The organism is Pseudomonas sp. PDM20, from assembly GCF_014852575.3.
Lineage (GTDB): Bacteria > Pseudomonadota > Gammaproteobacteria > Pseudomonadales > Pseudomonadaceae > Pseudomonas.
This window is the reverse complement of record NZ_CM181224.1, coordinates 1,582,914-1,695,675: the sequence shown is the minus strand read 5'-3', so window position 1 is coordinate 1,695,675 and position 112,762 is coordinate 1,582,914. Positions and strand designations below refer to the sequence as shown.

The 112,762-nt window shown below is 63.5% G+C and carries 103 protein-coding genes and 1 pseudogene; 58 read left to right on the top strand and 46 right to left on the bottom strand.

Translation table 11 applies throughout. The features are described 5' to 3' along the window. Window positions 1–20: 20 nt before the first annotated feature. A complete protein-coding gene (locus tag IB261_RS08075) occupies window positions 21–1,685 on the bottom strand; it encodes a Na+/H+ antiporter (protein ID WP_192381926.1) in 1,665 nt (554 codons plus the stop codon). 213 nt (window positions 1,686–1,898) lie between these two features. Between IB261_RS08075 and IB261_RS08070 the strand changes: the two genes are divergently transcribed. The 5 genes from IB261_RS08070 to IB261_RS08050 all read left to right on the top strand — a co-directional run bounded on the left by IB261_RS08070 (window position 1,899) and on the right by IB261_RS08050 (window position 5,630). After that, window positions 1,899–2,207, top strand: coding sequence for an arsenate reductase (locus tag IB261_RS08070; protein ID WP_230986123.1), 309 nt, complete (start codon window positions 1,899–1,901; stop codon window positions 2,205–2,207). An 11-nt stretch (window positions 2,208–2,218) separates the two neighbouring features. Beyond that, window positions 2,219–2,845, top strand: coding sequence for a LysE family translocator (locus tag IB261_RS08065; RefSeq protein ID WP_081517881.1), 627 nt, complete (start codon window positions 2,219–2,221; stop codon window positions 2,843–2,845). Between the two features lie 43 nt (window positions 2,846–2,888). Then, a complete protein-coding gene (gene dapD / locus IB261_RS08060) occupies window positions 2,889–3,923 on the top strand; it encodes a 2,3,4,5-tetrahydropyridine-2,6-dicarboxylate N-succinyltransferase (RefSeq protein WP_081517880.1) in 1,035 nt (344 codons plus the stop codon). Window positions 3,924–4,017: 94 nt separating this feature from the next. Beyond that, window positions 4,018–5,223: an aminotransferase class V-fold PLP-dependent enzyme gene (locus tag IB261_RS08055; RefSeq protein WP_192381924.1), complete on the top strand. Its 1,206-nt coding sequence runs from the start codon at window positions 4,018–4,020 to the stop codon at window positions 5,221–5,223. Then, window positions 5,220–5,630, top strand: a complete 411-nt coding sequence (locus IB261_RS08050) for a SufE family protein (protein WP_192381921.1) — start codon at window positions 5,220–5,222, stop codon at window positions 5,628–5,630. The genes IB261_RS08055 and IB261_RS08050 overlap by 4 nt, the downstream gene beginning before the upstream one ends. 51 nt (window positions 5,631–5,681) lie before the next feature. Here the strand turns inward: IB261_RS08050 and tcdA are convergent, their stop codons facing one another. Then, the gene (gene tcdA / locus IB261_RS08045; RefSeq protein ID WP_081517877.1) at window positions 5,682–6,488 is read right to left on the bottom strand and encodes a tRNA cyclic N6-threonylcarbamoyladenosine(37) synthase TcdA; all 807 of its coding nucleotides are present in this window, start codon (window positions 6,486–6,488) and stop codon (window positions 5,682–5,684) included. Between the two features lie 301 nt (window positions 6,489–6,789). Here tcdA and IB261_RS08040 point away from each other — a divergent pair, with 301 nt between their 5' ends. The 5 genes from IB261_RS08040 (at window position 6,790) to IB261_RS08020 (ending at window position 12,098) form a co-directional block, all read left to right on the top strand. Then, window positions 6,790–9,387, top strand: coding sequence for a glycosyltransferase (locus IB261_RS08040; protein ID WP_192381920.1), 2,598 nt, complete (start codon window positions 6,790–6,792; stop codon window positions 9,385–9,387). A gap of 177 nt (window positions 9,388–9,564) precedes the next feature. After that, entirely contained in the window at window positions 9,565–10,722 is a 1,158-nt protein-coding gene (gene dapE / locus IB261_RS08035) for a succinyl-diaminopimelate desuccinylase (RefSeq protein ID WP_192381918.1), read from the top strand. Then, entirely contained in the window at window positions 10,719–10,913 is a 195-nt protein-coding gene (locus IB261_RS08030; RefSeq protein ID WP_081517874.1) for a hypothetical protein, read from the top strand. The genes dapE and IB261_RS08030 overlap by 4 nt, the downstream gene beginning before the upstream one ends. Further along, window positions 10,907–11,716, top strand: coding sequence for a putative RNA methyltransferase (locus IB261_RS08025; RefSeq protein WP_192381916.1), 810 nt, complete (start codon window positions 10,907–10,909; stop codon window positions 11,714–11,716). Before IB261_RS08030 ends, IB261_RS08025 begins: the two co-directional genes overlap by 7 nt. Before the next feature lie 10 nt (window positions 11,717–11,726). After that, window positions 11,727–12,098 carry a hypothetical protein gene (locus tag IB261_RS08020; protein WP_081517872.1) on the top strand — a complete coding sequence of 124 codons (372 nt, stop codon included), beginning with the start codon at window positions 11,727–11,729 and terminating at the stop codon, window positions 12,096–12,098. 65 nt (window positions 12,099–12,163) lie between these two features. Here IB261_RS08020 and IB261_RS08015 read toward each other — a convergent pair whose 3' ends face one another. Both IB261_RS08015 and IB261_RS08010 read right to left on the bottom strand, forming a co-directional pair. Next, entirely contained in the window at window positions 12,164–12,373 is a 210-nt protein-coding gene (locus tag IB261_RS08015) for a cold-shock protein (protein WP_045209986.1), read from the bottom strand. Window positions 12,374–12,929: 556 nt separating this feature from the next. Next, window positions 12,930–13,400: a YMGG-like glycine zipper-containing protein gene (locus IB261_RS08010; RefSeq protein WP_081517871.1), complete on the bottom strand. Its 471-nt coding sequence runs from the start codon at window positions 13,398–13,400 to the stop codon at window positions 12,930–12,932. Window positions 13,401–13,569: 169 nt separating this feature from the next. On the opposite strand from IB261_RS08010, the gene plsB reads away from it, so the two are divergent. The 22 genes from plsB (at window position 13,570) to IB261_RS07900 (ending at window position 39,427) form a co-directional block, all read left to right on the top strand. Next, window positions 13,570–16,080 (top strand): glycerol-3-phosphate 1-O-acyltransferase PlsB, encoded by a 2,511-nt coding sequence (plsB, locus tag IB261_RS08005; RefSeq protein ID WP_151186265.1) that lies wholly within the window; start codon window positions 13,570–13,572, stop codon window positions 16,078–16,080. Window positions 16,081–16,169: 89 nt separating this feature from the next. Continuing rightward, window positions 16,170–16,616 carry a low molecular weight protein-tyrosine-phosphatase gene (locus IB261_RS08000; RefSeq protein ID WP_192381914.1) on the top strand — a complete coding sequence of 149 codons (447 nt, stop codon included), beginning with the start codon at window positions 16,170–16,172 and terminating at the stop codon, window positions 16,614–16,616. A 149-nt stretch (window positions 16,617–16,765) separates the two neighbouring features. Further along, the gene (locus IB261_RS07995) at window positions 16,766–17,818 is read left to right on the top strand and encodes a glycosyltransferase family 4 protein (RefSeq protein ID WP_192381912.1); all 1,053 of its coding nucleotides are present in this window, start codon (window positions 16,766–16,768) and stop codon (window positions 17,816–17,818) included. A gap of 223 nt (window positions 17,819–18,041) precedes the next feature. Further along, a complete protein-coding gene (locus tag IB261_RS07990; RefSeq protein WP_151189634.1) occupies window positions 18,042–18,488 on the top strand; it encodes a low molecular weight protein-tyrosine-phosphatase in 447 nt (148 codons plus the stop codon). 22 nt (window positions 18,489–18,510) lie between these two features. After that, complete coding sequence (locus tag IB261_RS07985; RefSeq protein ID WP_192381910.1) at window positions 18,511–20,754, top strand: polysaccharide biosynthesis tyrosine autokinase; 2,244 nt, start codon at window positions 18,511–18,513, stop codon at window positions 20,752–20,754. Window positions 20,755–20,791: 37 nt separating this feature from the next. Further along, entirely contained in the window at window positions 20,792–21,289 is a 498-nt protein-coding gene (gene rfaH / locus IB261_RS07980; protein WP_192381908.1) for a transcription/translation regulatory transformer protein RfaH, read from the top strand. A gap of 224 nt (window positions 21,290–21,513) precedes the next feature. Then, window positions 21,514–22,746 (top strand): hypothetical protein, encoded by a 1,233-nt coding sequence (locus IB261_RS07975; protein ID WP_192381906.1) that lies wholly within the window; start codon window positions 21,514–21,516, stop codon window positions 22,744–22,746. Then, entirely contained in the window at window positions 22,743–23,948 is a 1,206-nt protein-coding gene (locus IB261_RS07970) for an oligosaccharide flippase family protein (protein WP_192381904.1), read from the top strand. Before IB261_RS07975 ends, IB261_RS07970 begins: the two co-directional genes overlap by 4 nt. After that, on the top strand, window positions 23,941–25,062 hold the full coding sequence (locus IB261_RS07965) for a polysaccharide pyruvyl transferase family protein (RefSeq protein WP_192381902.1): 1,122 nt from the start codon (window positions 23,941–23,943) through the stop codon (window positions 25,060–25,062). Before IB261_RS07970 ends, IB261_RS07965 begins: the two co-directional genes overlap by 8 nt. Further along, entirely contained in the window at window positions 25,043–26,176 is a 1,134-nt protein-coding gene (locus IB261_RS07960; protein ID WP_192381900.1) for a glycosyltransferase, read from the top strand. The genes IB261_RS07965 and IB261_RS07960 overlap by 20 nt, the downstream gene beginning before the upstream one ends. Before the next feature lie 917 nt (window positions 26,177–27,093). Then, window positions 27,094–28,074, top strand: coding sequence for an IS5 family transposase (locus IB261_RS07955; protein WP_192381897.1), 981 nt, complete (start codon window positions 27,094–27,096; stop codon window positions 28,072–28,074). A gap of 378 nt (window positions 28,075–28,452) precedes the next feature. After that, on the top strand, window positions 28,453–29,868 hold the full coding sequence (locus IB261_RS07950) for an undecaprenyl-phosphate glucose phosphotransferase (RefSeq protein ID WP_192381895.1): 1,416 nt from the start codon (window positions 28,453–28,455) through the stop codon (window positions 29,866–29,868). Between the two features lie 166 nt (window positions 29,869–30,034). Beyond that, window positions 30,035–31,144 carry a polysaccharide biosynthesis/export family protein gene (locus tag IB261_RS07945; protein WP_081517857.1) on the top strand — a complete coding sequence of 370 codons (1,110 nt, stop codon included), beginning with the start codon at window positions 30,035–30,037 and terminating at the stop codon, window positions 31,142–31,144. Window positions 31,145–31,153: 9 nt separating this feature from the next. Continuing rightward, entirely contained in the window at window positions 31,154–31,810 is a 657-nt protein-coding gene (locus IB261_RS07940; RefSeq protein WP_192381893.1) for a YjbF family lipoprotein, read from the top strand. Further along, complete coding sequence (locus IB261_RS07935; RefSeq protein ID WP_192381891.1) at window positions 31,807–32,580, top strand: capsule biosynthesis GfcC family protein; 774 nt, start codon at window positions 31,807–31,809, stop codon at window positions 32,578–32,580. Before IB261_RS07940 ends, IB261_RS07935 begins: the two co-directional genes overlap by 4 nt. Then, complete coding sequence (locus tag IB261_RS07930; protein WP_192381889.1) at window positions 32,577–34,664, top strand: YjbH domain-containing protein; 2,088 nt, start codon at window positions 32,577–32,579, stop codon at window positions 34,662–34,664. The genes IB261_RS07935 and IB261_RS07930 overlap by 4 nt, the downstream gene beginning before the upstream one ends. A gap of 84 nt (window positions 34,665–34,748) precedes the next feature. Beyond that, on the top strand, window positions 34,749–35,807 hold the full coding sequence (gene rfbB / locus IB261_RS07925; RefSeq protein ID WP_192381887.1) for a dTDP-glucose 4,6-dehydratase: 1,059 nt from the start codon (window positions 34,749–34,751) through the stop codon (window positions 35,805–35,807). Beyond that, entirely contained in the window at window positions 35,804–36,709 is a 906-nt protein-coding gene (rfbD, locus tag IB261_RS07920; RefSeq protein WP_192381885.1) for a dTDP-4-dehydrorhamnose reductase, read from the top strand. Before rfbB ends, rfbD begins: the two co-directional genes overlap by 4 nt. Then, window positions 36,706–37,587, top strand: coding sequence for a glucose-1-phosphate thymidylyltransferase RfbA (gene rfbA, locus IB261_RS07915; RefSeq protein ID WP_192381884.1), 882 nt, complete (start codon window positions 36,706–36,708; stop codon window positions 37,585–37,587). The genes rfbD and rfbA overlap by 4 nt, the downstream gene beginning before the upstream one ends. After that, window positions 37,587–38,135, top strand: a complete 549-nt coding sequence (rfbC, locus tag IB261_RS07910; protein WP_192381882.1) for a dTDP-4-dehydrorhamnose 3,5-epimerase — start codon at window positions 37,587–37,589, stop codon at window positions 38,133–38,135. Before rfbA ends, rfbC begins: the two co-directional genes overlap by 1 nt. Window positions 38,136–38,239: 104 nt before the next feature. After that, the gene (locus IB261_RS07905) at window positions 38,240–38,641 is read left to right on the top strand and encodes a YbaY family lipoprotein (RefSeq protein ID WP_192381880.1); all 402 of its coding nucleotides are present in this window, start codon (window positions 38,240–38,242) and stop codon (window positions 38,639–38,641) included. A 108-nt stretch (window positions 38,642–38,749) separates the two neighbouring features. Next, complete coding sequence (locus tag IB261_RS07900; protein ID WP_192381878.1) at window positions 38,750–39,427, top strand: DUF4197 domain-containing protein; 678 nt, start codon at window positions 38,750–38,752, stop codon at window positions 39,425–39,427. Between the two features lie 197 nt (window positions 39,428–39,624). Here IB261_RS07900 and IB261_RS07895 read toward each other — a convergent pair whose 3' ends face one another. From IB261_RS07895 to IB261_RS07885, 3 genes are all read right to left on the bottom strand, one after another. Further along, window positions 39,625–40,089: a BRO-N domain-containing protein gene (locus IB261_RS07895; protein ID WP_225605990.1), complete on the bottom strand. Its 465-nt coding sequence runs from the start codon at window positions 40,087–40,089 to the stop codon at window positions 39,625–39,627. A gap of 554 nt (window positions 40,090–40,643) precedes the next feature. Continuing rightward, on the bottom strand, window positions 40,644–43,712 hold the full coding sequence (locus tag IB261_RS07890; RefSeq protein WP_192381876.1) for an efflux RND transporter permease subunit: 3,069 nt from the start codon (window positions 43,710–43,712) through the stop codon (window positions 40,644–40,646). A gap of 6 nt (window positions 43,713–43,718) precedes the next feature. Continuing rightward, window positions 43,719–44,822, bottom strand: a complete 1,104-nt coding sequence (locus tag IB261_RS07885) for an efflux RND transporter periplasmic adaptor subunit (protein ID WP_081517850.1) — start codon at window positions 44,820–44,822, stop codon at window positions 43,719–43,721. Between the two features lie 97 nt (window positions 44,823–44,919). Here IB261_RS07885 and IB261_RS07880 point away from each other — a divergent pair, with 97 nt between their 5' ends. Next, on the top strand, window positions 44,920–45,552 hold the full coding sequence (locus IB261_RS07880; RefSeq protein WP_081517849.1) for a TetR/AcrR family transcriptional regulator: 633 nt from the start codon (window positions 44,920–44,922) through the stop codon (window positions 45,550–45,552). Window positions 45,553–45,848: 296 nt separating this feature from the next. On the opposite strand, the gene IB261_RS07875 is transcribed toward IB261_RS07880, so the two are convergent. From IB261_RS07875 to ppc, 8 genes are all read right to left on the bottom strand, one after another. Next, the gene (locus IB261_RS07875) at window positions 45,849–46,631 is read right to left on the bottom strand and encodes a class I SAM-dependent methyltransferase (RefSeq protein ID WP_192381874.1); all 783 of its coding nucleotides are present in this window, start codon (window positions 46,629–46,631) and stop codon (window positions 45,849–45,851) included. 55 nt (window positions 46,632–46,686) lie between these two features. After that, a complete protein-coding gene (locus tag IB261_RS07870; protein ID WP_192381872.1) occupies window positions 46,687–47,337 on the bottom strand; it encodes an extensin-like domain-containing protein in 651 nt (216 codons plus the stop codon). A gap of 45 nt (window positions 47,338–47,382) precedes the next feature. Beyond that, entirely contained in the window at window positions 47,383–48,210 is an 828-nt protein-coding gene (locus IB261_RS07865; RefSeq protein ID WP_192381870.1) for an isocitrate lyase/PEP mutase family protein, read from the bottom strand. A 73-nt stretch (window positions 48,211–48,283) separates the two neighbouring features. Then, complete coding sequence (locus IB261_RS07860) at window positions 48,284–49,144, bottom strand: DUF72 domain-containing protein (protein WP_192382228.1); 861 nt, start codon at window positions 49,142–49,144, stop codon at window positions 48,284–48,286. Further along, complete coding sequence (locus IB261_RS07855; RefSeq protein WP_192381868.1) at window positions 49,141–49,488, bottom strand: hypothetical protein; 348 nt, start codon at window positions 49,486–49,488, stop codon at window positions 49,141–49,143. Before IB261_RS07855 ends, IB261_RS07860 begins: the two co-directional genes overlap by 4 nt. Before the next feature lie 67 nt (window positions 49,489–49,555). Further along, window positions 49,556–50,230 (bottom strand): tRNA (adenosine(37)-N6)-threonylcarbamoyltransferase complex dimerization subunit type 1 TsaB, encoded by a 675-nt coding sequence (gene tsaB, locus IB261_RS07850; protein WP_081517843.1) that lies wholly within the window; start codon window positions 50,228–50,230, stop codon window positions 49,556–49,558. Between the two features lie 102 nt (window positions 50,231–50,332). Beyond that, on the bottom strand, window positions 50,333–50,980 hold the full coding sequence (adk, locus tag IB261_RS07845) for an adenylate kinase (protein ID WP_081517842.1): 648 nt from the start codon (window positions 50,978–50,980) through the stop codon (window positions 50,333–50,335). A gap of 248 nt (window positions 50,981–51,228) precedes the next feature. Further along, on the bottom strand, window positions 51,229–53,865 hold the full coding sequence (gene ppc / locus IB261_RS07840; protein ID WP_192381866.1) for a phosphoenolpyruvate carboxylase: 2,637 nt from the start codon (window positions 53,863–53,865) through the stop codon (window positions 51,229–51,231). A gap of 196 nt (window positions 53,866–54,061) precedes the next feature. Between ppc and IB261_RS07835 the strand changes: the two genes are divergently transcribed. Beyond that, window positions 54,062–54,397, top strand: a complete 336-nt coding sequence (locus IB261_RS07835) for a pilin assembly protein (protein WP_081517840.1) — start codon at window positions 54,062–54,064, stop codon at window positions 54,395–54,397. Window positions 54,398–54,731: 334 nt separating this feature from the next. Here the strand turns inward: IB261_RS07835 and cadR are convergent, their stop codons facing one another. Further along, window positions 54,732–55,199, bottom strand: coding sequence for a Cd(II)/Pb(II)-responsive transcriptional regulator (cadR, locus tag IB261_RS07830; RefSeq protein ID WP_088417911.1), 468 nt, complete (start codon window positions 55,197–55,199; stop codon window positions 54,732–54,734). An 87-nt stretch (window positions 55,200–55,286) separates the two neighbouring features. Between cadR and IB261_RS07825 the strand changes: the two genes are divergently transcribed. The 4 genes from IB261_RS07825 to IB261_RS07810 all read left to right on the top strand — a co-directional run bounded on the left by IB261_RS07825 (window position 55,287) and on the right by IB261_RS07810 (window position 59,694). Further along, window positions 55,287–57,641, top strand: coding sequence for a heavy metal translocating P-type ATPase (locus IB261_RS07825; RefSeq protein WP_225605989.1), 2,355 nt, complete (start codon window positions 55,287–55,289; stop codon window positions 57,639–57,641). A gap of 188 nt (window positions 57,642–57,829) precedes the next feature. After that, complete coding sequence (locus IB261_RS07820; protein WP_081517837.1) at window positions 57,830–58,249, top strand: DUF4398 domain-containing protein; 420 nt, start codon at window positions 57,830–57,832, stop codon at window positions 58,247–58,249. Between the two features lie 37 nt (window positions 58,250–58,286). Next, window positions 58,287–59,078, top strand: coding sequence for a lipotoxin F family OmpA-related lipoprotein LptF (gene lptF, locus IB261_RS07815; protein ID WP_081517836.1), 792 nt, complete (start codon window positions 58,287–58,289; stop codon window positions 59,076–59,078). A 166-nt stretch (window positions 59,079–59,244) separates the two neighbouring features. Next, window positions 59,245–59,694 carry a DUF7832 domain-containing protein gene (locus IB261_RS07810; protein WP_192381864.1) on the top strand — a complete coding sequence of 150 codons (450 nt, stop codon included), beginning with the start codon at window positions 59,245–59,247 and terminating at the stop codon, window positions 59,692–59,694. An 18-nt stretch (window positions 59,695–59,712) separates the two neighbouring features. Here the strand turns inward: IB261_RS07810 and IB261_RS07805 are convergent, their stop codons facing one another. The 15 genes from IB261_RS07805 to IB261_RS07735 form a co-directional block, all read right to left on the bottom strand. Beyond that, window positions 59,713–60,222, bottom strand: a complete 510-nt coding sequence (locus IB261_RS07805; protein ID WP_192381862.1) for an O-acetyl-ADP-ribose deacetylase — start codon at window positions 60,220–60,222, stop codon at window positions 59,713–59,715. Between the two features lie 38 nt (window positions 60,223–60,260). Next, window positions 60,261–60,587, bottom strand: coding sequence for a PA3694 family proteiin (locus IB261_RS07800; RefSeq protein ID WP_081517833.1), 327 nt, complete (start codon window positions 60,585–60,587; stop codon window positions 60,261–60,263). Continuing rightward, on the bottom strand, window positions 60,584–61,522 hold the full coding sequence (locus IB261_RS07795) for an alpha/beta hydrolase (RefSeq protein WP_081517832.1): 939 nt from the start codon (window positions 61,520–61,522) through the stop codon (window positions 60,584–60,586). Before IB261_RS07795 ends, IB261_RS07800 begins: the two co-directional genes overlap by 4 nt. Window positions 61,523–61,687: 165 nt before the next feature. Continuing rightward, entirely contained in the window at window positions 61,688–62,992 is a 1,305-nt protein-coding gene (locus tag IB261_RS07790; protein ID WP_081517831.1) for a flavohemoglobin expression-modulating QEGLA motif protein, read from the bottom strand. Then, window positions 62,989–63,552 (bottom strand): hypothetical protein, encoded by a 564-nt coding sequence (locus IB261_RS07785; RefSeq protein WP_081517830.1) that lies wholly within the window; start codon window positions 63,550–63,552, stop codon window positions 62,989–62,991. Before IB261_RS07785 ends, IB261_RS07790 begins: the two co-directional genes overlap by 4 nt. A 107-nt stretch (window positions 63,553–63,659) precedes the next feature. Continuing rightward, the gene (locus IB261_RS07780) at window positions 63,660–64,376 is read right to left on the bottom strand and encodes a TetR/AcrR family transcriptional regulator (protein WP_081518178.1); all 717 of its coding nucleotides are present in this window, start codon (window positions 64,374–64,376) and stop codon (window positions 63,660–63,662) included. Window positions 64,377–64,725: 349 nt separating this feature from the next. Continuing rightward, the gene (gene lysS / locus IB261_RS07775) at window positions 64,726–66,231 is read right to left on the bottom strand and encodes a lysine--tRNA ligase (protein WP_081517829.1); all 1,506 of its coding nucleotides are present in this window, start codon (window positions 66,229–66,231) and stop codon (window positions 64,726–64,728) included. 82 nt (window positions 66,232–66,313) lie between these two features. Beyond that, window positions 66,314–67,409, bottom strand: a protein-coding gene (gene prfB, locus IB261_RS07770; RefSeq protein WP_138212621.1) for a peptide chain release factor 2 whose coding sequence is annotated in 2 segments (ribosomal slippage) — window positions 66,314–67,336 and window positions 67,338–67,409 — 1,095 coding nt in all. Because the reading frame shifts where the segments join, the coding sequence is not laid out codon by codon here. A 119-nt stretch (window positions 67,410–67,528) separates the two neighbouring features. Then, on the bottom strand, window positions 67,529–68,539 hold the full coding sequence (locus tag IB261_RS07765; RefSeq protein ID WP_192382223.1) for a response regulator: 1,011 nt from the start codon (window positions 68,537–68,539) through the stop codon (window positions 67,529–67,531). A 38-nt stretch (window positions 68,540–68,577) separates the two neighbouring features. Further along, window positions 68,578–69,585 carry a chemotaxis response regulator protein-glutamate methylesterase gene (locus tag IB261_RS07760; protein WP_081517827.1) on the bottom strand — a complete coding sequence of 336 codons (1,008 nt, stop codon included), beginning with the start codon at window positions 69,583–69,585 and terminating at the stop codon, window positions 68,578–68,580. Then, window positions 69,582–71,861 (bottom strand): hybrid sensor histidine kinase/response regulator, encoded by a 2,280-nt coding sequence (locus IB261_RS07755; protein ID WP_192381860.1) that lies wholly within the window; start codon window positions 71,859–71,861, stop codon window positions 69,582–69,584. Before IB261_RS07755 ends, IB261_RS07760 begins: the two co-directional genes overlap by 4 nt. After that, window positions 71,858–72,559, bottom strand: a complete 702-nt coding sequence (locus IB261_RS07750; RefSeq protein WP_192381858.1) for a chemotaxis protein CheW — start codon at window positions 72,557–72,559, stop codon at window positions 71,858–71,860. Before IB261_RS07750 ends, IB261_RS07755 begins: the two co-directional genes overlap by 4 nt. Next, window positions 72,552–73,787, bottom strand: coding sequence for a CheR family methyltransferase (locus IB261_RS07745; protein ID WP_151186240.1), 1,236 nt, complete (start codon window positions 73,785–73,787; stop codon window positions 72,552–72,554). Before IB261_RS07745 ends, IB261_RS07750 begins: the two co-directional genes overlap by 8 nt. Further along, window positions 73,784–74,296 (bottom strand): chemotaxis protein CheW, encoded by a 513-nt coding sequence (locus tag IB261_RS07740; protein WP_192381856.1) that lies wholly within the window; start codon window positions 74,294–74,296, stop codon window positions 73,784–73,786. The genes IB261_RS07745 and IB261_RS07740 overlap by 4 nt, the downstream gene beginning before the upstream one ends. Then, window positions 74,271–75,890: a methyl-accepting chemotaxis protein gene (locus IB261_RS07735; protein ID WP_192381854.1), complete on the bottom strand. Its 1,620-nt coding sequence runs from the start codon at window positions 75,888–75,890 to the stop codon at window positions 74,271–74,273. Before IB261_RS07735 ends, IB261_RS07740 begins: the two co-directional genes overlap by 26 nt. A 203-nt stretch (window positions 75,891–76,093) precedes the next feature. On the opposite strand from IB261_RS07735, the gene IB261_RS07730 reads away from it, so the two are divergent. The 3 genes from IB261_RS07730 (at window position 76,094) to IB261_RS07720 (ending at window position 78,818) form a co-directional block, all read left to right on the top strand. Further along, entirely contained in the window at window positions 76,094–76,531 is a 438-nt protein-coding gene (locus IB261_RS07730; protein ID WP_192224887.1) for a YqaA family protein, read from the top strand. A gap of 168 nt (window positions 76,532–76,699) precedes the next feature. Next, complete coding sequence (locus tag IB261_RS07725) at window positions 76,700–78,310, top strand: methyl-accepting chemotaxis protein (protein ID WP_427871358.1); 1,611 nt, start codon at window positions 76,700–76,702, stop codon at window positions 78,308–78,310. A gap of 118 nt (window positions 78,311–78,428) precedes the next feature. After that, window positions 78,429–78,818: a hypothetical protein gene (locus IB261_RS07720; protein WP_081517819.1), complete on the top strand. Its 390-nt coding sequence runs from the start codon at window positions 78,429–78,431 to the stop codon at window positions 78,816–78,818. A 301-nt stretch (window positions 78,819–79,119) separates the two neighbouring features. On the opposite strand, the gene IB261_RS07715 is transcribed toward IB261_RS07720, so the two are convergent. Continuing rightward, entirely contained in the window at window positions 79,120–79,404 is a 285-nt protein-coding gene (locus IB261_RS07715) for a hypothetical protein (RefSeq protein WP_192381852.1), read from the bottom strand. 266 nt (window positions 79,405–79,670) lie between these two features. On the opposite strand from IB261_RS07715, the gene IB261_RS07710 reads away from it, so the two are divergent. The 7 genes from IB261_RS07710 to IB261_RS07680 all read left to right on the top strand — a co-directional run bounded on the left by IB261_RS07710 (window position 79,671) and on the right by IB261_RS07680 (window position 85,042). After that, window positions 79,671–80,261, top strand: a complete 591-nt coding sequence (locus tag IB261_RS07710) for an amino acid synthesis family protein (RefSeq protein WP_081517817.1) — start codon at window positions 79,671–79,673, stop codon at window positions 80,259–80,261. 23 nt (window positions 80,262–80,284) lie between these two features. Further along, window positions 80,285–81,118 (top strand): alpha/beta fold hydrolase, encoded by an 834-nt coding sequence (locus IB261_RS07705; RefSeq protein WP_081517816.1) that lies wholly within the window; start codon window positions 80,285–80,287, stop codon window positions 81,116–81,118. After that, window positions 81,115–82,596 (top strand): aldehyde dehydrogenase, encoded by a 1,482-nt coding sequence (locus IB261_RS07700; protein ID WP_151186236.1) that lies wholly within the window; start codon window positions 81,115–81,117, stop codon window positions 82,594–82,596. Before IB261_RS07705 ends, IB261_RS07700 begins: the two co-directional genes overlap by 4 nt. Before the next feature lie 13 nt (window positions 82,597–82,609). Next, a complete protein-coding gene (locus IB261_RS07695) occupies window positions 82,610–83,098 on the top strand; it encodes a flavin reductase family protein (protein ID WP_081517814.1) in 489 nt (162 codons plus the stop codon). A 151-nt stretch (window positions 83,099–83,249) separates the two neighbouring features. Then, a complete protein-coding gene (locus tag IB261_RS07690) occupies window positions 83,250–83,639 on the top strand; it encodes a carboxymuconolactone decarboxylase family protein (RefSeq protein WP_192381851.1) in 390 nt (129 codons plus the stop codon). A gap of 82 nt (window positions 83,640–83,721) precedes the next feature. After that, window positions 83,722–84,474 (top strand): GntR family transcriptional regulator, encoded by a 753-nt coding sequence (locus IB261_RS07685; protein ID WP_081517812.1) that lies wholly within the window; start codon window positions 83,722–83,724, stop codon window positions 84,472–84,474. A 4-nt stretch (window positions 84,475–84,478) separates the two neighbouring features. After that, window positions 84,479–85,042, top strand: coding sequence for an NUDIX hydrolase (locus tag IB261_RS07680; RefSeq protein ID WP_081517811.1), 564 nt, complete (start codon window positions 84,479–84,481; stop codon window positions 85,040–85,042). A gap of 193 nt (window positions 85,043–85,235) precedes the next feature. On the opposite strand, the gene IB261_RS07675 is transcribed toward IB261_RS07680, so the two are convergent. The 5 genes from IB261_RS07675 to ribBA all read right to left on the bottom strand — a co-directional run bounded on the left by IB261_RS07675 (window position 85,236) and on the right by ribBA (window position 90,601). Next, window positions 85,236–86,378 (bottom strand): ABC transporter ATP-binding protein, encoded by a 1,143-nt coding sequence (locus IB261_RS07675; RefSeq protein ID WP_192381850.1) that lies wholly within the window; start codon window positions 86,376–86,378, stop codon window positions 85,236–85,238. Window positions 86,379–86,395: 17 nt separating this feature from the next. After that, on the bottom strand, window positions 86,396–87,205 hold the full coding sequence (locus tag IB261_RS07670) for an ABC transporter permease (protein ID WP_081517808.1): 810 nt from the start codon (window positions 87,203–87,205) through the stop codon (window positions 86,396–86,398). A 3-nt stretch (window positions 87,206–87,208) separates the two neighbouring features. Then, entirely contained in the window at window positions 87,209–88,159 is a 951-nt protein-coding gene (locus tag IB261_RS07665) for an ABC transporter permease (RefSeq protein WP_192381849.1), read from the bottom strand. Beyond that, a complete protein-coding gene (locus IB261_RS07660) occupies window positions 88,144–89,169 on the bottom strand; it encodes a polyamine ABC transporter substrate-binding protein (protein WP_192224884.1) in 1,026 nt (341 codons plus the stop codon). The genes IB261_RS07665 and IB261_RS07660 overlap by 16 nt, the downstream gene beginning before the upstream one ends. Window positions 89,170–89,491: 322 nt before the next feature. Further along, complete coding sequence (ribBA, locus tag IB261_RS07655; protein ID WP_192381848.1) at window positions 89,492–90,601, bottom strand: bifunctional 3,4-dihydroxy-2-butanone-4-phosphate synthase/GTP cyclohydrolase II; 1,110 nt, start codon at window positions 90,599–90,601, stop codon at window positions 89,492–89,494. A gap of 88 nt (window positions 90,602–90,689) precedes the next feature. Between ribBA and IB261_RS07650 the strand changes: the two genes are divergently transcribed. Next, a complete protein-coding gene (locus IB261_RS07650) occupies window positions 90,690–90,983 on the top strand; it encodes a DUF1330 domain-containing protein (protein WP_081517804.1) in 294 nt (97 codons plus the stop codon). 508 nt (window positions 90,984–91,491) lie between these two features. Here the strand turns inward: IB261_RS07650 and IB261_RS07645 are convergent. Next, on the bottom strand, window positions 91,492–92,889 hold the full coding sequence (locus IB261_RS07645) for a purine-cytosine permease family protein (RefSeq protein ID WP_192381847.1): 1,398 nt from the start codon (window positions 92,887–92,889) through the stop codon (window positions 91,492–91,494). 334 nt (window positions 92,890–93,223) lie between these two features. Between IB261_RS07645 and IB261_RS07640 the strand changes: the two genes are divergently transcribed. Further along, window positions 93,224–93,709, top strand: a complete 486-nt coding sequence (locus IB261_RS07640) for a flavin reductase family protein (RefSeq protein ID WP_045209928.1) — start codon at window positions 93,224–93,226, stop codon at window positions 93,707–93,709. 421 nt (window positions 93,710–94,130) lie between these two features. Here IB261_RS07640 and IB261_RS07635 read toward each other — a convergent pair whose 3' ends face one another. Further along, window positions 94,131–94,829: a methyl-accepting chemotaxis protein gene (locus IB261_RS07635; RefSeq protein ID WP_494515528.1), complete on the bottom strand. Its 699-nt coding sequence runs from the start codon at window positions 94,827–94,829 to the stop codon at window positions 94,131–94,133. Window positions 94,830–95,036: 207 nt separating this feature from the next. Further along, window positions 95,037–95,921, bottom strand: a pseudogene (locus IB261_RS07630) (cache domain-containing protein); the annotation flags it as partial. 358 nt (window positions 95,922–96,279) lie between these two features. Here IB261_RS07630 and IB261_RS07625 point away from each other — a divergent pair. Then, entirely contained in the window at window positions 96,280–97,323 is a 1,044-nt protein-coding gene (locus tag IB261_RS07625; protein WP_081517801.1) for an LLM class flavin-dependent oxidoreductase, read from the top strand. A 283-nt stretch (window positions 97,324–97,606) separates the two neighbouring features. Here IB261_RS07625 and IB261_RS07620 read toward each other — a convergent pair whose 3' ends face one another. The 3 genes from IB261_RS07620 to IB261_RS07610 all read right to left on the bottom strand — a co-directional run bounded on the left by IB261_RS07620 (window position 97,607) and on the right by IB261_RS07610 (window position 101,523). Continuing rightward, on the bottom strand, window positions 97,607–97,945 hold the full coding sequence (locus tag IB261_RS07620) for a DUF5713 family protein (RefSeq protein ID WP_192381843.1): 339 nt from the start codon (window positions 97,943–97,945) through the stop codon (window positions 97,607–97,609). A gap of 149 nt (window positions 97,946–98,094) precedes the next feature. Next, complete coding sequence (locus IB261_RS07615; RefSeq protein WP_192289485.1) at window positions 98,095–99,732, bottom strand: MFS transporter; 1,638 nt, start codon at window positions 99,730–99,732, stop codon at window positions 98,095–98,097. A 126-nt stretch (window positions 99,733–99,858) separates the two neighbouring features. After that, a complete protein-coding gene (locus IB261_RS07610) occupies window positions 99,859–101,523 on the bottom strand; it encodes a GMC family oxidoreductase (protein ID WP_192381841.1) in 1,665 nt (554 codons plus the stop codon). Window positions 101,524–101,647: 124 nt separating this feature from the next. Here IB261_RS07610 and IB261_RS07605 point away from each other — a divergent pair, with 124 nt between their 5' ends. From IB261_RS07605 to IB261_RS07575, 7 genes are all read left to right on the top strand, one after another. Beyond that, window positions 101,648–102,574, top strand: a complete 927-nt coding sequence (locus tag IB261_RS07605) for a LysR family transcriptional regulator (RefSeq protein WP_192381839.1) — start codon at window positions 101,648–101,650, stop codon at window positions 102,572–102,574. 843 nt (window positions 102,575–103,417) lie between these two features. Next, window positions 103,418–103,888 (top strand): BRO-N domain-containing protein, encoded by a 471-nt coding sequence (locus tag IB261_RS07600; RefSeq protein ID WP_192381837.1) that lies wholly within the window; start codon window positions 103,418–103,420, stop codon window positions 103,886–103,888. A gap of 198 nt (window positions 103,889–104,086) precedes the next feature. Continuing rightward, on the top strand, window positions 104,087–104,815 hold the full coding sequence (locus tag IB261_RS07595; protein WP_192381835.1) for a WGR domain-containing protein: 729 nt from the start codon (window positions 104,087–104,089) through the stop codon (window positions 104,813–104,815). A 288-nt stretch (window positions 104,816–105,103) separates the two neighbouring features. Continuing rightward, window positions 105,104–105,499: a cysteine peptidase family C39 domain-containing protein gene (locus IB261_RS07590; RefSeq protein WP_192381833.1), complete on the top strand. Its 396-nt coding sequence runs from the start codon at window positions 105,104–105,106 to the stop codon at window positions 105,497–105,499. Continuing rightward, window positions 105,453–105,800 carry a BRO-N domain-containing protein gene (locus IB261_RS07585; RefSeq protein ID WP_192381832.1) on the top strand — a complete coding sequence of 116 codons (348 nt, stop codon included), beginning with the start codon at window positions 105,453–105,455 and terminating at the stop codon, window positions 105,798–105,800. Before IB261_RS07590 ends, IB261_RS07585 begins: the two co-directional genes overlap by 47 nt. A gap of 321 nt (window positions 105,801–106,121) precedes the next feature. Beyond that, complete coding sequence (locus tag IB261_RS07580) at window positions 106,122–108,200, top strand: O-linked N-acetylglucosamine transferase, SPINDLY family protein (RefSeq protein ID WP_192381830.1); 2,079 nt, start codon at window positions 106,122–106,124, stop codon at window positions 108,198–108,200. A gap of 49 nt (window positions 108,201–108,249) precedes the next feature. Continuing rightward, complete coding sequence (locus tag IB261_RS07575; protein WP_192381828.1) at window positions 108,250–110,253, top strand: O-linked N-acetylglucosamine transferase, SPINDLY family protein; 2,004 nt, start codon at window positions 108,250–108,252, stop codon at window positions 110,251–110,253. A gap of 93 nt (window positions 110,254–110,346) precedes the next feature. Here the strand turns inward: IB261_RS07575 and eco are convergent, their stop codons facing one another. From eco to IB261_RS07560, 3 genes are all read right to left on the bottom strand, one after another. Beyond that, window positions 110,347–110,829, bottom strand: coding sequence for a serine protease inhibitor ecotin (gene eco, locus IB261_RS07570; protein WP_192381826.1), 483 nt, complete (start codon window positions 110,827–110,829; stop codon window positions 110,347–110,349). Between the two features lie 109 nt (window positions 110,830–110,938). Continuing rightward, entirely contained in the window at window positions 110,939–111,676 is a 738-nt protein-coding gene (locus tag IB261_RS07565; protein ID WP_192381824.1) for a tellurite resistance TerB family protein, read from the bottom strand. Between the two features lie 289 nt (window positions 111,677–111,965). Then, window positions 111,966–112,688: a tellurite resistance TerB family protein gene (locus tag IB261_RS07560; protein WP_151186218.1), complete on the bottom strand. Its 723-nt coding sequence runs from the start codon at window positions 112,686–112,688 to the stop codon at window positions 111,966–111,968. Between the last annotated feature and the right edge of the window lie 74 nt (window positions 112,689–112,762).

Below are 112,762 nucleotides of genomic sequence, written 5' to 3'. Positions count from 1 at the left end.
GCGCTCCTACAGGGGAGCCGCTACACCCACCGCCCCGCCTTGCTGGTTACCCAGGCCTCCTGGTTATCCAGCTCGCCCAGCACCTCGCGCATGGTCTCGTCGTCGATCTCGTGCTCGCGGCGCATCCGGTAAAGCTCCAGCCGCTGCGCGCGCAGTGCCTTGATGCGCAGCGCCTGGTCAGCCAGCTCGAGGGCGCGGGCGCGCTCGCGGGCCTCCTTGCTGTCCGGCGCCGGGTCCAGCTCGTGGCGATATTCGGCCATCAGCCTGGCCTTCATCTCCGCCAGCCGCGCCGTCTCGTCGGCATCACCGCCACCTTCGCTGACAGGCACCTCCTCGCTCTCCAGCATGTGAATGGCCGCTGCCGCGGTCTTGCGCCAGACCCCCTGCACCTCCAGCTCGCGCTGGTCGTTGCTGGCCGCCGGCAAGCCTCGCAACAGGATCGGCAGGCCAATGGTGGCCGCAATCAGCGACACCAGGATCACCCCGGCAGCGATGAAGATGATCAGGTCACGCTGCGGGAAGGCCGAACCGTCCAGCAACAGCAAAGGAACCGACAGCACGCCGGCCAGGGTCACCGCCCCGCGCACACCGCTCAGCGCGGAGATCGCCGACAGCCGCAGCACTGGCTCGCCCGGTTTGCCGCCCAGCTCGATGCCCCACCACTGCTCGAAGCGCACGGAAATCTTCCAGTAGCACCAGACCCAGCCAAAGCGCAGCGCGAGCAGCACGGCGAATACCGCGAACACGTAGAAGGCCAGCAGCGACGAGCGCCACATCACGTCGTCGGCGTGATGCGCGACGGACTTGAGGATGTCCGGCAGTTGCAGCCCCAGCAGCAGGAACACCACGCCGTTGAAGGTGAACTCCAGCATCGACCAGACGCTGCGGTTGAGCAGGCGGGTGTTGGTCTGCCGGGGCAGCAGGTCGACCCAGCTCTGCATCATGCCGGCCGCCACCGCCGCGAGGATGCCGGAGACGCCCAACTCCTCGGCGATCATGTAGCAGGCGAAGGGCAACAGCAGCATCAGCACCACATGGGTGGCCGGGTCATCCCAGCCGCGGCGGATCATCCAGGCGCGGATGCGCCCCAGCAGCCAGCTGAGGAACACGCCGCTGGCAAGGCCGCCGACTGCCACCAGGAGGAAGTTCAGGCTGGCGTCCATCAGCGAGAAGGTGCCGGTCAAGGCCGCGGCGATGGCGAACTTGAACGCCACCAGGCCGGAAGCGTCGTTCATCAGTGCCTCACCCTGCAGCACATGCATCAGGCGCTTGGGCAGACGGTTCTGGGCAATCGCCGAGACCGCCAGCGCATCGGTCGGTGACAGTACCGCCGCGAGGGCAAAGGCCGCGGCCCAGGGAATCTCGGGGATCAGCAGGTGGATGAACACGCCGCCGCCAACCACGGTGAACAGCACCAGGGCGAAGGCCAGTGTGAGGATCGGCCAGCGCATCTTCCAGAACTCGCCCTTGGGCATGCGCCAGCCATCGGCGAACAGCAGCGGCGGGATGAACAGGAACATGAACAGTTCCGGGTCCAGCCCCACGTGCAGCCCCAGGCTCGGCCAGGCCAGCATCGCTCCGGCGGCGATCTGGATCAGCGGCAGCGGCAGCGGGATCAGCTGCGCCGCAAGCCGCGTCCCCCCCACGACCAGCAGCAGGATGAGTACGGTGTAAACGGTTTGCATCGACGAACTCCCAGCACAGCTCTCCATTGAAGCACCCGTAGCGCGGCGGATCAGCCCCGCAATGGGCAAAAAACTGTTGCAAACGACCGACCTCCCGGCGGCGTCCCGCAAGCGCTGCGGAAATGGCATAATCCCGCGCCTGAAAAAAGCATCGAAAAGGAGTAGCGCCCCGTGAGTGAGCGGACGCTGTATGGAATCAAAGCTTGCGACACCATGAAGAAAGCCCGCGTGTGGCTGGAAGAGCATGGCGTCGACTACGCCTTCCACGACTACAAGAGTAGCGGCATCGACCGCGAACACCTGCGCCAGTGGTGCACCGAGCATGGCTGGGAAACCGTCCTGAACCGCGCCGGCACCACCTTCCGCAAGCTCGACGACGCGCAGAAGGCCGATCTCGACCAGGACAAGGCCATCGAACTGATGGTCGCCCAGCCGTCGATGATCAAGCGTCCGGTGCTGGACCTGGGTGACCGCACCCTGGTCGGCTTCAAGCCCGACGCCTACGCCGCCGCGCTGGCCTGAGCAGCACCACGATGAGCATCGCCTGGGCCCTGTTCCTTCCCGCCTGCTTCGCCCTGAACCTGGCGCCGGGACCGAACAACCTGCTGTCGCTGAACAACGCCGCACGCTTCGGCCTGCTGCGCGCCACCGTCGCGGGCGGCGGCCGGCTGGTCGCCTTCGCCGGCATGCTGGCCCTGGCCGCCTCCGGCCTGGCGCTGGTGCTGCAGGCATCGGCCTGGCTGTTCCTGGCGATCAAGCTGGTGGGCGCCGGTTACCTGTTGTGGCTGGCCGTACAGCTGTGGCGTGCCCCGACGGCGAACCTGTCGGTGGACGGCACCCCGGCTCCCGCCACCAGCCTGTGGCGCCTGGCTCGCCAGGAGTTCTGGGTGGCCGCCGGCAATCCCAAGGCAATCCTCATCTTCACCGCTTTCCTGCCGCAGTTCGTCGATCCGCGTCAGGCCGTGGGCGCCCAGTTCGCCCAACTCGGCGCAGCCTTCCTGCTTCTGGAATGGCTGGCCATCGCCCTTTACGGGCTCGCCGGGGTCCGCCTCGGCAAGCTGCTCGCCGGCGCACGCGCCCGGCGCCTGTTCAACCGTGGTTGTGCCGCGCTGCTGGGCAGCGCCGGGCTGGGCCTGCTGCTCAGCCGCCGTCCGGCCTGACCGACTTCATTCGCCAAGAACCTCTTTGCAAGGAAATACCCACATGTCGAAATCCCTGTTCAGCATCGCTTTCGGTGTCGGCACCCAGAACCGCCAGGGCAACTGGCTGGAAGTCTTCTACGCGCAGCCGCTGCTGAACCCCAGCGCCGAACTGGTCGCTGCCATCGCCCCGCTGCTGGCCTACGAAGGCGGCAACCAGGCGATCGCCTTCACCGCTCACCAGGCCTACCAGCTGGCCGACGCCGTCGAGACCGTCGACGCCGCCCAGGCAGCCCTGCTCAACCGCCTGGCCGAGAGCCAGAAGCCGCTGGTCGCCACCCTGCTGGCCGAAGACGCCGCCCCCAGCTCCACCCCGGAGGCGTACCTGAAGCTGCACCTGCTGTCGCACCGTCTGGTCAAGCCCCACGGCCTGAACCTGACCGGCATCTTCCCGCTGCTGCCCAACGTCGCCTGGACCAACCAGGGCGCCGTCGACCTGGCCGAACTGGCCGAACTGCAACTGGAAGCGCGCCTGAAGGGCAAGCTGCTGGAAGTCTTCTCCGTCGACAAATTCCCGAAGATGACCGACTACGTGGTCCCGGCCGGCGTGCGCATCGCCGACACCGCCCGTGTGCGCCTGGGCGCCTACGTCGGTGAAGGCACCACCGTGATGCACGAAGGCTTCGTCAACTTCAACGGCGGCACCGAAGGCCCGGGCATGATCGAAGGCCGCGTCTCCGCTGGCGTGTTCGTCGGCAAGGGTTCGGACCTGGGCGGCGGCTGCTCCACCATGGGCACCCTGTCCGGCGGCGGCAACATCGTCATCAGCGTCGGCGAAGGCTGCCTGATCGGCGCCAACGCCGGCATCGGCATTCCGCTGGGCGACCGCAACATCGTCGAGGCAGGCCTGTACGTCACCGCCGGCACCAAGATCGCCGTGCTGGACGACCAGAACAACCTGGTGAAAGTGGTCAAGGGCCGCGACCTCGCCGGCCAGGCTGACCTGCTGTTCCGTCGCAACTCCCAGACCGGCGCAGTCGAGTGCAAGACCAACAAGACTGCCATCGAGCTGAACGAGGCGCTGCACGCGCACAACTAATCTGGGCGCCCCGCTCGCGCGGGGTACGCACTAAGCTTTGAGAAGCGGGGGCTGCGGCCCCCGTTTTCCATTCGCCACAACCGGCCGCACGCCCATGTCCATTCCCTCGCCCTGGCGCACCGACTTCCCGGCCCTCGCCGCCTTCGAGGCCGAAGACCAGACCTACCTCGACAGCGCCGCCACCGCGCAGAAACCGCGCGCCATGATCGACGCCCTCACCGGCTACTACGCCGGCGGCGCCGCCAACGTGCACCGCGCCCAGCACCTGCCCGGCGAGCGCGCCACCCGAGCCTTCGAGGCGACCCGCAGCCTGGCCGCCCACTGGCTCCATGGCGGCAGCCCGGCGCAGATCATCTTCACCCGCGGCGCCACCGAAGCGCTGAACCTGCTGGCCTACGGGCTGGAAGGCCAGTTCCAGGCGGGCGACGAGATCGTCGTCAGTGCGCTGGAACACCACGCCAACTTGTTGCCCTGGCAGCAACTGGCCAAGCGCCGCGGCCTGAAGCTGGTAGTGCTACCGCTGGACGCTGACGGGCGTATCGACCTGAACCGCGCCGCCGGCCTGATCGGCCCGCGCACCCGCCTGCTCGCTGTCAGCCAGCTGTCCAACGTGCTCGGCACCTGGCAGCCGCTGCCGGAACTGCTGCAGATGGCCCGCCAGCACGGCGCATTAAGCGTGGTCGATGGCGCCCAGGGCGTGGTCCACGGCCGGCACAACCTGTCGGCGCTGGGCTGCGACTTCTACGTCTGCTCCAGCCACAAGCTCTACGGCCCGGAAGGCCTCGGCCTGCTCTGGGGCCGCCAGGAAGCGCTGGAGCGCCTGGCGCACTGGCAGTTCGGCGGCGAGATGGTTCGCGTGGCGGACTACTTCGACTCGCAGTTCCACTGCGCACCCATGGGCTTCGAGGCCGGCACCCCGCCTATCGGCCCGGTGATCGCCCTGGGCGCCACGCTGGAATGGCTGGCCAGCCTGGACAGCGCCGAAGTCAGCGCCCACGAGGACTTCCTCCACGCCCGCCTGCTGGCCGGCCTGCGCGCCCGTGACGGCGTGCGCGTGCTCGGCGAGCCGGAAGTGGCGCTGGTCAGCTTCGTGGTCGAGGGCGTGCACGTCTCCGACCTCGGCCACCTGCTCACCGAGCAGGGCATCGCCGTGCGCGCCGGGCACCACTGCGCCATGCCGCTGATGAAGACCCTGGATGTCGCCGGCGCCCTGCGCGTCTCCCTCGGCCTGTACAACGACAGTGCGGATATCGAGCGCTTCTTCGGCGCGCTGGACAGCGCCCTGGAATTGCTGCGATGAGCCTCCCCGTCGCTGCCGCCGAGGCATTGGAGACCTTTACCGCCCTGCAAGGCTGGGAGCAACGCGCCCGCCTGCTGATGCAGTGGGGCGAGCGCCTGGAGCCGCTGAGCGAAGCCGAACTGGGTGACGAGCAGCGCGTGCAGGGCTGCGAGAGCAACGTCTGGCTGGTGGCGGATCGGCGTGATGAGCGCTGGCACTTCCGCGCCTACAGCGATGCGCGCCTGCTGCGCGGGCTGCTGGCGTTGCTGCTGGTGCGGGTGGACGGCCTGCCGGCGGACGAGCTGTCCGCCATCGATCTGCCGGGCTGGTTCGAGCAATTGGGGCTGGGCCGGCAACTGTCGCCGTCGCGCAGCAACGGCCTGAATGCCGTGCTGAAACGGATGCAGGAACTGATCACCCACCTGTAGGAGCGCGCCATGCGCGCGATCGTGGGGATGGCCAACTCCTACAGGTAACGGTCAGCCCGCAACGCGCTCCGAAGGCCGCCGCGCACCCGCGACGATCTTGTCCACGGCCCGCGCCGCCGCGACCATGCCGAAAGTCGCGGTCACCATCATCACCGCGCCGAAACCACCGGCGCAGTCCAGTTTCACGCCCTCGCCGACAAAGCTCTTGGACTGGCACACGGTGCCGTCCGGCTTCGGATAGCGCAGCTGTTCGGTGGAAAACACGCATTGCACGCTGTAATGCCGGCCCGGCGTGCGCGAGAAGTTGTAGTCGCGACGCAGTGTCGAGCGAACCTTGGCGGCCAGCGGGTCGTTGAAGGTCTTGTTCAGGTCGGCGACCTGGATCTGCGTCGGGTCCACCTGCCCGCCCGCGCCACCGGTGGTGATGATCTGCAGCTTGCGGCGCTTGCACCAGGCAATCAGCGCGGCCTTGGCGGCGACGCTGTCGATGCAGTCGATCACGCAGTCCAGTTCGGGGGTGATGTAGTCCGCCATGGTCTCGCGGGTGACGAAATCGGCTACGGCGTGCACGACGATGCCCGGGTTGATCGCCTTCAGGCGCTCGGCCATGACCTCGACCTTGGGCTTGCCCACGGCGCCCTGGATGGCATGCACCTGGCGATTGGTGTTGGTGACGCAGACGTCGTCCAGGTCGAACAGCGAAATCTCGCCCACGCCGCTGCGCGCCAGGGCCTCGGCCGCCCAGGAGCCCACGCCGCCGATCCCGACCACCGCCACATGGCTGGCCGCCAGTCGCTCCAGGCCCTCACGGCCGTAAAGCCGCGCGATTCCGCCGAAACGCTGTTCATCCAGTTGCATCGCCCACACCTCATCTCGAAACGGCCGGCATTCTATAACGACCGGGCCCCTGTAACGACCGCGCCCCTATAACAATCGGCCTGGGCCGTCCTGCAACAAAGCCGGATTGCCGCAGTCTCAGTCACGCGCCTGCCACACATTCTAAACTGTCGGAAAATGCCCACGAACGCCCACGCGGCGGACGGCGCCGGCAACCTGTACAGCCCCCGGAGTGCGGGGTAGGATGCGCCCCGACCGAGCTGTCCCGTACAGAGATTGTCCCGGCCCCTCCCCGTTCCACCCTTTGGAACCCGATCGCACCATGCCTGCACGCAAGTTCGGCCTCAACCTGGTGGTGTTCGTTGCCCTCGCGGCACTCTTCACCGGCTTCTGGGCCCTCTACAACCGCCCCGTCAGCGTTCCCGACTGGCCGGAAAGCATTTCCGGATTCTCCTTCTCGCCCTTCCGCCTGAACCAGAATCCGCAGAAGAACCAGTTCCCCAGCGACGACGAGATCCGTTCGGACCTGGAACTGGTCTCCAAGAGCACTGACAACATCCGCACCTACTCGGTGAAGGGCTCGCTGGCCGACATCCCGCGCCTGGCCGAAGAACTGGGCATGCGCGTCAGCCTCGGCATCTGGATCGGCCCGGACGAGGCCGAGAACGAGGCCGAGATCGAACGCGGCATCGAGATCGCCAACAACTCGCGCAGCGTGGTGCGAGTGATAGTCGGCAACGAAGCGCTGTTCCGCCGCGAGGTCACGGTCGAGCAACTGACGGCCTACCTGGACCGCGTGCGCAAGGCGGTGAAGGTGCCGGTGACCACCGCCGAGCAGTGGCACATCTACGAGAAGTACCCGGAGATGGCCAAGCACGTCGACCTGATCGCCGCCCACGTGCTGCCCTACTGGGAATACACGGCGATGAATGATGCCATCCCGTTCGTCCTCGAACGCGCCAAGGAACTGCGCGCCAAGTTCCCACGCAAGCCGCTGCTGCTGGCCGAAGTCGGCTGGCCGAGCAACGGCCGCATGCGCGGCGGCGCCGACGCCACCCAGGCGGACCAGGCCATCTACCTGCGCACGCTGACCAACGCACTGAACAAGCGCGGCTACAACTACTTCGTCGTCGAGGCCTTCGACCAGCCGTGGAAAGTCGGCGACGAAGGCTCGGTGGGCGCCTACTGGGGCGTCTACAACGCCCAGCGCCAACCGAAGTTCAACTTCGACGGACCGGTAGTCAACATCCCGCAGTGGCGCGCCCTGGCAGTCGCCTCGGTGGTGATGGCGCTGCTCGCCCTGACCCTGCTGATGATCGACGGCAGCGCCCTGCGCCAGCGCGGGCGGACCTTCCTCACCGTGGTCGCCTTCGCCGGCGGTTCGGTGCTGGTGTGGATCGCCTACGACTACAGCCAGCAGTACAGCACCTGGTTCAGCATGACCGTCGGCGGCCTGCTGGGCATCGGCGCGCTGGGCGTGTTCATCGTCCTGCTGACCGAGGCCCACGAACTCGCCGAGACCGTTTGGGTACGCAAGCGCCGCCGGCCGTTCGATCCGGTCCTCACCGATACCGGCTACCGGCCCAAGGTCTCGGTGCACGTGCCCTGCTACAACGAACCACCTGAAATGATGAAGAAGACCCTGGATGCGCTGTCCAGGCTCGACTATCCGGACTTCGAAGTCCTGATCATCGACAACAACACCAAGGACCCGGCGGTCTGGGAACCGGTGCGCGACTACTGCGAAGTCCTCGGCCCGCGCTTCCGCTTCTTCCACGTCGCACCGCTGGCCGGCTTCAAGGGCGGCGCGCTGAACTACATCCTGCCGCACACCGCACCGGACGTCGAAGTCGTGGCGGTGATCGACGCCGACTACTGCGTCGAGCCGAACTGGCTCAAGCAGATGGTGCCGCACTTCAGTGATCCGAAGATCGCCGTGGTGCAGTCCCCGCAGGACTACCACGACGGCGAGGAAAACGTCTTCAAGAAGCTCTGCTACGCCGAGTACAAGGGCTTCTTCCACATAGGCATGGTCACCCGCAACGACCGCGACGCGATCATCCAGCACGGCACCATGACGATGATCCGGCGGACCGTGATGGACGAGCTGAAGTGGGCCGACTGGACCATCTGCGAGGACGCCGAACTGGGCCTGCGGGTGTTCGAGAAAGGCTATTCGGCCGCCTACTCGCACCAGAGCTTCGGCAAGGGCGTGATGCCCGACACCTTCATCGACTACAAGAAGCAGCGCTTCCGCTGGGCCTACGGCGCCATCCAGATCATGAAGGGCCACGCCCGCGCGCTGTTCCAGGGCAAGGACAGCAAGCTCACCCTCGGCCAGCGCTACCACTTCATCGCCGGCTGGCTGCCGTGGATCGCCGATGGCATGAACATCTTCTTCACCGTCGGCGCGCTGCTCTGGTCCTCGGCGATGATCATCGTGCCCAAGCGGGTCGATCCGCCGCTGCTGATCTTCGCCATCCCGCCGCTGGCGCTGTTCTTCTTCAAGTTCGGCAAGATCATGTTCCTCTACCGCCGCGCAGTGGGCGTCGACCTGTTGCGCTCGTTCCAGGCGGCGGTGGCCGGCCTTGCGCTGTCCCACACTATCGCCAAGGCGGTGCTCTACGGGACGTTCACCAAGACCATCCCGTTCTTCCGCACGCCGAAGATGGCCTCCAACCACGGCCTGCTGGTCGCACTGGCCGAAGCCCGTGAGGAGGTCTTCATCATGCTGCTGCTGTGGGGCGCGGCGCTGGGCATCGTGCTGGTGCAGGGCGTGCCGAGCCGCGACATGATGTTCTGGGTAGCCATGCTGCTGGTGCAGTCGCTGCCCTACCTCGCCGCCCTGGTGATGGCGCTGCTGTCTGCCGCACCCAAGGCCCAGGAAGCACCGGTAGCCAACGCCGCACCAGCCAGCTGAACTCGAACGTAGGATGGCGTGGAGCGAAGCGATACCCATCCTACGAAAGACCGAGGCCTGCAGGAGCGAGCGTGCTTCTACAGGTTGAGCTGCACCGCTTATCCGCTACCAAGAACGCCGGCCATGCGCCGGCGTTTTTGCTTTAAGATGGGCGCCTTTTTCCGTTCCACCCCCAGGATGCCCTCAATGTCCCTCTCGCCGACACTGGTCCTCGCCTGCGAGCTTATTCGCCGTCCCTCCGTCACACCGGTCGATGCCGACTGCCAGCAGATGATGATGCAGCGCCTGGACGCCTGCGGCTTCGCCCTGGAGCCCATGCGCATCGAAGAGGTGGATAACTTCTGGGCCCTGCGCCAGGGGCGCGACGGCGCCAACGGCCCCGTGCTGTGCTTCGCCGGCCACACCGACGTGGTCCCCACCGGCCCCGAGCAGGCCTGGCAGCACCAGCCGTTCGACGCCCTGATCGACGCCGACGGCATGCTCTGCGGCCGTGGTGCGGCAGACATGAAAGGCAGCCTGGCGTCGATGATCATCGCCACCGAGCGCTTCGTCGCCGACCATCCGGACCACCGCGGCAGCATCGCCTACCTGATCACCAGCGACGAGGAAGGCCCGGCCCATCATGGTACCAAGGCCGTGGTCGAGCGCCTGAAGGCCCGTAACGAGCGCCTGGACTGGTGCATCGTCGGCGAACCGTCGAGCACCACCCTGGTCGGTGACATCGTCAAGAACGGTCGTCGCGGCTCCCTCGGCGCCACCCTCAGCGTGCGCGGCAAGCAAGGCCACGTGGCCTACCCGCACCTGGCGAAGAACCCGATCCACCTCGCCGCCCCGGCCCTGGCCGAACTGGCCGCCGAGCACTGGGACAACGGCAACGACTACTTCCCGCCGACCAGCTTCCAGATCTCCAACATCAATGGCGGCACCGGCGCGACCAACGTGATCCCCGGCGAGCTGAAGGTGATCTTCAACTTCCGCTTCTCCACCGAATCCACCGTCGAAGGCCTGCAGCAACGCGTCGCGGCGATCCTCGACAAGCACGGCCTGGACTGGCACATCGACTGGGCGCTGTCCGGCCTGCCGTTCCTCACCCAACCGGGTGAGCTGCTCGATGGCGTGGCGGCGGCGATCCGCGCGGTCACCGGCCGCGAGACCACGCCGTCGACCTCCGGCGGCACCTCCGACGGCCGCTTCATCGCCACCATGGGTACCCAGGTGGTCGAGCTCGGCCCTGTGAACGCCACCATCCACCAGGTGGACGAACGCGTGCTGGCCAGCGACCTCGATGTACTGACCGAAATCTATTACCAGACCCTGGTGCGACTGCTGGCATGAGTGGACCGAACAAAGGCTTCTGCCTGGGCGCCGTACAGCCCGACACCCCGCCGCCCGCGCCAGCCGCCGAGCGTCGTTATTCCCTGCGCGTGTACCAGATCGCCCAGCGCCGCCGTTCCCTGCCCACCGTGCTGCGCAATGACTTGCCGCAGCCGCTGGTGCCGCCGCCGCAAGGGAAGAAAGGATGCTGATCTGCCCGCTGTGCCGCGAGGCGCTGACCGAGGTCGACAACGGTGTCGCCTGCTCCGCTGGCCATCGCTTTGACCGCGCCCGCCAGGGTTACCTGAACCTGCTGCCGGTGCAGCATAAAAAGAGCCTCGATCCGGGCGACAACGCCGCCATGGTCGAGGCGCGCCGGCACTTCCTCGGTGCCGGCCACTATGCTCCGCTGGCCAGACGCCTGGCGGAGCTGGCCGCTGAGCGCGCTCCGGGGCGCTGGCTGGATATCGGTTGCGGCGAGGGTTACTACACCGCGCAACTGGGTGAAGCCCTGCCGCAGGCCGACGGCTATGCGCTGGATATCTCCCGCGAGGCTGTCAAACGCGCCTGCAAGCGCGCTCCGCAGCTGACCTGGATGGTCGCCAGCATGGCCCGCGTGCCGCTGGCCGATGCTTCCTGCCAGCTGCTGGCCAGCGTCTTCAGCCCGATCGACTGGAAGGAAGCGGCTCGCCTGCTCACTCCCGGCGGCGGCGTGCTGCGCCTGGGCCCGGCGCGCGACCACCTGCTGGAACTGCGCCAGCGCCTGTACGACGAAGTTCGCGAGTACGTCGAGGACAAGCACCTTGCCGACCTGCCCGAAGAGCTGAAACTGGCGCACAGCGAACAACTGAGCTTCAAGCTGCCGCTGCACACCCGCGAAGCCCGCGAGCACCTGCTGGCGATGACGCCCCACGGCTGGCGGGTCAACCCCGAGCGGCGCGAGCGCATCCTTGCCGAGCCCTTCGAGGTGACGGTCGCGGTACGCTACGATTGGCTGGAACGCCAAGAACCCTGACGAGGACGCCATGCGCCAACCGGATATCGAGATCTACATCAAGGATGCCGACCAGGCCGCCGTCGGCGCCTGGCTGGAGAAGGCTCTTGGCCCCTGCTCCGAATGGCGCGCCCAGGGTGAGACCTTCAAGTGCACCGCCGGCAGCATTCCCGCCACCTGGCTGCCCAAGGCCGTGGGCAAGTGGAACAGCCTGTTCCTGGACAGCGACAAGACCCCGTGGGACGACGATGTCGCCTGCGCCCGCGATGCCTGCGCCGCTCTGGAAGTGGAGGTGCGCTGCGCACCGGGTAGCTGGAGCGAGGATCAGGGCGAGGAAGACGCCGACCGCTGGCTGAAAGTGACCGCCGCGGGCGTCGAAGAGATTACCTGGCGCACGGGCTGAAACCGTGCCGGCAGAGAGTGAAAATCAAAGGCCCGTCCATTGGACGGGCCTTTGATTTCGGGGGCTCAGACCTTCGACACGTCTTCTGCCTGGAGGCCTTTCTGACCCTGGATCACCGAAAACTCCACTTTCTGGCCTTCGACCAGGGAGCGGTGACCATCGCCACGAATGGCACGGTAGTGAACGAAAACGTCCGGACCGCTATCGCGTTGAATGAATCCATAACCTTTGGCGTCATTGAACCACTTGACGGTTCCGACCTCACGATCAGCCATTACCACACTCTCCAACTTGCCTATTATTTTTGGATGGCCCCCGGGAATGAGGACTTCGGCAGTCGCCGGCTGAACGCTTTCCTTATCATCCAACCCGCGCCGAAAGGCACGTAGGAAGGTAATTCGAATAACGCCCAAGGGCGACAGCGCTCCCGAGTATATAAATCAAAAGTTACAGCTGAAAAGCACTTTTTCATCAGCTTCCCGAGCCTATGACCAATCAGGCCAAAGTGCCATTTTTCGGGGCCTGCAGAGCCATTTTGGTGCTCGTTACCCTGCGTAACGAAAGTGTTTCGAACGTGGACCCTTTCGCACTTTCGCGCATTTACGGCGGGTAGTTTCGTTCCCGTTGATCCGTTTTCGGCGACCTACGGAAATGTCTTTCAGAAGCAGTCGGAGTGCGTCCTGCAGTTTCTGCCGCGGCAATATGCCCAATCATTTATCTGCTGAATTGGCAGTCCGCCAATCCATTGCGCCCGATGAATAACGGCCATGAAATACCCCACTGACCGCACTCATGCGCGGTCAATCGTGCACCATCAGAGGACTCGCGCGCTCAGGGGCTGACCTGGTAGCCCCTCCCCTGCAGGCAACCACTGTAGGCGCTGGCACTGGCAGTGTTCTGCGCCTCACTCTGGGTGCGGCGGTCCTCCCGGCGGTCCTGGCGCTGGCGCGAAGCGCCCACTACGGCACCCGCCGCCGCCACGTCGCCAGCGCGGTTCTGCCGGTACTGCTGCTTGGCATCGTCACTGGCGCGATCGTAAACCTCATCATGCCGCTGCCCACGCACTTCCGCCGCCACAGCGCCGGCCGCCGCTCCCCTTGCCGCGCCGCGAACCCGGCCGCCGACATTCGGATCGGAACTGCTGGTGGCGCTGCTCGCCGCGTTGGCGGCGACGCTGTTGCACTCAGTCATGTCCTGCTGCATCTGCTGGCTGCTCTGGCCCTTGAGCGGGACAACGGTCTGGGCCGCGACGGGCAGCACAACCGACAAGGCGAGCAGGCATCCCCAGGTGAACGTACGCATCGCGGAACCTCCATAGAATGTCATCCCCTAAATGGCAGGATAGCCGCAGTCCACGGGGTGTCCGCCCGCGCCGACCAAGCGCTCGTGACTTTGCTGGCGGGGGCCTAATCCGGCAAACTAGCCGGCCTGAGCAATCGCTCGTTTTACCTACGCCAGCCATAGGGCCTGTATGCCTCGTTACCCGTTCCGCCGCTTCGGTTTTGGTGCCCTGCGCCGCCTGCTGTACCTCTGGGTGCGCTCGGAAACCATCAACCAGTCGGCCTTCAGCCTGAAGATCGACCGCAGCAAACCGGTCCTCTACGTCCTGCAGCAGCCCTCGGTGACCGACCTTGCCGTGGTCGATACCGAGTGCCGCAAGGCCGGCCTGCCGCGTCCGGTGATGCCGGTGGCAGTGGGTGAATCCATCGAGCCGGCGGCCTTCTTCTACCTGACGCCCGAGCCCGACTGGCTCGGCCGCCAGGACAAGCGCGGCGCGCCGCCAGCGCTGGTGCGCATGCTCGGCGCCATCGGCCAGAACGGCATCGACGATGCGCAGATCGTTCCGGTCAGCGTGTTCTGGGGCCAATCCCCGGACAGCGAGAAGAGCGCCTGGAAGCTGCTGTTCGCCGACAACTGGGCCGTCACCGGCCGCCTGCGCAAACTGGCGCGCATCCTCATCCTCGGCCGCAAGACCCGCGTGCAGTTCTCCGCGCCCATCCACCTGCGCGAACTGGTAGAACAAAACAAGGGCCACGAGCGCACCCTGCGCATGGTCCAGCGCATCCTGCGGGTGCACTTCCGCAACCAGAAGACCGCGGTAATCGGCCCGGACCTCTCCCACCGCCGCACCCTGGTCAAGGGCCTGCTGCGCGCGCCGCTGGTGCGCCAGGCGATCCAGGAAGAATGCGATACCCAGAAGATCTCCCAGGACAAGGCCGAGGCCGCTGCCCTGCGCTACGCCAACGAAATCGCCGCGGATGTTTCCTACCCGGTGATCCGCTTCCTCGAAGTGACCCTGACCTGGTTCTGGAACAAGCTCTACGAGGGCGTGAAGGTCAACCACATCGAGCGCGTGCAGGAAGTCGCCCAGGGCCACGAGATCGTCTACGTGCCCTGCCACCGCAGCCACATCGACTACCTGCTGCTGTCCTACCTGCTGTTCCGCAACGGCCTGACCCCGCCGCACATTGCCGCCGGCATCAACCTCAACATGCCCGTGGTGGGCTCGATCCTGCGTCGTGGCGGTGCCTTCTTCATGCGCCGCAGCTTCAAGGGCAACCAGTTGTACACCGCGGTGTTCAACGAATACCTGCACACGCTGTTCAGCCGCGGTTTCTCCACCGAGTACTTCGTCGAAGGCGGCCGCTCCCGCACCGGGCGCATGCTGCACCCGCGCACCGGGATGCTGGCGATCACCCTGCGCAGCTTCCTGCGCGACTCGCGCCGGCCCATCGTCTTCGTCCCCGTGTACATCGGCTACGAGCGCGTGCTCGAAGGCCGCACCTACCTGGGCGAACTGCGCGGCGCGACGAAGAAGAAGGAGTCGATCTTCGACATCTTCAAGGTCGTCGGCGCACTGAAGCAGCGCTTCGGCCAGGTCTGGGTGAACTTCGGCGAGCCGATCCACCTCGACGACTTCCTCGACCAGCAGCAGCCGGACTGGCGCCAGCAGGAACTGGGGCCGGAATACCGTCCGGCGTGGCTGTCGGAAACCACCAACCACCTGGCTCGCGACGTCGCCCGTCATCTCAACGACGCTGCGGCGATCAACCCGGTGAACCTGGTCGCCCTGGCGCTGCTATCCACCACCCGCCTGGCCCTGGACGAAACCGCCCTGGCGCGGGTGATCGACCTCTACCTCGACCTGCTGCGCAAGGTGCCCTACTCGCCCAGCGCCACGCTGCCCGAGGGCGACGGCCACGAGCTGATCGAGTACGTGAAGAGCATGAACCTGCTCAGCGAGCAGAAGGACGCCCTCGGCCGTATCTGCTATCTCGACGAGCAGAACGCGGTGCTGATGACCTACTACCGCAACAACGTGCTGCACATCTTCGCCCTGCCGGCGCTGATCGCCAGCTTCTTCCAGAACAGCGGGCGGATCAGCCGCGAGCAGCTGCTGCGCTACACCCGCGCGCTGTACCCGTACCTGCAGGCGGAACTGTTCATCCGCTGGAGCCTGGACGAGCTGGACGCCGTGGTCGATCAGTGGCTGCAGGCCATGGTCGCCAGCGAACTGCTCAGGCAGGAGAACGACACCTTCATCCGCCCGCCGCCCAGCTCGCGCCAGTACGTGCTGCTGACCCTGCTGGCCCGCGCCATCGCACAGACCCTGCAGCGCTTCTACATGTCCATCTCGCTGGTGCTCAACGCCGGGCAGAAGCAGCTCACCGCCGAGGAACTGGAAAACCTCTGCACCGTGATGGCCCAGCGCCTGTCGGTGCTCCACGGTCTCAACGCCCCGGAATTCTTCGACAAGAGCCTGTTCCGCCACTTCATCCAGACCCTGCTGGACGAAGGCGTGCTGCGCAAGGACGAGCACGGCAAGCTGAGCTACCACGAGCTGCTCGGCGAACTGGCCGAAGGTGCCGCCAAGCGCGTGCTGCCGGCGGAGATCCGACTGTCCATCCGCCAGGTCGCCCTGGAGCGACCACCCCAGGAAGAAAGCTCCCCCACCGAGCCCCCGGCTGCCAGCCAGGGCTGATCCGCCCTCCTGCCGGCGGCTTGACGCCCCCGCACCGCGACCGATAGATTTCTGACGATCTACCCTCGGTCGCGGTCAGGACGCTCCCCGTGTTCAACAGGATTCTGATCGTCTGCGTCGGCAACATCTGCCGCAGCCCCATCGCCGAACACCTGCTGCGCGAGTCCCTGCAGGGCAGCGACATCGCCGTGGCCTCCGCCGGGCTCAGCGCGCTGGTCGGCCACTCCATCGACAACACCGCCCTCGCTACCCTTCGCCGTCACGGCCACCATCCCCAACCGCACCGCGCCCGCCAGCTCACCGCCGAACTGGTCCACGAGGCCAACCTCGTCCTGGTGATGGAGCAATCGCAGATCCAGAGCGTTATCCGCCTGGCCCCCGAGGCTCGCGGCAAGACCTTCCTGCTGGGCAAGTGGCAGACCGACCAGGAGATTCCGGACCCTTATCGCAAAGGCCCGGAGGCCTTCGAGCGCGCGTATGCGCTGATCGAATCCGCGGTAGCTCCCTGGGGCGATCGACTGCGGATTCGCCGGTAATTTGACGAACAACCATCTTCCCGACAAAAGCGTCAGAAAACCTTACAAAACGATGATGAAAAAGGCTACGCTCTAGCCCAGCAAGACCATATTCAGCTGTTTGGTCTCCCAGTTACGACAAGTAATTTTCCAGGGGCCTACATCGCTTTATGAAGATCCTGCACATCACCGAGTCCTTTGGCGGCGGCGTCACCTCGGCCATCAACTCCTACATCCTCAACTCCCAGCAGCATGAACACTACCTGCTGGCCTCGGTGCGCAAGGGCGACACCACGGGAGAGGAAAGCCAGGGCCTGTTCAAGCACATGGAACTGGTGCCCCGCCGTCTTTCCAGCCTCGCCCGGGTGAAGCCGTACATCGATCGTGTGCAGCCGGATGTCATCCATCTGCACAGCACCTATGCCGGCGCCCTGATCCGCGCCCTGCCCTTCATCCCCGCAAAGAAGATCGTCTACACCCCCCACGGCTTCGCCTTCCTGCGCGGCGACCACCCCATGATGCTCAAGGCCTACCGGGCCATCGAATCGCTGCTGGCGAAGCGCACGGCGGTGATTGCCGGCTGCGGCCTGGACGAACAGCGCATCGCCGGGGAACTGATCGAGCCGGGGCATACCCTGGGCCTGGTGAACATCTGCGACGACCTCCCGGAAGTGCCGGCGATCCACAGCCTTACCAGCAAGCCGGTAATCGGCATGGTCGGGCGCATCAGTCGGCAGAAGGGCCACGAGTATTTCCGCGCGCTGGCAGAGGGCTGCGCAGACGTTGCGCACTTCAAGTGGATCGGTGGCGGGGACGCCCAGGTCACGGCCGAGATGATCCAGGCCGGCATCGAAGTGACCGGTTGGCGCCCGCGCGGCGAAGTCATCGCCCACATGAAGGGGCTCGACCTGTACTTCCACACGGCAGCGTGGGACGGCTTCCCCATCTCGGTCCTGGAGGCGGCGAAGCTCGATCTTCCCATCGCACTGCGGCGCATCGGTCCTTTCAGCGCGGAGGGGCTTTCCACCCTGCAGAACCTCGGCCACGCGCGCCAGGAAATTCACGCATTCATCCAGGGCGACCCCGGAACGCTTTCCCGCCTGCGTCACAATACTCACAGCATTCGGCAACTGCACTGCGGTGAACACTTACGCAGTTCACTGAGCGCGCTTTACTCTCGCTTCCCCTCAGAAACGGCCCAAAACGAACTCGCCCAGGGCTGACCCCTTCCTCCTCGAAAATGCCCTTTTCGACAGCGCTGCCCAGTCGTTCGAGGCGCTCAGAAAACGACCAGAATTGTCCGGCACTTTCATTGTTTTGACAGTATTCCCTTTAACCCTCCTCAGAGAATTCTTAAACCCCTGAAACCGGGGGAGGAGTGCATTGAATCGACCGGCCGCGAGGCTTAATTTCGCGGCCTCATTGATTCATGCAGCGGTGACAACCGTGTTCAACAGGGTACTGATGGTCTGTGCTGGCAACATCTGCCGCAGTCCTACAGCAGAACATCTCCTTCGGTATGAACTGACAGACTCCGGCGTTCATGTCTCCTCCGCCGGGCTGACGGCTCTGGTCGGCCGCCCGCTCGAGGCGCGCGCCCTTGCCACGCTCCAGCGCCATGGCCAGCAGCCCCAGGAGCACCACGCCCGGCAACTGACAGCCGAACTGCTGCAGGCCGCCGATCTGGTGCTGGCCATGGAGCAGCGCCACCTGCAAGACATCTTCCGCCAGTTTCCCGAATCCCGCGGCAAGACCTTCCTGCTCGGAAAGTGGCAGCACGACCGCGAAATTCCAGACCCCTACCGACAGAGCGACGCCGCCTTCGAGCACGCCTACGCGCTGATCGCACAAGACGCCGCAGCCTGGGCGAAACGCATTCGCCCTGCCCGCTAAGACATTCCGAGACCCCGCCACCATGCAACACCCACACACGCCCAAGCCCCAAGCCCCTGTGCTGCAAGCCTCGCACGACGATGACGAGATCGACCTGCTCGCCCTCTTCGGCACCCTGCTGGACCGCAAATGGATGATTGCCAGCATCACCGCCGGCTTCATGGTGATGGGCGTAGCCTATGCCCTGCTCGCACCGCCGGTGTACCGCGCCAGCGCCACCCTCCAGGTGGAACAGAAGAAGCCCGGCATCCCGGGCCTGTCGGACATGAGCGACCTGCTGGGTGCGCAATCGCAAGCGGTCACCGAGATCCAGCTGCTGACCTCGCGCAGCGTAATCGGCAAAGCCGTGGACAGCCTCAAACTGGATATAGATGTCCAGCCCTCGCTTTTCCCGGTGTTCGGCAACTTCCTTCATCGCCGTTATCGCCCGGAGCACCCTGGCGATATCGCACCCGCGCTGCTGGGGATGAGCCGTTTCGCCTGGGGCGGCGAAAGCCTGAAGATCTTCCAGCTCGATGTACCCGACGTACTGCTGGAAAAGCAATTGACGCTCATCGCTGGTGAGAACGGGCGCTACAGCCTGTTCGACGACGACAACAACCTGCTGGTGGAAGGCACTGTTGGCCAGCCCGCCGAGCAGAACGGCGTGAAGGTGCAGGTAGAGACCCTGGCCGCCAATCCCGGCACCCGCTTCAAGGTCACCCGCGAACGGCGGCTGAGCGCCATTCTCGACTATCAGCAGAACCTCAACGTCAGCGAAACCGGCAAGGAATCCGGCATCCTCACCCTGGCCCTGGACGACGAGCAGCCCGAACAGGCCCTCGCCGTACTCGATGCCATCAGCCAGCAGTATGTACTGCAGAACGTCGAACGAGCCTCTGCCGAAGCCGCCTCCAGCCTGGAGTTCCTACGCGGCCAACTGCCGGAAGTCCGCAAGGACCTGGAGCAGTCGGAAAACGCCCTGAGCGGCTACCAGTCCCGCGCCAAGTCGGCGGACATCAGCCTGGAAACCAAGGCCCTGCTGGACCAGATCGTCGCGCTGGACACCAGCATCTCCCAGCTGAAGCTGCAGCAGGCCGAAATGGACCACAAGTTCACCCGCCAGCACCCGGCCTACCAGGCCCTGATGCGGCAGATCGGCGAACTGACCAGCAAACAGGCCGGCCTCTCCAAACGTGTCGAAGCCCTGCCGGAAACCCAGCAGGACCTGCTGCGCCTGACCCGCGACGTACAGGTCAGTACCGCTATCTATACGCAAATGCTGAACAAGGCCCAGGAACTGGACGTCATGCGCGCCGGCGCCGTCGGCAACGTGCGCATCATCGACCCGGCCGATGTCGACACCACCAAACCGGTGAAACCCAAGAAACCCTTGATCGTTGCCATTGCGACGCTGCTGGGCCTGTTCTTCGCCATTGCCCTGGTGCTGTTGCGCAAGGCCATGAACCGTGGCATCGAAACCCCTGAAGCCATCGAGCAACTCGGCCTGCCAGTGTATGCCTCGATTCCTTACAGCGCATTGCAGAAGGCCGAAGAAGACCGGCGCAACAAGAGCAACAAGGGCTCGTTCCAGCCCGCCCCGCTGCTGGCCACCAGCCACCCCACGGACCTTGCTGTCGAGTCCCTGCGCAGCCTGCGCACCAGCCTGCACTTCGCCATGCTGGAGTCCGGCGACAACCGCCTGATGATCTCCGGGCCAAGCCCCTCGGTGGGTAAATCCTTCGTCAGCGCCAACCTGGCGGCCGTGATCGCACAAACCGGCCAACGCGTTTTGCTGGTCGATGTCGATATGCGCAAGGGCTACCTGCACAAGATCCTCAACGCACGTGAGCAAAGCGGCCTTTCCGACCTGCTGATTCGCCGCTGTGGCTTCGACAGCGCCATTCAAGCCACAAGCGTGCAGAACCTCAGCTTCATCTCCCGTGGGCAGATTCCGCCCAACCCGTCGGAACTGCTGATGCACCCCAACTTCACCGACATGCTGGAACGGGCCAGCGCCGAATTCGACCTGGTCATCCTCGACACCCCCCCTCTGCTGGCCGTGACCGATGCCGCCATCGTTGGCCGGCAGGCGGGCACCAGCCTGATCGTCACCCGCTTCGCCAAGAACGCCCAGCGAGAAATCGAACTGACCATCCGCCGCTTCGAACAGAACGGCATCGAGCTGAAGGGCGCCATCTTCAACGGCGTCGAGCGACGCGCAGCGGATTACTACGGCGCCGGGGCCTATGCCTACCAGTACGAATACGTCTCGGACAAGAGCTGAACACGCTTTCCTGCGGGGCACCCCGCATGGAGGACATATGCAAGCAATAACGGATAAGCGCTGGTACCTGCTCCAGTGCAAGCCCAGGCAGGATTTTCGTGCACTCGAACACCTGGAGAACCAAGGGTTCGAGTGCTTGCTGCCGACGCATCAGGTCGAGCGCCTGCGCAATGGCCAGTGGCTGCGCCAAGAGGAAGCATTATTCCCCGGTTACCTGTTCATCGAACTGGACACCAAGCAGGACAACTGGATGCCAATTCGCTCGACACGAGGCGTCAACCAAATCGTGCGATTTGGCGAAAACCCGCTGCCGGTTTCGAACAACATCATCGATTACTTGCGACAGAGAAATGTTCCCCTGGAGCATGAACTTGAGCCAGGAGACAAGGTAATTATCAACTGGGCCGGGACCAACGGCATCGAAGCTATTTACCTCGCCAAGGACGGAACAGAACGGGTAATTCTGCTGCTAAAGCTGCTTCAGCGCGAAGTCCAAGTAAGCGCACCTGTTCAGAGCCTGACAAGAGCCAGCTAATTAATATATTTCGTCGTTCAATCAAAACTCAACCTAATCTGCACCACGCAGACAGTATTAACAAATCATTCCGCTACGTCTCAGGAGACAAACGAAAAATCCTGGGGCGGTAGCATTCAAAATATTTGGACAGGGGCTTAGTACCTAAAGCATAAGATCCCGCATGAGAGCGACATCCAAGAATGTATTTAATCGCGACCCTGATATTGCTATCACTGCTAGTAATGCGAAAAGAAATATATCAACCAATTTCAATTTACACTCTATGGCTTTCCCTTTATCCAATAGTATCAATAATACTCTTGGAGCACTTTCCAGACAGCATTCCAGAAATCGTACCAAAATTCGCAAACGAGACAATAGATAGATTCAAAATAATATCCTTGACGGCCACTACTGCGCTTGTACTCTCGTCATACCTTCCCCAAATAAAACTCACTCCACGAGAAGATTTCAAAGCTGTAGACAACATAGCTCGGGGTAAATTTTTCAAATTTCTCAGCACGGTATTAATTGCGCTCGTAGTTTTATCTATCGCAACACACAAAGACATATATCTAAATGGATATATTTATCAAAATCTCCGCGCTTCAGATTGGGCACCTGAGATTGCAAATGCGATAAACACCGTCACAACACTAGAACTGCTATTTCTTATATCACTCCAAGGGTTATTTCTATCCACCCCCGTAGAAAAATTAGCGAAAGAAAAATACTTCAAGATAATAATAGCCACATACATAATAATAAAAATATTAACTGGTAGCAGACTGCTACTGGTAGTCCTCGGACTTTCTTTTTTCTACACATCAGAAAACTTCAAACGTAAAAAGCTTAATCAGAGCCGAGCTATCCTTCTAGGGATAGCTATATTAGCAATGTTTACAGCATTTAACCTAGTGCGCTCCCCCGACAGCAGAAATATAGCCAAGGCAACCATGAACTTTAGCTATGAATTTCTATTTGCGTCAATAAGCGCTCTAAACTCAGTGGAACTTTCAGGCAAGCCGGATACTCCTGATTTTTTTGAAACATTAGGCGACTCAATAAAATCCATAGTCCCTAGTCTAATTATGGGAGGGGCAAATGAGAAAACATCTACACTTAACTACGAAAGCTGGAAATCAAAAATTGGTGGTTTCCAAAGAATAAGCCCCGTGGGAGGGTACTATCTCCCTGGGCAGGTGTATCTAACAACAAGCAGTCTACTTTCGGTATTTGCATACTTCCTAGGACTGGGAAGCCTACTGAAGCTAGCCGAAAGAAAAATAAAATCAAACACAAAACTCATAACAAAAATAATATATCTGCAAATCTGCACTTTTGGAATTGTATTTGGCGCCAGAACTGAAATATGGATATACCACAAAATGTATATTCAGCAATTCATACTAACATCTTTTTTCATATACTTTCTGTGGCTAGCGTTTAGACAAATAAAGAAATCAATTAAATGATTGCATTCTTATACAGAGGAATATTGGCTGCTAGTGGATTCATAATATCAACACTACTAGCAAGATTTACCTCAATAGCCGAATTTGGAAATATATCAATCTATGCAAACTACATTAGCTTTGCCATTCCCATAATAACTTGCGGCGCTAGTACTCAAATCATAAAATCTGGCCGCCTCCATCAAAATGTCACAAACCTCAGGGCCAGCCGGTACGCTTTCGTCGCTGTCCTTCTCTCGTTGATCAGCTTAGCACCCACTTATTTACTCTCAAAGTCTGTATATATAACCTCATTGATATCAATAGTTATAATAACAACATCGCTATGCATTCTAAAATCGGATTCGTTTAGATCCCGTCTGAACTTCCGAGCAGCATTTCTACTTGGAAATGGAAACGCTTCAGTTGGGTATTTTATCTCAGGGATACTTCCTACAGCATTCTTTACAGCCGCTATATGCATAGTACATTTATTCAAACCACTAACAATAGAAAGAATTTTTCTATTGGCGATAGCAGCAAACCTTGTAGCATTATTTATTTACAGACTAGAAAAAATAGAAATACCCTCAAAGAAGTGGATTAAAAAAGCAATTAAAATCGGAATTCCAAACATCACAATTATCACTCTTCTTTCTATAATTTCAGCGCAAGAACTAATTATAATTAAAACAATAAGCAACACAGAGACAGTCGCCGCATACGCAATATCTATTCGACTCTCCAGCCTACTCTTAATTACACACACCATCTTTTCATCTCTTTGTCAGCCCTATTTTTCAATAATCCACAGAAAATCCTCAAAAGACAAATTAAAAGAACTCAGCAAGTACTCAAAAATTACGCTAACCATACTAATAATCCCTCTATTAATTTATGGAAAAACAATTATAAGCACTCTCTTTGGCCCAAACTACGAGGCGACAGTCGAAATCAATGCGTTCAATCTAAAACTAGTCTCGATATACATATATGGAGTTCTTGGATTCAATATATCAGAATTGATTCTAAGCAAAAGACCGAGAAACCTCATGTACCTGTGCGCAATATGCGCCTGCATCTATCCAGCCAGCACATATATCCTATATTACTCCATTGACCTATCCGCTCAATCATCTTGCGCTATTAGCTTTTCGATTTCATTCACTTTACTGTCACTTGGCGCAAAAATAATGAATACCAGGAAGATAAATCATGCATAAAAAAATAGTGCTATATGGGCAATCCGATCATGACAATTTCGGGGATTCATTGATCTACTTAGAATACATAAATTTACTAAAGCGAATAGCCCCTGAAATAGAGCCCATGATTTATGGATGCTCCAATATTTTCAGCGATCGACTAGTCAACGAAAATGCAAGCTTCGGGATCATTCCTCTTGGTGCTCCTCTCCCCTCCGACGTCCTAGCACATATATTTGTTCCTGGTGGTTACTTTGGCTGCCCGGATTTAACTGATATTATGTGGCAAAAAAACTGGGCAAAAAAAAATATAATAAGTCATGCAATACGCTCCAGTCTATCTGCCCCTGCGCCCAGACTGATTCATGGAGTTGAATTTGGGCCAAGGCTAAAGCCAATTGTATTTGGAAAAATAAAGAGCCTCCTCATGAGCACCAATAAGAAGAGGATATATAGCCGAAATTCGGGAAGCTCTGATTATGCAAATAAAAACCTTGGCGTATCCCCCAATACACTCCCGGACTTCATTTTAGGATGCTCAATAGAGCCTCCTAAAGAGGCTTTATTTGAATTAGGTATACATGCAACTGGAAAAGTCTTCGGAAATAACATATTCGCGAAAAATTTTAGAAAATGCCTACTTCAGTCCATTCTTAAAAGAGATCTAAATAAAGTATGCATATTCTCGGATCAAAAAATAAAGCCTGAGCACACACCTGCAATATTCGCCACCACCGAACTTCTAGAAGCTCATGGAATAAATGTCCAGACCCGTAACTACGAAGGAATATCCGAAACACTTAAAACAATAAGCGAATGCAAAACTGTTATTACAACAAAGCTGCACGTGGGCGTTTGCGCAATAGTTTATAAAAACAAATCCATTTGCTTTTCCAGCCATCCCAAACTGTACCGATTTTATAAAGACAACGGACTAGTCGAGCGGATTGAGAGTTACTTCCTGAGCACTAACCACAGAAAGATAACCAAAATACTGCAAACATTGGACGCTGATTGGGAAGAATACTCTAACCAGCAACTAATCAAGAATCTGAACTCCACCGGTAATGAGTACTTAAAATCTCTATCTGATTTTTTAAACGGAATAGCTCATGAGACGAGAACCCCTTAATGCTGTCTTTTTAGTCAGAGACGACTTTCATGAAAAATTTGGAGGCGACACTTTCCAAATTCAAAATTACATAAACAATACAAGAGATATCGCCTTTAAAATCCTAACGCTTGCAGAGTTTAGAAGGAATAAAGAAAAATTCGACGCATATATAATAACAAACATCGATAGATCATTTGAGGTTATTGAATTTCACAATGCATTAAAGTCTAATTTTCTACTTGAAAGAACATTCGTACTCACTATACATCATGACTTCAGAGTAGTCGAGAAATTCAACACAAGAAGAATACAGCGCAAAACAGGATTGTCAGTCAGAATTTCTCCTTTATACATTGAGAAATTCAAAGCCATTTATCGATCAATCCGACACGGGCGATATTTGTTAGAGTCCCTAAAACATCTTTTCTTCATAAACTACCAAAAGAACATAAGGCAATTAATTAAAAACTGCAGAGGGATAATTTGCATCGCAAACGGGGAGCTGAACTCAATACTACGAGACTTCGCCATTGAAATCACACCAAACCATGTAATAATAAGAAACGGGATAAATAAATCATATAAAACAAGCGATTCAGATCGACACATAGATATCCTTGTATGCGGAAGAATTGAAGAGAGAAAGAACCAGATAGGGATAATCGAAGCTTGCAGAAAGCTAAATTATAACTTTTTCTTCATAGGCAACATCAACACCAACAACAATGGATACGGAAGAGAATTCCTAAAAAAAATTTCATCCTTAAATAATTTCAAATATATTGGCTCATGTTCTCCTGAAGAGATTCATGCTTACTATCAGCAGAGCAAATGCCACTTATCTGCTAGCTACTTCGAAGTTTCATCACTAGTTGATCTTGAGTCTTATTACAGTGGGTGCACCGTAATTTCTTCGGAAAACGGCTACTCAAATGAAATACTTAATGCTCCTGGTCTATACACAGTTGACCCATTCAACCTTGAAGACATAGAAAACAAAGTCAAACTAGCTCTTCATAGCTACTCAATTACAGGCCCCTTTCCACGGGAAGCAGAAGAATTAACTTGGGAACACGCAGGGCAGCGATTAAATGATTGGCTCGCAACACAAATATCTAATATCAATAGTTGATTATCATAAATCCAACTCAGTTACATCCCTCATACACTCAATAGAGCACGCATTTAGGGATCAGGACTATTGGGTGACAGTCGTTGACAACAGTTGTACTCCAAAAAACGCAGAAATGCTCCTGGCTATAACATCTAGCAGAGTGTCAATTGAGATATCCGACTCCAACATTGGATATACAAAGGCAACTAATCGCTCAGTAAACAGAGACAGTGAATATCTAATAATAATAAATCCTGACATCGAAATCCCCGAAACATTCAACATACAAAATCTCACTAGCACCCTCGATTCAGATCCAGAGATTGGGGTGATAGGCGTTAAGCAGGTAAATCCCGATAACTCAATTGCTCCTGCGATAAGACGTTACCCTAGCCTAATCGCTCAAATATCTAGGCGAACTCCTTTAAAGAATCTCTATCCTTTTAAGGCAATTGTCGAAAACTACGAATGTTCCGATATTGATTGGGGCATTCCAACCGAGGTCGATTGGCTACAAAGCTCGTTTTGGCTTATGAAAAAGGAAACATGGGATCTGCTCGGCGGACTGGATACTAGGTTCAACATATTTATGTCAGACCCTGATTTTTGCTTAAGATTAAAAAAAATTGGACTAAAGTCATATTACATCCCATCGCAATGGGTCCGAGCGGATGGCAAAAGAGCAAGTAGCGGAGGTATTTTAAGCATATTTAAAAGCAGACCATTAAGAATTCACTTATTAGACTCGATCAAATACTACTTAAAACACTATCAAAACGCATAACGCCCCAATACTAACACCGCGCATACAACACACCATACAAATTACACACCAAGTCAACGTATAAATTAATCTCGCGCACTTCCTAGGGAAACTCTGAAGAAAACCTCCCAAATCTGTTGAAATATACCGATCCCATTGCCTGAGTTTCCCGATGAAGCAGATAACCTTCGCTGACGCCGAGTACGCCGGCAAGCGCAAGCAGACCCGCAAGGAATTGTTCCTGATCGAGATGGATCGGGTGGTGCCGTGGCAGGGGCTGATCCCCCTGATCGAGCCGCACTACCCCAAGGGTGAAGGTGGTCGTCCGGCGTACCCGTTGATGGCGATGCTACGCGTGCATCTGCTGCAGAACTGGTTTGGCTACAGCGACCCGGCAATGGAAGAAGCGCTGTACGAGACCACGATCCTGCGCCAGTTTGCCGGGCTGAACCTTGAGCGCATCCCGGATGAAACCACGATCCTCAACTTCCGGCGCCTGTTGGAGCGGCATGAGTTGGCGGCAGGGATTCTGGCGGTGATTAATGGCTACTTGGGTGACCGGGGCCTGTCGTTGCGCCAGGGCACCATCGTCGATGCGACGCTGATCCATGCGCCCAGTTCGACCAAGAACAAAGACGGCAAGCGCGACCCGGAAGTGCACCAGACCAAGAAGGGCAACCAGTACTACTTTGGAGCGAAAGCGCACGTTGGCGTCGACGAAGACTCAGGCCTGGTGCATAGCTTGGTGGTCACGGCGGCGAATGTCGCGGACGTCACCCAGGTCAACAAACTGCTGCATGGCGAAGAGAACGTGGTGTGCGCCGATGCTGGTTATACCGGGGTCGAGAAGCGTGAAGAACATACCGGGCGGAAGGTTATCTGGCAGATTGCGGCTCGGCGCAGCACCTACCAGAAACATGGCAAGCACAGTGTCTTGTACCACGCGCTGCGCAAGATCGAGAAAGCCAAGGCCCAGGGGCGGGCGAAGGTCGAGCATCCGTTCCGGGTGATCAAACGGCAGTTCGGCTACACCAAGGTACGCTTCCGGGGCCTGGCGAAGAACACCGCGCAGATGCTCACGCTGTTCGCTCTGTCGAACCTGTGGATGGCCCGCCGATATTTGCTGGCCGGCGCAGGAGAGGTGCGTCTGTAATACGGAAAATGGCTGCTGCGAGGTGCTCGCGGCGACCCAAAACACGGAGATGAGTGGCTGATCTGATCGCGTTGGATTGATTGGCAGCTTTCAAAGTCGGCAGGTGCTGAAGTCGGCCAGTTACTCATGGCTACTTCAGTCCATCCCAAGGTGATCAAACGAAGAACTTCTCACATGAAGATATTACTATCATTGTCGATCAGCAATGGTAAAGGGGGGCTGCATTTCAACAGCTAACCCAAGTATAGCCATTAATAATCACACAACCTGACAAATCCTCCCTTCGAAATCGGCAAGAACTGAATTTAATCAAGAATACGGGATTAGTTCAAACCATACCTAAATGTGCACAGAAAATCTCCTATACGGAACAACTCAATGAACAAAGTGGATCGCGGAATTCTCCGCCCCCATCAAGCCACTATCTCCGTCCTGCAGAAATTACTCGACCTCTGTGTTATCTGCTTCAGTATGGAACTGGTGCTCTTTGCCAATAAAGACCGCTGGGACTATTCAGCGGTCATCGCAACGCTGTTTGCCCTGGTTATCTTCTATTTGCTCAGCGACTTCGGTCAGCTGTACACCTCCTGGCGAGGTGAGCGAACGCGCGAAGAACTACGAAAGGTAGCCGGCATCTGGGCAGTCAGCTTCGCGGGAGTGGCTGTCGCTGACTATCTGATTCCTGAAATCACCCTGCTCGATGCAAAAGGTCAGGTTCAGTGGTTTTCTCTGGTACTGATCAGCCTCGGTGGCTATCGCATTCTGTTGCGCTCCGGCCTGCATGCGCTGCGGCGGCGCGGTTTCAATACCCGCTCGATCGCCATTGCCGGAGCCGGCTCGCTGGGGCAACGCCTGGCCAGCAATATTGCCGGCGCTCCGTGGATGGGCTTGGAGCTCGCCGGCTTCTACGACGATGTTCGCCGTGAGCCGGTCAGCCTGGGCAAGGGAAAGGTCCAGCTCCCCATTTCCGGTGATCTGGAGAAGCTGGTCGAGCAAGCGCGCGCCGGCAAGCTGGATCGCATCTATATCACCCTGCCCATGCGCAGCGAAGAGCGCATCAAGTGGCTGGTCGGGCAATTGAGCGATACCACCGTCTCCGTGCACATCGTGCCCGATGTTTTCGTCTTCGACCTGCTCCACGCCCGCGCGCAGAACATCGACGGCATCCCTACCATCAGTATCTTCGACAGCCCCATGGTTGGCGCTGGCGCGCTGGTCAAGCGCCTGGAAGATATCGTGCTGTCCACACTGATCCTCTGCCTGATCGTCATCCCCATGCTGCTGATCTCCGCCGCCGTAAAGTTCACCTCCCCCGGCCCGGTGTTCTTCAAGCAGAAGCGCTATGGCATCGATGGCCGCTCCATCGAAGTCTGGAAGTTCCGCAGCATGCGGGTAATGGAAAACGGTGCGAAGGTCACACAGGCCACCCGTAATGACAGCCGCATCACCCCGGTCGGCGCCTTCCTGCGCCGCACGTCGCTGGATGAGTTGCCGCAGTTCATCAACGTGCTGCTCGGCGATATGTCCATCGTCGGCCCTCGCCCCCACGCCATCGCCCACAACGAGGAATACCGCGCGCAGATCAGCAGTTACATGCTGCGTCACAAGGTCAAGCCGGGCATCACCGGCTGGGCGCAGGTGAATGGCTGGCGCGGGGAGACCGACACGCTAGAGAAGATGCAAAAGCGGGTGGAGTTCGACCTCGCCTACATCAACAACTGGTCGCTCTGGTGGGACCTGAAGATCGTCTTCCTGACCCTGTTCAAGGGATTCGTTCACCAGAACGCGTACTGAACCGCCGCCAACACGCCTTAACCAGATATCCCCTTCACCAGCCTCTCTCTTTTCTGACAGCCACCTTCCAAGTCGGTTGCTAACCTGCGCCACCTCCCAGGCTCCCGCTGCCAAACGCCGCTGAGGAAGCCTCACTGTCCATTCCATTTCCTATCCTGGCTTCGTCATGATTCGTCCATTGTCCGTCGCTATCCTTACCGCCCTCGCCTTGCAAGGCTGCATGTTCTCCCCCGGCCAGTACCTGGATACCGGGCGACTGACGCAGGAAGACTCGGCTGAATCCAGCCGCGTCCAACTGGTGCAGATCACTCCCAAACTGCTCACGATCGAAGCCGCGACACAGAAGACGGAGTCGATCCCGACGGAGCTGACCAGCTTCCACCCCGAGAGCTATCAGATCGGCGCCGGTGACCTGCTTTACATCACCGTGTGGGACCACCCCGAGCTCACCTCTCCGGCTGGCCAGCAACAACAGACCGACGCCAACGGGCGCCTGGTCCGGCCCGACGGCACGCTGTTCTACCCCTACATTGGCACCTTGCAAGTCGCCGGGCACACCATCGAAGAAGTCCGTAAGACCATCAGCCTGGCACTCTCGGCCTATGTGGAAGAGCCGCAGGTCGATATCGCCATCCTGCGCTTCGCCAGCCAGCGCGTGCTGCTCAATGGCGCCTTCATCAAGGCCGGGCCACAAGCGATCACCACGACGCCGCTGACCCTGATGGAAGCCATCGGTGCCGCCCAACTCGACACCGTCAATGCCGACCTTTCCGGCCTGACCCTACAGCGCGGCAACCAGGTCTACCCCTTGAACCTGGATGCCCTGAACACCGCGCAGGGCTCCGACCTGTACGGCCTTTATCTGAAGGACGGCGACCGCATCTATCTGCCCTACAACGACCGCAAGAAGGTCTACTTGATGGGCGAGGTCAACGCCCCGCGCGCGCTGACCTTCAAGACCCGCGACATGAACCTGGCCGATGCGCTGGGCAGTGTCGGCGGCCTGAACCAGACCACGGCCAGCGGCAAGGCGGTTTATGTCATCCGCGGAGTCGAGAACCTCGAACAGGAACGCGCCACAGTCTTCCAGCTCGACGCCAACTCGCCCACCGCGTTCATCCTGGCCCAGCAGTTCCAGCTGCAGCCGCAGGACGTGGTCTACGTTGGCCCGGCCGGCGTGACGCGCTGGAACCGCCTGATCAGCCAGTTGGTGCCGTCTGCCGGCATCCTGGGCACCGGTTCGACCGTGCAGCGCAACCTCACAAACAACAACTGACCTCCAGCCATGAACGCCCTTCGCTTGCCGCTGCTGGCCTCTCTGGCCGCCTCGCTGTGCGCCTGCAATCCCCTGATGCAAGGTTCCCTGAACACCCTCGGCGCCAGCCTCAGCCGCCCAGCGCCGCTGGAGCTGACCCGCGCTCAGGTCGAAGCCCTGCCCTATTACCAGATCCAGGCCACCACCGAGTACGGCTCGGCGGTGATGGCCCTGGTACGCATCCAGGGCGACCTGCAGTACTGGCGCACTTCTTCAGGCCAATTTCTGCTGCTGCAGGATGGCATCGTGGTGCGCACCCTGGGCTTCCCGAATGACCTGTTGAGCACAAGCCTCGGCGCTGATTCACCCTTCCACCGGGGATTGCACCGGATCACAGACGGCCAGCAGAGCCAACGCAGCGTCGATCTCGGACCTGATTATCAGCTGGGCGTCCTCGTCAATGGCCACCTCTCCCACGGCGGCACCGAGACTGTACGAATTCTCGATCAAGACCTGGCTCTCGTGCGCATCGACGAGCAGTTGAGTGCGCCCATCGAAGGAATGTCGTCGACCAATCGCTACTGGGTCGATCCCAAGGACGGTTTCATCCTGCAGAGCCAGCAGCAGGTCGCACCGGGGTTGAACGTCACCATTACCCAACTGCGCCCACTCCGGGGGCAACCATGAAGTTCGCTCGACTCTGCTGCCTGGCCGCCTGCTTCCTGGCCAGCACCTCGCTCCTCGCCGCTACCCGTATCGAAGTACTGGGCTCCCTGCCCTCCCCCGGGGAAAAGCAGATCGCCGAAGGCCTGCGCCTGGGGCAGTTGCTCGGGCAGTTGCAAGTGGACCCTCTCGGTTACTGGCTCGGTGCATCCTGGCAACGTCAAAGCCTGAAGCAGGAACAACAGCGGCTGAAGGCCGGCATCCTGTTCGATCTGATCCAGTTGCAACGTCTGGCCCGACTGCAGGACAACCCCAGCCTGGCGAACGCCGCGCGGCAGTTGAACGAGCAGGTAAGCGCACTTCCGGTGACCGGTCGAAAGATCTACCCGCTTGACCCGCTCGCCGTCGAACTGAACATGGCGCACTCACCGAAGCTGCAGGGCGGCGACCGCCTGATCTTCCCGCCCCGCCCGGACTACGTTCGCATCGTCGGCGCGGTATCGCAGGACTGCGCACTCCCATTCGTTCCGTTGCAGCAAGCCTATCGCTACGCACAACAGTGCCCCGCATTGGCCGACGCCGATCCGGACAACCTCTATCTGGTCCAGCCCGACGGCCAGGTGACGCGCCTGGGCATTGCCCTGTGGAACCGTGAAGAAGCGGTTCCGCCCGCTCCCGGTGCCGTGTTGCTGGTTCCCCTGAACACCAGCGATATCAATGCCATTGCCCCGGACCTGAACCGCGAGCTGGCCGAATTTCTCGCCACCCAGCCCTTGCCGGCGGACGCACCATGAACCTTCGCTACGGTCTTTACCCCCTGCTGGTCGTTGCCAGCCTGGCGAGCGCCGAACCCCGCTATACCCAGAATGATTTCGGCGGCGTCGGCCTGCTGCAAACCCCCACTGCGCGCATGGCGCCGGCCGGGGAAATCAGCATCAACGCCAGCCGCACCGATCCCTACTCACGCTACAGCTTCTCGTTGCAGCCGTTCGACTGGATGGAAGGCACCTTCCGCTATACATCGATCAGCAACCGCAAGTACGGCGCGGCAGACGAGAGCGGCGATCAGAGCTACAAGGACAAGGCCTTCGACGTTAAATTCCGACTGCTGCAGGAAAGCCGTTGGGCTCCCGAAATTGCGTTGGGCGGCCGTGATATTGGCGGGACCGGCTTGTTCTCCAGCGAATACCTCGTAGGCAACAAGCGCGTCGGTGACCTCGACTTCAGCCTGGGCCTGGCCTGGGGTTACATCGGCAACCGTGGCGAACTGGATAACCCGCTGGGGTGGATCGATGACAGATTCAACACACGGCCTACTTCCGAGGGCACGGGAGAGCTGAGCTCCAATAGCTACTTCCGCGGCCGCCCCTCCCCCTTCGGCGGCATCAACTGGCAAACCCCCTGGGAGCCGCTCTCGCTCAAGCTGGAATACGACGGCAACGACTACCAGCACGAGCCGCTGAACAACAACCAGAAGCAGAGTTCGCCCTTCAACATCGGCATGGTTTTCAAGGCCAACGACGCGATCGACCTGACTGCCGCCTTCGAGCGCGGCAACACGGCAATGTTCGGCATCACCTTGCACACCAACTTCGCCACGCGCACGGCACCGGCCAAGGTCAGCGACCCGGCCCCCGAACCCCTGGTGGAGCGCACGTCCGAGCCCGGTACCAGTTCGGCGGATTGGGCAGACGTCTCCCGCCGCGTTGAGGAAAATGCCGGCTACAAGGTCGAACGCATCACCCGCAAGAACAGCGAAGTGGTGGTCTATGGCGAGCAGACCCGCTACCTCTACCCGCCCGAAGCCGTCGGCCGTACCGCGCGCATCCTCGACAACAGTGCCGATGACGATGTCCAGTGGTTCACCGTCGTCGATACCCGCTACGGCCAACCCATGGTCGAAACCAGCGTACCGCGCAAAGTATTCCGCGACGTGGCCAACCAGGAACGCCCGCTGGAAGACCTGCGCCGCAGCACCGAACAGAACGTACCGCGGCCGCAGCAGGAAGAGCTGCTCTACGCACAGCAACCCGACCCGTTCAGCTACAACGTCGGCCTGGGCTACAACCAGAGCATCGGCGGGCCGGACAACTTCCTCCTCTACCAATTCACCGCCGACCTCGACAGCGAATACCGCTTCACGCCGAGCCTGTGGGCGAACGGCCTGCTCAGCGTCAACCTGATCAACAACTACGACGACTTCAAGTACGACGCCCCCAGCGGGCTGCCGCGAGTGCGCACGGACATCCGTCAGTACATGACGACCTCCAACGTCACCCTGCCGACCTTCCAGCTGAACAAGACCGCACGGCTGGACCAGGACCTCTACGGCATGGTCTACGGCGGCTACCTGGAAAGCATGTACGCCGGCGCTGGCGGCGAATTGCTGTACCGCCCAATGAATCAGGACTGGGCGCTGGGCGCCAACCTTGACCTGGTGCGCCAGCGCGATTTCGACCAGCACTTGGGCTTGCGTGACTACCAGACGGCGACCGGCTTCGTCACCCTCTACTGGCAGACCGGCTTCGAAGACATCCTCGCCACCGCAAGCGCCGGCCGCTATCTCGCACGGGACTGGGGTGGCACCCTGGACCTTTCACGGCAGTTCCGCAACGGTGTGCGTTTCGGCGCCTGGGTGACGCTGACCACCGCCAGCAAAGACGAATACGGCGAAGGCAGCTTCGACAAGGGCATGTACGTATCGATCCCCTTCGATGAGCTGATGAGCAGCTCCACCATGCGCCGCGCCAATCTCTCCTGGGACCCGCTGACCCGCGATGGCGGCGCAAGGCTCAACCACTACTACTCGTTGTATGACCTCACGGACGGGCGCGACCAGACGATGTTCCAGAACCTGTTCGGCCGGATCGTGGAATGACTGTCTCTGCGCAACTCCACTACAGGACGCATCGCGCAGGCGCTCGCTTGCGCCTTCGCCCAACTTCGTTATAGGTACCACTCCATGACAATCCTAGTCACCGGAAGCGCCGGCTTTATCGGTTCCAACTTCGTGCTCGACTGGTTGGCAGGCCGTAACGAGTCTGTCGTTAGTCTCGACAAATTGACTTATGCCGGAAACCGCCAGAATCTCGAAAGCCTGGAAACCGATCCCCGACACCTCTTCATCAAGGGAGATATCGGCGACGCAGCACTGATCGAACAGTTACTACAAAAACATCGTCCCCGCGCCATTCTCCACTTCGCTGCGGAGTCCCATGTCGATCGCTCGATCCACGGCCCAGATGAGTTTATTCAGACCAACATCGTCGGTACATTCCGCCTGCTGGAATGCACTCGTACTTACTGGCAACAACTCTCCGGCAATGAACAGGCGGTCTTCCGCTTCCTGCATGTTTCCACGGATGAAGTTTACGGCTCCTTGACACCGGAAGCCCCCGCCTTCACCGAACAACATCGCTACGAACCCAATAGCCCCTACTCCGCTTCCAAGGCCGCCTCGGACCATCTGGTGCGCGCCTATCACCATACCTACGGGCTGCCCGTCCTGACGACGAACTGCTCGAACAACTATGGGCCCTATCACTTCCCGGAAAAGCTCATTCCGCTGGTCATTCACAACGCTTTGGCAGGCAAATCCTTACCGATCTACGGAGACGGCCAACAGGTACGTGACTGGCTGTACGTGAAGGATCATTGCAGTGCCATACGGCGTGTTCTTGAAGCCGGTGCACCTGGAGAGACCTACAACATCGGTGGCTGGAACGAAAAAGCCAACCTCGATGTGGTAACGACGCTCTGCGACATCCTCGACCAGGAGCAGCCAAGACATGACGGCCAGAGTTATCGCCAGCAGATTACCTTCGTCAAGGACCGTCCTGGCCATGATCGCCGCTACGCCATCGACGCCAGCCGCCTGGAGCGTGAGCTCGGCTGGAAACCGGCAGAAACCTTCGAAACCGGCATTCGAAAAACGGTTCGCTGGTACCTCGATAATCAGGCATGGGTAGCCAATATCACCAATGGCTCCTATCGCGACTGGATTGGCAGGCAGTACGCATGAACAGAATTCTCTTATTCGGGGCTAACGGCCAAGTCGGCTGGGAACTGCAGCGCGCACTCGCTCCGCTTGGCCTGCTGATCACCTGCGATCGGGCAATGGCTGATCTGAACAGCGTTGAGGCAGTGAACGACCTGATTGCCAAGCTCCGCCCTCAGATCATCGTCAACGCCGCTGCCTACACGGCTGTGGATAAAGCCGAAACTGACGAGGCTGGCGCCCGCCGTATAAACACTGAAGCCGTTCAGGCAATGGCGGCCGCTGCCGCAAAGTCGGACGCCTGGTTGGTGCATTACTCCACCGACTACGTCTTCAGCGGCGAAGGGCATACTCCCTACACCGAAACCTCCGTGACTGGCCCCCGGAATATCTACGGTCGAACCAAGTTGGACGGTGAAGAGGCAATTCGTGCCAGCGGCTGCCGACACCTCATTTTCCGCACCAGCTGGGTATATGCAGCTCGCGGGAACAACTTCGCAAAAACCATCTTGCGACTCGCTGGCGAACGAACCGAACTCAAGGTGATAGCCGATCAGATTGGCGCCCCCACCAGCGCCGAGTTGATAGCGGATATCACGGCTCTCGTGCTCGCGCGCCTGGGCCACGCTCCCCGACTGAACACCTCAGCCAGCGGTACGTATCACTTGGTAGCCGCCGGCGAAACCAGTTGGCACGGGTTTGCACAATTCATCGTGCAACAAGCACAGCAGCAAGGCCTTGCTCTGAAGTGCCCCGCAGATCTTGTCTTGCCAATCAGTACTGCCGAGTACCCGTTACCGGCGCACCGACCAGCCAACTCACGGCTGGCTACTCATAAACTCCAGAGCACTTTCGGCGTGACACTGCCTGAATGGCAGCACCACGCTCGACGGCTGGTTCATGAATTGACAAGGCAACACCGATGAAACGTAAAGGCATCATTCTCGCCGGCGGCTCAGGCACTCGCCTGCACCCCGCCACATTGGCCATTTCCAAGCAGCTGCTGCCGGTTTATGACAAGCCAATGATCTACTACCCACTCACGACACTGATGCTGGCGGGGATACGGGACATCCTGATCATCTCCACGCCGCAAGACACACCACGCTTCGAGCAACTGCTTGGCGATGGGCATCAGTGGGGGGTGAATCTGCAATACGCGGTCCAAGCCTCTCCTGACGGCCTGGCACAGGCATTCCTGATTGGCGAACACTTCATAGGCAATGATCTCTGCGCGCTGGTGCTGGGCGACAATATCTTCCACGGCCACGACTTCCATGAACTGCTGCGCAACGCCATGCAACGAGAAGCCGGCGCGAGTGTGTTTGCCTATCACGTTCAGGACCCGGAGCGTTATGGCGTCGTCGAGTTCGACACCACTGGCAAGGCCATCAGTCTCGAAGAAAAACCGCTAACTCCGAAGTCCAGTTATGCCGTCACTGGGCTCTACTTCTATGACAACCGCGTCATCGACATAGCCAAGAGCATCAAGCCCTCCGCTCGCGGAGAATTGGAAATCACTGACGTGAACCGTTGCTACCTCGAGGCGAGCGACCTGACCGTCGAGATTATGGGCCGAGGCTATGCGTGGCTGGATACCGGCACTCATGACTCCCTGCTGGAAGCCAGCCACTTCATTGCCACCCTGGAACATCGCCAGGGGCTCAAGGTTGCCTGTCCTGAGGAAATCGCGTTCCGTCATGAATGGATCAACGCGCAAGAGCTGGAGAAGCTTGCGGAGCCTCTCTGCAAGAACGAGTACGGGAAGTACCTCAAACGTATTCTGAAAGAGACTATTTACTGATGAAAGCCACTCCCCTTGCTCTTCCTGAAGTTCTGAAAATCGAGCCCAAGGTGTTCGGCGACGACCGCGGTTTCTTTTTTGAGAGCTTCAACCACAGCCACTTTGAAGAGGCCATCGGCCGCAAGGTGCAATTCGTTCAGGACAATCATTCCCGATCCGCGAAAGGCGTTCTGCGTGGCCTGCACTATCAGATGCAGCAGCCACAGGGAAAATTGGTGAGGGTTGTCAGCGGTACGGTGTTCGACGTCGCCGTCGACCTGCGTCGCTCCTCGCCCAACTTCGGCCGTTGGGTGGGTGCTGTGCTCAGTGCCGAAAACAAACACCAGCTATGGGTGCCCGAAGGTTTCGGCCACGGTTTCATCGTCATGAGCGATTCGGCGGAGTTTCTATACAAGACCACCGACTATTACGCTCCCCAGCATGAGCGTTGCATCCGCTGGGACGACCCCGACCTGAAGATCAATTGGCCATTGGAGGGTGAGATGCCCCTTCTCTCAGCCAAGGATCTGGAGGGCAAGCTCCTGGCCAATGCTGAAACCTACGCCTAGATAAACAACAGGGCTCTCGGGCAGACATCATTGAACAAGTCATGTGCGAGGCAACTATCGCCGTGCACAATGGTCTGACGCCCCTTGGTTCAAAGGAGAGCTCCATGAAGAAAACCCTTTCCCTGCTGCTGATGACCGGCCTGCTCACCGCCTGTAGTTCCAACTTCTCCGGCGACAAGGCGTCGCTGGATGGCGAAGTCTTCTACCTGCAACGCATCGCCCTGCCGCCTACCGCCCAGGTCACCGTCAGCCTGCAGGACGTATCGCTGGCCGATGCCCCGGCGGTCGATCTGGCCCAGCAGCAACTGGAGCCCGGGCGTCAGGTACCGCTGGCGTTCCATCTGGATTACGACCGCAACCAGGTCAAACCGGGCCACACCTACGCCGTCAGCGCGCGTATCGAGGACAGCGGCCGCCTGCTGTTCATCACCACCGAGCGCCACAGCGTGAAACTCGATGGCAGCGATCCGCAGCCGCTGCGCGTCCGCGTCGACCCCGTGCGCTGATTCACCGCGCCGCCGGGTTTTCCCCGGCGGCCATCCTCCGTTAATCTCCCCCCTCCATTCTCCACCTCGGCGGTTCGCAAACCGCCGGGTTTCGCCAAGGAAGTACCGATGCTGCGATTCCCCGTTCTGCTGGCCGGCGCCCTGCTGTCCGTCAATGCCTTCGCCCTGTCCCTCTCCGACCTCAGCCAGAGCGACGCCACCGGCGGCCTGAAGGATGCGCTGACCCAGGGTGCACAGGTGGCCGTGAAGCAGCTCAGCCAGCCCGGCGGTTTCAGCAATGACCCCGCCGTGCGCATCGAGCTGCCCGGCAAGCTGGGCAAGGCCGCCAAGACCATGAAGCAGTTCGGCATGGGTGCCCAGGTCGACCAGCTCGAGGCGAGCATGAACAAGGCAGCCGAGGCCGCCATGCCGCAAGCACAGGCGCTGCTGGTCGATGCGGTGAAGAAGATGAGCGTGACCGACGCCAAGGGCATCCTCCAGGGCGGCGAGCACTCCGCCACCGACTACCTGAACCGCAGCAGCCGCGATCAACTGCGCGCCAAGTTCCTGCCCATCATCAAGCAGGCCACCGACCAGGTTGGCGTGGCCAAGCAGTACAACGCCTTTGCCAGCCAGGCCGCCGCCTTCGGCGTGGTCGATGCGAAGAACGCGAACATCGAGAACTACGTGACCGAAGAAGCGCTGGACGGCCTGTTCAAGCTCATCGCCGAGCAGGAAAAAACCATCCGCCAGAACCCGACTGCAGCGGCCACCGGGCTGGCGAAGAAGGTGTTCGGGGTGCTCTGACTTCGATCCGAACGAGACAAGGGAAAGCCCGGCAACTGCCGGGCTTTTTCGTGCCTGCTTATCTCTCCCCTGTAACAGCGCGCCGGGTCGTAAGCGATGGGTATCGCTTCGCTCCACACCATCCTACGAAGAGTTCCCCTTTCCGTAGGGCGCATAACCCGGAACGGGTTATCCGCCGTGATGGCTACGTCCGTCTCTCAGCCCAGCAAGCAGGCGGCATCGCCGAAGCGTAGCCAGACGCCGCCTTGCCACTCCAGTACCGCCAGCGGGTAACCCTGCACCTCGCGCACGGCGTGGCGGGGGACGAACCCCGGTGGCAACTGCGCGTCACGCAGGGCCGGCACGACTTCGTTGCTCAGCCACTGGCGCAGGTTGCGGTTTTCCGGGTGGTAGAAGTACACCAGCAGCAGGGTGTAGAGGCCGCTTTCGCTGACCAGTAGCTCGTCCTCTTTCCCGCCTTCGAGCCGTACCCAGCGGTACTGGTCGGCGTCGAGCTTGCGCGGTACGCGGGCGGAGAAGTGGGTATTGGTCAGGCGCGCGAGGTCGCGGGCGGAGAACCAGGCCTGCCGATCAATCATCAGACCGCGCAACGGGCGATCGTAGCGCTGGAAGGTGTGGAAGCTCAGGCCGTTGTCGGCTGGGAACATCGTCGAAGGGTTCATGCGGTCTCTCCCTGTACAGCTCAGTTGGCTACAGCTGGAAAGCCGCCATCCCGGAAAGGGAGGCGGACCGTGCAAGGGTGGAAAACCGGGAGCTTTAAGCCAAAGACCGGCCGGGCCGAAGCCCGCCTCGCACGGTCCGCCATGGACAGCCAGAGTCGGCCCGGCCTTTGAAAAGGCCGGGCCATTCCCTGCTATGGCGAATGCTTAAAGCTCACAGGTTTCCACACCTGACCACGGCTGTTCCGTGGCGGAGAGAACGCTAAGCAGTGGCTTTGTAGGACCGCAACGCCGTTGATGAGTCAGGCGGTTCCCGAATGAATGTCCCGAGCCTGACGGAGTGATCCGGGCTTGGGAATCGTGCTCAGGAAAGGACAGCGAGGGTGACAGGCCGAAGGGTTCGCGTCTGTCGGGTTATTCGCCTCAGAGCGTCGGACGGCGGATAACGCTGCGCGTTATTCGCCCTACGTCGATGTTAGATATTGGATTCGACCTGTAGGAGCGCGCCATGCGCGCGATTCGCGGGCATGGACCGCTCCTACAGGGAGGTACTGAAGCTAGGCCTCTTTCTTCACGCGGAACCAGGCCGCATAGAGCGCCGGCAGGAACAGCAATGTCAGCGCCGTGGCAACGATCAGGCCGCCCATGATCGCCACGGCCATCGGCCCGAAGAACACGCTGCGCGACAGCGGGATCATCGCCAGCACGGCGGCCAGGGCGGTCAGCACGATGGGGCGGAAGCGCCGCACCGTGGCCTCGATGATGGCGTGCCAGGTGTCCAGGCCGTGGGCGCGGTCCTGTTCGATCTGGTCCACGAGGATCACCGAGTTGCGCATGATCATCCCCGCCAGGGCGATGGTGCCGAGCATGGCGACGAAGCCGAAGGGCTTCTGGAACACCAGCAGGAACAGGGTCACGCCGATCAGCCCCAGGGGCGCGGTGAGGAACACCATGATCATCCGCGAGAAGCTGCGCAGCTGGATCATCAGCAGGCTGAGCACCACCACGATGAACAGCGGTACGCCGGCGTTCACCGAGTTCTGCCCCTTGGCGGAATCCTCCACGGTGCCGCCGACGTCCAGCAGGTAGCCGTCGGGCAGCTCGGCGCGGATCGGGTCCAGCGTCGGCGAGATCTGCTTCACCAGGGTCGCTGGCAGCGAGTCATCGTAGATGTCGGCACGGATGGTCACCGTGGGCAGGCGGTTGCGCCGCCAGATGATGCCTTCCTCGAAGCCGTACTCCAGCGTCGCCACCTGCGACAGCGCCACGCTGCGCCCGCTGCTGGTCTGCATCGACAGGCTGGGCAGTTGCGAGAGGTCATGCCGACCATGCTCGTCGCCACGCAGGAGGATCTCGATCAGCTCGTTGTCCTCGCGGTAGTAGCTGACGGTGGAGCCGGTCAGCGAGCTCTGCAGGAACTGCGAGATGTCCGAAGTGCTCACGCCCAGGGCGCGGGCGCGTTCCTGGTCGATGTCGAGGAAGATCGCCTTGCTCGGCTCTTCCCAGTCCAGGTGCACGTTCACCACGTGGGGGTTCTCGCGCATCTTGTCGGCGACCTTGCGCGCCAGTTCGCGGACCTCCGGGATGTGCTCGCCGGAGACGCGGAACTGCACCGGGTAGCCCACCGGCGGGCCGTTCTCCAGGCGACTGATACGGGTACGCAGGGTCGGGAAGTCTTCGTTCATGTGCTTGATCAGCCACTGACGAATCTCTTCACGGGACTCCAGGCTCTTGGCCAGGACCACGAACTGCGCAAAGCTCGCCGCCGGCAGTTGCTGGTCCAGCGGCAGGTAGAAGCGCGGCGAACCGGTGCCGATATAGGCTACGTAGTTGTCGATGCCCGGATGCTCGGCGAGCATTTTTTCCAGGCGGTTGACCTGCTCGGTGGTGGCGGTCAGCGAGTCACCCTCGGCCAGCTTCAGGTCCACCAGCAGTTCCAGGCGCGCCGAGGGCGGGAAGAATTGCTGCGGCACCAGGCGGAACAGCATGATCGAGCCGATGAAGGCCGCCACGGTGAGCAGGATCACCGTCTTGCGGTAGCGCACACACCACTCCACCACACGGCGGAAGCGCTGGTAGAAAGGCGTCGAATATGGATCGTGGCCCTTGTCGCTGCCGCCGTGCTTTTCCGCATGGCGCTTGGCGAGGTCGGGCAACAGCTTCTCGCCCAGGTAGGGCACGAAGACCACGGCGGCGATCCAGGAGACCAGCAACGCGATGGTCACCACCTGGAACAGCGAGCGGGTGTACTCGCCGGTGCCCGACTGCGCGGTAGCGATGGGCAGGAAGCCGGCGGCGGTGACCAGGGTGCCGGTGAGCATCGGGAAGGCCGTGCTGGTCCAGGCGTAGCTCGCCGCCTTGAGCCGGTCGTAGCCCTGCTCCATCTTCACCGCCATCATCTCCACGGCAATGATCGCGTCGTCCACCAGCAGGCCCAGCGCCAGCACCAGCGCGCCGAGGGATATCTTGTGCAGGCCGATGCCGAAGTAGTACATGCAGGCGAAGGTCATCGCCAGTACCAGCGGGATCGACAGCGCCACCACCAGGCCGGTGCGCAGGCCGAGGGAGAAGAAGCTCACCAGCAGCACGATGATCAGCGCCTCGGCCAGCACGCGGACGAACTCGCCCACGCCTTCGCGCACCGCTGCCGGCTGGTCGGACACCTTGCGCAGCTCCATGCCCGCCGGCAGCGTCTGCTGCAGGCGTTCGAACTCGGCGTCGAGCTTCTTGCCCAGCACCAGGATGTCGCCGCCGTCCTTCATGGCCACGGCGATGCCGATGGCGTCCTCGCCCATGAAGCGCATGCGCGGAGCGGGCGGATCGTTGAAGCCGCGATGGACCTCGGCGACGTCGCCGATGCGGAAGGTGCGATCGCCGACGCGGATCGGGAAGGAGCGGATGTCCTCCACCGAATCGAAACGTCCGGAGACGCGCAGTTGCACGCGGTCGGTCGCGGTCTCGAAGAAGCCGGTGGCGGTCACCGCGTTCTGTTCTTCCAGCGCCTTCTGCACGGCGGCCAGCGGCAGGCCGAGGGTGGCGAGCTTGGTGTTGGACAGGTCGATCCAGATCTTCTCGTCCTGCAGGCCGACCAGCTCGACCTTGCCGACGTCCTTGATCCGCTGCAGTTGCAATTGCAGACGGTCGGCGTAGTCCTTGAGCACCGCGTAGTCGAAGCCCTTGCCCGACAGCGCGTAGATATTGCCGAAGGTGGTGCCGAACTCGTCGTTGAAGAACGGCCCCTGGATGCCCTGCGGCAGGGTGTAGCGGATGTCGTTGACCTTCTTGCGGATCTGGTACCAGAGCTCGGGAATGTCGCGGGAGTGGAAGTCCTCGCGGGCGACGAAGGTCACCTGGGATTCACCGGGGCGGGAGAAGGAGATGATGCGGTCGAAATCACCGGTCTCCATCAGCTTCTTCTCGATGCGCTCGGTGACCTGGCGCGAGACTTCCTCGGCGGTCGCACCCGGCCAGTTGGTCTTCACCACCATGGCCTTGAAGGTGAACGGCGGGTCCTCGCTCTGCCCCAGCTTGGAGTAGGACAGCGTGCCGACAATGCCCAGCAGGAGCATGAGGTACAGGACGATGGAGCGGTTGTGCAGCGCCCAGGCGGAAAGGTTGAATTGCATCGGGCGTTACTCCTTCGCCACCAGCTTGACCGACCGGTTCTCCCGGTCGACAGGCCGTACCTCCTGACCTTCACGCAGCACCTGCACACCCGCCGCCACCACCCAGTCGCCATCCTTCAGGCCTTCGAGCACTGGCACGCGGTCTTCGGCGTAGGGGCCGATGCGCACCGGGCGGCGATGCAGGGTGGAAGTTTTCGGATCGACTACCCAGACGAACGGCTGGCCGGCTTCGGACGTCAGCGCGGCGAGCGGCACGGCGAGCGGCACGGTGCCCTCGGCATGGATGTAGACGCGGGCGCTCTGGCCCAGCTCGGCCGGCACCTTGGCATCGTCGAACGCCACCCGCGCGGCAAAGGTGCGCGACTGCGGATCGGCCGCCGGCGACAGTTCACGGATCTTGCCGCTGAAGCGCTTGTCGCGCTGCGACCAGAGTTCGACGCTCACCGCCTCACCGACGCGGAAGCGTTCGAAGGCATGTTCGGGGAAGCTGATCAGCACTTCGCGATCACCATCGGCGGCCAGGGTGAAGACGGTCTGCCCGGCGGCGACCACCTGCCCCACTTCCACCCGGCGGGTGGCGATCACGCCATCCTGGGGCGAGCGCAGCACCGCGTAGCCGGCCTGGTTGCTGGCCACGTCGTACTCGGCGCGAATCTGCTTAACCCGCGCCTCGCCGGCGCGGTAGGTGTTCTCGATGTTGTCGAACTGCGACTGGCTGACCAGCTGGCGCTCCAGCAGGGTCTTGTAGCGGGCGTATTCGGAGCGCACCGTCTGCAGGTTGGCTTCGGCGGCGGCCACCTGGGCGCGCGTGGCCTCGAGCTGCAGGCGAACGTCTTCAGGATCGAGTTCCGCCAGGGGCTGGTCCTTCTTCACCCGTTCGCCGGTTTCCACCAGACGCTTGCTGACTTTTCCGCCGATGCGGAAGGCCAGTTCCGGCTCATGGCGCGCATGCACTTCACCGGGATAGGCCTCGGTGATATCCCGCGCCGGCAGCGGCTGCACCACGATGGCAGGGCGTACCGCGGGCTTCGGCGGCTCGCCGTTACCGCAGGCGGAAAGGGAAAGGATGAAGGCAGCAGGCAGCGCGACAGACAGAGCATGGCGGAACATGATGTGTGACCTTTCGCAAAACGCGGTTGGAATTCTTATACTCGCCGGTATAGTAAAAATACAGAACCCATCAGTCCAGTATTAGAAATGTAAAGACATGTCACCAACGAACTCATCGAACGGACCGGGTCGCCCCAAGGATCCGGCCAAGCGCAAGGCCATTCTCGAAGCCGCCAAGGAGCTGTTCGTCCGCTACGGCTACGACGGCAGCAGCATGGAGGCCATCGCCGCCGAGGCCGGGGTGTCCAAGCTCACCGTGTACAGCCACTTCACGGACAAGGAGACGTTGTTCGTCGAGGCGGTACAGGCCAAGTGCGCCGAGCGCATGCCCGAGCTGTTCGCCGAGCCGCCGGCCGACGCGCCGCTGGAAAGCCTGCTGCTGAACCTGGGCCGCGGTTTCAACCAATTGATCAACAGCCCCGAGGCGATTGCCCTGAGCCGGCTGATGGTGGCCCAGGGCGCGGGCAACCCGCATCTCTCGCAGCTGTTCTTCGAGGCCGGCCCGCAGCGCGTGCTGGACCAGATGGAGCGCCTGCTGGAGCAGGCCCGCCAGCAGGGCAAGATGAAGATGGACTGCCCGCGCCGGGCCGCCGAGCATTTCCTGATGCTGGTGCAGGGCTGCGTGCACTTCCGCCTGATGATCGGCTGCGAGAATCCGCCGACCGCGGAAGAAGCCGAGGCGCATGTGCAGGAAGTGGTGGCGTTGTTCCTCAGGGCCTTTGCGCCCTGATGCACACCGTAGGGCGGATAACCCGGAACGGGTTATCCGCCGATGCCATGGCGGCGGATAACAGTGGCAGGTTATGCGCCCTACGGGCTGAACAGCCGTAATCGGCTAATCGCGAGAAAACGCGTCGAGATCAAAAGCCCCTCACCCTAACCCTCTCCCGCAAGCGGGAGAGGGGACCGTTCGGCACAGGATGAAACCATAGTGTCAGCCGGCGCGGGCGACTCCCTCTCCCTGAGGGAGAGGGCTGGGGTGAGGGGGAAGCGCAAGCACGGATCGCTCGGCCGGGAAAAGAAAACTCAGCCCTTCAGGCTTTTCAGCGGATAGATGTCATAGCGGCTGGACTTGCCTTCCAGGCTGTAGCTGGGCTTGCCGCCCTCGATGATCGGCGCCTTGCGCGGGCGCTTGACCACCACCCGGTGGCTGGCCAGATTCAGTGCCGCCTCCAGCAGCGCCGGAGCGTCGAGGTCATCGCCCACCAGCGGACGGAACAGACGCATTTCCTTCTTCACCAGTGCGCTCTTGTCGCGGTGCGGGAACATCGGGTCGAGGTAGATCACCTGCGGCGCCTCCCCTTCCCACGCGGTCATGCGCTCGATGGAGTTGCCCTGCAGCAGGCGCATGCGTGCGACGATGGCGCCCACCTCGAAATCCCCTGCCGCGCGGGCCAGGCCGTCTTCCAGCAGCGCGGCGATGATCGGCTGGCGCTCGGTCAGGTCCATTTCGCAGCCCAGGGTCGCCAGTACGAAGGCGTCTTTGCCCAGCCCGGCGGTGGCGTCCAGCACGCGGGGGCGTACGCCCTGCTGGATGCCGACGGCCTTGGCGATCATCTGCCCGGCGCCGCCGCCGAACTGCCGGCGATGCGCAGCAGACCCTTCGAGGAAATCCACCCGCACCGGGCCGGGCGAATCCGGCCCCAGCTGCAGCAGCTGCAAGCCGTCATCACCCAACTGCAGGGCGAAATCGGCATCGCCCTCGCCCATCGGCAGACCGAGCCGCTGCGCCCACTGCTCGGCGGCGGCCTGCCAGGCAGGTGCCAGCGCCTGGACGACGATGCGCGGCGGGGTGAGGACTTCGGTCATGACGGGGCGATCCTGGGAAAAGCCGCCATTCTACCGCAGCACGCAGCGGGCGGGCTCAACGGCAGATCTGCCAGCCGCCCAGGTCGAGGTGGAAGTGATCGTGGTGCGCGCGGTTGTAGTCCGGCCCGAGCACGCCGTCGAAGTTGCTGCACGCGCGGCCGCGCACGGCACGCAGGAAGCGTGCGGCGTCGCCATCCCCGCTCCAGTCTTTCGCTACCACGATGCGCCGGCCATCGGCCAGGCGGAAGGCGGCAACGTCCAGCGCGTTGGCCGTGGCGTGCTGGCTGCGCCGGGCATCGGCGCGGCCATAGATATTGCGGCAGGCGAAGCTGCCCAGGTGCTCCACTGCCACCACCGGCTGGCCGTAGATTTCCCGCGCGGCCGGTTGCAGGGAGTGACGCTCGAACAGCGCAAAACTCACCGCCAGCGGGCAACTGGCGAGGAAGCTGCTGCTCAGCTTCACCCCGGCAGCCTGCACGCGCCAGACGTTGTGCAACGGGCAGCCGGCCACGGGTTCGCTATCGGCCATGGCCTGCGCCTTGAGGTCGGAGCTTTGCAGCGCCAACTGGCACAACTGCGCATCATCACGCAGGCGCCAGAGCTTGTAGCGCGTCAGCAGGTTCGGCTCGTCGCGCACATCCAGCGGCGCCCAGGGATTCCAACGGCTTGGCACCTCGATCCAGCGCTGCTGCAGCGCCAACGCCATGCCGGCGCATAAGACGACGAATCCTAGCAACCACCAGCGCAAGGCTCAGCCCCGGAACAACCCGTTGATCCGGTCGAACGGCATGGCGCCGTGCATCGGCGTCAGGTCGCCTTTGGCCAGGGCTTCGGAGGCGCTGAAGAACGCACCGTAGGCCGCCCGCGCCAGACAAGAGCCGACGCTGACGCGCTTTACACCCAACTCGGCCAGTTCCTCCAGATTCAGCTGCAGTGCCGGCGAGCCCACCAGCACGTTGACCGGGCGCGGCGCCACGGCGCTGACGACGGCGGCGATTTCCTCGCGGGTCTTCAGGCCCGGCGCATAGAGCACGTCGGCGCCGGCTTCAGCGAAGGCCACCAGACGGCGGATGGTGTCGTCCAGGTCGACGCGGCCGTGCAGGAAATTCTCCGCCCGCGCCGCCAGGGTGAAGGTGAACGGCAACGCGCGGGCGGCCTGCACGGCGGCAGCGACGCGCTCGACTGCCAGCTCCAGCGGGTAGATCGGCGCATCCGGGCGGCCGGTTGCGTCTTCGATGGAACCGCCAACCAGCCCGCAAGCAGCGGCCAGACGGATGGTTTCGGCGCAGTCTTCCGCTGCATCGCCGTAGCCGTTCTCCAGGTCGGCAGCGACCGGCAGCGGCGTTGCTTCGACTATCGCGCGGGCATTGGCCAGCGCTTCGTCACGGCTCACCGTACCTTCGGCGTCGCGCCGACCGAGAGCGAAGGCCAACCCTGCGCTGGTGGTCGCCAGGGCTTCAAAGCCCAGGTAGGCGAGCATCTTCGCCGAGCCGGCATCCCAGGGATTGGGCAGGACGAACAGGCCGTCGCGCTGGTGCAGCGCGCGGAAGGCTTCGCCGCGTTGCTGTTGGTTGGTCATGGCTGTCTCCGTGCCGAACGAGGGAAGGAGCAGGTTAGTCCCCGACCAAAGCAGCGCCATCGTCAACCGCGTCTCAGAGCAGGCCGAGCTGTTCCACTTCCGGCTTGGGCTCGAACAGCGCCGGCAGCCCCGGCAGGCGCTCTCGCAGCAAGGCGTGGAAACGCTGCGCCTGTTCGGCGGCGCGGTGGTTGTCCGGGGTGTGGAGGAAGACATAGGGCGTCAGGCCCTGTTCGATCCACTCGGCAACCTTGCCAACCCAGGGCGCGAGATGGACGAGATTGGCGTCCAGGTCCGGCCCGCCGATGAAGCGCACCTGCGGGCTGTCGCTGAAGGCCGTCGGACGCACCGGCACCTTGGGCTTCTTCGACTGGGCATGGAGCACGGCCGGATCATCGGACTGCACGGCGAACAACGCCCGCGAGTCCAGGCAGATGCGTTCGACGCCACGGTCCAGCAGCAGGCGGTTCAGCGCCCGCTCCTCGTCGCCCTTGGCGAAGAACGCCGGGTGGCGCACCTCCACGGCGATGCGCCGCTCGGAGAACTCATCCAGCCAGGCAGCCAGCTCGCCCAGGCGATCCGGGCCGAAGCTCGCGGAAACCTGCAGCCACAGCGGCGCCACGCGCTGGCCCAGCGGCGCCAGCAGCGCGAGGAAGTCCCGGGTGTTTTCCAGCTGGCCGCGCAGGTCGCCTTCGTGGCTGATGTCGCGCGGCAGCTTGGCGCAGAAGCGGAAGGTCTCCGGCATGGTTTGCGCCCAGCGCGCGAGGGTGTCGGCGTTGGGGCGGGCGTAGAAGGTGGTGTTGCCTTCCACGGCGTTGAACACCTGGGCGTAGAAGGACAGTGTTTCGGCGGGGCGCAGGTCGGCGGGATAGAAAGTGCCGCGCCAGGCGGGCTCGTTCCACGAAGGGCAGCCCAGGAAGTACGGCAGTTGCATCAGGCGTAGAGGTCGAGACCGACGACTTCCTGGCCTTCGTACTGGCTGACCATGCTGGCGGTGCTGGTATAGCTGGCGAGCGCCTGGGCCGCGCGGGAGGTCAGCGGGCGCTGGTAGTCGAGGTTGTCGCGCAGGGTCGCCGGCAGGCTGTAGCTGCTGGCGTTGGAGGACTCCCCGCGGCGGGTCTGCGATTGCGAGTCGAGCCCCTGGCTGGCCGAGGTCGGCGCGGGCTGCTCGCGGCGGGTCTCGACGTCACGCTGCACTTCCCGGAACGGAGTGACAGCAGTGCCCGTGCGGGAACCGCGCTCCGTGGTCTGGGATGTGGAGGTAAAGCCGTCGATACGCATGGCGAAAACTCGGTGGGAATGCCCATCACTCTAGCGACCGCGCGCGACTGCGGTCAATTGGCACAGGTCAGGCTTTCTTGGGGGTCGCCACGTTGTCGCGCAGGTAGACCGGCTGAGCCTGCTCTGCGTCAACCGCATCGCCGCGGGCCCAGGCGAATTCGGCCAGGGTCAGCAGGTCTTCGGAGTGCGGCAGCAGGCTGGCATCACAGGCGGCAACCTTCACCGCCAGGCGCTCTTCGAAGCCCCAGCCGGTGCCGGAGCCGAACCAGTCGCCCTGGGCATCGCGCGGCAGCTCGACACGCTCGGGCGGCAGTACCGCCTCGGCGCCGGCCAGGCGCATCTCGCCCTGCTCCAGGCGGTAGCAGCCCCAGTACACCTCGTCCATGCGCGCATCGATGGCCGCAGCCACCTGATGGGCGCCGTGCTCACGGTAGGCGCGCTGGGCGAGCACGGCCAGGTCGGAGATCGGCAGCACCGGTTTCTGAAGCGCGAACGCCAGGCCCTGCACCACGCCGATGGCGATCCGCACGCCGGTGAAGGCGCCGGGGCCGCGACCGAAGGCGATGGCGTCGACGGCGGAGAGCGCGATGCCGGCCTCGGCGAGGATGTCCTGCACCATGGGCAGCAGGCGCTGGGCATGCAGGCGCGGGATCACCTCGTGGCGTACGAACCGGCGGCCGTCATGCAGCAGGGCGACGGAACAGGCTTCGGTCGAGGTATCCAGGGCCAGCAGCGTGGGCATGGTGTTTTCCATAGGACGTTGAGAACAGGGCGATAAAAACGGGCGGGCATTATAAACGCCAAAGGCCCGCATGTGCGGGCCTTTGGCTGATACGGCGATGGATCAGTTCAGAGCGCCGAGCACCTTGGAGGTGATCTGCTCGACCGAACCGACACCCTCGACGCGGGTGTACTTCGGAGTGCCCTGCGCATCCGCCAGCTTCTGGTAGAAGTCGACCAGCGGCTTGGTCTGCGAGTGGTAGACCGACAGGCGGTGACGCACGGTGGCTTCCTTGTCGTCTTCGCGCTGGATCAGCTCTTCGCCGGTCTCATCGTCCTTGCCAGCCACTTTCGGCGGGTTGTGCTCGACGTGGTAGACGCGACCCGAGGCCGGGTGAACGCGGCGACCGGCGATACGGCCGACGATTTCCTCGTCGTCCACGGCGATCTCGACCACGTGGTCGATGGAGACGCCCGCTTCCTTCATGGCCTCGGCCTGGGGAATGGTGCGCGGGAAGCCGTCGAACAGGAAACCCTTGGCGCAGTCGGGCTGGGCGATACGCTCCTTGACCAGGTTGATGATCAGGTCATCGGAAACCAGGCCGCCGGCGTCCATTACGCTCTTGGCCTGCAGGCCGAGCTCGGTGCCAGCCTTGACCGCTGCACGCAGCATGTCGCCGGTGGAAATCTGCGGAATGCCAAACTTCTCAGTGATGAAGCGAGCCTGGGTACCTTTGCCGGCACCGGGCGCCCCGAGCAGAATCACACGCATCGATATGCTCCTTAATACTTGTTAAGCGAAATCACGGATCCGCCTCGTGGGGCCAATCTCATCATGCTTGGAATGGCGCAGAGGTGCGCCGAAAGGTTGCTCACGATACACAGCGGTCCCACACCACACAAGCCGGCCATGGGGACTGCGCACGCCGATCCCGGGCCGTTTCCGCACCCGGGATCAGCCATCAAATTAATCTCAATTGGCGGCGCGGCAATCCACCTTTGGTGGGGGGTTGCCGACCCTCAGCCGGTATTTCGCAGCCCCGCCGCAATACCGGCCACTGTCACCAGCATGGCTTGCTCCAGACCGCCGCAGGCATCGCCCGTGCAGCGCCGCGAGCGCGCCAGCAGCTCGGCCTGGAGCAGGTGCAGCGGGTCCAGATAGGTGTTGCGCACGCCGATGGATTCGCGCGTCTCTGCGGCGTGGGCGAGCAGCTGCGATTGCCCTGTAAGCCCCAGCACCACTCGCACCGACTGCGACAATAGGTCGCGTAAATGCGCACCTAATGGTCGCAGTTCCGATTGCACCAGTCGCTCGTCGTAGAGTTGGGCAATTTCCCGGTCGGCCTTGGCCAGCACCATCTCCAGCATGTCGATGCGCGTGGTGAAGAACGGCCACTCCTTGCGCATGCGCCCCAGCAGTGCGCCTTCACCGCGCTCGATGGCCTTGAACAGGGCATCTTCCCAGCCCAGCCAGGCCGGCAGCATCAGGCGCGTCTGGGTCCAGGCGAAGATCCAGGGGATCGCGCGCAGGCTTTCCACCCCGCCCTCGCGGCGCTTGGCCGGGCGGCTGCCCAGCGGCAGGCGGCCCAGCTCCTGCTCCGGCGTGGCTTCGCGGAAGTAATCGACGAACTGCGGGTTCTCCCGCACCACCGCACGGTAGGCGAGCACGCCATCGGCGGCCAGGCGGTCCATCTCCTCGCGCCAGGCCGGCTCGGGCACCGGCGGCGGCTGCAGGGTGGCCTCCAGCACGGCGGCCAGGTAGAGGTTGAGGTTCTGCTCGGCGATGTCCGGCAGGCCGAACTTGAAGCGGATCATCTCGCCCTGCTCGGTGGTGCGGAAACGCCCGGCCACCGAGCCCGGCGGCTGCGAGAGGATCGCCGCGTGGGCCGGGCCGCCGCCACGCCCGACGGTGCCGCCACGGCCGTGGAACAGCAGCAGCTCGACACCATGGTTGCGGCAGATGTCCACCAGCGCCTCCTGCGCGCGGTACTGCGCCCAGGCCGCGGCCAGGGTGCCGGCGTCCTTGGCCGAGTCGGAGTAGCCGATCATCACTTCCTGCGGCCCGGCCAGGCGGGTGCGGTAGCTGTCCAGGCTGAGCAGGCGGTCGATGCAGGGGCCGGCGTTGTCCAGGTCATCCAGAGTCTCGAACAGCGGCACCACGCGCATCGGCCGCTCCAGCCCGCATTCCTTGAGCAGCAGTTGCACGGCGAGCACGTCGGACGGCTGCCCGGCCATGGAGATGACGTAGGAACCCAACGAGGCGGCCGGCGCCTGCGCCACCACACGGCAGGTGGCGAGGACTTCGGCGGTCTCGGCCGAGGCCTGGTAATTGGCCGGCAACAGCGGGCGGCGGCTGGCGAGTTCTTCCAGGAGGAATTCCTGGCGCACGCTTTCGTCCCACTCGGTGTAGTTGCCCAGGCCCAGGTGCTCGGTGATCTCGGCCATGGCATTGGCGTGGCGCGTGGAGTCCTGACGCACGTCCAGCCGCGCCAGGAACAGCCCGAAAGTGGCGGCGCGGCGCAGGGTATCGAGCAGGTCGCCATCGGCGATCACGCCCATGCCGCAGGCCTGCAACGAGCGATAGCAGAGTTGCAGCGGCTCCAGCAGTTCGCGGTTGTCCTGCAGCACCTCGGCGCCCGGCTCCTCGCCGCTGTGAATGGCGCGCTCGGCCCAGGCGCGGGTGGCGCGCAGGCGTTCGCGCAGTTGCTTGAGCAGTGCGCGATAGGGCTCGGCAAGGTCGCCGACCTCGCCGCGCAGTTCTTCGCTGGCCTGCTGCATGGAGAGCTCGGCGGCCAGGCTGTCGACGTCGCGCAGATAGAGGTCGGCCGCCATCCAGCGCGCCAGCAGCAGCACCTCACGGGTGATGGCGGCGGTGACGTTGGGGTTGCCGTCGCGGTCGCCGCCCATCCAGGAGGCGAAGCGGATCGGCGCGGCGCCCAGCGGCAGGCGCTCGCCCAGGGTTGCCTGCAGGGTTCGATCGACATGGCGGAGGAAGGCCGGCAAGGCGTGCCAGAGGGAATGCTCGATCACCGCGAACCCCCATTTCGCCTCGTCCACCGGGGTCGGACGGGTACGGCGGATCTCGTCGGTGTGCCAGGCTTCAGCGATCAGGCGCTGGAGTTTTTCCTGCACCGCCTGGCGCTCTTCGGGCAGCAGGTCGGAATGGTCGCCGGCGGCCAGTTGCCCGGCAATGGCGTCGTACTTCTGGATCAGCGTGCGGCGCGCCACCTCGGTGGGGTGCGCGGTGAGCACCAGCTCGATCTCCAGGTCCGCCACCTGACGCGCCAGGCCCTCGGCGCCCAGGCCGGACTTGCGCAGGCGGCCCAGCAGTTCGGCCAGCACACGATTCTCGAAGGGCTCCGGCTCCTTGGGCGTACGCCGACGGATGCGGTGGTACTGCTCGGCGATGTTGGCCAGGTTGAGGAACTGGTTGAAGGCGCGCGCCACCGGCAGCAGTTCATCTTCGCCCAGGCCGTCGAGGGTCGCGGTGAGCTGCTTGGCGCCTTCGGCGGAGCCGCGCCGGGCGGCCTTGGCGCCAGTGCGGATCAGCTCGATCTTGTCGAGAAAGCCCTGCCCGTACTGGGCGCGAATGGTCTGCCCGAGCAGCTCGCCGAGCAGGTGAACGTCCTCGCGCAGGCGCGCATCGATATCCGGCATCGCAGTCTCCTGGATCAGAGAGAGAAAGGGCGTCGCAGGGTTTACAGTGCCGCCGGCGCAGCCGGCAGGCAAGCGCTCGACGAACGCCCGCAATCCTGCTCGGACAACGTCTAGGCTGAAAGTTATCCCCATCGATGGGAAAACCTGCGGCGACCTCACGAGGGCCGACCGCCACGTAACGACCCTAGAGGTGAACATGAAAATCCGCGAGCTGGTACGCCATTGGGAAAAGAACGCCAGGGGGCGCATGACCAACCACCAGTACAGCATTCCGCTGGACGTCGAGACGGCCGCGCGTCTGGCCGCGCTGCATGACATGTACCCCAAGCGCAGCGTCGAGGAGCTGCTGGGAGAACTGGTCAGTGCGGCGCTGGAAGAGCTGGAGGCGAGCTTCCCCTACGTGCAGGGGACCAAGGTAGTGGCCCAGGACGAACAGGGCGACCCGATCTACGAGGACATCGGCCCTACGCCGCGTTTCCTCGCTCTATCGCGCAAGTACCTGCATGAGCTGACGGAGGCCGAGCACTCCTGAATGCAAACGCCCCGGCAGTTGCCGGGGCGTTTGGTTTTTCGTAGGGCGCATAACCTGGAACAGGTTATCCGCCGGCTACTCAATCGGCGGATAACGCTGGCGCGTTATGCGCCCTACGACTGGTAGTTCCGTGTTTGTGCTTTCCCCCTCACCCCAGCCCTCTCCCTCAGGGAGAGGGAGCAAATCGTGCCGGCTGACGCTGTGGTTTCATCCGGCACCGAACGGTCCCCTCTCCCTCTGAGCGGGGCGCGCAGCCAGGGTTAGGGGGAGGGCCGATCCGAGCACAGATCTATCCGGTAGGAACGGGCCCATAGCGCGGTCCCACCGGATGCGATCAATGCCGGCCGTGAACGCCGGGCACATGCAAATGCCCCGCCTCCGCGCAGGCCTCCGGAATCACCGACGGCTCCGCCGGCTGCTCCAGCTCGCGCAGGATGCCGCAATCCTCGCTGCTGCCCTCTCCCTGGCACTGCGCGCGCAGGTCGCGCAGTTGCTGGCTGAGCGACTGCAGCTCGGCGATGCGCACCTCGACGTGGTGCAGGTGCTCGTCGATCAGCCGGTTGGCGGTGCCGCAGTCGGATTCGGGGCGGTCGCGCAGGCCGAGGAGAATGCGGATCTCCTCCTGGGTCATGTCCAGCGAACGGCAATGGCGGATGAACGACAGCCGCTCGACGTGGCTGGCGTCGTACTGCCGGTAGTTGCCTTCGCTGCGCGATGGCGCGGGCAGCAGGCCTTCGCGCTCGTAGTAGCGGATGGTCTCCACCGGGCAGCCGGTCAGTTTCGCCAGTTCACCGATCTTCATTTTCGACTCCTCGCCAAGGGACGCTTGACTCTGTAGTTGCTACAGGGTGTGCAATCGGCAGCAACTCGTCAAACAGGAACGGACGACATGACTGCCAATCGCCAGGGGCCGACCATTCACGGCCCTGTACAGGACCGTGAACATGATGCCGCCGATTGCTGCGGCTGCGACAAAGGCGCGCTGCTGCGCGCCCCGGCTGCCGAACCTGCCCCGCGCAAGCATGACCACGGCCATGCCCACGATCACGATCACGATCACGATCACACCCATGATCAAGGCGAAGATCGCAGTGCGCGTGCCGAAAGTGCCGCCACGGCCGCGGCCGGCTCGACCAGCGGCGAGCTGCGCTGGACCAGCCTGCGCATCGAGGCCATGGACTGCCCCACCGAGGAACGCCTGCTGCGCGACGCGCTGGGCCGCGTGTCCGCCGTGGAGGACCTGGACTTCAACCTGATGCAGCGTCTGCTGCGCGTACAGCACCGCTTCGACAGCATCGAACCGCTGCAGAAGCTGGTGGCCTCCCTCGGCATGCAGGCCGAACCGGTGGATGAAAACGCCCCCGCGTCCGCACCGCCTGCCAGGCCGAAACCCTGGTGGCCGCTGGCCCTGGGCGCCGTTGCCGCCGCTGCGTCGGAGTTCTTCGAGTGGTTCGCCATCGGCCCGCAATGGCTGGTGGCCGCGCTGGCCGTCGCTGCCATCCTCGGTGCAGGCCTGCCGACCTACCGCAAGGGCTGGATCGCCCTGAAGAACCGCAACCTCAACATCAACGCCCTGATGAGCATTGCCGTGACCGGCGCCATGCTGATCGGCCAGTGGCCGGAAGCGGCCATGGTGGCAGTACTGTTCGCCATCGCCGAGCTGATCGAAGCCAAGTCGCTGGAGCGCGCGCGCAACGCCATTCGCGGCCTGCTGCAGCTGGCCCCGGAACAGGCCACGGTGCAGGTGGAGGGGCAGTGGCAGGAGGTTTCCGCCAAGTCCGTCGCCCTCGACGCACGGGTGCGCGTGCGTCCCGGCGAACGCATCGCACTGGACGGCGAAGTGCTCGACGGCCGCTCCAGCGTCAACCAGGCACCCATCACCGGCGAGAGCCTGCCGGTGGAAAAACAGGTCGGCGACACCCTGTTCGCCGGCACCATCAACGGCGAAAGCGCGCTGGAATACCGCGTCACCCGCGTGGCCGACGACAGCACCCTGGCGCGCATCATCCACGCCGTGGAAGAGGCCCAGGGCTCGCGCGCGCCGACCCAGCGCTTCGTCGACCAGTTCTCGCGCATCTACACCCCGGTCGTGTTCCTCATCGCCATAGCCACCGCGCTGCTGCCGCCGCTGTTCTTCGGCGGCGCCTGGCTGGACTGGGTGTACCGCGCTCTGGTGCTGCTGGTGATCGCCTGCCCTTGCGCGCTGGTGATTTCCACGCCGGTGACCATCGTCAGCGGCCTGTCGGCGGCGGCTCGCCTGGGCATCCTGATCAAGGGCGGGGTGTTCCTGGAGATGGGCCGTTCGCTGGAGTGGATCGCCCTGGACAAGACCGGCACCCTCACCGAAGGCCGCCCGCGCCAGACCGACTTCACCGCCCTGCGGGAATCCGCTGCCGGCGACGTGCGCGCCCTGGCTGCCAGCCTTGCTGCGCGCTCGGACCACCCGGTGTCCCACGCCGTGGCCCAGGCCGCCGAGGCCGACAACGTCGCGCTGTACAGCGTCGGCGAGCTGACCGCCCTGCCCGGCCGCGGCGTGAAGGGCGAGATCGACGGCCGCACCTATCACCTGGGCAACCACCGCCTGGTGGAGGAGCTGGAGCTGTGCTCGAAGGAGCTGGAAGCCCGCCTCGACGCCCTCGAACAGCAGGGCAAGACGGTCATCGTGCTGCTCGACGCGCAAGGCCCGCTGGCGCTGTTCGCCGTGGCCGATGGCGTCAAGGAAACCAGCCGTGAAGCCGTCGCCCAATTGCACGACCTGGGCGTGAAGACACTGATGCTGACCGGCGACAACCCCCACACCGCCAACGCCATCGGCGCCCAGGTCGGTATCGACGAGGCGCTGGGCAACCTGCTGCCCGAGGACAAGCTGCGCGAAGTGAAGCAGCGCCAGGAAGGCGGCAAACGCGTCGGCATGGTCGGCGATGGCATCAACGACGCCCCGGCCCTGGCCCGCGCCGACATCGGCTTCGCCATGGGCGCGGCGGGTACCGACACGGCCATCGAAACCGCCGGCGTCGCGCTGATGGACGACGACCTGCGCAAACTGCCGTCCTTCATTCGCCTGTCGCGCCAGACCCACCGGGTGCTGATCCAGAACATCACGCTGGCGCTGGGCATCAAGGCGGTGTTCCTCGCCCTCACCCTGACCGGCGAAGGCACCCTGTGGATGGCAGTGTTCGCCGACATGGGCGCCAGCCTGCTGGTGGTCTTCAACGGCCTGCGGTTGCTGCGCTATCGCGGCTGATCGACGCCGATGACTGAAGAATGCCCGCCTGTACGGCGGGCATTTTTTTTGAACCCCCTGACAAAACACTTAGTCCCCTAAACAGATGCCCACTCTCTGCCACGCAGAACCGCGCCGGAGAGCGGCCCGCATCCGCCGGCAATCGAAACGCCGAGGGAACCCCTTACCAACGTCAGAGGATTCGCCCAATGGAACTGAAATCTCAGAGCGCTCGAACCGTCCCTGCTCTTTCCACCCGTGTCTCGCTGCGCAGCTGGCGCCTGGGGTTGCTCGCCCTCGGCAGCGCCGTGCTGCTGGCCGGCTGCGCCGGTAACCCGCCCAGCGAACAGATGGCCGTCACCGAATCCGCGGTGAATGCTGCCGTCAGCAACGGCGGCCCCGAGTTCGCCCCGGTGGAAACCAAGAACGCCCAGGACAAGCTCGCCCAGGCGCGTATCGCCCTGAACGACAAGGAATACGACCAGGCCCGCAACCTGGCCCAGCAGGCCGAGTGGGACGCCCGCGTGGCCGAGCGCAAGTCCCAGGCCGTGAAGGCCCAGAACGCGGTGAAGGACGCCCAGCAGGGCGTGATGGAGTTGCGTCAGGAAGGCCTGCAGCAGGCCCAGTGATCCCGCCCCTACGCCCGGTCATATAAGGAATTTCGACATGAACAAACTCATCGTACTGCCCGCCATCTCGACTCTCGCCCTGGCCCTGGCCGCCTGCTCCACGCCGCCCAACGCCAACCTGGAGAAAGCCCGTGGCGACTTCCAGGCCCTGCAGGCCGAGCCCCAGGCCACCCAGCAGGCCGCCTTGGAAACCAAGGACGCCGGCGACTGGCTGGCCAAGGCCGACCAGGCCTACCGCGACGGCGCCAACCAGAAGGAAGTGGACCAGCTGGCCTACCTGACTCAGCAGCGCATCGAACTGGCCAACCAGACCGTGGCCCTGCGCGACGCCGAGGATCAGCTGAAGAACACCTCCGCCCAGCGCGCCCAGGCACGTCTCGACGCCCGTACCGCACAGCTGAACAAGCTCAAGGGCGAGCTGAACGCCAAGCAGACTTCCCGCGGGACCATGGTGTCCTTCGGTGACGTGCTGTTCGATCTCGATCGCGCCGAGCTCAAGCCGGGCGCGATGAGCAACGTGCAGAACCTGGCGGGTTACCTGCAGCAGAACCCGGAGCGCAAGGTGATCGTCGAGGGCTACACGGACAGCAGCGGCTCCTCCTCCTACAACCAGGGCCTGTCGGAGCGTCGCGCCGACGCCATCCGCCTGGCGCTGCTCAGCCAGGGCGTGACGCCTGACCGCGTCGTTGCCCGTGGCTACGGCAAGGAATACCCGGTATCGAGCAACGGCACTGCCGCCGGCCGGGCCATGAACCGCCGCGTCGAGGTGACCATTTCCAACGACGCCAATCCGGTGCAGCCGCGCTCCTCGGTGAGCGGGGCCTACTGATCCGGCAGAACGCCCGCTCCTACTTTCACAGTAGGAGCGGGCCGCCTTTTAAAAGAGCGTATCGGGCGCGATCGCGCCCATGGGGCCCGTCGACGATGAGCCCCATCGCCAACCACGTGCTTACCGATCTGGCAGAATCAACGGCCCAACTGCAGTCGGAGCCCCCATGAAATACGATGACGCCTCCTGGCACTACGAAGGCGACTTCCCCGAAGACCTGCCGCCGTCCGCCGCCGCCACCCACATCGGTATGTTCCTGGCCTGGCTGATCCTCAATGAAATGGTCAGCGAGGAGTTGCTCGAGGATGCCGCCGAGGCAGTGGCGGCGCTGCAGCGCAAGGACATGACCGGGGCCCGGTTCCTGATCGAGGTGCTGGACGAGAAGCTGATCGGTGAAGACCTCGCTGCGCATGGCAACGCCTTCACCATTGCCTACTACCGGGGCCTGGATCATGACAGCCGCTATATCGATGACTACTTCGAGACGTTCGGCGTGGACGAAGAGGCTCTCTATTCGGTGACCGACAACTGGGACAACTACGCAAAGCTGAGCCCGGCCATCGACGCGCGTTATCAGCGCTGGATTGACGACGGACGCCCGGAATACGTGGCCTGAGCCGGACCTGCCGTTGATCTAGGCCAGCAAGCGCCGATACAGCTCTGCCATCTCCGCCGAGAACGGCACCAGCACCAACTCCTTCAACGAACTCCCCTGCCGCCGTGGACGACGCAGCTCGTCCACGGCGACCTGTGCTGCCTCTTCGGCGGGATAGCCGTAGATGCCGGTACTGATAGCGGGGAACGCGACGCTGGCGAGGCCCTTGTCTTCGGCCAGCTGCAGGCTGTTGCGGTAGCACTGGGCGAGCAGCTCCGACTCGCCGTGCTCGCCGCCGCGCCAGACCGGCCCGACGGTGTGGATAACGAAGCGCGCCGGCAGGCGGAAGCCGGCGGTGATCTTCGCCTGGCCGGTCTTGCAGCCACCCAGCGGGCGGCAGGCGTGGACCAGGTCCGGGCCGGCGGCCCGGTGGATAGCGCCGTCGACGCCACCGCCGCCCAGCAGCGAACTGTTGGCGGCGTTGACGATGGCGTCGACGTCGAGGCGGGTGATGTCGCCCTGCCAGACGCGGATCTCGGGATGGCTCACTGTGCTTGCTCCCTTGGCCTGCGACGGCGGGCTCGCCGTCACTTGACCTCTTGCGGGGTCTGCTCGCCCATGCAGCGCACGGCGCGCTTGCGGCCGTCGACCAGTACGCCGGTGAGGCCCTTCTGGCTCATGTCGAACATCACCAGCACGCCATCGATGCACTGCGCCTGCTGGTCGGCCGGGTCCAGGGAGAGCTTGGTGCTGTCCTGGCCGGGGATGCTTTTCAGCATGGTGAACTGGGTCAGCTCCAGCGCGTCCTCGGGCTTGGCGAAATGCAGGTAGCCGTAGTACCAGAGCGTGCCGACCGAGACGAAGATGGTGGCGATGACGGTGAGGATGTAGGAGATCGGGTTGCGCTCGTTCATGGGTTGCCTTGTTGTTTCGGGTCCGCCTGCGATTCCTGTGGCTTCGCCGGAGAGGGATAGTTCGGGACTTCAGCCAGGCGCCGCAAACCGGTGAAGTGCTGCGGGTCGTCGAGGAAGCGCAGCATCACTTCGCGCCACACGGGTTCGCCGAAGGTTTCCACATGGTTGCCGCGCGTCAGCTGGAAGACCTTCGGCGGCTGCTTGGCCTTGTAGAGGCTCAGGCCGTTGTCCAGGGGCACAATGGTATCGTCGATGCTGTGGAAGAGCAGCACGGGTGCGCCAGAAAGTCGCGGCATGGAGCGGATCGCGCTATCGCCGTCGGGCACCAGCCAGGACAACGGAACCTGCAACGGCCAGGTCAGCCAGCTGGTGGACAGGGTGTACTGCGCCACATCGCGGTAGCTGGCGGGTACGCCGTCGAGCACCACCGCGTGCAGCTGCTTCTGCCGCTCCGGGTGCAGGCCCAGGTAGTGCACGGCCATGGCGCCACCCAGGCTCTGGCCGAGCAGGATCACCGGCTTGCCCTGCACTTCCGGCGCCTTGTCCAGCCAGGCGAAGGCGGCGTCGATGTCCTGGTAGATCGCCGGCAGGCTCGGTTCGCCCTCGGAATGCCCGTAGCCGCGGTAATCCACCATCAGCACCTGGTAGCCCTGCTCCGGCAGCCAGTAGGCTCCGCCCAGGTGCCAGGCCATGTTGCCGCCGTTGCCGTGCAGGTGCAGCACGGTGCCCTTCACCGGCACGCCCGCCTTCGCCGGCAACCACCAGCCGGCGAGCTTCACGCCGTCGGCGGTGGTCAGGGTGACGTCACGGTAGTCGAGCTTGGCGCGGGCGGGGGTGATGGCGACATCGTCGCTGGGGTAGAACAGCAGCGAGCTGCAGCCGCCGAGTGCGAGGAGCAGCGAGACGGCAACAGCGCGGAAACAGCGGTTCAGCATGAGTTCATCCATGGAATACGTCGCACCCTGATTGCAAGGAAGCACCTTACGTAGGATGGGTGGCGTTTGCGATACCCATCACCCGGCAGCGCCGAAATATCGATGGGTATCGCTTCGCTCCACGCCATCATCCTACGACCGAGGCCCGTTTTGAACGCATGGCGGTCAAAGGATATTGGCGTAATCCGCCTCGATGCGGTCGAGGCTGAGGTGGTTGAGGAAGTTGGAGAAGCACATCCACGCCGACAGTGCGTTGAGGTCGCGGAACTGCGGCGGCAGGTACTTGGGCGGCACCACCAGGCCTTCGTCCACCAGCTGGCGCAGGGTGCGCATGTCTTCCAGGGTGGCCTTGCCGCAGAACAGCAGCGGGATCTGCTCCAGCTTGCCCTTGCGCACGGCGAGCTGGATGTAGTTGTAGATCAGGATGAAGCCCTTGAGGTACGACAGGTCCTTGGTAAACGGCAGGCCGACCGGGGTCGAGCCACGGAACACGCGGCTGGCATTCTGGTAGCTGCTCTCCACGCTGTAGTTCTGCTCGCGGTAGAAGTGGAACACCTCGAGGAAATCCGCCCCCTCCTCGGCCATGTGGATGGCGCGGGTGCGGTTGGTGAGCTTGCGCAGGCGCGTCGGGTAGGAGGCGAAGGCGATCACTTCCATCAGGATCGCCAGGCCTTCCTGGGTCACCGTGGAGGACGGCGGCCCCTTGGCGAGGAAGGTGCAGATCGGCTGGTTGAGGCCGTTGAGCGTGGTGCCGACATGCACCAGGCCTTCATGGACTTCCAGCGCGCGCACGTCGCGCTCGTTGAACATGGCGTCGGCGCGCACCTTGATGTAGTCGGCGCCGGCCGCGGCGTCGGCGACGATGCCGTCGGACTCGAAGACGCGGATGGTGTCTTCCTTGCCGTCGAACACCTTGTTCAGGCGTTCCTGCAGCATCTTCACCGCGTCGCTGGCGGTAAGGGTCTTGGGTTCGTCCTTGAGGTCGCCACGGTCGGCGATGTTGTTCAGGTAGTCCGAGAGCATCAGGCCGAGGTCGGCCAGGGTCGGGTCGCCGGCATGGAAGGCGTCGGAGGCCGAGCCATAGAGCTCCTGGGAAATCAGGCCGAAATCCTGGGTGCCGCGCGCTTCGAGCATGCGGATGACCATGCGGTATTCCTTGCACATGCGCCGCATGATCTGCCCGACCGGGTTGAACTGTCCCAGGTGGCGGGTGATGTCGCGCTCGATGTTCTGGAATTCCTGCTTTTTCGCGCTGCTGTCGAAGGACAGCGGGCGGCTGTCGTAGTAGGCGCGGTCGACCTTGGGCGCGTGCTTGCCCCGGCCCTTGAGGAAGTCGTCGCGGATGCCGTCATCCCACTTGATGGCGTCGAGCACGCGGATCGGCGTCTGCGCCTCGACGATGCGGTCGGACAGGCCGCGGATGATCTGCTGGTACTCGTTGGGCGTGGACTTCTTGCGCCGAGGGGTCATTGCTTTTCTCCCGGGGTCACGCGCGAAAAGCGCAGCGCTTCGACGAACACGTCGGAGTTAGCCGGATCGTTGAGGTAGGCGATGACCTGGGGCAACTGGCTGGTCACCAGCGCTCCAGCACCCTGTTCGGTGTCGACCTTCTCGCCCTTGAGCGCGCCTTCCTTCATGTCCTGCAGGATGTGCTCGACATCCAGGTTATAGATCACCAGTTCGTCCTTGTCGGTAATCTCGAAGCCGGCCAGGGCGAAGTTGCCGCCCATGCTCTTCGGCAAGCCGGCAGACAGGTACCAGCGCTTGCCGTGGTGGGCGACGGTAAAGCCGAAGTCCTCGACGCTGTCGGTGTTGTCCTTGCTGTCGACGTAGCTCAGAGCGCGGTAGAGGTTGGAGCCGGAGCGGGTGACTTCGAGGAACTGCTCCTCGCCGTACTCGTCCACACGCGACCACTGGCCCAGCAAGTGAGCCGGCGCGGGCTCGTTGGCCGGAATCGGGTCCTTGAACGTCACCAGACAGCCACTGAGCAGGCCGATGCTCAACAGCAGCAGTGCACGCCAGACTTTCATCACGCCCTCCTTAAATCCGTATGCCTTCCCATGCGACAGGCGCGGGCATCCGGAATTCCGACACGAAAACCCCGCCGGATGGCGGGGTTGGAATGCAGCAGCCGGGGCTACAGGCCCATCACCAGATCGAGATAGCGGCTAAGGATGGCACGCATTTCCTCGATCTGCAGGTGGTCGGCCCCGTCCAGCAGGCCCTGATACTCCATCTGCAGGATGATGGCCGTCAACACCCGGGCATCCTGTTCGGGCTGTCTGGAACCGAGCACTTCGAAGAAATGCACCACGCCCAGGGAAAGAATCCGCCGGTGACGCTGTGCCAGATCGCTGAGGCTGGGGTTGAGCAGCGCTTCCTGGCGGAAGGCCTGTTCGGCCAGCAGGTGCTCGCGGCGCTCGTTGAGCTGAACCATGACGTACTGGATCGCCAGCTCGACGATATTGGCCGTCAGCTCGCGGCGAGCCAGCGGGTCGTCCTGGCCGAGGCCGGCGGCCATGGCCTGGAGATCGCCCTCGACGCTGCTCCAGAAGGTCGACAGGGCTTCGGCGCTGCGTTCGACGAAGAGCGCGAAGGTGTCGGTGATGAGGTCCTGGATGTCCTTGAAGTAGTAGGTGGTGGCCGATAGCGGCACACCGGCCTCGGCGGCCACGGCGCGGTGGCGCACGGCGCGGACGCCATCACGCACGATGATCCGCAGGGCGGCGTCGAGGATCGCCTGACGGCGCTGCTCGCTGCCCTGGCGGCTGGCCTTGCGGCCCTGGTATTTGACACTTTCTGCGATGGCGCTGGCGACTTGCGCTGCGCTGTCTCGCGGGGACACTTGGGTCACTGGCATTACCTCCGGCGGCGCGGCCTGATGGCTCATTGTTCGAGCTTTTCTGTGGGAAAACAATTGCCGCTTTGCAGCTGCGACACCGGCGCACGGAACGGGCCGCGAGGCAGAGCAGGCGGCTGGGAATCAGGCCTGGGAGTGAGACGTGCCACAGCGTGGCCGAGCCACGGCGGCAGGCATGCATTTCGTCGGATGGTATACCGCAAGTTTCCCACCCGTTTGTAGGAGCGAGCCATGTCCGCGAACGCACGCATGGCGCGCTCCTACAGGTTGACTCCGGCGCCGCCAGACAGCGCGGAAACGAAAAAGGCCGCCCGAGGGCGGCCTTTCTCTCCTGTTCCTGCGCTTACGCCTGCGGGCGCATGTGCGGGAAGAGGATGACGTCGCGGATCGACGGCGAGTTGGTCAGCAGCATCACCAGGCGGTCGATGCCGATGCCTTCACCGGCGGTGGGCGGCATGCCGTATTCGAGCGCGTTGACGAAGTCGGCGTCGTAGTGCATCGCCTCGTCGTCACCGGCGTCCTTCTCCTTGACCTGCAGCATGAAGCGCTCGGCCTGGTCTTCGGCGTCGTTGAGCTCGGAGTAGGCGTTGGCGATCTCGCGGCCACCGATGAACAGCTCGAAGCGGTCGGTGACGCTCGGGTCGTTGTCGTTGCGGCGGGCCAGCGGGGACACTTCGAACGGGTACTGGGTGATGAAGTGCGGCTGCTCCAGCTTGTGCTCGACCAGTTCTTCGAAAATCATCACCTGCAGCTTGCCCAGGCCTTCGTGGCCGAGGACCTTGGCGCCGGCCTTCTTGGCGATGGCGCGGGCCTTCTCCAGGTCGGTCAGGTCAGCCGCGGTGAGCTCCGGGTTGTACTTGAGGATGGCGTCGAACACGGACAGGCGGGCGAACGGCTCGCCGAAGTGGAAGACCTTGTCGCCATACGGCACGTCGGTGCTGCCGAGCACGGCCTGGGCCAGCTCGCGGAACAGCTCTTCGGTCAGGTCCATGTTGTCTTCGTAGTCGGCGTAGGCCTGGTAGAACTCGAGCATGGTGAACTCGGGGTTGTGCCGGGTCGAGACGCCTTCGTTACGGAAGTTGCGGTTGATCTCGAAGACCTTCTCGAAGCCACCGACCACCAGGCGCTTGAGGTACAGCTCCGGGGCGATACGCAGGAACATGGCCATGTCCAGCGCGTTGTGGTGGGTTTCGAAGGGCTTGGCCGCCGCGCCGCCGGGAATGGTCTGCAGCATCGGGGTTTCCACTTCGAGGAAGCCGCGATCGGACAGGAAGCGACGGATGTGGGCGATGACCTGGGAACGCACGCGGAAGGTGTGGCGGGTTTCCTCGTTGACGATCAGGTCGACGTAGCGCTGGCGGTAGCGCTGCTCGGTGTCGGTCAGGCCGTGGTGCTTGTCCGGCAGCGGGCGCAGGGACTTGGTCAGCAGGCGCACGTTGGTCATCTCGACGTACAGGTCGCCCTTGCCGGAACGGGCCAGGGTGCCTTCGGCGCCGATGATGTCGCCCAGGTCCCAGGTCTTGATCTCGGCCAGGGTCTCTTCGGGCAGGGTCTTGCGGTTCACGTAGACCTGCAGACGGCCGCTGCTGTCCTGCAGGACGATGAAGGAGCCGCGGTTGAGCATGATGCGACCGGCAACCTTGACCGGGATGGCAGCTGCTTCCAGCTCTTCCTTGGTCGCGGTTTCGTACTGTTTCTGCAGGTCCGCGAAGTAGTTCTCGCGGCGGAAGTCGTTGGGGAAGGCGATGGCCTTGGCTTCACGCACGGCGGCAAGCTTTTCCTTGCGCTGGGCGATCAGCTTGTTTTCTTCCTGTTGCAGTTCGGTAGCGTCGAGTTGTTGGTCGCTCATGGTCGTCTATCTGCCTGGCGTCTTGATCAATAGGGGTTACTGGCGGGGCCGGGCCGCGCGGCCCGCCCCGCAGGGGGTGCTGTTACAGGCCTTGTTTCAGGCTGGCTTCCAGATACTCGTTCAGGTCGCCGTCGAGCACCTTGTCGCAATCGCTGCGTTCCACGCCGGTACGCAGGTCCTTGATGCGCGACTGGTCGAGCACGTAGGAACGGATCTGGTGACCCCAGCCGATATCGGACTTGGTGTCTTCCAGCGCCTGCGAGGCGGCGGTGCGCTTCTGCATCTCCTGCTCGTACAACCGGGCCCGCAGCATCTTCATGGCGGTGTCCTTGTTGGCGTGCTGGGAGCGTTCGTTCTGGCACGCCACCACGGTGTTGGTCGGCACGTGGGTGATACGCACCGCGGAGTCGGTGGTGTTCACGTGCTGACCGCCCGCGCCGGAGGAGCGGTAGGTGTCGATGCGCAGGTCGGCCGGGTTGATCTCGATCTCGATGTTGTCGTCGATTTCCGGCGACACGAACACCGCGGTGAACGAGGTGTGGCGACGGTTGCCGGAGTCGAACGGGCTCTTGCGCACCAGGCGGTGCACGCCGATCTCGGTGCGCAGCCAGCCGAAGGCGTATTCGCCCTTGATGTGCACGGTGGCGCCCTTGATGCCGGCTACTTCGCCCTCGGACAGCTCGACGATCTCGGCGCTGAAGCCATTCTTGTCCGCCCAGCGCAGGTACATGCGCAGCAGCATGTTGGCCCAGTCCTGGGCTTCGGTGCCGCCGGAGCCGGCCTGGATGTCCAGGTAGGCGTTGTTGGGGTCCATCTCGCCGCTGAACATGCGGCGGAACTCGAGCTTCTCGAGGATTTCGCGCAGGCGCTGGACTTCGGCCTCGACGTCGCCGACGGCGCCCTCGTCATTCTCCTCGACCGCCATGTCGAGCAGGTCACGGGAGTCGGCCAGACCGCCGGTGAGCTCGTCGAGGGTCTCGACGATCTGCGCCAGCATGGCGCGCTCGCGGCCCAGGTTCTGGGCGTATTCGGGCTTGTTCCAGACCGCCGGGTCTTCCAGTTCGCGGTTTACTTCGATCAGACGATCATGTTTCAGATCGTAGTCAAAGATACCCCCGAATCGAATGGGTACGGTCGGAGAGGTCCTTGATGCTGTTGAGGATCGGTTGGATTTCCATGGCGGGCATCTCTCACGGGTAAAGGGCGTAGAAAAGCCGACAAGTATACGTGATTTTTCGGCGCCCTTTCAGGCTTTACGACAAAGCACGCTCACCGTTTCCGCGCCCTCCCCGCCCGTTCAGCCGGCGATGGCCACCTGGTTGCGCCCGCCGTGCTTGGCGTTGTAGAGCGCCTGGTCGGCCAGTTCGATGAGCTGGCGGCAGGCCTGCCCGGTCTGGGGAATCAGGGTCGCCACGCCGATGCTGATGGTCAGCGACGAACCCGGTGTCGGCAGCTCGTGGCGGATGTTCAGGTCCTGCACCAGGCGCCGCAGCTTCTCCGCCAGCAGGCGTGCACCGCCGGGCGAAGTGTTGGGCAGGACCATGACGAACTCCTCGCCGCCGTAGCGCGCCGGCAGGTCAGAGGGGCGGCTGGCGCTGGCGCGGATGGCCCCGGCCACCTGGCGCAGCGCCTCGTCGCCCTGCACATGGCCGAAGGTATCGTTGTAGGCCTTGAAGTGGTCCACGTCGATCAACAGGATCGACAGCTGGGTCTGCTCGCGCAGGGCGCGGCGCCACTCCATTTCCAGGTACTCGTCGAAGTGCCGGCGGTTGGACAGCCCGGTGAGGCCGTCGGAGTTCATCAGGCGCTGCAGCACCAGGTTGGTTTCCAGCAGCTGCTGCTGGCTCTCGCGCAGGGCGCGGTAGGCCTCGTCGCGCTGCTGCAGGGCGAGGTAGGAGCGCGAGTGGTAGCGCACCCGCGCGATCAGTTCGATGGCGTCGGGCAGCTTGACCAGGTAATCGTTGGCGCCGGCACTGAACGCCGCGCTCTTCACCGCCGGGTCTTCCTTGGTCGACAGGACGATGATCGGCAGGTCGCGGGTCGCCGGATTGGCGCGGTACTCACGCACCAGCGAAAGACCGTCGGCGCCGGGCATCACCAGGTCCTGGAGGATCACCGTGGGCTTGATCTGGATCGCCAGGGCGATGGCCTGGTGCGGATCGGAGCAGAAGTGGAAGTCGATGCTGGGGTCGTCCGCCAGCGCGCGGCGCACGGCTTCGCCGATCATTGGCTGGTCGTCCACCAGCAGCACCATGACTGCGGTATCGCCTGGGGTCGTCACGGGGTAGTCACTCTGGCTTGAGTTCATGGATAGGGGGGTCATGCAATCAGCTCCGTAGCCCGCGCTCAGGCGCAGACCTCAGCGAGTCGTCGGGCGATGTCGCCCAGCGCGCGAATCTCCACTGCGGCGCCGATCGCCGCCGCAGCCTTGGGCATACCGTACACGGCACTGCTTTCCTGATCCTGGGCCAGGGTCAGGTAACCTCGTTCGCGCATGTGTTTCAGGCCCTCGGCGCCGTCCCGACCCATGCCGGTGAGCAGCACACCGACGGCGTCGCCGACCCAGTACTCGACCACGCTGTCGAAGAACACGTCGATCGAGGGCCGGTAGATGTGGCTGCTGGGTTCGGCGGTATAGGCCAGCTCGCCGCCCTTGAGCAGGCGGATATGGTGGTTGGTGCCGGCCAGCAGCACGCAGCCCGGCTGCGGCGGCTCGCCGTTGCGCGCCAGGCGCACGGGAATCTTCGACTGGGTCGAGAGCCATTCGGCCATGCCGGCGGCGAAGACTTCGTCGACGTGCTGGACGACCACGATGGCGGCGGGGAAATCTTCCGGCAGGCGGGCGAACAGGTCAGCCAGTGCCGCCGGGCCGCCGGCCGAAGAGCCGATGGCGATCAGCTTGCGCGCGCCGCTGCCCTTGCGCGCCGGCACTGCGTTGATGGCCGGCCGGCTGTCACGCGGGGCGTTGAGCCAGGCCAGGTTCTGCAGCTTGCGCAGCAGTGGACGTGCCGCTTCAGCGGGGTCGCCGGTGCCCATGACCGGCGTGTTCACCGCGTCCACCGCGCCATTGCCCATGGCGTCGAACACGCGGCTCATGTTGCGCTCCAGGTCCACCGTCACGACGATGATCGCGCAGGGGCTCTGGGCCATGATCCGGCGGGTCGCCTCGACGCCATCCATCACCGGCATCAGCAGGTCCATGAGGATCACGTCGGGCTTGTGCGCGGCGCACATCTCCAGTGCCTCCGCGCCGTTGGCGGCGACCCAGACGATGCGGTGCGCCGGCTCGAAAGCCAGCGCGCGGCGCATCGCCTCGACCGCCAGGGGCATGTCGTTGACTATCCCTATCTTCACCCGTGGGCTCCTCCGATCAGATCGACCACCGCATCCAGCAGGGCCTCGTCGTGGAAGCTGGCCTTGGCCAGATAATAGTCGGCGCCGGCATCGAGCCCGCGCCGCCGGTCTTCTTCGCGGTCCTTGTAGGACACCACCATCACCGGCAGCGACTGCAGGCGGGTGTCGCGGCGGATCAGGGTCACCAGCTCGATACCGTCCATGCGCGGCATGTCGATGTCGGTGATGACCAGGTCGAAATGCTCCGAGCGCAGCGCGTTCCAGCCGTCCATGCCATCGACCGCCACGGCGACATCATAGCCGCGCCCCAGCAGCAGCTTGCGTTCCAGCTCGCGCACGGTGAGCGAGTCGTCCACCACCAGCACGCGCTTGCGCGCCGGGCCGGTAAGGCGGCCGGTGGGGTCGATGCGTTCCAGGCGGCCGGTGGCCAGGAGTTTTTCCACCGAGCGCAGCATGTCCTCGACGTCGAGGATCAGCACCGGCGTGCCGTCGTCCAGCAATGCGCCTGCGGAGACGTCCTGCACCTTGCCCAGCCGGGCATCCAGCGGCACCACCACCAGGGTGCGCTCGCCGATGAATTTCTCCACCGCCACACCGTAGGCGCTTTCCCGTTCGCGGATGACCACTACCGGAATCTCGTCGGGCGTGGCTTCGCCGTCGGGGCGCTGCAACAGCTGGCTGGCGGACACCAGGCCGACATGCCGGCCCTCGTGCCAGAACTGCTGGCGGCCTTCGAGCTGGACGATCTCGTCCGGCGCCAGACGGCGCATGCGCTCGATGTGCGCCAGTGGGAAGGCATAGGCTTCACCGCCAATGCTGACGACCAGGCTGCGCACCACGGACAGCGTCAGCGGCACTTCCAGGTGGAAACGCGCGCCCTGCCCGCGCACCTGTTCCAAGCGGATGCCGCCGCGCAGCTGGCGCACCATGTGCTGCACGGCGTCCAGGCCGACGCCACGGCCGGACACTTCGGTGACCTGCTCGCGCATGCTGAAGCCGGGCAGGAACAGGAAGCTCAGCAGCTCTTCCTCGGTGAGGCGCGCCACGGTTTCCTCGGTGGACAGCTGGCGGCGCACGATGGCCGAGCGCAGGCGGTCGAGATCGACACCGCCGCCGTCATCCTGCAGTTCCAGCACCAACATGCCGGCGTGATGGCGGGCCAGCAGCTGGATCGTGCCCTCCTCCGGCTTGCCGTTGCGGGCACGCACTTCGGCGGACTCGATACCGTGGTCGACGGCATTGCGCAGCAGGTGGGTGAGCGGCGCCTCGAGCTTCTCCAGCACGTCGCGGTCGACCTGGGTGGTGGCGCCCTGGATGTCCAGGCTCACGGTCTTGCCCAGCGAGCGACCGAGGTCGCGGACCATCCGCGCCTGCCCGGAGAGCACGTCGGAGAACGGCCGCATGCGGCAGGACAGCGCGGTGTCGTAAAGCGACTGGGCGCGCTGGCCGGCCTTGAAACTGAATTCGTCGAGCTCGGCGATCTGCTCGCTGAGCAGTTGCTGGCACTCACCGACCAGACGGCGAGCGTCGGCCAGATAGGCCTGCGCCTCGGCGTCGAGATTGGCGGTGCTGGCGGCATCGCGGGCGCCGTCGAGCACACGACTGGCGCTGGCCTGGATGCGCTTGAGGCGCTGCAGCGAATCGAGCAGCGGCTTCAGGCGCTGGGATTCCACCAGCGACTTGCTGGAGTAATCGAGCAACTGGTTGAGGCGCTCGGCGGTCACCCGCAGCACGCGCTCGCCGGCTTCATCGCTGTCGCTGGAGCGGCGGCGCTGGGGACGTTCGGCGGGAGCCGCGGGAGCCGGCGCGGGTGGTTCGACAGCTACCGGTGCGGGCTCGGCGGGCACCGGAACAGACGGTGCCGGCTGCGCCGGGGCCTTTCCGGAAACCAGCGCCTGCAGGCGTTCGACCATGGCCGGCACGCCTTGCTGGGCCTGTTCGGCGCGCTCGGGCTGGGCGTCGGCGATATGCAGGAGGATATCGGTGCCGGCCAGCAGCGCGTCGATATGCCCGGAGGTCAGCAGCAGCCGGCCTTCCTGGGCGCCAACCAGGCAATCCTCCATGACGTGGGCGACCTGCACGCCGGCATCGAGGCCGACGATCCGCGCGGCGCCCTTGAGCGAGTGCGCGGCGCGCATGCAGGCTTCGAGCTGGTCGGCCTGGGTCGGGTTGCGCTCCAGCGCCATCAGGCCGTGAACCAGCACCTGCGTCTGGGCCTCCGCCTCCAGGCGGAACAGCTCCAGCATCGACGCGTCCTTCATCTGGTCCGGGGTCATGCGAGGCTCCGGGTGGCGGCGTCGAGCAGGGCTTCCTGGTCGAGCAGGCGGATGCTGCGGTTGCGCCACTGCATCACCCCACGGGTGAAGCGGTCGTTGGCGGCGTGGCTGTGGGACGAGGCTTCGACGATGGCCTTCTCGTCCAGCTCATGGATGCCGTCCACTTCGTCCACCGGCGAGATGATCGGCCCGCCGACCGCCGCCAGGATCAGCATGCGCGGCACGATGCGGGCGTCGTCGCGGGCGGCCGCGCGGCTGTCGAGGCCGAGCAGTTCACCCAGGGAAATGCACGCCACCAGCGTGCCGCGCACGTTGGCCACGCCCAGCAGCGCGGGCGAGCGCTGGTGCGGCAATGAATGCACCCCGCAGGCCGGAGCGACCTCGGCCAGCGCGCGGGTGGGCAAGCCCAGCCACTCCTCGCCAAGGCGGAAGATCAGGTGCGGCCGGCCTTCCTCGACCGCCGCTTCGGCGACTTCGACGGGCGCCAGGTACGTGCCTTCGCTGCCCAGCGCGTAGCGATCCAGCAGGCTGATGGCCGCGGCGGCATGCACCGGACAGTTACGGCAATGGATGTACTCGGCCAGCTTCGGGCAGCTGCGGTCGCCGCGCACGCCGACGCGGTTCCAGCAGTCATCCACGGTCGGCAGGTCATCGTCGATGGATGAGCCATCGATGTAAGACGGGGCGCGTTCAACCATTGCGCTTCACTCCTCGCGCGGCGCGCTCCTGCAGACGGCGGGCGCCGGCTGCATCGCCCTGGGCCGCGAGCAGCGCGGCCAGGTGTTGCAGGCTTTCCTGGTGATCGGGTTGCAGGTACAGGGCCTTGCGGTAGTACGCCTGGGCCTCGCTGCCCAGGCCCTGGGCGTCGGCCAGCAGGCCGAGCCAGTAGAAGGCTTCGGCGTTCGGGCCCTTCTCGGCCAGCAGCGCCTCGCAGCGTTGGCGCGCTTCGGCGGCCTGCCCGGAATTGGCCAGCCGGGCGATCTCCGCCAGCGCGTTGCCGGCGGCAGCAGCGGGCGGCTGTCCGGGCTGGCTCGCCGGACGCGGGCGCACCGGTGCGGGCTTGGGCGGAGCCGGGCGGGGAATCGGCGGGGGCGCCGTCCAGTTCAGCGGAGCCGCACGCGGCGCCGGCTCGGCATCCTGCAATGGGAAGGCGAAGGACTGCGGCACACCCAGCGGACGCAGGCCGATACGCGACATCAGGCTGGCCTCGGCCGGGCCGATGAACAGCACGCCATCGGGCCGCGCGAGCCGGCGCAGCACGTCCACCACCTGCTCCTGGGTCGGGCGGTCGAAATAGATCAGCAGGTTGCGGCAGAACACGTAGTCATAGGGTGCTTCGCCAGCCAGCAGGCCCGGCGCGAGCAGGTTGCCGACGCGGAAGCGGACCTTGCGGCGCACCGTTTCGGCCAGTTGGTAATCGTTGCCGTCGGCGCTGAAATAACGGTCACGGAATGCCAGGTTGGAGCCACGGAACGAATTGCGCCCGTAGCGCCCCTCCTCCGCCCGCTCCAGTACCGCGCGGCTGACGTCCAGCGCGTCGACCTGGAAGGCGGCCGGCGCAAGCCCCGCATCCAGCAACGCCATGATGATGGAGTACGGTTCCTCGCCGGTGGAGCACGGCAGGCTGAGGATGCGCAGCGGCCGGGTACCGGCCAGCTCCAGCACTCGCCGGGACGCGAGGTCCGCCAGCGCGCCGAAGGATTCGGGGTAACGGAAGAACCAGGTTTCCGGGACTATCACCGCCTCGATCAGCGCCTGCACTTCCTCGGCGGAGCCTTGCAGCTGCATCCAGTAATGTTCGGCGTTACCACCGCTGACCTTGTTGCAGCGCTGGCGCACGGCGCGCTCGATCACGGCGTCGCCGACCGACTCGGCATCCAGGCCGATGCGTTCCTTGAGCAACTGGGCGAAGCGCGGATCGGTCATGCCGGCGCTCCTCCCGCATCCCGCAGCAGACGCGCGCGGGCTTCGTCGCTGAGCAACTGATCGACGCCCACTCGCTGCAGCAGGCCCTGCTCGTCCTCCAGCACGGGGCCGAGGTAGCGGGCGCTGCCGTTGTCCAGTTCGTAGTCGCGGAAGGCCGCCGGATCACGGCGCAGGGTGTGAGTCGCCTGCTCGAGGATCAGCCCGAGGCGCTGCTCCGGGCCCTCGCTTGCGGCGCGGTAACGCACCAGCACCAGGCGCGTGCTGGTGCGCCGTGGCGCGCTGTGCCCGAAGGCCAGTTGGCTCATGTCCAGCACCGGCAGCAGTTCGCCGCGGTGCGGAAACAGCCCGGCTACCCAGGCCGGCGCTTCCGGCACGCGCTTGAGCGCAGGCACCGGCAGCACCTCGATGACGTCATGGACGTCCAGCGCATAGCGGTCCGCGCCCAGGCGGAACTGCAGGTACAGCCTGCCCGCCGCGGCGGCGTCAGACCTTGAAGCGGGAGACGCCATTGCGCAGTCCGTTGGCCACGAGGTTCAGCTCGTCGATGGCGAAGCTGGCCTGGCGCAGGGATTCCACCGTCTGCCCGGTGGCCTCGCCGAGCTGCACCAGCGCCTGGTTGATCTGCTCGGCGCCGGTGGCCTGGGCCTGCATACCTTCGTTGACCATCTGCACGCGCGGCGCGAGTGCCTGCACCTGCTGGATGATCTGCGAGAGCTGCTCGCCGACCTGGCCGACTTCCGAGATGCCGCGACGCACCTCCTCGGAGAACTTGTCCATGCCCATCACACCGGCAGACACGGCGGACTGGATCTCGCGGACCATCTGCTCAATGTCGTAGGTGGCCACGGCAGTCTGGTCGGCCAGGCGGCGCACTTCGGTGGCGACCACGGCGAAGCCACGGCCGTACTCGCCGGCCTTCTCCGCCTCGATGGCGGCGTTGAGCGAGAGCAGGTTGGTCTGGTCGGCCACCTTGACGATGGTGGTGACCACCTGGTTGATGTTGCCGGCGCGCTCGTTGAGGATCGCCAGCTTCGCGTTGACCAGTTCGGCGGCGCCCATCACGTGGTGCATGGTCTCTTCCATGCGCGCCAGGCCCAGCTGGCCGGAGCCGGCCAGGGTGGAAGTCTGCTCGGCGGCCGAGGACACCTCGGTCATGGTGCGCACCAGGTCGCGCGAGGTGGCGGCGATTTCCCGCGAGGTGGCGCCGATCTCGGTGGTGGTGGCGGCGGTTTCGGTGGCAGTGGCCTGTTGCTGCTTGGAAGTGGCGGCAATCTCGGTCACCGAGGTGGTCACCTGGATGGCCGAGCGCTGCGCTTGCGACACCAGGCCCTTGAGTTCTTCGGCCATGCCGTTGAAGCCGGTCTCGATCACCGCGAATTCGTCGTTGCGCTCCATTGCCAGGCGCGTGGTGAAATCACCGCTGCCCATGACCTGCAGGCCCTTCACCACCTGACGCACCGGCTCGGTGATGGCGCGCATCAGCAGCAGCCCGCAGACCGCCGCGGCGACGATGGCCAGCAACAGCGAGATGAGCATGATCGCCTTGGCGGTGGCGACCTCGCTGACGATATCGGCGGCAGCCGCGTCGGCGATCTCCTTGTTCAGCGAAATCAGCTGGTTGAGCGTCTTGCGACCGTCTTCCCACAGGGGTTCGAGACGTTCCAGCAGCAGACGCCGGGCGCTGTCACGGTCGGTGGTGTAAAGCTGCAGGACCTGCCCCAGCAGGGCATCGTATTCGGTCGCCTGCTGCTTGAAGCGGCCGAGAATTTCCTTGTCGCGGGAATCGTTGACGGTCCGCTCGTAGAGCGCGATGCGTTCGATCAGCGCATCGTGGATAACGCGGAACTCCTGCCGGCGTGCTTCATCGTAGGGCTTGCCGTCGCTCAGGCCGACCAGCACCTGGGTCAGCAGGATGCTGTCGGTCCAGGCCGAACGCACGGTGGTCAGGGCGTAGGTGCCGGGCATGGCATCTTCGCTGACCCGCTGCGTGCTGTGCTCCACCCGCAGAAGACGGGTGTAGGAAATCACCACCATCAGCAGCATGATCGCGACGACGACGGCAAAGCTGGCCAGGATGCGTTGGCGTAGAGTCCAGTTCTTCACAGCGTTCCCCAGAAGAGTTGTGGCGTGCCGACGGACTTTTCACTCGGGCGCGTAGTCGCCGCGAATGTAAATTCCTACCAAGTCCTCAGCAAGATAGGACATATAGTATCTGGACATACCGGAACCTCATCTCTTTATTCCGAATTTTTAGTACGCCGATCCTCCTCATTCTCTCAGTCCATTAACCACCCTCGATCGACCCGATGCTCAGCCTCGCCCTGGCCGCCCACGCCGGCCTCTTCCTCTCCGCCTTCGTCGCCGCCACCCTGCTGCCGCTTCAGTCGGAAGCCGTGCTGGTCGGCCTGCTGCTGGGCGACCAGTACCCGCTGTGGTCACTGCTGCTGGCGGCGAGCCTGGGCAACGTGCTCGGCTCCCTGGTGAACTGGCTGCTGGGGCGCGGAATAGAGCGCTGGCACGGCAGCCGCTGGTTCCCGGTGAGCGATGCGGCGCTGGAGAAAGCCCAGCGCCACTACCGGCGCTTCGGCTGCTGGTCGTTGCTGCTGAGCTGGGCGCCGGTGATCGGCGACCCGCTGACGCTGATCGCCGGCGTCATGCGCGAGCCACTGTGGCGCTTCCTGCTGCTGGTCACCGTCGCCAAGGTCGGGCGCTACGCGGTGCTGGCCTGGCTGACGCTCGTCTGAATGATCCCCTCATCAAAAGCGGACAGGTTTTTCGTCTGCTAGTCCTGTTTTGCCACTGCCGCGAAAAATTGGCGCCCAGTAATATCACGGAGCCATCACTGCGCATGGCGGAGCCCAAGAGCTCCACACACTGGATGAAGAAAAGGGAATTTCACGATGTTCAGAAGCATGAGTATTGGCCGCCGCGCGTCCCTGGGTTTCGCAGTCATGGGCCTGCTCCTGGTGTTTCTCGGGTTGTTCTCCCTGTACAAGCTCTCGACCCTGCGCGCCGCATCCGAAGAGATCGACAGCAACTGGCTGCTGAGCATCAACCACATGAACCAGCTGTCGGGCGACATCGCCCGCATCCGCCTGGAATCCATGCGCCTGCTGGTCAACCACGACAGCGCCGCCCGCGAACGCAGCCTGGGGCTGATCGCCGAGGCACGGCAGGACAAGGACAAGGTGCTCGCCGACTACCACCGACTGATCCTCAGCGCCGAGGAGCAGCAGCACACCGACGAGCTGCGCCAGGCGCTGGACGGCTACCTGGGCTATGTCGACCAACTGGTGGAGAAGATCCGCCAGAACGATGACGAAGGCGCGCTGCACATCCTCAATGGCAGCATCGCCCAACAGGGTGCCGAACTGAACAAGCGCCTCACCGCGCTGATCGATCTCAACCGCAATGGTGCAGCGGCCGCCGCCCAGCGCGCCGTGGAGCAATACCAGGGCGGCCGGCTGGTGGTCAGCGCGGTACTGCTGCTGAGCGTAGGCCTGACCCTGCTGCTGGCCTGGCAGCTCACCCGCAGCATCGTCGTACCGCTCAACCAGGCGGTGCGCGTAGCGCAGACCATCGCCAGTGGCGACCTCAGCCAGCGCTTCACGGTCGAGGGCCGCGACGAGCCGGCGCAACTGCTCAATGCCCTGGCAGACATGCAGCACAGCCTGCGCGAGACCATCCGCGGCATCGGCAACTCGGCTAGCCAGCTGGCTTCCGCCGCCGAGGAAATGCACAGCGTGATGGAGGAAAGCAGCCGCGCGCTGCAGCAGCAGAGCGACCAGATCGAGATGGCCGCCACTGCCGTCAACCAGATGACCAGCGCAGTGGAGGAAGTGGCCAGCAACGCCGCCTCCACCTCCGCCGCCTCCCGCGAGGCCATCGACGCCGCACGCAGCGGCAGCGAGCGGGTCGATGAGACTTCCAACGCCATCGGTACCCTGGCCGGTGAAGTGGGCCAGGCCTCGCAGCAGGCGGAAGTGCTGGCGAACCAGGCGCAGGACATCGGCAAGGTGCTGGAAGTGATCCGCAGCGTCGCCGAGCAGACCAACCTGCTGGCGCTCAACGCTGCCATCGAAGCTGCCCGCGCCGGCGAGGCCGGGCGCGGCTTCGCGGTGGTCGCCGATGAGGTTCGCTCGCTGGCCCAGCGCACCCAGAGCTCGACCCGCGAGATCGAGGAACTGGTCTCGGCCATCCAGAACGGCAGCGACCGCACCGTCGCCGCCCTGCTCAGCAGCACCGCCCACGCCGAGCGCACCGTCAGCCGCACGGGCGAGGCCGGCGCGTCGCTGCAGGTGATCCTCGAGCGCATGTCGCTGATCAACGAGCGCAACCTGGTGATCGCCAGCGCTACCGAGGAACAGGCCCAGGTCGCCCGCGAGGTGGACCGCAACCTGCTGAACATCCGCGACCTGGCAACCCAGACCTCGGCCGGCGCTACCCAGACCAGCGCGGCGAGCCAGGAACTGTCGCGCCTCGCCGTGGACCTGAACGGAATGGTGGCGCGCTTCGTGGTCTGACGACGTCCTGCCCTACTCCCGTTTCGCCAACTTGATAGCGAAACGGGAGTTGTCGGCAGGGAATTTTTCCGGCCTTTTCCTATCCAATGGCCATCATGGAACGCCACAGGGTGGATAGATGAACGTATTGAAATTGTCGGCCGTGCTGGCCACTGCCGCGCTGCTGAGCGCCTGCGGTGGCAACGAGGCCAAGGTCTGCGGCTCGGACGATGTGAAGAACCAGCTGGTGAAGATCTTCCTGTCCGGCGCACTTTCCGCGCAGTCCGACGCGCTGAGCAAGGCTGAGCTGAAGGACGTGGCCATCATCGACAAGGACCCGGACAGCGGCGTGCTGGAATGCGTCGGCACCCTGACCGTGCCAGTGGTCGGCCAGGTAGCCTCGGGCACCCTGAAATACCAGATCGCGCCGGCGGCCAAGTCCGAGCACGACTACCTGCTGCTGCTCGCCGACGGCCCGCTGGCGAACGCCTTTGCCAAGCGCATCGAGGGGATGGTCCCGCAGCAGTGAGGGCAATTCACAGGCAATGAAAAACCGGCCTATGTGGCCGGTTTTTTATTGGGCGAGCCGATCAGGCTCGGAACCACACTGCAGGAGCGAGCTTGCTCGCAAACCGCTTGGTGCCGTTTCTCCCGGTGAGCGCTTACGTAGGACGGGTGGAGCTTGCGATACCCATGCTGGCGGCACGCGAGAATCGATGAGTATCGCTGCGCTCCACGCCATCCTACGTTGGTGCATCAGTGTGATTTCGGTGTGGGTGGCAACTCTGATCGCGGACAGGCCCGCTCCCGCGAATGCCGAAACGACGGGATTAGAGCCCTTCCAGGTCGATCAGCTCGCCTTCGAAGCGAATCGATCCACCCTCGGCATTCGCCTCGCCGCCCTGAATCTCGCCGTAGTAGGAAAGCCCGTTCTCCAGCGTCACGCAGACGTGGGTCGGCTCTTCCGGCGCATCCAGCTGGCCCTTGAAGCTCACCTCGATCACACCCTCCTGCGGCGCGCTGAGGGTCACCGTCACGCGGGCGTTGTCCACCGCTTCGGCCTCGCGGCCCCAGTGCTCGGCGCTGACGGTCACGGTGGCGATTTCCTGTTTCATGCTCGAAGACTCTCCAACAAGGCTCCGGCGCCATGCGCGCCGGCTGATGGCGCCAAGGATACCGCGCCGCCGAAGCCACCGAAACGGCGGTTTTTCCCTGCGACCGCCTGTCGCCTGCCCTCCCCGCACTTCCACGCACCGCCCGCCACTGCTGGCTCCGGACGCTCCGACCCCAGGGCAAATACGCCTTGCGCAAACTGTATTATGGTATACCATGATACCGAATCCCTTCCCCAACCCAGCCGAAGTCACAACTGGAGCGACCCATGAGTTTCGAGATTCGCAAGATCGTCACCTACAGCGAGCAGACCTTCATCGAAGCCGGCAAGGCCACCGACACCCCGGTGACCATGGTCGGCCTGGCCGTGGTGATCAAGAACCCGTGGGCCGGTCGCGGCTTCGTCGAAGACCTCAAGCCCGAGATCAAGGCCCACTGCTCCGAGCTGGGCGCGCTGATGGTCGAGCGCCTGACCGCCGCCATCGGTGGCGCTGACAAGATCCAGGCCTACGGCAAAGCTGCCGTAGTGGGCGCCGATGGCGAGATCGAGCACGCCTCCGCCGTCATCCACACCCTGCGTTTCGGCAACCACTACCGCCAGGCCGTGGACGCCAAGAGCTACCTGAGCTTCACCAACAAGCGCGGCGGCCCGGGCACCTCGATCCAGATCCCGATGATGCACAAGGACGACGAAGGTCTGCGTTCGCACTACATCACCCTGGAAATGCAGATCGAAGACGCCCCGCGCGCCGACGAGATCGTCGTGGTCCTGGGCGCCGCCGACGGTGGCCGTCTGCACCCGCGCATCGGCAACCGTTACATCGACCTGGAAGAACTGGCCGCCGAACAGGCTCAGTGATCCACACCGTGCAGGAGCGCTCCATGATTCGGCTCACCGCTGAACGCACACCGGCCGGCACCAGTTACCTGGCGACCGGCCAGGGCCACCCCGTGGTACTGATCCACGGCGTCGGCCTGAACAAGGAAATGTGGGGCGGCCAGATCGTCGGTCTGGCCCCGCATTTCCAGGTCATCGCCTATGACATGCTTGGCCATGGCGCGAGTCAGCTGCCGCAGCCGGACTGTGGGCTGGTCGGTTACGCCGACCAGCTGCGCGAGCTGCTCGACCACCTGGGCGTGACCAGTGCCACGGTCATCGGCTTCTCCATGGGTGGTCTGGTGGCGCGGGCCTTCGCCCTGCACTACCCCGAGCGCCTGGACGGCCTTGTGGTGTTGAACAGCGTGTTCAACCGCAGCGCCGAACAGCGCGCCGGCGTGATCGAGCGGACCCGCCAGGCCGCCGAACACGGCCCGGACGCCAACGCCGAGGCCGCCCTGTCGCGCTGGTTCAGCCGCGAGTACCAGGCCGCCAATCCGGCGCAGATCGCCGCAATCCGCCAGACCCTTGCCAGCAACGATCCGCAGGGCTATCTGACTACCTATACCCTGTTCGCCACGCAGGACATGTACCGCGTGGACGATCTGGGCAGCATCAAGGTGCCGACCCTGGTCGCCACCGGGGAGCTGGACCCGGGCTCGACGCCGAAGATGGCCACCGAGCTCGCCGAACGCATTCCGGGCGCCAAGGTGACGGTGCTCGACGAACAGCGCCACATGATGCCGGTGGAGTCGCCGCGGCTGGTCAACCAGATGCTGCTCGACTTCCTGCAACAGGCGCAGGTTTCCAAGAATCACGTACAGGGGAATGTCGCATGACCCTCGCACGCTTCCAGATGTTCATCGATGGCCAGTGGGTCGACGCTGTTTCCGGCAAGACCTTCGAGAGCCTCGACCCCGCCCGCGCGCAAGCCTGGGCCGAACTCCCCGATGCCGATGAAGCCGACGTCGAGCGCGCCGTGCAGGCCGCCCAGCGCGCCTTCAACGACCCGGCCTGGCATGGCCTCACCGCCACTGCCCGCGGCAAGCTGCTGCGCCGCCTGGGCGATCTGATCGCCGAGAACAAGGAACACCTGGCGCAGCTGGAAAGCCGCGACAACGGCAAGCTGATCCGCGAGACCCGCGGCCAGGTCGGCTACCTGCCGGAGTTCTTCCACTACACCGCGGGCCTTGCCGACAAGCTCGAAGGCGGCACCCTGCCGCTGGATAAGCCCGACCTGTTCGCCTACACCGTGCACGAGCCGCTGGGCGTGGTCGCCGGGATCATCCCGTGGAACAGCCCGCTGTACCTGACCGCGATCAAGCTGGCCCCGGCCCTGGCCGCCGGCAACACCATCGTGCTCAAGCCCTCGGAACACGCCTCGGCAACCATCCTCGAACTGGCCCGCCTGGCCACCGAAGCCGGCTTCCCGGCCGGTGTGGTCAACGTGGTCACCGGCTTCGGCCCGAGCACTGGCGCAGCGCTCACCCGCCACCCGCTGGTGCGCAAGATCGCCTTCACCGGCGGCGCCGCCACCGCGCGCCACGTGGTGCGCAGCAGCGCGGAGAACTTCGCCAAGCTGTCGCTGGAGCTGGGTGGCAAATCGCCCAACATCATCTTCGCCGACGCCGACCTGGACAGCGCCATCAACGGCGCCGTGGCCGGCATCTACGCCGCCTCCGGACAGAGCTGCGTCGCCGGCTCGCGCCTGCTGGTGCAGGACGAGATCTACGACGAGTTCGTCGCCCGCCTGGTGGAACGCGCCCAGCGCATCCGCATCGGCAACCCGCAGGACGAGCAGAGCGAGATGGGTCCCATGGCCACCGCGCAGCAGCTCGCCGTGGTCGAAGGCCTGGTGGCCGACGCCCTTGCCGAAGGCGCCCGCCTGCGCCTGGGCGGCAAGCGTCCGTCGATCGACTCCGAGGGCTGGTTCTACGAGCCGACCCTGTTCGAGTGCGACAGCAACTCGATGAAGATCATGCAGGAAGAAGTCTTCGGCCCCGTTGCCTCGGTCATTCGTTTCAAGGACGAGGCGCAAGCGCTGGCGATGGCCAACGACTCCCAGTTCGGCCTCGCCGCCGGCATCTGGACCCGCGACCTGGGCCGCGCTCACCGCATGGCCCGTGGCGTTCGCAGCGGGATCATCTGGGTCAACACCTACCGCGCGGTGTCCGCCATGGCGCCCATCGGCGGCTTCCACAACAGCGGCTACGGCCGCGAGAGCGGCATCGATTCGGTGCTGGCCTACACCGAGCTGAAGACGGTGTGGATCAACCTCTCGCCAGCGCCCATGCCCGATCCCTTCGTGATGCGCTAAGAGGAGCGACGAGATGATCGAACCTGGCATCTACAAAGAAGTGATGGGCTCCTTCCCGTCCGGCGTCACCGTGGTCACTACCCTGGACGCCGACGGCAAGATCGTCGGCATCACCGCCAGCGCGTTCAGCGCGCTGTCGATCGACCCGGCGCTGGTGCTGTTCTGCCCCAACTACGAATCGGACACCTACCCGGTCCTGCGTGACAGCAAGCAGTTCGCCATCCACCTGCTGTGTTCCGACCAACAGGCCGAGGCCTACGCCTTTGCCAAGAAGGGCCAGGACAAGGCCAAGGGCATCGAGTGGCGCCTGAGCGAGCTGGGCAACCCGCTGCTGACCAAAGCCACCGCGATCATCGAATGCGAGCTGTGGCGCGAGTACGACGGCGGTGATCACGCAATCATCGTCGGCGCGGTGAAGAACCTGATCCTGCCGGAGCAGGAGGTCACCCCGATGGTCTATCACCGCGGCAAGCTCGGCGCGCTGCCGGAGATAGCCAGCTGACGCTTTCCAAGGCCGCTCGCCATCACCCTCGGCAGCGGCCTTTTTTAATTTTACGTCCCCGCCGCCAGGCTGGGTTGCACCCTGTAGGAGCGCGCCCACAAGGCTTCTCTAAAAAGCGGCCCGCTCCGACAGGGAGAGCGAGGAGTACGAGATGAGCAACGAGAAATACGAGAAAGGCCTGGCGATCCGCACCCAGGTGCTGGGCGGAGCCTACGTGAACAAGTCGATCCAGAACGCCGACGACTTCACCCGCCCGCTCCAGGAGATGGTCACCGAGTACTGCTGGGGCCACGTCTGGGGCCGGGACGGCTTATCGCTCAAGGAACGCAGCATGATAAACTTGGCGATGATTTCGGCACTCAACCGCCCCCACGAACTCAAGCTGCACGTGCGCGGCGCTCTGCGTAACGGGTTATCCCGCGAGCAGATCCGCGAGATCCTCCTGCAGGTCGGCATCTATTGCGGGGTTCCCGCGGCGGTGGACAGTTTCCGCCTCGCCCGCGAAGCCTTCGCCGAGGCCGACGCCGAGGAACGTGGTTGATTGCTGGCCCGACTTGACGATGGAGCGCCCGAAGGTGCTCCATCGTTCTTCCTATGGACAGCCAGAACACAGAGCGGACCCCATGAAACGCTTGCCACTCGACGATAGCTTCAAGGTCAATCGCAACCCCGTCACCCTGCGCGAAATCGTCCTCGACAAGCTGCGCGGCGCCATCCTCAACTTCCAGCTGCTGCCGGGCGACCGCCTGGTGGAGCGCGATCTGTGCGATCGCCTGGGCGTCAGCCGCACTTCGGTGCGCGAGGCCCTGCGCCACCTGGAGTCCGAGGGCCTGGTGGAGTTCGCCGATGCCAAGGGTCCGCGCGTCGCCATCATCACCCTGGAAGACGCGGTCGACATCTACGAGCTGCGCTGCGTGCTCGAAGGCCTGATCGTCCAGCTCTTCACCTTGAACGCCAAGGCCCGCGACATCCGCAACCTGGAGCGCGCGCTGGAAGAGAACCGCCAGGCGCTGGAAGACGGCGAGCTGCAGCAGGTGATCGAATCGGTGCAGGGCTTCTACGACGTGCTGCTCGAAGGCTCGGGCAACCGCACCGCCGCCACCCAGCTGCGCCAGCTGCAGGCGCGCATCAGCTACCTGCGGGCCACCTCCGTGTCCCAGGAAAACCGCCGCGCCGCCAGCAACCAGGAAATGGAGCGCATGGTCGAGGCGATCAAGAGCGGCGACCCGGTCGCGGCTCACCAGGCCTCGGTCGACCACGTCCGCGCCGCCGCCAAGGTCGCCCTGGACTACCTGCGCTCCAAGCAGGACGGCGCCGGCAACGTGCGCGACATCGCCACCCCCATCGCGCTCAAAGAGCCGCGCATAGGCCGCTGACGCCATGCCCGCCCCGCGCTTCTGTCCCGCTTGCGGCAGTGGCGGCCTCAGCCGCCAGTGCCCGCCGGGGGATACCCATGAGCGCCTGATCTGCGCGGGCTGCGGTTACATCCACTACGAGAACCCCAAGGTCATTGCCGGCTGCATCATCGAGCGCGACGGCAAGTACCTGCTCTGCCAGCGCGGCATCCCGCCGCGCCCAGGCACCTGGACGCTGCCGGCCGGTTTCATGGAAAACGGCGAAACCACCGAACAGGCAGCCCTGCGCGAAGTCTGGGAAGAAACCGGCGTACGCGCCGACATCGTCTCGCCCTACTCCATCTTCAGCGTGCCGAAGATCAGCGAGGTCTACATCATCTTCCGCGCCAGCGTGATCGAGGAAACCGGCGAGCACGGCCCCGAGACCCTGCAGGTGAAATTCTTCGCCCCGGAAGATATCCCCTGGGAATGCATCTACTACCCGGCGATCCGGCAGATCCTCGAACGCTACATCGAGGAGCGCCAGGCCGGCGTCTACGGCATCTACATGGGCAATGACGACACCGGCAAGGTGCACTTCATTCGTTGATACCCAACGCTGCGGCGAACAACGAACCCCGTCACCCGACTCCAACCTGTAGGAGCGTGCCGCGCACGCAATCCGTCGGCAGGGCCGACGGCCGATACCGACGCCATCGGCACCCGCAAAAAACCCAAGCAAAAAAAGCCCCCGGCTCCACGAGGGAAACCGGGGGTTCAAGGGATGAATCGTCAGAACCGAATCAGTGCGCGCCCTTGGTCAGGTCGCTCTCGTTCCACTGGTCATACACGCACGCATCGGCGGCGGCCCAGCGCACGCGGACTTCGCTGCCGGGGGCCAGCGGCTGGGTGTTGCCGGAAAGCTCCTTCAGCGTCAGGATCGCACCGCTGGCGGTGACCACGCTGCAGGTCAGGCTCTCGCCGAGGAACACCGTCTCGGCCACTTTCGCCGGGATTTCGTTCCAGCCTGCCGCCAGCGGTGTGGCAGCGGCTTGAGCAGGGCTCAGCACCTGAGCTTTTTCCGGGCGCACCATCAGCAGGATGTCCTGGCCTTCGCGCAGGTTCGCGGTCGGGCGGATGGCCAATGCGCGGCCTTCGAACTCCGCCGCGGCGTTGCCGTGGGCACGGGCGCGGAGGAAGTTGGAGTTGCCGAGGAACGAGGCCACGAAGGCATTCGGCGGGTTCTGGTAGAGGTCGTAGCCGCTGCCCAGGCCGACGATCTTGCCGTGGCTGAAGATGGCGATGCGCTGGGACAGGCGCATGGCTTCTTCCTGGTCATGGGTGACGTAGACGATGGTGATGCCCAGGCGACGGTGCAGGTGGCGCAGTTCGTCCTGCAGGTCTTCGCGCAGTTTCTTGTCCAGCGCGCCGAGGGGCTCGTCCATCAGCAGGATGCGCGGTTCGTAGACCAGCGCGCGGGCAATGGCGACGCGTTGCTGCTGGCCGCCGGAAAGCTGCGCCGGGCGGCGGTGGGCGAACTTGTCCAGCTGCACCAGCTTGAGCATGGCGTCGACGCGACGGTCGCGCTCGGCGCCCTTCTGCTTGCGGATGTCCAGCGGGAAGCCGATGTTGTCGCGCACCGAGAGATGCGGGAACAGCGAATAACGCTGGAACACCATGCCGATGTCACGCTTGTGCGGCGGCACGTTCACCAGCGACTGGCCTTCGACCAGGATTTCGCCGCTGCTGGGCGTCTCGAAGCCGGCCAGCATCGACAGCGTGGTGCTCTTGCCCGAGCCGCTGGAGCCGAGGAAGGTGAGGAATTCGCCGTCCTGGATGTCGAGGGAAATGTTGTCCACGGCGGTGAAGTCGCCATAGAACTTGTTCAGGTTGCGCAGGCTGACCAGGGTCTTCTGCTCGCGGGATTCTTGGATCACGGCACTCATGGCATTTACCTCGGCGCTCAGGCGCGGATTTCGTTGCGCCGGCGCAGGGCGGCGGCGATCACCATCACCAGCACCGACAGGCCGATCAGCAGCGTCGAAGCGACGGCGATCACCGGGGTCAGGTCCTGGCGCAGGGTGGTCCACATTTTCACGGGCAGGGTCTGCAGGGTCGGGCTGGCCATCATCACGCTCAGCACCACTTCATCCCAGGAGACCAGGAAGGCGAACAGCGCGCCGGCGACCATGCCGGGGCGGATCGCCGGGAAGGTCACCTTCATCACCGCCTGCAGGCGCGACGCCCCGCAGATAACCGCGGCGTCCTCGATGGACTGGTCGAACAGCTTCAGCGAGTTGATGATCGAGATGATGGTGAACGGCAGCGCGACTATCACGTGGCTGACCACGAAGGAGAACAGCGTGCCGGTGTAGCCGAGCTTGAGGAACAGCGCGTACACCGCCACCGCGATGATCACCAGCGGCACGATCATCGGCAGGGTGAACAGCCCGTAGAGCAGCTCGCGGCCGGGGAACTTGCCGCGCACCAGGGCGAAGGCGGTGGGCAGGCCCAGGGCGACCGAGCAGAGGGTGGTGAGGATCGCCACCTTCAGGCTGGCGAACGCTGCGCTCATCCACTCGGGGTTGGAGAAGAACTGGCCGTACCACTTCAGCGTCCAGCCCGGCGGCGGGAACACCAGCCACTGCGAGGAACCGAACGACAGCAGGACGATGAACACGATGGGCAGCAGCAGGAAAGCCGCGATGGTGCCGGTCGTGAGGTAGAGGCCGACGCGCATGCGCCGGCTCATGGCATTGGGTGAGAGCAGCATGGCTTACCTCGCGCTACTGGAAGCCACCGGGGATTCCGGCTGCAGCTTCAGGTAGAGGTAGAACAGCACCAGGGTGATGGCGATCAGCAGCGCGGCGGCGGCGCTGGCCAGACCCCAGTTGAGGAAGGATTGCACCTGCTGGACGATGAACTCCGGCAGCATCATGTTCTGTGCCCCGCCCAGCAGCGCCGGGGTGACGTAGTAACCCAGGGACATGACGAAGACCATCAGGCCGCCGGAGAACAGACCCGGCCGACACAGCGGGATGAATACCCGGAAGAAGTTGGTCCAGGGGCTGGCGCCGCAGATCGAACCGGCCTGCAGCACCATCGGGTCGATGGCGGCCATAGTCGCCTGCAGCGGCAGCACGATGAACGGGATCATGATGTAGCTCATGCCGATCACCACGCCGGTGAGGTTGTGCACCAGTTCCAGCGGCTGGTCGATGATGCCCAGCGCCATCAGCGCCTTGTTGATCACCCCCGAGGCCTGCAGCAGCACCAGCCAGGAGTAGGTGCGGGCCAGCAGGCTGGTCCACATCGACAGCAGCACGATGTTCAGCAGCATGCGCCCCCAGCCGCGCGGGACCAGGGTGATCGCCCAGGCCAGCGGGAAGCCCAGCAGCAGGCTGATCAGGGTGACCAGCGCGCCGACCGCGAAGGTGTTGAACAGCACCCGCGAATAGGCCGAGTTGGCGAACAGCTGGGCGTAGTTGTCCAGACCCAGAGTCGGCTCCAGCACGCCGCGCAGCAGCAGGCCGATCAGCGGGGCGAGGAAGAACAGGCCGAGGAACAGCAGCGCCGGCAGCAGGTTGCGGAAACCCCGCCAGCGGTGGGTGAGCATTTCATCCTGTCGCATGGGTTCTGCCTTCGGGGCCGGCGATCCGGCGGCGCGCTTGGCGCCCCCGGCGGCCTGGCCCGGCTGCATCACAGCCATTTTCACTTGACCAGCCATTCGTTCCACCGTGCGGCGATCGCCGGGCCGTTCTTCGCCCAGTAGGCGTAGTCGAGGGTGATCTGCTCCTGCGCATAGGCGGTGGGCAGATTCGGCGCGAGGTCAGCCTTGAGCTGGCCGACGCTGTCCAGGTTCACCGGGGCGTAGGCGGTCAGATTGGCGAAGTCGGCCTGGCCCTTGGCGCTGCTGGAGTTGGCCAGGAACTTCATCGCCGCGTCCTTGTTCTTCGCGCCCTTGGGCACCACGAGGAAATCGGCCATGACCAGGTTCTGCTTCCAGCTCACGCCCACCGGCGCGCCGTCCTGCTGCAGGGCGTAGATGCGTCCGTTCCAGAACTGGCCGAGGGTCGCCTCGCCGGAGGCCAGCAATTGCTGCGACTGAGCGCCGCCGCCCCACCAGACGATGTCCTTCTTGATGGTGTCGAGTTTCTTGAAGGCGCGGTCCAGGTCCAGCGGGTAGAGCTTGTCCTTGGCCACGCCGTCGGCCAGCAGGGCCAGTTCCAGCACGCCGGGGCTCGGCCACTTGTACAGCGCGCGCTTGCCCGGATAGGTGGCGGTGTCGAACAGCGCCGACCAGTCCTGCGGCTGCTTGCCGCCGACCTTGCCCTGGTTGTAGCCGAGCACGAAGGAGAAGTAGAAGGAGCCGACGCCGTGGTCGGAGACGAAACGCGGGTCGATGCGGTCGCGCTTGATGGTGTTGAAGTCCAGGGGTTCCAGCAGGCCTTCGGCGGCAGCGCGCAGGGCGAAGTCGGCTTCGACGTCGACCACGTCCCACTGGACGTTGCCGCTCTCCACCATGGCCTTGAGCTTGCCGTAGTCGGTGGGACCGTCCTGCACCACGGGGATGCCGGTGGACTGGCTGAAGGGTTCGGCCCAGGCCTGCTTCTGCGCATCCTGGGTAGTGCCACCCCAGCTGACGAAGCTGAGGCTGTCGGCGCCGAAGGCAGCGGTGCCGGTTGCGCCGAGGAATGCAGCGGTCAGGACCGCGATCGCACGTTTTTTGAACACCATCTTGCTTGCCCTCATTGTTGTGATTGTTCACGGCGGTCTTCGTGGAACGCCTGTCTGGAGCAGGTGGCCGTAGCGTCGTCAGGTTGCGATGGAGTGGCACGCTGACTGGCAGAAATTGTAAGGCCTACGGAATGTCATATTATGGTATTCCAAACTTTCCGCAAGTCCCCGGCGACACCGGCCATCGTGGCAGCGAAGCTTGGGTGAACACCCCGTCGTTCCTCGTGTTGCGCAGGTGGTTGATTGAAAAGGAAATCTTTTTTCACCCTCACCGTGCTGAATTTTCCTGGCGAAAAGCCAGCACGGCGAGCGGACGAACGGATCAGCCTTCGAAAGGCAGCGTCTCCACCACTTCCAGGTCGTAGCCGGTGAGCCCGGCGTACTTCAGCGGCGCACCCAGGTGGCGGATCTTGCCGACGCCGATGTCCTGCAGGATCTGCGCGCCAGTGCCGACCTCGGAATAGATGCGCGACTGCGAGCGGGTGAACTGCCGCGGCGCCTGGGTGAGCTGCGGCACGCGAGCCAGTAGTGCCTGGGAGGATTCGTTGTTGGCCAGCACCACGACCACGCCGTGACCGACCTCGGCGACCTTCTGCAGGGCGGCCCAGAGGGTCCAGTTCTTCGGCCCGGTGTACTCGGCGCCGACCAGGTCGCGCAGCGGGTCGATCACGTGCACGCGCACCAGGGTTGGCTCGTCGCGCTTGATGTCGCCCATCACCATGGCCATGTGCACGCCGCCTTCGATGCGGTCCTCGTAGGTGACCAGGCGGAAGGTGACGTGCACGGTGGGCAACTCGCTCTCGCCGATGCGAGCGACGGTGTGCTCGTTGCTCAGGCGGTAGTGGATCAGGTCGGCAATGGTACCGATGCGGATGCCGTGGCGCTTGGCGAAGGCTTCCAGGTCCGGGCGCCGGGCCATGCTGCCATCGTCGTTCATGACTTCGACGATCACCGAGGCCGGGGTCAGCCCCGCCAGGCGCGCCAGGTCACAGCCCGCCTCGGTGTGGCCGGCGCGGGTCAGCACGCCGCCTTCGCGGGCGCGCAGGGGGAAGATGTGGCCGGGCTGCACCAGGTCCTCGGCGCGGGCGCCCGGCTGCACGGCGGTGATCACGGTGTGCGAGCGGTCGGCGGCGGAGATGCCGGTGGAAACGCCGGTGGCCGCCTCGATGGACACGGTGAAGGCGGTGGAATAGGCGCTGCCGTTGGCCGGCACCATCTGCTCCAGGCCCAGGCGGGCGCAGTGCTCGTCGGTCAGCGTCAGGCAGATCAGCCCGCGCGCCTCACGGGCCATGAAGTTGATCGCCTCGGGCGTGCAGCGCTCGGCAGCGAGCAGCAGGTCGCCCTCGTTTTCACGGTCTTCGTCGTCGACCAGGAGCACCATCTTGCCCTGGCGGTAGTCTTCGATGATGTCTTCGATGCGGTCGAACGGCATGGTGCGGTACTCGGCTGGATCGTGGATGAAAAAATCTGGTATACCATAATACATTTCTTATCCGAAACAGCAGCAAGCAGAGGTGAACATGAAGGCTTACTGGATCGCTCACGTCGATATCACCGACCCGGAGCAATACAGCGAATACACCCGCCGCGCCCCGGCGGCCTTCGCCAGGTACGGCGGCAAGTTCCTCGCCCGTGGCGGCCGTTCAGAGGCCCTCGAGGGGCGCCCTACTCCTCAGCGTAGCGTGGTGATCGAGTTCGATTCCTATGAGCAGGCGGTGGCCTGCTACCGCTCGGCGGAATACCAGGAAGCCTGCGCGCACCGGCAGGGCGTGGCGAAGGCGGATATCGTCATCGTCGAGGGGTTCGAGGGGTAAGGCCCCGGCCATGGGCGAGCGGGATTGCCGTCGGCCCTGCCGACGGATCGCGGGCATGGCCCGCTCAGTACCGCTCTGGCTCTGGCTCTGGCTCTGGCTCTGGCTTTAATGAGGCTTCCAGAGAAGTATCCACACGCGCCGACTGCCCCGTTCAGGAGGCCTCGTTGAAGCGCAGTTTCAGGGGTTGAGCGACATGGATGTCGCGAGAGCGCTGTCGGGCCAGGGATGGCCCGTCAGCGCGTGCCCCTGAAACTGCGCTTCAACGAGGGAATTTTTCGCCTAAGCGAAAAACCGGATGTCCGGGGCAAGACCTTTGCCTACTTTGGGGCGTTTGCCAAAGTAGGTCGCCCGAGGGGGCGAAACCACAGGCTCAGCGCGCACTCCGACGCGGCGCAGAAATACCAACGCCCAGGCAGTCGATAGCGGATCAGGCGCTATACCGCACAGGCAAAAAAAAAGCCCCACCGAAACCCGGCAGGGCAGAGAGTGTAAAACCCAGGTCGAAACCTTATTCCGCGATCCCCAGCGCCACCGGCTGGGCGACTTCGCGGGCCTGGCCGCGGGTGGCCAGGCAGTAGTACAGCGGGACGGTCACCAGCAGGCCGACCAGCCACGACAGGTCCACCCCGTCGATGTAGTTGGCGTACGGGCCGACGAACAGCGAGGTATTGGCGAACGGCAGCTGCACGATGATGCCGATGAAGTAGGCAATGATCGCGTGCGGGTTGAAGCGCCCGTACACGCCGCCGTCACGACGGAAGATCGAGTTGATGTCGTAGCGGCCGCGCTTGATCAGGTAGAAGTCGATCAGGTTGATCGAGGCCCAGGGCACCAGCACGATCAGCATCGCCAGGATCAGGCCGATGAACTGCGAGATGAAGTTGGCCGAGGCGCCCAGCGCCATCAGGCAACTGCCCGCCAGCACCACCGAAGACAGCACCACGCGCACCCGCACGCTGGGCGTCCAGCTGCCGGCGAAGGTCTGGATCGAGGTGACGATGGAGAGCACCGCGCCGTAAAGATTCAGCGCGTTGTGGCTGATGATGTTGAGCAGGAACAGCAGCATCAGCACCGGGCCGAACATACCGGTGGCCTGCTTGACCGCGACCATCGCGTCGGTGCCCTCCGGGGTCGCCAGCACGGCGACGGCACCGAAGCTGAACGACAGGCTGGTGCCCGCCACCGCGCCGGCGAAGGTCGCCAGGAACGGCTTGCCGATACCGACGCTGGCCGGCAGGTAGCGCGAGTAGTCCGAGGTGTAGGGCGCGAAGCTGATCTGCCAGATGATGCCCAGGCACAGGGTGGCCAGGAAGCCGGACAGGTTGAAGGCGCCGCGGGAGAGGAAGTTCGCCGGCAGGTCGCCGCCGAGCATGATGACGAAGCCCAGCAGCAGTGCGCCGCCCATCACCCAGGTGCCGATACGGTTGAGGGTGTGGATGAAGCGATAGCCGATCACGCCGATGGCGGTGGCACTGAGTGCGCCGAGGATGATCGCCACGGGCGTCGGGGTCGCCGGCACCAGGCCCTGGATTGATTTGCCCGCCAGGACGATGTTGGAAATGAAGAAGCCGACGTAGATCAGCGCGGTGAAGAACACGATCAGCAAGGCGCCGTAACGACCGAACTGGCCCCGGCTCTGGACCATCTGCGGGATGCCCATCTGCGGGCCCTGCGCCGACGCCAGGGCGAGGAACACGCCGCCGAACATGTGCCCCAGGACAATGGCGATCAGCCCCCAGAGCAGGTCGAGATGGAACACCTGCACCGCCATCGCGCCGGTGACCACCGGCAGCGGTGCGATGTTGGTGCTGAACCACAGCGTGAACAGGTCACGGGAGCGCCCATGACGCTCGGCCGGCGGCACGTAATCGACGGTATGGTTCTCGATCAGCGGAGTATCGGACATCGTTTTTGCCTTGCTTATTGTCTTTGTAAGGTCAGGTCATCCGGCGCCCTGAATCGGGCAGAAACGGCGCTGCGGTGACGGAGGCAATATTATGGTATTCCAAATACCAGGCAAGGTATTTCTGAGTAACCGTTGGTCGAATGGTAGCCAGCGGGGTGTCTGGCGGACACTCACCCTATCGGCGAAAGCCCCGTATTCCGTAGCCTCCAGCCGACAGTCGGCCTTTCACCGTCCATCCATCGGGAAAAGAAAGGGCTTGCTTTCGAAGTATTACGGTATACCATCAGACGAAACGACCACTCCCGATGGCCGGCTCACAAGACAGGTACTCGCAATGATCGACCACGCTGCCTACAAACAAGTCATGGGCTCTTTCCCGTCCGGCGTCACCGTCATCACCACGATGGACGACGATGGCCAGGTGGTCGGCCTCACCGCGAGTGCCTTCAGCTCCCTGTCGATGGACCCGGCACTGGTGCTGTTCTGCCCCAACTACAGCTCCGACTCCTACCCGGTGCTGATCCGCCGCAAGCACTTCGCCATCCACTTGCTCTCCGCCGACCAGAAGGGCGAGGCCTATGCCTTCGCCAGCAAGGGCAAGGACAAGGCCCAGGGCATCGAATGGACCCTGAGCGAACGCGGCAACCCCCTGCTGGAAAATGCCACCGCCATCATCGAATGCGAACTGTGGCGCGAATACGAAGGCGGTGACCACGCCATCCTGGTCGGTGCGGTGAAGAACCTGATCGTGCCGGACCAGCAGATCACCCCGATGATTTACTGCCGCGGAAAGATGGGCGCGCTGCAGGCTTTCGCCTGACCGCCTGATCTTTCGCCGTCCGGCGCAGGCCCCTTCTTGCGGGAGTGAGAAGGGGCTTTTCTTTGGCCCGCTGATTGGTCCTGATGCGCTCCAACTCCGCCAGCGGCGGAGCCACCATGAGACGTAAACGTAGGATGGCGTGGAGCGCAGCGATACCCATCGATCAGGACCGTAGGGCGAATAACCTGGAACAGGTTATCCGCCGTTGCGTCGGCGGATAACGCTGGCGCGTTATGCGCCCTACGATTGCCATGAGGCACGTCCGTAGGATGGCGTGGAGCGCAGCTATACCCATCGACCCGGCGCGCGGACTGTAGGAGCGCGCCATGGGCGCGATCGCGGGCATGGCCCGCTCCTACAGGGGAACACCGTTCTCGCACACAAAGAAAAAGGGCCCGCCTTCGCGAGCCCCTTTTCCCCATCAAGTCCTGAACCGCGACACCAGGCGGTTCAGCTCGTCCGACAGCCCGCTCAGGGTCTGCGCATCGCCCCGCGTGGCGTCCGCCAGGCTAGCGACTTCCTGGGCGTCGCGGTGGATCTGGCTGATGTGCCGGTTGATCTCTTCCGCCACCTGGTGCTGTTCCTCGGCAGCGGTGGCGATCTGGGCGTTCATGTCGCGGATCACGTCCACCGATTCGCGGATCGCCCCGAAGCACGCGCGCGCCTCGCGGATCGAACCGACAGTGCGCTGCGACGCCTCCAGGCTCGACTGCATCTGTCGCCCGGTGTCATGGGTGCGGCGGGCCAGGGTGCCGAGCAGGTTGTCGATCTCGCCGGTGGATTCCGCCGTGCGCCGCGCCAGCGCGCGCACCTCGTCGGCCACCACGGCAAAACCCCGGCCCTGGTCGCCCGCCCGCGCCGCCTCGATGGCCGCGTTGAGTGCCAGCAGGTTGGTCTGCTCGGCGATGGAGCGGATGGTCCCGAGGATCGACTGGATGTCGTTGCTGTCCTGCTCCAACTGGCGCATGGCGTCGGCCGAGTGGGCAATCTCGTCGCTCAGACGACCCACGCTGTCCACCGCCTCGTCGATCTGCAGTTGGCCATCGTGGGCCTGGCGCTGGCCGCTGTCGGCGGATTCCGCCGCCTGGCTGCAGGAGCGCGCGACCTCGTTGGCGGTCATCACCATCTCGTTGAATGCGGTGGAGACCATGTCCACCGCCTCACGCTGACGCGCGGCGGTATCGGCCAGCGCCTGGGAGGTTTCGCGGCTGCTGCCCGAGCTCTGGTGGATGCTGCCGGCGGCGGTGCCGATGCTCTGCACCAACCGGCGGATCGCATCGAGGAACTGGTTGAACCAGCCGGCCAGTTGCGCCGTCTCGTCGCGGCCACGCACGGCAAGACGGCCCGTGAGATCACCGTCGCCCTGGGCGATGCCTTCCAGGCCTGCTGCCACCGCGCGCACCGGGCGCACCACCAGCCCGGCAAACAGCGAGCCGAGGCCGGCGAACACCAGCGCGATAATCACCGCCACCAGGGCGATGCCCCAGGTCAGGCGTGTCGCCTTGCTCATCACCTCGCTTTCCTTGATCAGCCCGACGAAGCGCCAGCCCAGGGTCTCGGACGGCCAGACGTTGGCGAGGTAGGGCTCGCCGCCGATAGTCACTTCCACCAGCCCTTTCTGCGCACTGGCCAGGCGCTGGAAATCGCCGCCCAGCTCGCCCAGCTGTTTGAAGTTGTTCTCCGGGTTGTGCGGGTCGACCAGGATGGTGCCGTCGCCTTCCATCAGCATCAGGTAGCCGGATTCGCCCAGGCGGATAGCCTTGACGATATCGGTCAGGCGCTTGAGCGAGACGTCGATATTGACCACCCCGCCCTGCGGGCCGAACTGGTTGGCGAAGGTGCGCACGCTGCTTACCAGCACCACCTTGTCCGCGGCCCAGTAGTAGGCTTTGGTGCGCAGGGTCTTGCCCGGCTGGGCCATGGCTGCCTGGTACCAGGGGCGGGTGCGCGGGTCGTAGTTGGCCAGCTTGGCGTCGCCCGGCCAGAAGCTGTAGCCGCCCTCGCGGGTGCCCAGGGAGACGTAGGCGTAGTCCGGGTGGCTCTGCGCCAGGCCGGTGAAGAGGTCGAACACGCGCTTGTCCAGCTCCCCGGTCGGGTGCTGCGCGGCGTCGGCACCGATGTACTGCTTGAGACTGCTGTCGATGGCCGTCAGCTGGGGATGGCCGGCGAGGTATTCGACGTTCTGGGTGATGCCGTCGAAGAATATCTGCATGGCGTTCTCGACCTGGCGGATCTCCCGGCTACTGCCGTCGATGAAGCTTTCCCGCGCCTCGCCGCGCAGGTTGAGGATCACCAGCACGGCGACGAGGATCACCGGCAGGCTGGCGATGGCGGAAAAGGCGAGGATCAGTTTTTGTTTGAGGTTCATCCCTACTCCCTTGGTCTGCTCGCGGCAGAAACGCCTTGCAGACATCCCGTATTATGGTATACCAATATGCAACGGATTCCCTAGCGCGGAAAACGGCCACTCATCCCGCCGCCGCGCCTGACCGCCGAAAAGCAGCGATGCGTGCCTGCGCATCTCCCGCCGGCTGCCGCGCCGGATACAAGAAAGGTTCGAGGTAAGCGATATGAAGTTTTCCCTGTTCGTGCACATGGAGCGCTACGACGACCAGCCCAGCCACCGCCAGCTGTTCGAAGAGCTCACCGAGCTGACGCTGATGGCCGAGGCCGGTGGCTTCTCCACCGTCTGGATCGGCGAGCACCACTCCATGGAGTACACCATCTCGCCGAGCCCGATGCCGCTGCTGGCCTATCTCGCCGCGCGCACCCAAACCATCCGCCTGGGCGCCGGCACCATCATCGCGCCCTTCTGGCACCCCATCCGCGTGGCGGGCGAATGCGCCCTGCTCGACGTGATCAGCAACGGCCGCATGGAAGTGGGCCTGGCGCGCGGCGCCTACCAGTACGAGTTCGACCGCATGGCCAACGGCATGCCGGCCGGCGACGGCGGCAAGTACCTGCGCGAGATGGTCCCGGTGGTGAAGGCACTGTGGCAGGGCGATGTCGCCCACGAAGGCGAGATCTGGAAGTTCCCCACCTCCACCTCCTCGCCGCGCCCGATCCAGAAGCCGACCCCGCCGATGTGGATTGCTGCCCGCGACCCGGACTCGCACAACTTCGCGGTGGCCAACGGCTGCAACGTGATGGTCACACCGCTGATGAAGGGCGACGAGGAAGTCGTCGACCTGAAGAACAAGTTCGAGGCTGCCCTGGCCAACAACCCGGATGTGCCGCGCCCGCAACTGATGGTGCTGCGCCACACCCACGTGCACACCGCCGACGATCCGGAAGGCTGGAAGGTCGGCGCCGAGGCTATCTCGCGCTTCTACCGCACCTTCGACGCCTGGTTCGGCAACAAGCAGACCCCGGTCAACGGCCTGCTGCCGCCCAGCCCCGAGGAGAAGTTCAAGGAGCGCCCGGAGTTCGAGCTGGAGAACATCCGCAAGAACACCATGATCGGCACCCCGGAAGAAATCATCGCGCGCATCCGCCACTACCAGGAACTGGGCGTGGACGAGTTCAGCTTCTGGGCCGACAACAGCCTGCCGTATGAGCAGAAGAAGAAGTCGCTGGAACTCTTCATCAAGCACGTAGTGCCGGCGTTCCGCTGATCACCGCTGCTTGCCACAAAGGGCGCCTTCGGGCGCCTTTTGTTTTTCTTCTCGCACCCATCGATATCGGGAAAAACCTCGAACGCAGGATGGCGTGGAGCGCAGCGATACCCATCGACTCCGGCGCTCCGACAGCATGGGTATCGCTGCGCTCCACCCATCCTACAAGGTGCCTCCCTCCCAGCCCGCGAACTACCCAGCTCCTACAGGCGGACTCCGGCTTCCCAATGAAAAGGCCCGGCTTCAAGCCGGGCCTTCGTCATTTCACGGAAGCTCGAACGATCTACCACTCGCGTGGCGCGATCAGTTCCTCGATATCGGCATCGAAGCCATAGGCCTCGGCGATGAAGGCGACATCCCCGCCGATATTGTCGCGAGCGGCGGTCTCGATCTCGCTGCCCTGGTCCTCGAACTCCTCGCCCAGTGCATTGAAGGCCAGGGTGGTTTCATGGGTCAGCGCGTACAGCGCATCCAGGTCCGCCGGTGCCTGCGCCTCGATGGTCTCGCACAGCGCCACCAGCAGTTGCTGGCCCTTGGCGACCAGATGCGGCGGGAAGTAGCTGTCGCGCTGCATCTCGTCGAGGAAGGTGTACTGACTCAGCTTTTCGTTCTTGATGGCCATGATCGTATTCGCTCCTTGAGTGATCCGGCGGTGTACCGGGCACGGCATCCTAAGGCGAAGCCGCAGCCGATGCCACGCAGGACTCCCGCGCTGGCGACAAACATGAAAAAGCCCGGCAACCAGCCGGGCCCTTTCACCTCAGCCGGGGATCAATCCGCGTGGATGTCGTTGTCCTTGGTCTCCTTCAGGAACAGCAGCGAGCAGACCAGGCTCATCGCCGTGATCAGCACCGGGTACCACAGGCCGTAGAAGATGTTGCCGGTGTACACCACCAGCGCGAACGAGATGGTCGGCAGCAGTCCGCCGAACCAGCCGTTGCCGATGTGGTACGGCAGCGACAGCGAGGTGTAGCGGATGCGCGTCGGGAACAGCTCGACCATCAGCGCCGCCAGCGGGCCGTAGCAGCAGGTGGCGATGAAGATCAGCGCGACGATGATCGCCACCACCATCGGCCGGTTCACCAGCGAAGAGTCGGCCACGGTCGGGTAGCCGGCATCCTTCACCGCAGCGCCCAGCGCGGCGGCGTCGAAGCCCTCGAGGCGCTTCTCGCCCACCGTCACCACCAGCTCGCTGCCGGCCGGCGCGGCCACCGTGCTATAGGGCACGCCGCCCTTCACCAGCAGGGTCTTGGCCTTGTCGCAGGCGCTGTCGAATTTGGCCTTGCCCACCGGGTCGAACTGGAAGGTGCAGGTGGCCGGGTCTGCCATCACGGTGACCGGCGCCTGGCGCGTGGCCGCATCGATCTGCGGGTTGGCGTAATGGGTCAGCGCCTGGAACAGCGGGAAGTACAGCACCGTGGCCAGCAGCAGGCCGGTAATCAGCACCGGCTTGCGGCCGACCTTGTCCGACAGCCAGCCCATCACCACGAACAGCGGCGCGCCGATCACCAGGGAGATGATCAGCAGCCCGTTGGACAATGCCGGGTCCACCTTCAGCACCTGGGTGAGGAAGAACATCACGTAGAACTGCGCGGCGTAGAAGGTCACCGCCTGGCCCGCGTTGATGCTGAACAGCGCGATCAGGACGATCTTCAGGTTGCCCCAGTGGGTGAAGGACTCCTTGAGCGGCGACTTGCTCACCTTGCCCTCGGCCTTCATCTTCAGGAACGCCGGCGACTCGTGCATCGACAGGCGAATCCAGGTGGAGATACCCAGCAGCACGATGGAGATCAGGAACGGCAGGCGCCAGCCCCAGGTTTCGAACTCGGCGCCGGTGAGCTGGCGGCAACCCCAGATCACCACCAGCGAGAGCAGCAGGCCAGCGGTGGCAGTGCACTGGATCCAACTGGTGTAGGCGCCACGCTTGTGGTCCGGCGCGTGCTCGGCCACATAGATCGCTGCGCCACCGTACTCACCGCCCAGCGCCAGGCCCTGCAGCAGGCGCAACACGATGAGGATGATCGGCGCGGCCACGCCGATGGTGGCGTAGGCCGGCAGCAGGCCCACCGCGAAGGTCGACAGGCCCATCAGCAGGATGGTGACGAGGAAGGTGTACTTGCGCCCGATCATGTCCCCCAGGCGGCCGAACACCAGCGCGCCGAAGGGGCGGACGAGGAAACCGGCGGCGAACGCCAGCAGGGCGAAGATGAATGCGGTGGTGTCGTTGACCCCGGCGAAGAAGTGCTTGGCGATGATCGCCGCCAGCGACCCGTAGAGGAAGAAGTCGTACCACTCGAACACCGTGCCGAGCGACGAGGCGAAAATCACCTTGCGCTCGTCGCGACGCGAGGTCGCGGGCCGCTCATAGGAGCTGGTCTGTGTCGCACTCGTGATTGCTGGATCGGTCATTGCGGGCTCTCCCGCCCCTTCTGGGGGCTTTTGTTTTTGTCAGCCTCGACTGCCACGGTTTTCACACCGCGCGATACCGTTGATTTGCTACACGCCAAATAAAAAAGTGGGCAGACGGGATCGCCGTCACGCCACCGGAGCTTCCTCCTGTGTGCGCCCACTGGAAGGGATGACCTCCGCGCCACGCGCGGGTTCGCTCAAAATCATCTGCGCGGCCTTTTCCGCGATCACCAGCACCGGCGAGCAACTGTTGCCGGAGGTCAGGCTGGGCATGATCGAGGCATCGGCGATACGCAGGCCGGGAATACCGTGCACGCGCAACTGGCTGTCCACCACCGCGCCCTCGCCCTGGCCCATGCGGCAGGTGCCGGCCGGGTGGAAGATGGTGGTGCCGATCTCGGCGGCGGCGCGGTGCAGGTCTTCCTCGGTCTGGTAGTCCGGGCCGGGCTTGAACTCCACCGGCTGGTAGCGCGCCAGCGCGGGCGCGGCGGCGATGCGACGGGTCAGGCGGATGGCGTCGGCGGCCACGCGCAGGTCCTGCGGGTGGCTCAGGTAGTTGGGCTGGATCACCGGCTTGTCGCGCGGGTCCAGCGAGCGCAGCGTCACCGAGCCACGACTCAGCGGACGCAGGTCACACACCGAAGCGGTGAACGCCGGGAAGCTGTGCAGCGGCTCGCCGAAGCGCTCCAGCGACAATGGCTGCACGTGGTATTCGAGGTTGGCCGAGCGCTGGTTCGGGTCGGACTTGGCGAACGCGCCCAGCTGGCTCGGCGCCATGGACAGCGGGCCGCTGCGCTTGAGCAGGTACTCCAGGCCCATGCCCATCTTGCCCCACAGCGTCGAGGCGATCTGGTTCAGCGAGGGCGCGCCGTTCATGCGGTAGATCAGGCGCAGCTGCAGGTGGTCCTGCAGGTTGCCGCCGACGCCGGAAAGCTCATGGCGCACGCCGACGCCGTGTTTCTCCAGCAGATCGCGCGGGCCGATGCCGGAGCGTTGCAGCAGCACCGGCGTGTTGATCGCACCGGCGCAGAGAATCACTTGACGCCGGGCCCGCAGCTCGCGCCGCGCACCCTGCCAGTTCACTTCCAGCCCGGCGGCGCGACCGTTTTCCAGCAGCACGCGCAGGGCCTCCACGTTGGTCAGCACAGTGAGATTGGGGCGGTTGGCGATGGGCCGCAGGAAGGCCTTCGAGGCGTTCCAGCGCACGCCGGAACGCTGGTTCACCTGGAAGTAGCCGCAGCCTTCGTTGTCGCCGCCATTGAAGTCGTCCACCGGGCGCACGCCGGACTGCGCTGCCGCCTCGCGGAAGGCATCGAGGATGGTCCACGACAGCCGCTGCTTCTCCACCCGCCATTCGCCGCCCGAGCCATGCAACTCGCTCGACCCGCCGAAGTGGTCCTCCATCTTCATGAACAGCGGCAGCAGATCATTCCAGCCCCAGCCAGCGTTGCCCTCGGCAGCCCAGCCGTCGTAGTCCAGCGCCTGGCCACGCATGTAGATCATGCCGTTGATCGAGGAGCAGCCGCCCAGGGTGCGCCCGCGCGGGTACTTGATGGCGCGGCCGTTCAGACCCGGCACCTTCTCGGTGTCGAAGCACCAGTCGGTGCGCGGGTTGCCGATGCAGTAGAGGTAACCGACGGGAATGTGGATCCAGGGATAGTTGTCCGGGCCGCCGGCTTCGAGCAGCAGCACGCGGTTGGCAGGGTCGGCGGACAGGCGATTGGCCAGCAGGCAGCCGGCAGGGCCCGCGCCGACGATCAGGTAGTCATAAGCATCCAGTGCCTGGGGCATGGAGAAGTACCTCGTCGTGCTTGTTCTTTTTATCTGAGGACCGAGCCTAGTCGTTCGTTCGTGATAAAAGAACAGTCGTTTCGAGTCAGCTGCTGTGCGTTTTCTAACAACAAGGACTGCCGAGATGTTCGACTGGAATGACCTGCGCTACTTCCTGGAGCTGCACCGCAGCGGGCGTCTGCTGACCACTGCCAAGCGCCTGGGCACCACCCACGCCACGGTGGCGCGGCATATCGAGAGCATCGAGCGCGACTTGGGCACCCAGCTGTTCGCCCAGCACACCGGCGGCTACCAGCTCACCCCGGCCGGCCAGGCGCTGCTCAAGCACGCCGAGGCCATGGAAAACACCGCCCTCCTCGCCCAGGAGGAAATGAGCCAGGCCATCTCGCCGCTGGGGCAGATCCGCATCGGCGTCACCGAAGGCCTGGGCACCATGTTCCTCGCCCCGCGCCTGGGCGAGCTGATGCAGCGCTACCCCGGCCTGGAAGTGGAACTGGTGTCGGTGCCGCGCTTCGTCAGCATCACCAACCGCGAGGCGGACATCGCCATCACCCTGGAGCGCCCGAGCGCCGACCTGGTGATCAGCCGCCGCCTGACGAGCTACCGCCTGAGCCTGTTCGCCAGCCCCGCCTACCTGGAAAACGCCCCGCCCCTGCGCGACCGCGAAGACCTCAGCCGCCACCCGTGGATCGGCTACGTCGACGACCTGCTGTTCAGCCAGGAACTGCTGTTCCACCACAGCTTCTGCCGCCACCCGCAGGTAGTGTTCCGCAGCACCAGCGTGGTCGCCCAGCAACAGGCCGCCCAGGCCGGCATCGGCATCGCCATCCTCCCGCAGTACATGGGCCTGCACGACCCGCGGCTGGTGCCGGTGCTGCCGGAGGAATTCATCGAACGGGAATACTGGATGTGTACCCGGCGCGAACTGCACCGCTCGGTGCGGCTGCGACTGGTGTGGGATTTCCTGGTGGAAGTCTGTGGGCGCGAACAGGGGATTCTGGTGGAAGGGAAATCCTTTATGCAGGCCGATCCGAAAGAGACTTCGTATTAAAAGGACAATACAACCTGACTTACTCAGAACAAAGGCTTTCAACTCCCTAAAACCCCCAACCAAAGACCATAAAATGAAAGAAACAAATGCACTTACCAAGATAATAATCAACACCCTAAACGAAGCATTATGCAAGAGCGGATATACTGCCTTCTTCAAAGCAGCAGTATTTGCATTTGGACTATCTCTCATATCCATGTTCCAAGCGGGCTCATTTCTTTATGAGCGAGACATAGATGCACACAAATCAGCGTACGAAATCGAGGAGATCTCCGAGATTTCGATTAAAGAAACCGACTGCAAGACACTAAAGACACATTACACCGAATGCCGGATTGCAAAACACAAATACGAAACATTGGATAGCAGCCTAGAACTATTGAACTTAATCGCAACAAACAGTCTACATTTTGGATATCTCCTGCTGGTAATATCCGTCGTACTATTCCTAGCATCCCCCATATACAAACGTATTGAACCAACCAAACCTCACTTTGAAAAAATCAATAAATTTAAACAATTCAAAACCTCTAAGAAACCCGAAAGAAAACGTCAATCCTCCATTAGGAATCCCGCTAAGCCTACGCCATTGAAAACTTCGATCTGTGACACCAAAAAATTCTAAGCCAACATCAGAAGATCGAGAAAAGACATCTCACAAATGTGCGACAGCAAGATGATCAATATAAAATCCTACAGCTGATTCTTACCTCAAACCCAGAAGCATCCTTATTGAAGAAAACAGCATAACCTCCTACCTTCCGCCGACATGGTGCTGAACACACCCTCGCGGCGGAATACATGCCCGTTAGCATGGAGCGTTACGTATAGGACGCCCAATCCATGTCCCTTTCCACAACCCAAACACCATTCCTCCCCACCACTTTCTACCGCCACAAACGCCGCCTGCGCGCCCTGCTGATCGAGGAGCAACCGTGGTTCGTCGTACGCGATCTGGCGAAGCTGATGCGTGCCTACCTGGAAGAACGTCTGGAACACAACCTGGACGCGGACCAGTTATGTCGCCGTTCGATCCTGGGTGAGTACCAACCCACCGAGGAAGTGGAGTTGGTCAGTGAATCCGGTTTGTACGCCACGCTGATTCACTTCTATCACCCGGAAAACCGCTGCATCCGCCAGTGGATCACCCAGACAGTGGTGCCCAGCCTGCGGGCGGAAGCTGGCGGCGGGCCGACTGAAGGCCCACGCCGTCGCCAGTTGCATTGGGAGCGCGAGCAACTGAGCGTGCTCGATTGGCAGGGACAGGTCTGGGTACCACTGCCGGAGTTGCCGCAGGCGTTGCGCCTGAGTTGATGGTGAGCGCCCCGCGGCGATGGCTGCGGGGCGCTCTCCTACAATGTGCCCCGGCTGCACTCGTAGGGCGCATAAAGCGGAACGCTTTATCCGCCGACCAGATGGCGGATAACGCCTGGGGCGTTATGCGCCCTACGCGCTCGACCATCCGACACGGAATCCAGATAATCCCTCACCTGCAAACCACCCGAGGTCAGGATGAAGGCGTCACTGAAATTCACGGAAGAAAAAGCGGACAAGTTCTGGCGAGTTGAAACGCTGGGCTCCGAATTGCTGCTCAATTACGGCAAGAGCGGCACCAGCGGCCGCAACCAGATCAAGGCATTTGCATCCCCGGAAGACTGCGAGGCGCAGGCCCGGAAGCTCACCCAGGGCAAGATGACGAAGGGTTATGTCGACTTCCCCTTCGACTATGACAGCCACCGCTACTTCGACGACGAGGAAGTCGGGCTGCATCGCCTGACCTCGCACCCGCGCTTCGTCGCCCACTTTGCCGATGACGTCTACTACGACTGCTGTGATGAAGACGCGCCCTTCGGCAGTGATGAGGGCAGCGATGCCCTCGGCGAGCTCGCCAACTGCGTGCGTACGCAGAAGTACCTCAACATCGTGGATTTCCCCCGCTGGCTTATCGAAAACCAATGGGAAATGACCTTCCTCGAGCCCACTTCAATCGATATCGAGGAAGCCCTCAAACCCGAAAACAAGGCGCTTGAGCCGGACCTCTACCAGAGCTGCCAAGTCGTCATCGCCACAGCGTTCGGGCAGGTGAAGATCACCGGCAGCCTTGAGCCTGCGCTGAAATCCTCCGCCTTGGCAGCCATCGCGTGCCTCGACAGGATGGGCGTCCAGTTGGGATGGGGGGATGGTAAGCCTTCGGCGATCCTCGACCAGATGAGCAAGGACCTGGCTGCATTCTGCAAGTGAGAGCGATCCCGCAGCCATTGCTGCGGAGGGTGATCCCTGTAGCAGCGCGATCGTGGGCATGGTTCGCTGCTGCAGGGAGCGGGTGACTCCGCCCGAAGCAAACCTGCATTCCCCCGAAAGCATTAGGACCCGATTCCCTGCGAGTAAGGATTTGAAATGGCAGTTCGTCTGAAACATCTGATTTAGAGCCATCGCCTTACACCAGCATTGCTGAACGCAAGCTGAACAAAGAACACTTCCTGAGTGGGGTAGCGCTATCCAAATCCCCCCCTGACAGGAAGTACCGCAATGACTGCTCCGGAACGCTCGGACGCTCCTCCCCCACCACTCGATAGCGGCCTTGAATGCCTGGTTACTCTGGCGCGATTTCATGGCATCGCCGCCAGTCCCGAACAACTGCGTCATGAGTTCTCCGACAGTTCCTCCGTGTTCAGTCATGACCAGTTGCTCCTGGCTGCGGCCAAGCTCGGTCTGAAAACCAGGGCCGTACGGACACGCCCGGAACGCCTGGCGCAAACCCCGCTGCCAGCCATCGCCGAAACCAACGATGGCACCTACTTCATCCTCGCTCGTGTCGACCAGGGCCAGGCACTCATTCAGGTCCCCGGTGCGGCACGCCCGCAGACACTCGCCATAGATGAGCTCAGCTTTCCTGGAAGAACGCGCCGCGCGCAATCTCGATGACGACCAGCGGTGTCGCCTGATGGTCCAGGGTGATCACGGCCGGGTCGAGGAAATGGAGCTGATCAGCGAATCCGGCCTGTACGCCTCGCTGATCTACTTCCACCACCCGGAAAACCGCTGCATCCGCCAGTGGATCACCCTGACCGTGGTGCCAAGCCTGCGGGCGGGAAATGACGCTGCTACGGAGAAACCGCGCCGCCGCCTGCTGCGCTGGGAGCGCCAGCAGTTGAGCGTGCTGGATTGGCAGGGGCAGGTCTGGGTGCCGCTGCCTGAATTGCCGCAGGCGTTGAGCCTGAGTTGATGGTGAGCGCCCCGTAGCGATGGCTGCGGGGCGCGCTCCTGCAATGTGTTCCTCCCTGCACGCTGAAACATCCTGCGCCGTCGTGATGGCGGATTACAGCCTTACGGAAGCGGTCCCAGGTTCGATCTTGGGCCAAAGCCAATTCCTAGCTCGCTTTCAGTACTCCCCTACAGAAGCAACCGACGAACTCACGCACTCTGCTGCCGAAAATGGCCACCGCACTTTTTCGTGCCGCTCCCTCACCTATACATCTGGGGAGCAGCGGACACCAAAACCCATGTCGTGCTCCTCCAGCAGGCAATTCGAATCAGAGAGTCGGGAATGAAACGTTCAAACAGAAACATCCCCCATCGAACCGGCCAGCAACGCCCGGCCAACCTGATCGAGACCACCTACGCGCAAGTCGTTGCCCTATACCAGAACAACCAGCTCACCGAGGCACTGGAGCTATGCCGCAGCAAACTCCTGAAGCTCGCCCCCAACCATGCGGGCGGCCTGCTCTATGCGGGAGTGATCTGCTACCTGAGCAATGATTTTCCAACTGCAGAGAAATACCTCAAGGCCGCCACAAGAGCGGGCAACAGCCCAGATGCCTATACCAACCTGGCACTGACGCTGGCAGCCATGCACCGCCTTCCCGAGGCGGAGTCCGCCTATCGTCGTGCGGTCGCGCTGAACCCTCAGGCGGATAGAGCCTGGAACAATCTCGGCAACATCCTGAAGAACAGCTTCCAGGCGGAGCGGCGCAACGAGGCGCTGGAATGCTATCGCCGTGCAATCGCGGCTAACCCTCGCTACGCCAATGCCTACAACAACCTTGGCCATGCGCTTGACTCGATCAGCGGCGACAAAGCCGGAGCCGAAGAGAACTTCCGTGCGGCCATTGCCCACAATCCGAAACTTCTCCAGGCCCATCTGAACCTTGCAGACATACTCGACAGGACCGGACGCGTCCACGAAGCCCTGGAGTGCCTGCGGGCGGCCCTCGCCCTGCAGCCGGGCAACTTCCAGGTTACTGGACGCATCCTCGGCCTACGCCGCAGTCTGGCGGACTGGGATGACGCGCAGAAGCCCTCCATGAGCGACTTTCTCGCCGCACGGCCAACAAGCGATACCAGCGAGTTCCAGCCACTGAATCTGCTCGCCTGGCCAGAAATCGACGCCGCAACCCAGCGCGAACTGGCCGGCAAGTTCGGCCGCACCCGCTGGGCGGCATCCCTGGCGGCGGAGCCGTTGGTTTCGTCGGTCGCGCAACCACATACCGGCCGTCTGCGCATCGGCTATCTGTCGGCGGACTTTCGCAATCACCCTGTGGCGCATCTGGTTACGCAGGTCATTGCTGCCCATGACCGGGAGCGCTTTGAGGCACATCTCTACGCTTACGGGCCGGAGATCGATGATGAAGAGCGCCGCCAGCTGATCCAGGCTGCCGACCACTTCACCGTCATCAGTCGCATGGACGATCTGGAAGCGGCGAAGCTCATTCGTGACGACCAGATAGATATCCTGGTCGACCTTACCGGCTACACCACCCATGCCCGTCCTGGTATCTGCGCCCTGCGCCCGGCGCCGGTGATTGCCTCGTGGATCGGCTACATCGGCACACTGGGTGAGACTCGGCTGGCCGACTACATCATCGGCGACGCAGTCGTCACACCGCCGGAACACGCAGAGCAGTTCAGCGAAGCCCTGGCCCTGATGCCCGAGTGCTTCCAGCCAAACTGCCCGATGACACCGCTGGCTGCACCACCACCTCGCTCGGCGGAAGGATTGCCCGACGACGCAATCGTGTTCTGCAGCTTCAATCAGGTCTTCAAGTTCACGCCGCAACTCTGGGACGACTGGTGCGAGATTCTGCGTAATGTGCCCAAGGGCGTGCTGTGGATAGCACCCGGTTCATCCGAGGTGATCCGCAACAACCTGCTCAAGGAAACGCGCAAACGCGGAGTTGCGCCAGAGCGCATTGTCTTTGCCGACCGCAAGTCGCTGGCCGAGCACCGCTCCCGGGTTGCACTTGCCGATATCGCTCTGGACACCTATCCCTATAACTCCGGCGCCACAGCAAGCGACACGCTGCGCGCTGGTGTGCCGCTGATTACCTGCATGGGTGAAACCTTCGTCAGCCGCATGGCGGGGAGCCTGTTGCATGCGCTGGGCCTGGATGAGCTCAGCACCCGTCATCGTGCCGACTACGTTCAGCTTGCCATCCGGCTGGCAAACGACGCGCCGAAACGAGAGGAACTGCGGCGCACGCTCGGCGAACGCCTGGCCACTTCCACCCTGTACCGGCCGGAAGTCTTCGCCCCCCAGCTGGAAGCGCTGTTCAGTGCCATGCATGAGCAGGCTCTGAGCGGGCAACGCGGGACCATCGACCTCAGCCGCCGCATCACTGCCTGCTAACGACGCAATGAGGTCGGCCCCTGTGCCCGGCGCGGGAGCCCCTCAGTGGATGCACCTCACTTTCCCGGATAACCCCATACGCCAGCTCCGATCCTCCCTCTCCCCGCAAGCCGTCCTCGCCGCGCTGCAGAACGGCGATGCGCAGCAGGGGGAGGCTCTGGCGCGGCAGTTACTTCGCTCCAGACCAAGGGACGCCGACGCGCTGCACCTGTGCGGCGCCGCCTGCCTGATGCAGGGCAAGGCAGCCCAGGCGCGGGAGCAATTCAAGCGGGCGCTGGGCGTGCGCAAGGACCCCACCTATTACCTGAACCTGGGCCTGGCCGAACAGCAACTGGGCAATGTCCAGGCCGCGGAGGACGCACTGCGCGGTTGCCTGCACCTGCAACCCGGCAATGCCAAGGCCGCCAACAACCTGGCGAATATCCTCGACCACCAGCGGCGTCACGCCGAGGCCGAGCAGTTCTACCGCCAGGCGATCACCCGCAAGCCCGGTTATCTGCTGGCTTACCGCAACCTGGGCAGCCTGCTTCGCGGGCAGGACAGGGGCGCCGAAGCTATTGACCTTCTCCACCAGGCACTGACCCTGAGCCCGGAGAGCAGCGAGATCCAGCTGGAATTCGCCCGAGCGCTGGAGGATGGCAAACGCTTCGGCGAAGCAGCCCACTGGTACGCCAAGGCGCAGCGCTGGGCTGAACTGCAACGGGTGCAAAGAACCCTTGGCGCCTGGCCGCAGCTCCGGGCGGTGGACGAAGCGCTATTGGACGGGCTACGCGCGCCCTCCCACGACCCCATTGACCCTTGGAGCCTGATCAACGTCCCGGCTCTCACTCCGCAGCTACATCGAGATGCTGCCCGCCACTATGCCGAAGCCAACTGGCCGGTCGAACTCAGTGCCGCGCCACTCGCCACAGAACCTGCACCCGGCGAACGCCTGCGCATCGGCTACCTGTCCAGCGACTTCTACGGGCACGCTACGATGCATCTGATGATGGGCGTGATCGAGAGTCACGACCGCTCGAAGGTGGATATCCAACTGTTCGACTACAGCCCTGAACGCGATGACCATTTCACCCGGCGCATCGCCGCGACGGGGCTGCCGCGCCACGACCTGCGCGAGTTGTCCGACGAGGCGGCGGCGCGGCTGATCGCCGAGCAGCGCCTGCACATATTGGTGGACCTCAAGGGCTACACCACCGGCGCGCGTCAGGGCATCACTGCGCTGCGTCCGGCTCCGGTGATCGTCAACTGGCTGGGCTACCCCGGCAGCCTCGGCCACCCGCGCCTGGCCGATTACCTGAACAGCGACGCGACCGTGACGCCGGCCGCGCACGCGGAGCATTTCAGCGAGACCCTGGCGCTGATGCCGCACAGCTACCAGCCCAATGATCGTGATCGACCCTTGACTACGCCACCCAGCCGCAGTGAGGTGGGGTTGCCGGAGCAAGGCGTGGTGTTCTGCAGCTTCAACCAGTTGCTCAAGCTCAATCCGACTGAGTTCGACCTCTGGTGCCGCCTGCTGCGGGAAGTGCCGGGCAGCGTGCTCTGGCTGTTGGAGCCTGAAGCCGAAGAAGCCCGCGAGAACCTGCGCCGGGAAGCTCAGGCGCGCGGCCTCGGGGCCGAGCGACTGGTGTTCGCCCCGCGACTGAAACAGGCGGAGCACCTGGCTCGCCTCGCTCTGGCCGATATCGCGCTGGACAGTTTCCCCTGCACTTCACACACCACTGCCAGCGATGCGCTATGGGCGGGTGTGCCGCTGATGGCGCGACTCGGCGAAACCTTCACCAGCCGTGTGGCCGGGGGCCTGCTCAGGGCTCATGGATTCGATGAGTTGGTGGCGACGGATGCGCAGGACTACTTCGAACGGTTGAAGACGCTGGCGCTCGACGAAGCCACGCGCACGGAGCTGCGGCAGCGGTTGGCAGCGGCGCGGATGAGTTCACCGCTGTTCGATACGGCGCGCTTCACGGCCGATCTGGAGGCGTTGTTTGCGGCCATCTGGCGGCATCACAGTGCTGCGCCGGAGGGTCGCGCTGCGGTGGTGGCCGCGGGGTAACAACTGTAGGAGCAAGCGTGCCCGCGCCCCACCGGGTCAGCGTCGGCCTTGCCGACGGATCGCGGGCATAGCCCGCTCCTACAGGGGGAGGCGTTACTCGGCGCGAGCCTTCTCGACCTTCTCGGAGGCCGACCACAGGCGGTAGCGGACTTCGACGTCCTTTGGCGCATAGATCACGATGGGTAGCTTGCTGTTGTAGCGCAGCACGAAGCCATCTCCGACCACCGGGACGAAGTCCTTGCGGGTCTTGCCATCCGGGCAGGCCATCAGGGTGCTGGCCGGGCCACTGACCTTGTCCAGGCGGTAGTAGGAGTAGCCCCAGCCTTCCAGGGTCTTTTCTTCCAGGGTGCCCCCCAGGCGCTGGCGGTTGCAGTCGACGGTCATCGTCTTGCCGGCGAGGATCTCGACCTTGAAGTTCTCTTCCTGCGCCTGCTTGGGCAGGTGGATGACCTGGCGCACGAAGCCGTCCTCGGCCTTGGGATAAGGCGCGACGTCTTCCAGCTTGGCGGCGTTGGCGAAGGTGGCGGTGGCGCTGAGCAGCAGCGCGGTGGGGAGGGTGAAACGTACGAACGGCATGAAGCCTCCTTGCAGAATTGAAGAACGAACGCACCTTGTGGGTGCGTTCGTCCGAGCGCTCTGACCGTCAAATTGTACGAACGCTCCTACATCCGTGCGCTGAGTTGTATCAAGCTACTTCACCGCCGGCCTTGGCCTGCTGCTCCAGGTGCGCCTGGAGTTCCGGGGCCAGGTTGAGGTTGTAGGCGAGTTCGTCCAGGTAGGTGCGCTCGGTGCCCTGCTGGTCGTCCACCAGCATCACGCTGACCAGGTACATCTCCGCAGCCACGGCCGGGTCGCCCTGGGCGGATTCGGCGACTTCGGCGGCGTCCAGCGGCTTGCGCACCTCGGCATCGAGCCAGTCCTGCAGCTCCGGCTCATCGGTGTGGCGGGCGATTTCGGCCTGGATGGCGGCCTTTTCCTTTTCATCGATGCGACCGTCGGCCTTGGCGGCAGCGATCATGGCGCGCAGGATCGCATGGCTGTGGGCCTCGGCCTCCGGGCCGGAGAGCTGGTCCACGGTCATCAGCGACTGCTGCTGCGGTGCTGCAGCCGGGTGCTGGCGCTGGTAATTCTGATAAGCCTGGAAGGCCATCATGCCGAGGGAGGCGAGCATGGCGTAGTTGATGCCGCCGCTGCTGCCCGTGCGGCCTTGCGGCGCGCGACCGCTGTTCATGCCGCCTCCGAGCATGCCCCCGAGTACATCGCCCAGACCGCCGAGTCCACCCCCGGCGCCGCCGGAAGAGCCGCCCAGCAACCCACCCAGCAACCCGCCGAGGCCACCAAGGCCTCCCGCGCCGCCGCCCTGTTGTCCCGATGCGCCTTGGCTGCCGCGCAGCAATTGTTCCAGTAGATCTGCAGTGTTCATGGAGTGACCCTCGCCGGCTTGCGTGGCGCGCCGGGCGGCGTCGCCAACCTGTTGCAGCAATGAGCTCTGACCTGCCTTGAGCAGTTGATCGAAAAGAGAACCAGCATTCATGAGATGACATCTCTCGCTATGCGTTGGGCAACGATAGTCCCGCCACACCGATGCGCCAGCGCCGTTCGCCGGCCGGGTGTCAGGGCGGGACACCCGGGGCGAAGCCTGCCGCCGCGAGAGATTACCAGCCAGGCGATTGCCGCCCGGCGCCGACTTCAGCCGGCGATTGCGAGGAAGGTCACGCGGGCACGGCGTCCAGCGCCTTCTGCGCCTGGGCTTCCAGCTCGACCTTGAGGCCGGCGTCGAGGCTCAGCTGGCGGGCCAGCTCGTCAAGGTAGGCGCGTTCCATGTAGCTGGTCTCGTCGACCATCAGCAGGCTGGCCAGGTACATCTCGGCGGCCATTTCCTCGCTGGTGGCGGCGCGGGCGACTTCGGCCGGGTCCAAAGGTTTGGCCAGTTCGCGGTCCAGCCAGCCCTGCAGTTCGACGTCGCCGGTGAGCTTGGCGATTTCGCCGTCGATCAGCTGGCGTTCGCGATCATCGATATGCCCGTCGGCCTTCGCGGCGGCGACGATGGCCCGCAGGATGGCGTGGCTGTGCTGCTCGGCCTGCGCCGGTGGCAGGCGGTCGACGGTCTGCGGCTCGCCGCGCGGGGCACTGGCCTGCTTCTGCTGCCAGTTGCCGTAGGCCTTGTAGGCAAGCACGCCGAGCGCCGCGAGGCCGCCATAGGTGACGACGTTGCCGCCGATCTTGCGCGCCTTCTTGCTGCCCATCAGCAGGCCCAGCGCGCCCGCCGCCAGGGCGCCTCCACCGGCACCGGAGAGCAGGCTGCCCAGGTCCAGGCCGCCGCCCTTGCTGGACGAAGAGGACTGTTGGGCGCCGTCCTGCCGGGCCACGCCCTTGTTCTGCAGGAGGTCCTGGCCGGATTTGAGGAGTTGGTCGAGCAGGCCGCGAGTGTTCATGGCGATCTCCACTGTTCTATCGGAAATTGTGTCTATCGAAAATTGTGGATTCCGACTCTAGTCCAGCGCACGGC

What these genes read in the sequence shown, in the direction of transcription:
- IB261_RS08075 (WP_192381926.1), bottom strand. Translation starts at nt 1,685, where the DNA reads ATGCAAACCGTTTACACCGTACTCATCCTGCTGCTGGTCGTGGGGGGG.
- IB261_RS08070 (WP_230986123.1), top strand. Translation starts at nt 1,899, where the DNA reads ATGAAGAAAGCCCGCGTGTGGCTGGAAGAGCATGGCGTCGACTACGCC.
- IB261_RS08065 (WP_081517881.1), top strand. Translation starts at nt 2,219, where the DNA reads ATGAGCATCGCCTGGGCCCTGTTCCTTCCCGCCTGCTTCGCCCTGAAC.
- dapD (WP_081517880.1), top strand. Translation starts at nt 2,889, where the DNA reads ATGTCGAAATCCCTGTTCAGCATCGCTTTCGGTGTCGGCACCCAGAAC.
- IB261_RS08055 (WP_192381924.1), top strand. Translation starts at nt 4,018, where the DNA reads ATGTCCATTCCCTCGCCCTGGCGCACCGACTTCCCGGCCCTCGCCGCC.
- IB261_RS08050 (WP_192381921.1), top strand. Translation starts at nt 5,220, where the DNA reads ATGAGCCTCCCCGTCGCTGCCGCCGAGGCATTGGAGACCTTTACCGCC.
- tcdA (WP_081517877.1), bottom strand. Translation starts at nt 6,488, where the DNA reads ATGCAACTGGATGAACAGCGTTTCGGCGGAATCGCGCGGCTTTACGGC.
- IB261_RS08040 (WP_192381920.1), top strand. Translation starts at nt 6,790, where the DNA reads ATGCCTGCACGCAAGTTCGGCCTCAACCTGGTGGTGTTCGTTGCCCTC.
- dapE (WP_192381918.1), top strand. Translation starts at nt 9,565, where the DNA reads ATGCCCTCAATGTCCCTCTCGCCGACACTGGTCCTCGCCTGCGAGCTT.
- IB261_RS08030 (WP_081517874.1), top strand. Translation starts at nt 10,719, where the DNA reads ATGAGTGGACCGAACAAAGGCTTCTGCCTGGGCGCCGTACAGCCCGAC.
- IB261_RS08025 (WP_192381916.1), top strand. Translation starts at nt 10,907, where the DNA reads ATGCTGATCTGCCCGCTGTGCCGCGAGGCGCTGACCGAGGTCGACAAC.
- IB261_RS08020 (WP_081517872.1), top strand. Translation starts at nt 11,727, where the DNA reads ATGCGCCAACCGGATATCGAGATCTACATCAAGGATGCCGACCAGGCC.
- IB261_RS08015 (WP_045209986.1), bottom strand. Translation starts at nt 12,373, where the DNA reads ATGGCTGATCGTGAGGTCGGAACCGTCAAGTGGTTCAATGACGCCAAA.
- IB261_RS08010 (WP_081517871.1), bottom strand. Translation starts at nt 13,400, where the DNA reads ATGCGTACGTTCACCTGGGGATGCCTGCTCGCCTTGTCGGTTGTGCTG.
- plsB (WP_151186265.1), top strand. Translation starts at nt 13,570, where the DNA reads ATGCCTCGTTACCCGTTCCGCCGCTTCGGTTTTGGTGCCCTGCGCCGC.
- IB261_RS07995 (WP_192381912.1), top strand. Translation starts at nt 16,766, where the DNA reads ATGAAGATCCTGCACATCACCGAGTCCTTTGGCGGCGGCGTCACCTCG.
- IB261_RS07985 (WP_192381910.1), top strand. Translation starts at nt 18,511, where the DNA reads ATGCAACACCCACACACGCCCAAGCCCCAAGCCCCTGTGCTGCAAGCC.
- rfaH (WP_192381908.1), top strand. Translation starts at nt 20,792, where the DNA reads ATGCAAGCAATAACGGATAAGCGCTGGTACCTGCTCCAGTGCAAGCCC.
- IB261_RS07975 (WP_192381906.1), top strand. Translation starts at nt 21,514, where the DNA reads ATGCGAAAAGAAATATATCAACCAATTTCAATTTACACTCTATGGCTT.
- IB261_RS07970 (WP_192381904.1), top strand. Translation starts at nt 22,743, where the DNA reads ATGATTGCATTCTTATACAGAGGAATATTGGCTGCTAGTGGATTCATA.
- IB261_RS07965 (WP_192381902.1), top strand. Translation starts at nt 23,941, where the DNA reads ATGCATAAAAAAATAGTGCTATATGGGCAATCCGATCATGACAATTTC.
- IB261_RS07960 (WP_192381900.1), top strand. Translation starts at nt 25,043, where the DNA reads ATGAGACGAGAACCCCTTAATGCTGTCTTTTTAGTCAGAGACGACTTT.
- IB261_RS07955 (WP_192381897.1), top strand. Translation starts at nt 27,094, where the DNA reads ATGAAGCAGATAACCTTCGCTGACGCCGAGTACGCCGGCAAGCGCAAG.
- IB261_RS07950 (WP_192381895.1), top strand. Translation starts at nt 28,453, where the DNA reads ATGAACAAAGTGGATCGCGGAATTCTCCGCCCCCATCAAGCCACTATC.
- IB261_RS07945 (WP_081517857.1), top strand. Translation starts at nt 30,035, where the DNA reads ATGATTCGTCCATTGTCCGTCGCTATCCTTACCGCCCTCGCCTTGCAA.
- IB261_RS07940 (WP_192381893.1), top strand. Translation starts at nt 31,154, where the DNA reads ATGAACGCCCTTCGCTTGCCGCTGCTGGCCTCTCTGGCCGCCTCGCTG.
- IB261_RS07935 (WP_192381891.1), top strand. Translation starts at nt 31,807, where the DNA reads ATGAAGTTCGCTCGACTCTGCTGCCTGGCCGCCTGCTTCCTGGCCAGC.
- IB261_RS07930 (WP_192381889.1), top strand. Translation starts at nt 32,577, where the DNA reads ATGAACCTTCGCTACGGTCTTTACCCCCTGCTGGTCGTTGCCAGCCTG.
- rfbB (WP_192381887.1), top strand. Translation starts at nt 34,749, where the DNA reads ATGACAATCCTAGTCACCGGAAGCGCCGGCTTTATCGGTTCCAACTTC.
- rfbD (WP_192381885.1), top strand. Translation starts at nt 35,804, where the DNA reads ATGAACAGAATTCTCTTATTCGGGGCTAACGGCCAAGTCGGCTGGGAA.
- rfbA (WP_192381884.1), top strand. Translation starts at nt 36,706, where the DNA reads ATGAAACGTAAAGGCATCATTCTCGCCGGCGGCTCAGGCACTCGCCTG.
- rfbC (WP_192381882.1), top strand. Translation starts at nt 37,587, where the DNA reads ATGAAAGCCACTCCCCTTGCTCTTCCTGAAGTTCTGAAAATCGAGCCC.
- IB261_RS07905 (WP_192381880.1), top strand. Translation starts at nt 38,240, where the DNA reads ATGAAGAAAACCCTTTCCCTGCTGCTGATGACCGGCCTGCTCACCGCC.
- IB261_RS07900 (WP_192381878.1), top strand. Translation starts at nt 38,750, where the DNA reads ATGCTGCGATTCCCCGTTCTGCTGGCCGGCGCCCTGCTGTCCGTCAAT.
- IB261_RS07895 (WP_225605990.1), bottom strand. Translation starts at nt 40,089, where the DNA reads ATGAACCCTTCGACGATGTTCCCAGCCGACAACGGCCTGAGCTTCCAC.
- IB261_RS07890 (WP_192381876.1), bottom strand. Translation starts at nt 43,712, where the DNA reads ATGCAATTCAACCTTTCCGCCTGGGCGCTGCACAACCGCTCCATCGTC.
- IB261_RS07885 (WP_081517850.1), bottom strand. Translation starts at nt 44,822, where the DNA reads ATGTTCCGCCATGCTCTGTCTGTCGCGCTGCCTGCTGCCTTCATCCTT.
- IB261_RS07880 (WP_081517849.1), top strand. Translation starts at nt 44,920, where the DNA reads ATGTCACCAACGAACTCATCGAACGGACCGGGTCGCCCCAAGGATCCG.
- IB261_RS07875 (WP_192381874.1), bottom strand. Translation starts at nt 46,631, where the DNA reads ATGACCGAAGTCCTCACCCCGCCGCGCATCGTCGTCCAGGCGCTGGCA.
- IB261_RS07870 (WP_192381872.1), bottom strand. Translation starts at nt 47,337, where the DNA reads ATGGCGTTGGCGCTGCAGCAGCGCTGGATCGAGGTGCCAAGCCGTTGG.
- IB261_RS07865 (WP_192381870.1), bottom strand. Translation starts at nt 48,210, where the DNA reads ATGACCAACCAACAGCAACGCGGCGAAGCCTTCCGCGCGCTGCACCAG.
- IB261_RS07855 (WP_192381868.1), bottom strand. Translation starts at nt 49,488, where the DNA reads ATGCGTATCGACGGCTTTACCTCCACATCCCAGACCACGGAGCGCGGT.
- tsaB (WP_081517843.1), bottom strand. Translation starts at nt 50,230, where the DNA reads ATGCCCACGCTGCTGGCCCTGGATACCTCGACCGAAGCCTGTTCCGTC.
- adk (WP_081517842.1), bottom strand. Translation starts at nt 50,980, where the DNA reads ATGCGTGTGATTCTGCTCGGGGCGCCCGGTGCCGGCAAAGGTACCCAG.
- ppc (WP_192381866.1), bottom strand. Translation starts at nt 53,865, where the DNA reads ATGCCGGATATCGATGCGCGCCTGCGCGAGGACGTTCACCTGCTCGGC.
- IB261_RS07835 (WP_081517840.1), top strand. Translation starts at nt 54,062, where the DNA reads ATGAAAATCCGCGAGCTGGTACGCCATTGGGAAAAGAACGCCAGGGGG.
- cadR (WP_088417911.1), bottom strand. Translation starts at nt 55,199, where the DNA reads ATGAAGATCGGTGAACTGGCGAAACTGACCGGCTGCCCGGTGGAGACC.
- IB261_RS07825 (WP_225605989.1), top strand. Translation starts at nt 55,287, where the DNA reads ATGACTGCCAATCGCCAGGGGCCGACCATTCACGGCCCTGTACAGGAC.
- IB261_RS07820 (WP_081517837.1), top strand. Translation starts at nt 57,830, where the DNA reads ATGGAACTGAAATCTCAGAGCGCTCGAACCGTCCCTGCTCTTTCCACC.
- lptF (WP_081517836.1), top strand. Translation starts at nt 58,287, where the DNA reads ATGAACAAACTCATCGTACTGCCCGCCATCTCGACTCTCGCCCTGGCC.
- IB261_RS07810 (WP_192381864.1), top strand. Translation starts at nt 59,245, where the DNA reads ATGAAATACGATGACGCCTCCTGGCACTACGAAGGCGACTTCCCCGAA.
- IB261_RS07800 (WP_081517833.1), bottom strand. Translation starts at nt 60,587, where the DNA reads ATGAACGAGCGCAACCCGATCTCCTACATCCTCACCGTCATCGCCACC.
- IB261_RS07795 (WP_081517832.1), bottom strand. Translation starts at nt 61,522, where the DNA reads ATGCTGAACCGCTGTTTCCGCGCTGTTGCCGTCTCGCTGCTCCTCGCA.
- IB261_RS07790 (WP_081517831.1), bottom strand. Translation starts at nt 62,992, where the DNA reads ATGACCCCTCGGCGCAAGAAGTCCACGCCCAACGAGTACCAGCAGATC.
- IB261_RS07785 (WP_081517830.1), bottom strand. Translation starts at nt 63,552, where the DNA reads ATGAAAGTCTGGCGTGCACTGCTGCTGTTGAGCATCGGCCTGCTCAGT.
- lysS (WP_081517829.1), bottom strand. Translation starts at nt 66,231, where the DNA reads ATGAGCGACCAACAACTCGACGCTACCGAACTGCAACAGGAAGAAAAC.
- IB261_RS07765 (WP_192382223.1), bottom strand. Translation starts at nt 68,539, where the DNA reads ATGAACTCAAGCCAGAGTGACTACCCCGTGACGACCCCAGGCGATACC.
- IB261_RS07755 (WP_192381860.1), bottom strand. Translation starts at nt 71,861, where the DNA reads ATGACCCCGGACCAGATGAAGGACGCGTCGATGCTGGAGCTGTTCCGC.
- IB261_RS07750 (WP_192381858.1), bottom strand. Translation starts at nt 72,559, where the DNA reads ATGGTTGAACGCGCCCCGTCTTACATCGATGGCTCATCCATCGACGAT.
- IB261_RS07745 (WP_151186240.1), bottom strand. Translation starts at nt 73,787, where the DNA reads ATGACCGATCCGCGCTTCGCCCAGTTGCTCAAGGAACGCATCGGCCTG.
- IB261_RS07740 (WP_192381856.1), bottom strand. Translation starts at nt 74,296, where the DNA reads ATGGCGTCTCCCGCTTCAAGGTCTGACGCCGCCGCGGCGGGCAGGCTG.
- IB261_RS07730 (WP_192224887.1), top strand. Translation starts at nt 76,094, where the DNA reads ATGCTCAGCCTCGCCCTGGCCGCCCACGCCGGCCTCTTCCTCTCCGCC.
- IB261_RS07725 (WP_427871358.1), top strand. Translation starts at nt 76,700, where the DNA reads ATGAGTATTGGCCGCCGCGCGTCCCTGGGTTTCGCAGTCATGGGCCTG.
- IB261_RS07720 (WP_081517819.1), top strand. Translation starts at nt 78,429, where the DNA reads ATGAACGTATTGAAATTGTCGGCCGTGCTGGCCACTGCCGCGCTGCTG.
- IB261_RS07715 (WP_192381852.1), bottom strand. Translation starts at nt 79,404, where the DNA reads ATGAAACAGGAAATCGCCACCGTGACCGTCAGCGCCGAGCACTGGGGC.
- IB261_RS07710 (WP_081517817.1), top strand. Translation starts at nt 79,671, where the DNA reads ATGAGTTTCGAGATTCGCAAGATCGTCACCTACAGCGAGCAGACCTTC.
- IB261_RS07705 (WP_081517816.1), top strand. Translation starts at nt 80,285, where the DNA reads ATGATTCGGCTCACCGCTGAACGCACACCGGCCGGCACCAGTTACCTG.
- IB261_RS07700 (WP_151186236.1), top strand. Translation starts at nt 81,115, where the DNA reads ATGACCCTCGCACGCTTCCAGATGTTCATCGATGGCCAGTGGGTCGAC.
- IB261_RS07695 (WP_081517814.1), top strand. Translation starts at nt 82,610, where the DNA reads ATGATCGAACCTGGCATCTACAAAGAAGTGATGGGCTCCTTCCCGTCC.
- IB261_RS07690 (WP_192381851.1), top strand. Translation starts at nt 83,250, where the DNA reads ATGAGCAACGAGAAATACGAGAAAGGCCTGGCGATCCGCACCCAGGTG.
- IB261_RS07685 (WP_081517812.1), top strand. Translation starts at nt 83,722, where the DNA reads ATGAAACGCTTGCCACTCGACGATAGCTTCAAGGTCAATCGCAACCCC.
- IB261_RS07680 (WP_081517811.1), top strand. Translation starts at nt 84,479, where the DNA reads ATGCCCGCCCCGCGCTTCTGTCCCGCTTGCGGCAGTGGCGGCCTCAGC.
- IB261_RS07675 (WP_192381850.1), bottom strand. Translation starts at nt 86,378, where the DNA reads ATGAGTGCCGTGATCCAAGAATCCCGCGAGCAGAAGACCCTGGTCAGC.
- IB261_RS07670 (WP_081517808.1), bottom strand. Translation starts at nt 87,205, where the DNA reads ATGCTGCTCTCACCCAATGCCATGAGCCGGCGCATGCGCGTCGGCCTC.
- IB261_RS07665 (WP_192381849.1), bottom strand. Translation starts at nt 88,159, where the DNA reads ATGGCTGGTCAAGTGAAAATGGCTGTGATGCAGCCGGGCCAGGCCGCC.
- IB261_RS07660 (WP_192224884.1), bottom strand. Translation starts at nt 89,169, where the DNA reads ATGGTGTTCAAAAAACGTGCGATCGCGGTCCTGACCGCTGCATTCCTC.
- ribBA (WP_192381848.1), bottom strand. Translation starts at nt 90,601, where the DNA reads ATGCCGTTCGACCGCATCGAAGACATCATCGAAGACTACCGCCAGGGC.
- IB261_RS07650 (WP_081517804.1), top strand. Translation starts at nt 90,690, where the DNA reads ATGAAGGCTTACTGGATCGCTCACGTCGATATCACCGACCCGGAGCAA.
- IB261_RS07645 (WP_192381847.1), bottom strand. Translation starts at nt 92,889, where the DNA reads ATGTCCGATACTCCGCTGATCGAGAACCATACCGTCGATTACGTGCCG.
- IB261_RS07640 (WP_045209928.1), top strand. Translation starts at nt 93,224, where the DNA reads ATGATCGACCACGCTGCCTACAAACAAGTCATGGGCTCTTTCCCGTCC.
- IB261_RS07635 (WP_494515528.1), bottom strand. Translation starts at nt 94,829, where the DNA reads ATGACCGCCAACGAGGTCGCGCGCTCCTGCAGCCAGGCGGCGGAATCC.
- IB261_RS07625 (WP_081517801.1), top strand. Translation starts at nt 96,280, where the DNA reads ATGAAGTTTTCCCTGTTCGTGCACATGGAGCGCTACGACGACCAGCCC.
- IB261_RS07620 (WP_192381843.1), bottom strand. Translation starts at nt 97,945, where the DNA reads ATGGCCATCAAGAACGAAAAGCTGAGTCAGTACACCTTCCTCGACGAG.
- IB261_RS07615 (WP_192289485.1), bottom strand. Translation starts at nt 99,732, where the DNA reads ATGACCGATCCAGCAATCACGAGTGCGACACAGACCAGCTCCTATGAG.
- IB261_RS07610 (WP_192381841.1), bottom strand. Translation starts at nt 101,523, where the DNA reads ATGCCCCAGGCACTGGATGCTTATGACTACCTGATCGTCGGCGCGGGC.
- IB261_RS07605 (WP_192381839.1), top strand. Translation starts at nt 101,648, where the DNA reads ATGTTCGACTGGAATGACCTGCGCTACTTCCTGGAGCTGCACCGCAGC.
- IB261_RS07600 (WP_192381837.1), top strand. Translation starts at nt 103,418, where the DNA reads ATGTCCCTTTCCACAACCCAAACACCATTCCTCCCCACCACTTTCTAC.
- IB261_RS07595 (WP_192381835.1), top strand. Translation starts at nt 104,087, where the DNA reads ATGAAGGCGTCACTGAAATTCACGGAAGAAAAAGCGGACAAGTTCTGG.
- IB261_RS07590 (WP_192381833.1), top strand. Translation starts at nt 105,104, where the DNA reads ATGACTGCTCCGGAACGCTCGGACGCTCCTCCCCCACCACTCGATAGC.
- IB261_RS07585 (WP_192381832.1), top strand. Translation starts at nt 105,453, where the DNA reads ATGAGCTCAGCTTTCCTGGAAGAACGCGCCGCGCGCAATCTCGATGAC.
- IB261_RS07580 (WP_192381830.1), top strand. Translation starts at nt 106,122, where the DNA reads ATGAAACGTTCAAACAGAAACATCCCCCATCGAACCGGCCAGCAACGC.
- IB261_RS07575 (WP_192381828.1), top strand. Translation starts at nt 108,250, where the DNA reads ATGCACCTCACTTTCCCGGATAACCCCATACGCCAGCTCCGATCCTCC.
- eco (WP_192381826.1), bottom strand. Translation starts at nt 110,829, where the DNA reads ATGCCGTTCGTACGTTTCACCCTCCCCACCGCGCTGCTGCTCAGCGCC.
- IB261_RS07565 (WP_192381824.1), bottom strand. Translation starts at nt 111,676, where the DNA reads ATGAACACTGCAGATCTACTGGAACAATTGCTGCGCGGCAGCCAAGGC.
- IB261_RS07560 (WP_151186218.1), bottom strand. Translation starts at nt 112,688, where the DNA reads ATGAACACTCGCGGCCTGCTCGACCAACTCCTCAAATCCGGCCAGGAC.